Here is a 112657-nt window from a genome sequence, read left to right on the forward strand (position 1 = left end):
GCAGCACGTCCAGCCGGGTGCCGTCGCCGTAATAGATCTTGAAACCGAAGCGCTCGGCGTTGTGGATCATCTCCACATCGTTGTCGATGATGGTCACGTCCACGTCGCGGGCCAGCAGCGACTGGCTGGCCACCTGGCCGAAGCGGCCGAAGCCGATCAGCAGCACGCTGCCGGACAGGCCATCGGCGGTATCCACGCCTTCCAGGCTGACGGTCGGCGTGGGCGCCACGCGCTTGTAGACCAGCACCACCAGCGGCGTCAGCGCCATCGACAGCACCACCACGGCAGTGAAGTTGGCATTGATGTCCAGGCTGATCACCCCGGCACTGGCTGCGGCCGAGAACAGCACGAAGGCGAACTCGCCGCCCTGCGCCATCAGCACGCCACGGTCCAGCGCCTGCGCGTGGTCACTGCCCATCAGGCGCGCCACCACGTAGATGCACAGCGCCTTGGCCGCCATCAGCGCCACCACCAGGCCGAGGATCATCGGCCAGTTGCCGGCCACCACGCCCAGATCCAGCGCCATGCCCACGCTGAGGAAGAACAGGCCCAGCAGGATGCCGCGGAACGGTTCGATGTCTGCTTCGATCTGGTGGCGGAAGGTCGATTCGCTCAGCAGCACGCCGGCCAGGAACGCGCCCATCGCCATCGACAACCCGGACAGCTGCATCAGCAGCGCCGCGCCCAGCACCACCAGCAGTGCGGCGGCGGTCATCACTTCGCGCGCTTTCGATTCGGCCAGCACGCGGAACAGCGGATTGAGCAGGAAGCGGCCGACCAGCACCAGGCCGACGATGGCGCCCACGCCGATCGCCACCGACATCCAGCGCGAGCCCTCGCCATCGGCGCTGCCGGCCGCCGGCGCCATCCACGCGACCAGCGCCAGCAACGGCACGATCAGCAGGTCCTCGAACAACAGGATCGAGACGATCTTCTGCCCCGACGGCAGCGCGATGTCGCCGCGCTCGGCCAGCAGTTGCATCACCACCGCAGTGGAAGTCAGCACGAAACCGGTGGCGCCGATGAAGGCGATCTGCCACGGCAGCCCGAACAGCTTGGCGATGCTGGTCAGCACCAGCGCGCAGGTGACGATCTGCAGCGTGCCCAGCCCGAAGATCTCCTTGCGCAGGCTCCACAGGTGCGAGGGCCGCATTTCCAGGCCGATGACGAACAGGAACATGACCACGCCGAGTTCGGCGGTATGCAGGATCGCCTGCGGGTCGGAGAACCAGCCCAGCCCGAACGGGCCGATCGCCAGGCCGGCGGCGAAGTAGCCCAGCACCGAGCCCAGGCCGAGCCGACGGAACAGCGGCACCATCACCACCGCTGCGCCCAACAGGGCGACGACCTTGACCAGCTCGCTGGTCGCTGCTTCTACCGCCATGCGGTGGGTTCCCCGGAAATCGAAATCGGCCTCAACGATAGTGCAACACCGATGACGGCAATAGCACGTGTGTTGCGTTTTATTGTCTTGGAGATGGAACGATAGCGGGAGTGGCCCTGGGCATCATCCCGAAACCATAATCGGTAGCGCCGGGCCATGCCCGGCGAATGTACCTGCGCGCAACGCTGCGCTCGCCGGGCATGGCCCGGCGCTACCGGGTTCACCCGCCCCGACAGAACGCGGCGTAATCGATATACCCCGGGAACGGCACGCCCGGTGCGCACAGCGGGCACTGCGGGTCGGGGCTGATGCGGGTCTCGCGGAAGCGCATGCCCAGCGCGTCAAAGCGCAGCAGGCGGCCCACCAACGGTTCGCCGATGCCCAGCAGCAGCTTCAGCACCTCGGTGGCCTGCAGCACACCTGCCAGGCCGGGCAGCACGCCCAGCACGCCGGCCTCGGAACAGTTCGGCGCGAACTCCGGCGGCGGCGGCTCCGGGAACAGGCAGCGATAGCACGGCGCCTCGCCGCGCTGGCGGCCCGCATCGAACACGCTCACCTGGCCATCGAAGCGCTCGATGGCGGCGTAGACCATCGGCGTGGCGTGCTTGATGCAGGCGTCGTTGAGCAGGTAGCGCAACGGGAAGTTGTCCGAACCGTCCAGCACCACGTCGACATCCTGCAGCAGGCGGTCCACGTTCTCCGAGGTGACCCGCTCGGGCACGGCCTCGACCTCGATGGACGGGTTCAACGCCAGCAGCCGCTCACGTGCCGAATCAACCTTCAGCTGGCCGACGCTGGCCTCGGTATGCACGATCTGCCGGTGCAGGTTGCTGCGCTCGACACGGTCGTGGTCGGCAAAACGCAGGTGCCCTACCCCGGCGGCCGCCAGGTAGAACCCGGCCGGCGCGCCCAGGCCGCCCGCCCCCAGCACCAGCACCCGCGACTGCTGCAGGCGGCGCTGCCCAGCCTCGCCCACCTGCGGCAGCAGCAGGTGGCGCGAATAGCGGTCGTAGAAATCGCGGTCGGCGGCGCTGGTCAGTGGCTGCACCAACGGCAGCGCCAGCTCGCGCCAGGCCACGGTGCCGCCGGCAACGGAGCTCACGTTCGTATAGCCCGCATCCAGCAGCGCCTGCGCTGCATCGGAAGAGCGCTTGCCGCTCTGGCAGATCAGCAGGATTTCCTGTTCCGGCAGCGGCAGGTGCGCGGCCGGATCGGCCAGCAGTTCATCCTTGGCCACGCCACGCGCGCCCTCGGCCATGCCGCCCGCGCGTTCGTGTGGCTGGCGCACATCGATCAGCACCGCACCATGGGCCACGCGCGCACGCGCCTGCTCGGGGGAAAGCTCTGGAATGCTCATGGCGTCCATTGTAGAGCCGGGCCCCATGTTGACGGAGCCGACGGCGCGTAGGACCCTCTGGCAGGTGAAACCATCGATCAATCCCGTACAGACCGAGCACCTGGTGCTCCGGCCGTTCTCATGCGCCGACGGCCCCGAGGTCTTCGCCGGCATCACGCCAACGCTGACCCGCTTCATGGCATTCGATCCGCCGGACTCTTTTGCGGCATTCGAAAAGATCGGCCAGGAATGGCTGCGCCTGATCGAGGAAGGCGCGGAATACACGTTCGTGATCCGGCATCTGCAGGACGGACGCTTTGTGGGCATCGCCGCCGTGCACCGCGCTACCGAGGGCGAACCCGAGCTTGGCATCTGGATAAGCGAGCGCGAGCACGGACAGGGCTACGGCCGCGAGGCAGTGCGCGCCGTCGTCCACTGGTGCGCGGAACGGCTCGCTGCGGTCGCCTATCGCTACCCGGTGGCGGTGGACAACGTGGCCAGCCGGCGGATTGCCGAAGCACTGGGCGGCCAGGTGGTCGGCACCGAGCAGAGCGCGAAGTTTGCGTCGGTGGCCTATCGGATTCCGGTGCCGGGGCTGCCTGGCTGAGGTTGCCGGCCAGCGGCCGGCACTACCGACAGGATCGCCACAACGAGAAAGGCGGCCCTGCGGCCGCCTTTTCGTGGATCACTTGCCCTTGACGTGCTTCATCAAGCGCCGCTTGGCCTTGACCTGCCGTTCGGTCAGCACGTTCTTCTTGCCTTCGTACGGGTTGGCACCCTCGCGGAAGATGAACTGCACCGGCGTACCGATCAGCTTGAAGCGCTTGCGGAAGAAGTTCTCCAGGTAGCGCTTGTACGACTCCTGCAGTTCCTTCAGGCGGGTGCCGTGCACGATGAAGGTCGGCGGGTTGGCGCCGGCCGGGTGCACGTAACGCAGCTTGGAGACGTGGCCGCGGATGGTCGGCGGCGGGTTGGTCTCGTAGGCCACTTCCAGCGCCTTGTTCACTTCGCTGGTGGTGAAGGTCTTGTTCGCCGATTCGTGCGCGCGGTGCACCGCACGGAACAGCTCACGCAGGCCCGAGCCGTGCTTGGCCGAGATGCGCACCGATTCGGCCCACGGCACGAAGCCGAGCCGCAGCGACAGCATCGTTTCGGCCTGCTCACGCTGGTAGTCGGTCAGGCCGTCCCACTTGTTGATCGCGATCACCAGCGCGCGGCCGGCATCCAGCACGGCGCCGAGCACGGTGGCGTCCTGGTCGGTCACGCCTTCGGTGGCATCGAGCATCAGCACGGCCACCTGGCACTGCTCGATCGACTGCATGGTCTTGACCACCGAGAACTTCTCGACGACCTCGTCCACGCGCGAACGGCGACGCAGGCCGGCGGTGTCGATCAGGCGGTACTCGCGGCCGTCACGCTCCAGGTCCACCGAGATCGAATCGCGGGTGGTGCCCGGCACGTCCGAGGCGATCATGCGCTCTTCGCCGAGGATGCGGTTGACCAGGGTCGACTTGCCCACGTTCGGGCGCCCGACGAAGGCGATGCGCACTCGGTTCGGATCGTTGTCCAGCTCTTCGCCGCTGCCCTCTTCCGGCAGGCGCTGGATGACCTCGTCAAGCAGGTCGTCCAGGCCCTGGCGGTGGGCAGCCGACACGGTCAGCATCTCGCTGAAGCCGTAGCGGGCGAACTCCGAACGCACGGTGTCCTCGTCGGTACCGTCGATCTTGTTGATCAGCAGCAGCGTCGGGCGCGACAGCTTGCGCAGCCAGGCCAGGATCTCATCGTCCATCGCCGACGTGCCCTCGCGGGCATCGACGACAAACAGGATCAGGTCAGCTTCGCCAGCGGCAGCGCGGGCCTGGCGCGTGGTAGCACCAGCCAGGCCTTCTTCTTCCTCTGCGATGCCGCCGGTATCGACGACGAGGAAATGGTTGTCCTCGTCAAGCCGGCAGACGCCATAGTTGCGGTCCCGGGTGACGCCGGGCTGGTCATGGACCAGGGCGTCACGTGTACGGGTCAGTGCATTGAATATGGTCGACTTGCCGACATTCGGCCGTCCAACCAGGGCGACCAAAGGCAGCATCGCGATTACTCCGTATTAATTTGCCAACCGGAATGCGGTCAGCTTGCCATCAACGTTCTGCACCAGCAGCACTCCATCGACGACGATTGGCTGGGCCAGAAGCGCATCACCGCCGCTTTTCGCCCGCGCCGCCATCGCGCCATCGGAGGCCTGCAGCCAATGCAGGTATCCCTTGTAGTCACCGACCACCACGTAGTCGCCGTGCAGCGCCGGACCGGTCAGCGAGCGCCGGGCCAGTGCGGTCTGCGACCACATCGCCGCGCCGCTGGCCTTGTCCAGGCCGAACACGCCGCCCTTGTTATCGGTAACGAAAACATTGCCCGAAGACACCGCCACGCCGCCGGCACCGCCGTGGTCGCGCGCCCACAGCGGGCGACCGGTCGGGCCTTCGATGGCCATGGTCTGGTTCTTGAAGCTGCTCACGAACAGCGTGTTGCCGTCGAGCACCGGGGCGCCATCGACGTCGGCCATGCGGTCCAGCTCGGTACGGCCTTCGCCGGTACCCACGTTCTGGTCCCACAGCGTGCGGCCGTCCTGCATGGCCAGCGCAGACACGCTGCCCTCGTCCTTGCCGATGAACAGCACGCCCGGACCGGCCACCACCGGCGCGTTGCCACGCACGGTCAGCGCCGGCAGCTCGCTGGGGTTGAACCACTTCTGGGTGCCGTTGCCGGCGTCGAACGCGGTGACGCGACCGTCATTGCTGCGCACGAAGACCATGCCCTGGGCAATGGCCGGCGCGGCGATCACTTCGTTGGGCACGCGTGCGCGCCACTTCTCGCTGCCATCGTTGATGTCCAGCGCGATCACCTGGCCATCGAGGGTACCGATGACCACCAGGTTCTCGCCGACGCCCGGACCACCGGACAGCCGCAGCTTGGCCTTCTTCTTTTCCTTCTTCGGCTCCCAGGTCCAGACCTTCTTGCCGGTCTGCAGGTCGATGGCGTGCACGCCACCGGTGATCGCCGCGGCGAACACGTGGCCATTGGCCACTGCCGGCCCCTGGCGCACGCCGATGCGGCGCTCGCCCTTGCCCAGGTTGACCGACCAGGCCTTGTTGACCTTCAGGGTCGGCTCGAACTTCACCAGTTCCGCCGGTTCCTGTGCCTTCTTCGCTGCTGCGTCCTTGCCGGCGAACCAGCCCTTCATGGTGCTGCAACCGGACAGCGCCATACCAAGCAGGAGTACGGTGGCGACGCGCGTGATCATGACCTTCTGACTCATCAAACCGACTCCGCAGGGGCGGCGACGGTGCCGCCGGCGTCCATAACCTTGGTTTCCAGCAGTCGCCGCTGCGGCGCTGCCACGTCCAGCGTCTTCAGCGCCTTCTCATACTGTTCGCGGGCCGCGTCACGCTTGCCCTGCGCCATCAGCGCATCGCCATGGATTTCCAGGCTGCTGCTGTCGGTGGCGTTGCCCAGCAGCTTGATCGCTTCATCGCCCTTGCCGGTAGCCACCAGCAGGCGTGCCACGCGCTGGTCGACCACGCGCTGCAGGTCGCCTTCGACCTTCACCGCGCGCAGGGTGGCCAGCGCCTCTTCATTCTTGCCGGCATCGACCTGGGCCTTGGCCAGCTGCAGCGCAGCCAGGTCGCCGTAGATGCTGGACGGGCCAGCCTCCAGCGCCTTGACCGCCTTCGCAGCGTCGTCGAGCTTGTTCTGCTGCAGGCCCACCAGGGCCTTCTGGTACTCGACATTGGCCGAAGCCAGCTTGCCGCCCTGATCCTTCTGGTACCACTGCCAGCCGGCAATGGCACCGATGGCGATGACTACGCCACCGAGGATGCTGGCACCATTCTTCCGCAGCCAGCTGCGGACGCGTTCACTTTGTTCGTGCTCGTCGAGCAGGTCGTCGATCGCCATGCGTACTCTCGCCCCGCCCATCGGGAGGGACCATTGGGATTATCGAAGGTGGTGAAACCGCGCCTCAGTGTGAAACCGGGACAACGGAGCCTTCAGAGGATACCTGAAAGCGCGCCACGTTGGCTCGCTGATAGGGCGTCAGATCGACGATAGCGCCATTCTGCTGAACCTGGACCGCCGAGGCGTTGCCCAGAGTGACCCGGGCCACCTGGCCGGGGGTGAAGCTGCGGGTCTCGCCCGCCTTGATCAACGCCTTCTCGACGCTGCCGCCATCCGGACCGGCAATATCGACCCAGCTGTCGCCGCTGAACTGCATGTCCAGGTTGGCGGCAGCGGCCGGCGCAGCGCGTGGCACCGGGGCCAGCGAGGCAACGTAGGGGGTAGCAGTCGGCTTGGTGACAGGTGCGGCCGCCACTTCGGCGGGCGCCGCGGCGGCGGACCCGGGACCGGCCGGGGTAACCGGTACGGCGGCCGGGATCACATCCAGCGAGGCGGTGTTCGGCGAAGGTGCGGTGCCATCGAAGTGGCCCCGGGTGGCGAACCAGACCGGGACCGCCAGCACGGCGGTAATACCGACATACAGCGCACGGCGGCCGAGATTCTCGGCGATCCGGCGCGCACGCGGGGTATGGGTGTGGCTGACCAGGGTCGGCGGAACCACCGGGCCAACCTGCGCCTGTTCCAGCAGTTCGCTGACATCGACGCCCAGCAGGCGGGCGTAGCTGCGCAGCTGGCCGCGCACGAACACCGGCGCCCCCAGCTTCTCCCACTGCTCCTGCTCGAGCGACCTCACCACTTGAACCGGCATGCGCAGGCGCTGGCCGACATCTTCGAGGGTCAGTCCGGCGGCCTCGCGGGCCTGGCGCAGGCGGGTGCCGCAGCCGGCCACAGTCTCGAGATCGCTCACAGTCTGGTCATCAATCACAATGCATCAACCCTGGAGTTAGGAGCCCGCGTCCTGCGGAAATTCCTGTCGAATCCGCTGAAGATAGCGATCAGATGCTGCCTGATCACCCAGTCGCGCCTCGATTTCAGACGCAAGTTGTAACACGGAACGCGTGGCCGGTGCAGCCGCAATCCTACGTTCGGCGAAGGCCCGGGCTTCCATGAACTGGCCGCGACGGAAGCTCAGCTGGGCCATCGCCTCCAACGCGACCGGGTTGCCAGGTACGTGGGAAAGGGAGGCGCGCAGGTCGCGTTCGGCGCGATCAAGCTGCCCGGCATCCAACGCACAGCTGCCGCCGTTGGCCTGCGCCTCGGCCGGCGTGGTGTAGCTGCGCGCCTGCAGCGCACGATCGAACCAGGCCAGTGACTCGGCAGCCTGTCCGTTCTGGCACAGCCAGGCACCATAATTGTTGAGCACGTCCCCCCGCTGCGGCGCCAGTTCGGCGGCCCTGCGGAAACCTTCCCCGGCCTGTCGGGTGCGGCCACGCTGATCATCGATGCCGGCCAGCAGCACCAGTGCATCGGGGTCGGCAGGCGCCAGCTTGATCGCATCGCGCGTCTTGCGCTCGGCCGCATCGAGGTTGCCGCTCTGCATGTCGCGGGCGGCCAAGGCGAGCAGATCCGCGGCGCGGACCTGCCGGCGAACACCTTCGGGGTCGCGGACCGAATAGACCGTCGCCTGGCTGGGGCCCAGCTTGGCCTTGGGTTGCGACTTGCAAGCGGTGACCGAGAGGGCCAGCACGGCTGCAAGCAGCGCCAGCCAGAAGCGGTCAGGCCGCGGCATCGCTCCCCTTCCCCGCCTGCAGCGTCTTGTTGAACTCGGCCTGGCGGCGCGTGCGATCCATCACCTGACCCTTGAGCTGGCCACAGGCGGCGTCGATATCGTCGCCACGGGTGCGGCGCACCATGGTCAGCACGTTGCTGTCGAGCAGGATCTTCTGGAAGGCGCGGATATGCGCTTCTTCGGAACGCTCGTAGCGGGTACCCGGGAACGGGTTGAACGGGATCAGGTTGACCTTGCCCGAATCCTTGGCCTGCACCGCGTTGTCGAACTGGCGCATCAGGCGGGCCAGCTCGCGGGCATGCTCGGGCTTGTCGTTGATGCCCTTCATCAGGGTGTATTCGAAGGTGACCGATTCGCGGCGCTTGTTGGCGCGCAGGTAACGTGCGCACGAAGCCATCAGCTCGGCGATCGGATACTTCTTGTTGAGCGGCACGAGGGTCTCGCGCAGCTCGTCGTTCGGCGCATGCAGCGACACCGCCAGCGACACGTCGCTTTCGGTGGACAGGCGGTCGATCTGCGGCACCAGGCCGGAGGTCGACAGGGTCACGCGCTTGTTGGCCAGGCCGTAGCCCAGGTCGTCGCGCATCACGCTCATGGCGCGCACGACGTTGTCGAAATTCATCAGCGGCTCGCCCATGCCCATCATCACCACGTTGGTGAGGCGGCGCATCTGGTGCGGCACGTTGCCCAGGTGGCGCGCCGCGATCCACACCTGGCCGATGATCTCGGCGGTGGTCAGGTTGCGGTTGAAGCCCTGGGTGGCGGTGGAGCAGAACGTGCAGTTCAGGCCACAACCGACCTGCGAGGACACGCACAGCGTGCCGCGGGTCTTGTCGGGGATGTACACGGTCTCGATGGCGTTCTTGCCATCCACGCCCATCGCCAGCAGCCACTTGTGGGTGCCGTCGGCGGAGGGCTTGTCGAAGATGATGTTCGGGACGAGGACCTCGGCATGCTCCTGCAGCTTGGCGCGCAGAACCTTGCCGAGGTCGGTCATCTCATCGAACTCGGTGACGTAGCGATGGTGGATCCACTTCATCACCTGATGGGCGCGGAATTTCTTCTCGCCGAGAACCTCGACGAAAAACTTCTCCAGGCCCGCGCGATCGAGGTCGAGCAGGTTCTGCTTGCCAGCCGTGGGTGCCGACTTCGGCAGCGGCTGGATGGCGATTTTCTGTACGACCTCGTTCACGGCATTACTCTCAGCGCGAGACGACTTCGGTGGCGGCGAAGAAGTACGCGATTTCAATCGCGGCATTCTCGACCGAGTCCGAGCCGTGGGCGGCATTGGCATCGATGGATTCGGCGAAGTCGGCGCGGATGGTGCCCGCAGCGGCTTCCTTCGGGTTGGTGGCGCCCAGCAGGTCGCGGTGGGCCAGGACGGCGTTCTCGCCTTCCAGGGCCTGGATCATCACCGGGCCGGAGATCATGAACTCGACCAGTGCGTTGAAGAACGGACGCTCGCGGTGCACGGCGTAGAAGCCTTCGGCTTCACGGCGCGACAGCTGCTTGTACTTGGCGGCCACGACCTTCAGGCCGGCCTTTTCGAAGCGGGCGTAGATTTCGCCGATGACGTTCTTGGCAACGGCGTCCGGCTTGATGATCGAAAGGGTGCGCTCCAGCGCCATGGGATGTCTCCAATGGAATCGGGCCGCTGATGGCCCGAAGGGTAACAAAAAAAAAGCCGCGTCGAAACGCGGGCTTAGCCTGATAAACGTGCGCGGATTGTAAAAGATAAAGCGGCAGGGTGGTAGTGCCGGCCGGTGGCCGGCATTGGGCGCAGGGGTCGGATCCCCGCAGGGGCTCTGACCCCATTACGGGGCCAGCACCGGGGTCGGAGCCCCGGGGGGATCCGACCCCAGCCACCACCCCATTCACCCACCTGAGCGGATTCTGACCAGCCCGAGCATTTTTGCTGCACTGCAAAATGCCATACGGTACCGTCTGGTTCTAGTATCAAACAATCGTTTGATTAAGGTCCGCCCGCCCGATGGCCAAGCCCGCCCACTTCTCGACCAAGGACCGGATCCTCGGCGCCGCCGAGGAGCTGTTCGCCCAGCACGGCTTTGCCGGCACCTCGCTGCGCCAGGTCACCAGCCAGGCAGACGTCAACATCGCTGCGGTCAACTACCACTTCGGCTCCAAGGAAAACCTGGTCAACGAGGTGTTCCGCCGCCGCATGGACGAGATGACCGGCGCCCGCCTGGCCCAGCTAGAGCGTGCCCGCAACGAACACCCCGGGCAACTGCGGCCGGTGCTCGCCGCCTTCGTCGAGCCGGCCCTGGCGCTGGCCCAGGACCGCCAGAACGGCGGCGCCTTCGTCCGCGTGATCGCCCGTGCCTACGCTGAAAAGAACGACAACCTGCGCAAGTTCCTGTCCGACCACTACGGCCACGTGCTGCGTGAGTTCGGAAAGGCGATCGCCACCTGCGTGCCCGGCCTGAGCAAGGAAGAGCTCTATTGGCGCCTGGATTTCCTCGCTGGCTCGCTGACCTATGCCATGGCCGATTTCGGGCTGATCAAGCGACCTGCCGGTGTCACCGAAACGGCGCATCGTGCCCATGCCGCCCATGAACTGATCCATTTCGCCGAGGCCGGATTCCGCGCCGCCGCCCGCAGCGGCAGCGCCCTGCCCGCCTCCATTGATTCCACCCAGTAACTGCTGACCAACAAAGGCCCTACACCATGTCCAATTCCCTGCTAGTCCGCCGCGCCGCCGTGCTGGGTGCCGGCGTCATGGGTGCCCAGATCGCCGCCCACCTCACCAATGCCGGCGTCGACACCGTGCTGTTCGACCTGCCTGCCAAGGAAGGTCCGGCCGATGGCATCGTGCTGAAGTCGATCGCCAACCTCGGCAAGCTGAGCCCGGCGCCGCTGGCCAGCAAGTCGCTGGCCGAAGCCATCACCCCGGCCAACTACGAGACCGGCCTGGAGCAGCTGAAGGACTGTGACCTGATCATCGAGGCGATCGCCGAGCGCATGGACTGGAAGCAGGACCTGTACAAGAAGATCGCCCCGTTCGTGGCCGACCACGCCGTGCTGGCCTCCAACACCTCGGGCCTGGGCATCAACAAGCTGGCCGACGTGCTGCCCGAACAGCTGCGCCACCGTTTCTGCGGCGTGCATTTCTTCAACCCGCCGCGCTACATGCACCTGGCCGAGCTGATCCCGGCCACCACCACCGACGCCAGCGTGCTGGAAGGCCTGGAAGCGTTCCTGGTCACCACCCTGGGCAAGGGCGTGGTGTACGCCAAGGACACCCCGAACTTCATCGGCAACCGCATCGGCGTGTTCTCGATCCTGTCCACCATCCACCACACCCAGGAATTCGGCCTGGGCTTCGACGAAGTGGACGGCCTGACCGGCCCGCTGGTCGGCCGCCCGAAGTCGGCCACCTACCGCACCTCCGACGTGGTCGGCCTGGACACCATGGCCCACGTCATCAAGACCATGGGCGATACCCTGCCCAACGACCCGTGGCATGAGTTCTTCAAGTCGCCGAAGTGGCTGGATGCGCTGATTGCCAAGGGCGCACTGGGCCAGAAGACCGGCGCCGGCATCTTCCGCAAGGTCGGCAAGGACATCGTGGTGCTGGACCTGGAAAAGCAGGACTACCGTCCGGCTGACCGCGCCGCCGCACCGGAAGTGGTCGAGATCCTGAAGATCAAGAACCCGGCCGAGAAGTTCGCCAAGCTGCGCGAGAGCCAGCACCCGCAGGCGCAGTTCCTGTGGGCGACCTTCCGCGACCTGTTCCACTACAGCGCCTACCACCTGGCCGACATCGCCGAGACCGCGCGCGACGTCGATCTGGCCATCCGCTGGGGCTACGGCTGGTCGCTGGGCCCGTTCGAAACCTGGCAGGCTGCCGGCTGGAAGCAGGTCGCGCAGTGGATCGCCGATGACATCGTCGCTGGCAAGAGCATGAGCAATGCGCCGCTGCCGGACTGGGTGTTCGATGGCCGCGATGGCGTGCATGCCGCCGAGGGCAGCTACAGCCCGTCGCGCAACGCCAAGCTGCCGCGTTCGTCGCTGCCGGTGTACCAGCGCCAGCGCTTCCCCGATCCGCTGCTGGGCGAGAAGTTCGCGCCGGGCGAGACCGTGTTCGAGAATGACGGCCTGCGCATGTGGCACGACGGCGATGGCATTGCCGTGGTCAGCTTCAAGACCAAGATGAACACCGTGTCCGACCATGTGCTGGATGGCCTGCAGGAATGCGTCACCCGCGCCGAGAAGGACTTCCAGGGCCTGGTGATCTGGCAGCAGAAGGAGCCCTTCTCCGCCGGTGCCGACCTGGCTGGCGCCCTCGGCCTGCTACAGGCCGGCAAGGTCGACCAGTTCGAAGAAATGGTGCACAACTTCCAGCGCACCAGCCAGCGCATCAAGTACTCGCTGGTGCCGGTGGTGGCTGCCGTGCGCGGCCTGGCCCTGGGTGGCGGCTGCGAGTTCCAGATGCACAGCGCCAAGACCGTGGCCTTCCTGGAAAGCTACATCGGTCTGGTCGAGGCCGGCGTCGGCCTGCTGCCCGCAGGCGGCGGCCTGAAGGAACTGGCCGTGCGCGCATCGCAGGCCGCCGGCCCGGGCGGTGACGTGTTCGCCGAACTGAAGAAGACCTTCGAGACCGTGGCGATGGCCAAGGTGTCCAACTCGGCGGTCAACGCCCAGGAACTGGGCCTGCTGCGCAGCACCGACAAGGTGGTGTTCAACAGCTACGAGGCCCTGTACATCGCCAAGGCCGAAGCACGCGCCCTGGCCGAAGCGGGCTACCGTCCGCCGCTGCCGGCACGCCGCATCCAGGTGGCCGGCGACGTCGGCATCGCCACCTTCAAGATGATGCTGGTCAACATGCTGGAAGGCCGCTTCATCAGCCCGTACGACTACGAGATCGCCGAGCGCATCGCCACCGTGCTGTGCGGCGGCAAGGTCGACCGCGGCACCCTGGTCGACGAAGAGTGGCTGCTGACCCTGGAGCGCAAGCACTTCGTCGAACTGGCCCAGCAGGAAAAGACCCAGGCCCGCATCGCGCACATGCTGAAGACCGGCAAGCCGCTGCGGAACTGACGGAAGACATCGGTAGTGCCGGCCGCTGGCCGGCAACCTCTTCCAACCCCTATTCAAGAGATCACTGCAATGACCAAGCAAATCCAGGACGCCTACATCGTCGCCGCCACCCGCACCCCGGTTGGCAAGGCGCCCAAGGGCATGTTCCGCAACACCCGCCCCGACGACATGCTCGCCCACGTGCTGCGCAGCGTCGTGGCGCAGGCGCCGGGCGTGGACGTCAACCGCATCGATGACGCGATCATCGGCTGCGCGATGCCCGAAGCCGAGCAGGGCATGAACGTGGCCCGCATCGGCGTGCTGCTGGCCGGCCTGCCGAACACCATTGCCGCGCAGACCGTGAACCGCTTCTGCTCCTCCGGCCTGCAGGCGGTGGCGCAGGCGGCCGACGCGATCCGCCTTGGCAACGCCGACCTGATGCTGGCCGGCGGCACCGAATCGATGTCGATGGTGCCGATGATGGGCAACAAGATCGCGATGGCCCCGAGCGTGTTCGACAACGACCACGTCGCCATCGCCTACGGCATGGGCATCACCGCCGAGAAGGTCGCTGAAGAGTGGAAGGTCTCGCGCGAAGAACAGGACGCGTTCGCCCTGGCCTCGCACCAGAAGGCCATGGCCGCCATCCAGAACGGCGACTTCAAGGACGAGATCAGCCCGTACGAGATCGTCTCGCACCAGCCCGACCTGGCCGACGGTAAGCGCATCATCACCCGCAACAAGGTGGCCGACACCGACGAAGGCCCGCGCCCGGATTCCTCCGCTGAAGGCCTGGCCAAGCTGCGCCCGGTGTTCCGCAACGGCCAGTTCGGCGGCACCGTCACTGCCGGCAACTCCTCGCAGATGAGCGATGGCGCCGGCGCAGTGCTGCTGGCGTCGGAACAGGCGATCAAGGATTACGGCCTGACCCCGCTGGCCCGATTCGTCAGCTTCTCGGTGGCTGGTGTGCGCCCGGAAGTGATGGGCATCGGCCCGATCGCCGCGATTCCGAAGGCACTGAAGCAGGCCGGCCTGACCCAGGATCAGCTGGACTGGATCGAGCTCAACGAAGCCTTCGCCGCGCAGTCGCTGGCCGTGATCCGCGATTGCGGCCTGGACCCGAGCAAGGTCAATCCGCTGGGCGGCGCGATTGCGCTGGGCCATCCGCTGGGTGCGACCGGCGCGATCCGTACCGCGACCCTGCTGCACGGCCTGCGCCGTCGCCAGCAGAAGTACGGCATGGTGACGATGTGCATCGGCACCGGCATGGGTGCGGCGGGCATTTTCGAGGCGCTGTAAGGTTCAAGGCGTTGCCGGCGGACCTGTCGGTTTGCGGAAGGGCCCGGGCGGGTGAGACTGCCCGGGACACGCCGTAAACCCGTCCCTGGGGGCTTGGCAGCGGCATCCATGCCGCTGACAGTCCCGGCCAGCCTCACCCACCCGAGCCACCCAACATTCCGCGCAGCGGAGGGATGAGCAAAGGTAGTAGATCCACGCCATGCGTGGATGCTTTCGGCCTTGGGGTCAGAGCCCTTTGCTGCGCAAAGGGATCCGACCCCGACCCACGAAAAAAGGCAGCCAATGGCTGCCTTTTTGCTCTTGCTTCTGCCTTTGATTCCGCCCTGCCCGTCCGCGCCCGCAGGAAACTGTCGAGAGGCGTGGGCAGGCCGCTGCAGGACCGTTGGCGCCATGGATGGCGCCATCGAGCCCCCAAGGATGGGTTTACGGCGTGTCCTGCAGCGGCCTGCCTGCGCCTCCCCCAGCTATGCAGTAAGGCGCTGCCGGAGCGCTTGAAAACCCTTACTCCGCCAGCATCGCCGCCAGCTTCTCGCGCGCCGGGCCGGCCAGCTTCGGGTTGTCCAGCGCGAAGCGGATCGTCGCCTCGACCAGCCCCAGATGGGTGCCGCAGTCGAAACGGGTGCCCTCGAAACGATAGGCATCGACCTCGTCGGTCTTCAGCAGTTCGGCGATCGCATCGGTCAGCTGGATCTCGCCACCGGCACCGGTGCGGGTCTGCTCAAGCAGTTCGAAGATCTTCGGGCTCAGCACGTAGCGCCCCACCACCGCCAGGTCACTCGGTGCGTCTTCCGGCTTGGGCTTCTCCACGATCTGCGAGATACGCCCCTTGCGGCCATCGAACGCCTCGGTGGCGACGATGCCGTAACTGGCCGTCTTGTCGTGGGGCACGTCCTCCACGGCGATGACGCTGGCACCGCTGGCCTCGTTGAGGTCGGCCATCTGCTTCAGCGCACCCGCGCCGCGGTTCCAGATCAGATCGTCGGGCAGCAGCACGGCGAACGGCTCGTCACCGATGACCGCCTTGGCGCACAGCACCGCATGGCCCAGGCCCAGAGCCTCGGCCTGGGTGACGAAGATCGCGCGCACGCCTTCCGGCAGCACATGGCGGATCAATTCGAGCTGCTCGTGCTTGCCCGCGCGCTCGAGCTTCTGCTCCAGCTCGTAGGCCTTGTCGAAATAGTCGGCGACGGCATGCTTGTAACGGTTGGTGATGAACACCAGGGTGTCACAGCCTGCTTCGATCGCCTCATCCACGGCGTACTGGATCAGCGGCCGATCGATGATCGGCAGCATCTCCTTCGGCACCGTCTTGGTCGCCGGAAGAAAACGCGTGCCCAGACCCGCCACCGGGAATACCGCCTTGCGAATGCGCTTGCTCATTGGTGCCTGTTGGCCTCACGTGCCGGAAAGGGCACAACCTTAGCGGATGAAATGTAAGCATCCTGTTCGATTGGCGAGAATTCCGGCATGGTCGCAAACAGGATTTCCTGGATCGTATCGATGTCGTACCGGGCAATGGCCTCGCGCAGCTTCGGCACGTTGCCCAGCACGATGTCCCGCGAGAACGAACGGACGCCGGCCTCGAGGATCTTCGGGTGCGCGGTCGGCCGGTAGTCCTCGTCGGAATAGAAAAGCGTCTCGTGCAGCTTCTCGCCCTGGCGCAGGCCGGTATAGATGATCGGAATTTCCTTGTAGGGCTGCTTTCCCGCCAGGCGGATCATCTGCTCGGCCAACACCCGGATCGGCACGGGCTCGCCCATGTCCAGGGTGTAGATCGCGCCGTGCGACGCCGACGCGGCCGCCTGCAGGATCAGCTGGCACGCCTCGGGAATGGTCATGAAATAGCGGCTGACCTCCGGGTCTGTCACCGTGACCGGGCCGCCCTTGAGGATCTGCTCGCGGAACAGCGGCACCACGCTGCCGGCCGACGCCAGCACGTTGCCGAAACGCACGGTCACGAAACGGGTGTGCGTGGACTTCTGGTCCAGGCTCTGGCAGATCATCTCCGCATAGCGCTTGCTGGCGCCCAGCGCATTGACCGGGTCCACCGCCTTGTCGGTCGAGATGAACACAAAGTGCTCGACGTGGGCTTCCAGGCAGGCGCGGGCCACGTTCTCGGTAGCCAGGATGTTGTTGCGCACGGCTTCACGCAGCTGACGCTCCAGCACCGGCACGTGCTTGTAGGCAGCCGCATGGAAAGCGGTGTCGACCGGGTGCAGCGACAGCGCGTGGCGGATCACTGCGGGATCGCCACAGTCACCGAGCACCGCTTCGATCTCGACATCGGGGAAGCTGCGGCGCAGCTCGCCCTCGATGGTCAACAGCAGCAGCTCACTGATCTCCAGCAGCACGATACGACCGGCGCCATGGCGCGCGCACTGGCGGCACAACTCGGACCCGATCGAGCCACCGGCACCGGTCACCATCACCGTGCGCCCGCCCAACCAGCCACGGATGAGGTTCCAGTCCGGCATGATCGGCTTGCGGCCGAGCAGATCTTCGATCGCCACTTCCTTCAGCTGCCCCGGCAGCGACTGCCCCTGCAGGATGTCGCTGAGCTTGGGCACCGTGCGGAACGGAATGCCGGTGCTCTCGCAGATGGCCACCACGCGCTGCATGCCGACGGCATCGAGCGAAGGCATGGCAATCACCAGCAGCTTGGCTGCGGTCTCGCGGGCCACTGCCGGTGCATCGTCCAGCGTGCCCAGGATTGGCAGGCTCTGCAGCTTGGCCCCTCGCAGGTGCGGCGCATCATCGAGCAGGCCGACCGGCTCGAAATTGCCGGACCGGCGCAGGTCGCGCACCAGGGTCTCGGCGGCCTGTCCGGCGCCGAGAATCAGCACCCGGCGCGCGCTCGAGTCGGACTGCAGCGACTGATAGTCCTTCCATGCCCGGTACAGGAGGCGTGGGGCGCCCAGCAGTGCCGACAGTGCGAACGGATAGATCACCAGCACCGACATCGGCACGCCGTTGAAGCGCTTCCAGGCCAGTACCAGAACAATGGCGATCAGGCCGATGAAGCTGGCCTTGAAGATGTTCAGCAAGTCGCTGACGCTGGCAAAGCGCCACAGACCGCGATAGAGGCCGATACGCCAGAACACCAGCCCCTGCAGCGCCAGTACCAGCGTGGTGTCTACGTTCCACAACGGCAATGCGGGAGCGTCGGCAAGGATCGAGTACCGACCCGCATGCAACAGCTGCCAACAGGCCCATACCATGAACAAGTCGTGGCAGACGATGGCCGTACGCGGCATCAGGCCGAGGATTCTGTCCCGCCAAGGTGAAGACATAGATCGAATAATTCCTTATCGGTGGCGCAATCCATTGCGCAGGAGGAGCCACAGCAGGGTCAGCGCGGCAAACCACGCGACCGCTACGGCAGCCTCCCACCTCGGCTGCAAATTGGTGCAGATATTGAACACTGTAATACTGAACAGGCCCAAAACAAAGTACATCCCTGTCACCAGGGCATGGCTGGCTCCTGCCTGCACCGCGCGCTGGTAGACATGCTGGGTGTGGGGTTCCATCCAGCGTTGGCCTGAAAGCATGCGCGCCAACAGCGTGAAGCCCGCGTCCACAAGGAATGCAGACAACGGCAGCAACAGCAGGATCCAGTTGATATCGGTATGCACTGCAGCGACAGCCAGCACGACGGCCACGGCGTAGCCCAGCGCGCCACTGCCGACATCACCCATGAAGATCCGCGCCTGCGGGAAATTGAACGGCAGAAAACCCAGGCAGGCGAGGCCGAGAACAACGGCCACCAGCGAATAAGGCCAAGGCAGCACGGTGGCAAAGCCCAGCGCAACGATGACGGCCTGGCTGCTGGCAATCCCGTTGATGCCATCCATGAAGTTCCAGATGTTGATCAGCGAGGCGGTGAAGAACAGCACCAGCAGGCTCAACAGCCAGCTGCCGCCGTGCATCTTGACCAGCCCTGCCAGCAAGGCAGCGGCGAGGAAATGCACCAGCAAACGGCGCATGGCTGGCAGCGGCCGATGGTCATCCCACCAGCCAATGCCGGCCACCAGCAGCAGGCCAAGGCTGGCAACAGCCAGGCTGGGCGCGGCGTCCGGCCAGAAAAAAGCGGCCACGGCCGCGGCAACCAGCAGACTGATCACGATGGCGATGCCGCCACCGCGAGGGGTGGCGACACTATGGCTGCGGCGCTCGCCGGGCTGATCCAGCAGCTGCCTGCGCAGCGCATACACGCGCGCCGCCCAGGTCAATGCCGCGCTGAGCAGGGCCAGGCCCAGCAGCGCGACCATCACAAGCCATGGCATGGTTCAGAGCACCGCGTAGTTCAACAGCGGCTTGACCGTGCCCCATTCCTTGCAGCTGGGGCATTGCCAATGGTGGGTACGCGCGCCGAATCCGCAGCGTGTGCAGCGGTAGGCGGGATTGCGCACCAGCAACTGATCGGTGATGTGCTTGAGGTCGTGCAGGGTCGCGGTGGAATCTGCGCCCTCGGCCAGGGTGAGGTCGATCAGCGCCGATTCGCCACGCACCGATGGGCGATCCTTGAGCTGGCGGCCGAGGTAAGCGCGGGCAGGTGCAACACCCTCCTGCTCTTCCATCAGACGGGTCAGCGCCAGCACCGGGGCGATGCCGCGGTAATGCTCGGTCATCTCGGACAGGAACGCGCGCGCGCCGCCGAGGTCGCCGACCTTGCGGTAGTTTTCCATCAGCGCCGGCAGCACTTCCGGCAGGTACTCCGGATCGTTGCGGGCGGCACGCTCGAAGGCACGCACGGCGGCCTCGGCGTTGCCTGCATCGGTTTCCAGGCGGCCCTCGATGATGCCGGCACGGACCGACATGGCATCGGCCTGGTAGGCGCGGGCAATGGCCGCCCTCGCCTCTTCCAGCTTGCCAGCGCCACGGAAGCGCTCGGCGAGCTCGCATTCAAACTGTCCGATCAGCTTGCCCATCGGCTCGCCGGTGACATCTTCGAAGCGGGTGGCGTTGTCGATCGCCTTTTCCCAGTCGCGCTCGGCCTGGTAGATGCCGATCAGGTGCTTGAGCGCCTGCGGTGCCCGCTGGTCCAGCTGTGCCAGTTCGGTGAACACGGTTTCGGCACGGTCCAGCAGGCCAGACTTCATGTAGTCCTCGCCCAGTGCCAGCAGCGCCTGCACGCGCTGCGCGTCGCTCAGGTCCTGGCGGTTGACCAGCCCCTGGTGCAGACGGATCGCGCGATCCACTTCACCACGGCGACGGAACAGATGACCCAACGCGACCTGGGTCTCGAAGGTTTCCTTGTCCAGCTCGGCGATGTGCAGGAACAGTTCGATGGCCTTGTCCGGCTGCTCGTTGAGCAGGTAGTTCAGGCCACGGAAATAGGTGCTGGACAGGTGGCTGACCTGGTTGTCACCGTGGCGTTGTCCGCCGCGGCGTCCGATCACCCAGCCGGCCAGGGCCGCCAACGGCAGGCACAGGAAGAACCAGAACCACTCGGAAACGAATTCCATCGTCGATCAACGTCCATCAAAAGATTGGGAGGGGGCAACCGGCGCCGACGGTGCGGCCGCCGACTTGTTGGCTCGGCGCAGCTGGCTGTAGAGCGGAATGACCACGCTTACCAGCACCAGGCCAGCGCCGACCACGACACCAATCAGCAGGGCGGCGATCAGCGCCACACCGACGGACGTGTTCAACTGGGTAAACAGCAGGTTGATCGACATGGCCGTCATGTTGACCGCACCGATGATCAGACCAAGGATCAGAACCGCCAGCAGGACCAGCAGACGAAAAACTTTCATGCGACAGCTCCATTGGCAGGAGGCCGTAGCTTATCCGACTCGTGGTGGGATTCGCACGAAGTCGCGCGACGGATGGCTCAGGCCGGATCTGCGTCCAGCGGCAGCACACTGCTGACCCGCTCGCGCAATTCCTTGCCTGGCTTGAAATGAGGGACATGCTTGCCCGGCAGGGCAACCGATTCGCCGGTCTTCGGGTTGCGACCCAGGCGCGGCGGACGGTAGTGCAGCGAAAAGCTGCCGAAGCCGCGGATCTCGATGCGATCGCCAGCCGACAGTGAGCCCCCCATCATTTCCAGCAATGACTTGACCGCCAGATCGACATCATCGGCCTTCAGGTGCGCCTGCCGGCGCGCAAGGATTTCGATCAGTTCGGATTTGGTCATTACCGGCTCACATCAGGGGCATCTCAGCCTGAAACGGCCCGGGCAGTGCCCGGGCCGTCCAGGAAACAACGAACAGCGTAAGGCCGATATTACTCGGACTTGTTGCCGTTCAGCTGTGCACGCAGCAGCGCGCCCAGCTGGGTGGTGCCGCTGGAAGCCGAAGAGGACTGGTATTCCTCCAGCACTTCGCGCATTTCCGCGTCGTCCTTGGCCTTGATCGACAGCTGCAGGGTACGACCCTTGCGATCCATGCCCACGAACTTGGCTTCAACCTTGTCGCCGACCTTCAGGTGCTGGGTCGCGTCGTCAACACGCTCGTTGGCGATGTCGCGAGCTGCAACATAGCCTTCGATGCCGTCGGACAGCTCGATGATCGCGCCCTTGGCGTCGACTTCCTTCACCACGCCTTCGACCTTGGAGCCCTTCGGATTGGTCGCCATGTACTGGCCGAACGGATCCTGCTCCAGCTGCTTGACGCCCAGCGAAATGCGCTCGCGCTCCGGATCGACGGCCAGGACGACTGCGTCCAGGTTGTCGCCCTTCTTGAAGTTGCGAACGATGTCTTCGCCAGTGGTCGCCCAGCTGATGTCGGACAGGTGAACCAGGCCGTCGATGCCGCCGTCCAGGCCGATGAAGATGCCGAAGTCGGTGATCGACTTGATCTGGCCCGACACCTTGTCACCCTTCTTGTGGGTGGCAGCGAAGGTTTCCCACGGATTGGCGGCAACCTGCTTCATGCCCAGCGAGATGCGGCGACGCTCCTCGTCGACGTCCAGGACCATGACTTCAACTTCGTCACCGACCTGCACAACCTTGGACGGGTTGACGTTCTTGTTGGTCCAATCCATCTCGGAAACGTGCACCAGACCTTCGACGCCCGGCTCGATTTCGACGAATGCGCCGTAATCGGTGACGTTGGAGACCTTGCCGAACACGCGGCTGTTGGCCGGGTAACGACGGGCGATGTTATCCCACGGATCTTCGCCCAGCTGCTTCAGGCCCAGCGAAACGCGGTTGCGCTCGCGGTCGAACTTCAGCACGCGCACGTCCAGCTCGTCGCCGACATTGACAACTTCGGACGGATGGCGCACGCGCTTCCATGCCATGTCGGTGATGTGCAGCAGGCCGTCGATGCCGCCCAGGTCCACGAATGCGCCGTAATCGGTCAGGTTCTTGACGACACCCTTCAGGATCGCGCCTTCCTGCAGCTTGTCCATCAGCTGCTCGCGCTCTTCCGAGTGCTCGCTTTCGACGACAGCGCGGCGCGAGACCACGACGTTGTTGCGCTTGCGGTCAAGCTTGATGAGCTTGAATTCCAGCTCCTTGCCTTCCAGGTAGGCCGGATCGCGCACGGGGCGCACATCGACCAGGGAACCCGGCAGGAAGGCGCGGACATCCTTGATGTCCACGGTGAAACCACCCTTGACCTTGCCGCTGATGCGACCGGTGATGGTTTCGTTCTTTTCCAACGCTTCTTCCAGCTCGTCCCACACCATCGCGCGCTTGGCCTTCTCGCGCGACAGGACGGTTTCACCGAAGCCGTTCTCGATCGAGTCGAGGGCGACCTTGACGATGTCGCCTTCGGCAACATCGATTTCGCCAGCGTCGTTACGGAACTGTTCGATCGGCACGATGCCTTCCGACTTCAGCCCGGCGTTGATCACCACGACGTCGCCGCGGACTTCAACAACGGTACCGCTGACGATGGCGCCCGGCTTCAGCTTGGCCAGGTTGGCCTGGCTGGCTTCAAACAGTTCGGCAAATGATTCGGTCATTAGATTTACTCTGTTGGACACATGGGTCGGTTGGCTTCCCTTCAGGGAATGGCTACCGCCCGCCTGTTGGTCGACCCCGGAAATGCAGGTCGTGTGTGGAAGTAGGAAAACCGCCACGCATCATTGCGCGACGGAGCTTTTACAGCACTGCAGATGCGCGACCTCCACCGATTCTGCTGGAAGAGCTCCCGCGCGAACGGATCAGGCAGCCGGAACCGGAAGCAGATCCATCACTCTGGCAACGACATCTTCGATGCCGATGCCTGTGGTGTCGATGAGGACAGCATCGTCTGCCGGCTTCAGGGGCGCCACGGTACGCTGAGCATCACGGGCGTCGCGGGCCATGATCTCGCGCAGGAGGTCTTCAAAGTTAACAGAAACCCCCTTGTCTTTCAACTGCTTATGCCGGCGCTCGGCGCGCTCCTCGGCACTGGCGGTCAGGAAGACCTTGTAGGGGGCGTCCGGGAAGATCACCGTGCCCATGTCGCGGCCGTCGGCGACCAGCCCCGGCTCCATCCTGAATGCGCGCTGGCGCTCCTTCAGGGCGGCCCGGACCTCGGGGATGGCGGCAATCGCCGACGCCAGCGCCCCGGTGGTCTCCAGCCGCAGCTCGTCGGTGGCGTCGGTGCCATTGACCAGGACCCGCATGGCATCGCCCTGCTCGACGAACTGGACATGCGTATCAAAGGTGCAGCGCACCAGCGCGGAAGCATCGGAGGTGTCGATGTCGGCCCAGCTGGCCGCCACGCCGACCGCGCGGTACAGAGCACCCGAATCCAGGTAGTGCCAGCCCAACCGACGCGCCACGATGCGGCTGATGGTACCCTTGCCGGCCCCTGACGGGCCGTCGATGGTCAGGACGGGAACGAGTGGATTCATGGGGGTCCTTGCGCGTGTGAAGGGGGCATTCTAGCCCCTGCCGGACACCCCGTAACGGGCCTTTTGTGCAACCACTTGAAACCATGGGGAAAAGCCCGGTAGAATGGCGGGCTTGAACGAGCGTCCACTGCCGATTGTCTTTCGCATATCGCGGCCACGCTCCACCCGAACAACTACTGTTTACGCCGAGGTATGCCATGAAAGTTCTGTCCTCCCTGAAGTCGGCGAAGGCCCGTCACCGTGACTGCAAGGTCGTGCGTCGTCGTGGCAAGATCTTCGTCATCTGCAAGTCGAACCCGCGTTTCAAGGCGCGTCAGCGCTAAGCCCAACGGTCCTTGTGACCGCGGCTGGCCCCACGCGGGGCCGACCCGATGCAAAAAGCCGCCTTCGGGCGGTTTTTTGTTTATGCGGTTTTTTCCTGCCGTTTTTGCTGTAATCGCTGTTCTTGACCACTGGGGAGTAGATCGAGATGACGCGTTACCTGTGCACCCTGGCCGTACTGGCCACCCTGGCTGCCGCCACCCCGGCGATGGCCGATACCCTGCTTGTCGACCGCGCCCGCGAAAAGCCGGCCGGCGCCCTGCCCGTCCGCGGCCAGAGCATGCAGCAGGTGCAGTCGCAGTTCGGCGCGCCGGCAGAGCAGCTGCAGCCGCGCGGCGGGCAGAAACGGCAATGGCCGACCATCCACCGCTGGGTGTACCCGCAGTTCACCGTCTACTTCGAGAAGCAGAAGGTGATCGACGTGGTGGCAAACCAGGCGGATCCGAACGAAATCGGCCCCAAGCCGCCGATCCGTTGACCCCCATGCCCGCCACCGGCGGGCGCGTGTAGCGAGACCATGAACCAGACCCTTCGTTTTCCTGCCGAATGGGAAGCCCAGAGCGGCGTCCTGATTGCCTGGCCCACCGCCGACACCGACTGGGCCGACCGCCTGGGCCAGGTGGAAGAGACCTACATCGCCCTGGTTGCAGCGATCACCCGCTTCCAGCCGGTGCTGATCTGCGTGGCCGACGATGACGTGGAGACCTACGCCGAAATGCGGTTGCGCTCCAACCGCATCGACATGGACAAGGTCCACTTCACCACCGCCGCCTACGACGACACCTGGCTGCGTGATTCGGGCCCGATCACCCTGCGCCGTGCCGACGGCAGCTTCCAGCTGCTGGACTTCCGCTTCACCGGCTGGGGCGGCAAGTTCGACGCAACCCTGGATGACCAGCTGGTCGGCGCGCTCGACCAGGCCGGCGTGTTCAACGACGCGACGGTGCGCAGCATTCCGTTCGCGCTGGAGGGCGGCGGCATCGAGACCGATGGCGAAGGCACCCTGCTGACCACCTGGAAGTGCCTGCACGAGCGCCATCCCGACCGTGACCGCGACAGCCTGAGCGCCGACCTGGCCGACTGGCTGCAGCAGAAGCGCGTGCTGTGGCTGGATCATGGCTATCTGGAAGGCGACGACACCGACGCCCATATCGACACCCTCGCCCGCTTCGCCTCGGCCGACAGCATCGTCTACCAGGCCTGCGACGACGCCAGCGACTCGCATTACGCCGAGCTGCAGGCGATGGGCACCGAGCTGGCCGCGTTGCGCACCGCTGACGGAAAGCCGTACCGCCTGTTCCCGCTGCCGTGGGCACAGCCGGTGATCGATGAAGGCCGTCGCCTGGCTGCTTCGTATGCCAATTACCTGATCGTCAACGGCGCGGTGCTGATGCCGGCCTATGGCGACCCGGCCGATGACCTGGCCCGCGACGTGCTGGCACAGGCCCACCCTGGCCGCGAGATCGTGCAGGTGCCGTGCCGCTCGCTGATCTGGCAGAACGGCAGCCTGCACTGCATCACCATGCAGCTGCCGGCTGGGCTGTTGAAGGCATAAACCACGCGGTAGCGCCGGGCCATGCCCGGCGAGCGCGGCGGCATCTGGAAAATCCGCCGGGCATGGCCCGGCGCTACCGGTTGCGTGCACCATTCAGCAGCCAACACGCTGTCGTGGCGCATCCGCGTTAACATGCGGGTTTTCCCCCGCAGGATCGCCCCGCATGAACTCGCGCAGCCCCCTTACCGTCGCCCTGATCCAGGAGCGCAACCACGGTGATGCCGCCGCCAACCTGGCGGTGATCGAAGCGCGTGTTGCCGACGCCGCGGCGCAGGGCGCGAAGCTGGTGCTGCTGCAGGAACTGCACAACGGTCCCTACTTCTGCCAGCACGAATCGGTCGATGAATTCGACCTGGCCGAGCCGATTCCGGGCCCGAGCACCGAGCGCTTGGGCGCGCTGGCCAAGAAGCATGGCGTGGTGCTGGTCGGCTCGCTGTTCGAGCGCCGCGCTGCCGGCCTGTACCACAACACCGCCGTGGTCTTCGAGAAGGACGGCACCTTGCTGGGCAAGTACCGCAAGATGCACATCCCGGATGACCCGGGCTTCTACGAGAAGTTCTACTTCACCCCGGGCGACATCGGCTTCAAGCCGATCGACACCTCGGTCGGCCGCCTTGGCGTGCTGGTGTGCTGGGACCAGTGGTACCCGGAAGCAGCGCGCCTGATGGCGCTGGCCGGTGCTGAGCTGCTGCTGTACCCCACCGCGATCGGCTGGGACCCGGATGATGTGCAGGACGAAAAGACCCGCCAGCGCGACGCCTGGGTACTGAGCCACCGTGGCCATGCCGTAGCCAACGGCGTGCCGGTGCTCAGCTGCAACCGCGTCGGCCATGAGGCTTCGCCGCTGGGCGCCTCGGGCATCCAGTTCTGGGGCAACAGCCACGTGCTGGGCCCGCAGGGCGAGTTCCTGGCCGAAGCCGGCACCGACGCGACCATCCTGATGTGCGAGGTCGACCTGCAGCGCAGCGAACACGTGCGCCGCATCTGGCCGTTCCTGCGTGATCGTCGCATCGACGCCTACGGCGACCTGCTCAAGCGCTACATCGACTGACCCGGAGCCCGCGCATGGCCGTACTCATCCGTGATGCCGGCCCTGCCGACATCGCTGCGATCACCGCGATCTACGCGGTGGAAGTGACCGACTTCGTCAATACCTACGAGTACGAGATCCCCGACCAGGCCGAGATGCTGCGCCGCATGCGCGACATCATCGACCGCGGCTTCCCCTACCTGGTGGCCGAGGTCGACGGCCAGGTTGCCGGCTATGCGTATGCCAACACCTACCGCACGCGCATCGCCTACCAGTGGACCGTTGAGAACTCGGTCTACGTCGATGCCCGTTTCCAGGGCCGTGGCGTCGGCACCAGCCTGCTGCAGGCACTGATCGATGCCTGCACCGCGCGCGGCCATCGACAGATGGTGGCGGTGATCGGCGAGCCGACCAACACGGCCTCCATCAAGCTGCACGAACGCTTCGGTTTCCAGCTGGTGGGCGTGTTCCGTGGCCTCGGCCGCAAGCACGGCCGCTGGCTGGACACCGTACAGATGCAGCGCGCGCTCGGCGATGGCGCCGATTCCGCTCCTTCCAATGAATGATTCCATGACCGAAACCCTTCCCGAAACCGGCGACGATCTGTTCGCCGGCCAGCCAGTGCGCGTCGTCGAGCGCGATGGCGTGCGCTACACCCTGCTGGGCACTGCCCACGTCTCCCATGCCAGCGTCGAGGCGGTGGAGAAAGCCATCGACAGCGGACGATTCGATGCGGTGGCCGTCGAGCTGGACCCGCAGCGCCTGCAGGCGCTGAGCGACCCGGACACGCTGGCCAAACTGGACCTGGTGGAAGTGATCCGCAAGGGCCGCGTCGCGTTGTTCGCGGCCAACCTCGCGCTGTCGGCCTACCAGCGCCGACTGGCCGAACAGCTCGGCATCGAGCCGGGCGCCGAACTGAAGCGTGCGGTGGACCTGGCGCGCGAGCGCAACCTGCCGGTGCACCTGATCGACCGCGAAGTCGGCCTGACATTCCGTCGTGCTTCGCAGCGACTGGGCTTCTTCGGCAAGCTGAAGCTGGTCGCCGGGCTCGGCGCCGGCCTGTTCTCGTCCGAGGATGTCGGCGAAGACGAGATCGAGAAGCTGAAGCAGGGCGACATGCTGGAATCGAGCTTCGGCGAGTTCGCCAGCGAGAACCCCGCGTTGTACGAAACGATCATCGGCGAGCGCGACCGCTACATGGCCACGCGCCTGCGCGAAGCGCATGATCCGCAGCAGCGCGAAGTGCTGGCGGTGGTCGGCGCCGGCCATCTGGCCGGCCTGGCGCGTTACCTGGAAACCGATACCGAGGCGCCTGCGCCGTTGCGCGAGCAGCTGGAAGCGGTGCCGAAGAAGCGCAACATCCCGTGGTTCACCCTGGGGATCCTCGCCATCGTGGCCACCGGCATCGGTGTTGGCTTCTATCGTGGTGGACTGGGCGTGGGCACCGAACTGCTGGCGACCTGGGCGATGTATACCGGCGGCCTGGCTGGCCTGGGCTGCCTGGTGGCCGGCAGCCACCCGCTGAGCATCCTCACCGCGATCGTGGTGGCGCCGTTCAAGCCGTTCCGCCTGAGCATCCCCACCGGCGCATTCGCGGCACTGGTGGAAGCGCGCCTGCGCAAGCCGACCTACGAGGATTTCCTCAAGCTGCGTGACGATGCACAGTCGTTGAAGGGCTGGTACCGCAACCGGGTCACCCGCGTGGTGCTGACCTTCATGCTGACCAACCTGGGCAGCATGCTGGGCCTGTGGCTGACCGCGGGCAAGGTGTGGAGCAAGGTGGCGAGCTGATCGGATTCTGCAGAGCCGAGCATGGCTATACTCGCGGTTTAAGGAAGGAGCACGCCGATGGATGCATACGATGCGCTGATGCGCGATGGTTTCGTGGTGGTCCGCCAGGCCATCGCGCCCGCACTGGTGGAAGACATCAACGAGCGCATCGCGCGCTTCAAGCAGCGCAATCCCAAGTCGGTGTCGCGCAACCTTGACGATCACAAGCGCTTGTATCGAGTTGTCAACCTGCACCTGGTGGTGGATGCGATGACCCGCCTGCTCACCGACAACCCGGCCATCGATGTCTGTGACCGCTTCCTCGGCGAACCCACCACGCTCTACACCAGCCTTTACTACGAGCGCGGCTCGGAACAGTCGTTGCACCGCGATACACCGGTGTTCTGCACCTCCCCGGGTGAGCGTTACATGGGTGTGTGGACGGCACTGGACGCGGTTGATGACAGCAATGGCCCGCTGCGCGTCGTTCCGCGCAGCCATCTGTTACCGCCCATCGATGTGCAGGCACTGCGCCGCAAGGTCTTCGGCGACGGGCCGGTCAGCGCGATGTCGCCGGAAGGCTGGACGGCTTATCAGGACGCGGTAGCACGCCAGTGCGAGGAGGCAGGCCTGCAACCGCAGGCGGTCCACGTGCAGCCGGGTGACGTGATCGTCTGGCACCCGCAGCTGTTCCATGGTGGTGCCCCGCACCCGTCGGCCGGCACTCGCCGCAGCGTGGTCATGCACGTGACGCCGAAGTCGATGCCCGTGGGCCACATGGATGTCTTCTATGGCCAGACCCCTTCGGCAGAGAAGGCGCCTTGGCGCTACTACCGGCGTGGCCGGCGTGAGATCGCGCGATTCGGACAGGTCGATTTCGGCCACGAGTACACGCGTCGCACCTGGTTCCTTCGCAAGGCTTGACCCAGCCAGCGAACGAAAAAAAGGGGAGACCGCCCCACTACGACCGGTCTCCCCCCACCACAACACGTTTCCGCCCTTACGGTCGAGCAAGCTCGACCACTACACCGGGGTTCCCGCCACGACCTCGCGGCCGCGAGCGCGCTGGATCAGCCGCACCACCGCATTGCGCAGGTCATCAAGCACCGCGTAGATCGTAGGCAGGAACAGCAGGCTGACCACGGTAGAGAACGCCAGGCCACCGGCAATCGCACGCGCCATCGGCGAGTACTCCGGCCCGTTGCCGAACATCTGCGTATCGGTCAGCGAGATCGGCACCATCGCCAGGATCGCCGTGCCCATGGTCATCATGATCGGGCGCAGGCGCTCGCGTGAGCCCTCCACCAGCGCCTGGGTACGGCCCATCCCGCCCCGGCGCAGATTGTTGATGTGCTCGATCATCACGATGCCGTTGTTCACCACCACGCCCATCAGCACCAGGATGCCGATGAAGGACATGATCCCGAACGAGGTGCCGGTGATCCAGAACAGCCAGAACACGCCGAAGATCGAGAACAGCACGCCGCTCATGATCGCCGCCGGGAACAGCAGCGATTCGAACACTGCGGCCATCACCACGTAGATCATCACCAGCGCGATCAGCAGGTTGAACACCATCTGCTGCATCGCCTCGTTGTCATCGCCGTAGTCGCCGCCATCGAAGGTGAAGCCGTAGCCGGCCGGGAAGTTCATCGGCTTGAGCACTGCTTCCATGGCCTTGCGGCCGTCCGGTGCGGTGATCTTCTCGGCCAGGTTGGCCTTGATGGTCAACGTGGTCTGGCGGTTGGTGCGGCCGATCTGGGTCGCTGATGAACCCACATCGACACTGACCAGGCTCAACAGCGGTACGCTGCGGCCATCGCCGGTGCGCACGCTGAAACCGGCCAGGTCTTCAGGGCTGCTCTGTTCGGCACCGGCGAAGCGCACCCATACCGGCACTTCGTTGTCACCACGACGGAACTCGCGCATCGGTGCACCACGCAGCGCCAGGCCAACGAAACTGGCAACCTGCTCGGCATTGAATCCGAACGCCGCTGCACGCTCGCGGTCGACGTGCACTTTCAGCTCGCCGCCCTTCTCGCCGTTGTCGATGCGCACATCGCGCAGCTCGGCGCGCTGCGCCAGCAGCGGCAGCACTTCCTGGCCGATCTCCTGCAGCATCGCGCTGGAGTCGCCGACCAGCTGCACCTGCACGCCCTGGTTGCCGCCACCGCCACCATCCCCGCCCTGGTTGCCGACGAAGTAGTCGGTACGCGCGGATTTCGGCAGCCCTTTGCGCAGCTCTTCCTGCAGCGCCTTGATGTCCTTGGCGTACTTCTCGTCCAGGGTGACCACCGTCGAACTGCCTTCCTGTTCGCTGTACCAGGAATAGACCTGCTGCACGTGCAGGCGCTCGCGGTTCTGCTCGATCCAGCCTTCGACGCGGGCCACTTCCTCGGACATCTGCCGGTAGGTGTAGGCGCCCTTCCACATGTAGCCGATGAAGATGTCCTTGCCACCATCGCCACCGAACATGTCGATCTTGGTCAGCTTCATCGGCACCAGGCTGACCAGCACCACCAGCAGGATGCCCAGCAGGCTCCAGCCGCGATGGCGCAGTGACCAGTCCAGCAGCTGCGCGTAGCGGCGCTGCAGGCGCGCGATCACGCCGGTCTGCGAGTGCACCAGCTTCGGCGTGGCCATGCGTGCGGACAGCATCGGGATCAGGCTGACCGCCACCAGCCACGAGGCCAGCAGGGAGACCGAGATGGTGATCGCGATCTGCGCCATGAAGATGCTGATGTTGTTGGTTTCACCAAACAGGTTGGGCACGAACACGATGCAGTGGCACAAGGTGCCGGCGCTGAGCGCGATGGCAACGTTGCGGGTGCCGATGATCGAGGCCAGGCGTGGCTGGTCCGGCAGCCGCTCACGTTCCTGGTAGATGCTCTCGACCACCACCACTGCATTGTCGACCAGCATGCCCACGGCCAGCAGCAGGCCCATCATGGTCAGGATGTTGAGCGTGACGCCGGCGAAATACATGAAGCCCAGGGTGATGGTGAAGCAGATCGGGATGGCCAGGGTCACCATCAACGTGGACGGCCAGTGGCGCAGGAAGAAGAACAGCACCGTCACCGACAGGATCAGGCCGACACCGCCGGCCTCGGCCAGCTCCAGCAGGGACGAGGTCACCGCCTTGCCCTGGTTGTCGATCACCTTGATCTGCACGTCGCGCATCGATGCCTGCGCGCGGATCGCTTCAACCTCGGCAAGCGCGCCGCGCGAGACGTCCACCAGGTTGGCGCTGCGTTCCTTGTAGATGTCCAGGCCGACGGCAGGATTGCCATCCAAGCGGCGGCCATAGCTCATCCGCGCCGGCTTCAGCCGCACATCGGCAATGTCACCCAGGCGCAGTCCCTTGGCATTGATCACCAGGTCACGCATTTCCTGCAGATCGGTGATCTCGCCCACCGGCTGCACGCGCACGCGCTGGCCGTTGTCGTCGATCTGCCCGGCCGAGATCGAGAAATTCAGCGTGCGCAGGCGATCGCTCAGCTCGTTGATGCTCAGGCCGTGGGCGTTCAGGCGGTTCGGATCGATCGCGATCTCCACCTCGTTCGGTGGCGCGCCGGTGATCTCGACCCGGGCCACGCCCGGAATCCGCTCGATACGCCGCTTGAATTCGCGGTCGAGCATGTCATAGGCGGTGGTCAGGTCGGTGGTACTGGCCAGGCGCACTTTCAGCACCGGCTGGTCGCTGCTGGACCACTTGAACACGTTGTAGCGCTGCACATCGTCAGGCAGGTCACTGCGGATCGCGTCGATGCGCTCGCGCGCGTCCGAGGCGGCGATGGCGATATCACGATCCCAGTCACTGAACTCAATGAAGATCGACGCAGCTTCGGAGGTCGCCGACGACCGCATGCGCTTAATGCCGGTCATCGTCGCCAGCGACTCCTCCACCGGCCGGATGATGGTCCGCTCGACTTCTTCCGGCGTGGAGCCGGTATAGGGAATCTGCACGAACAGGAACGGTGCGGAGATGTCCGGCAGCGCTTCCAGTGGCAGCCGGAACGAGGCGATCAGGCCGACCACCACCAGCGACACGAAACACATGATGGTGGTGACCGGGCGGCGGATGGAGAACTCGGCAACGCTCATGCCGGTTCCTCCGCACCCGACGCACTGCCCTCGGCACCGTGCAGGCCCTCACCGGCATGCTTGCGACCGCGTTCGCGGTAGTAGGCATCGCCGCGGCGGTCCATCAGGTCGTACACCACCGGGATCACCAGCAGGGTCAACAGGGTCGACACCAGCAGGCCACCGATCACGGTGATCGCCATCGGTGCGCGCACTTCGGCGCCCTCGCCCATCGCCACCGCCAGCGGCAGGAAGCCGAACAGCGTGCACAGGGTGGTCATGATGATCGGCCGCAGGCGCGAACGCGCACCTTCCACCAGTGCCTCGTGCTTGGCCACGCCGGCCTCGCGCAGCTGGTTGACCTTGTCGATCAGGATGATCGCGTTCTTGGTGACCAGGCCGACCAGCAGGATCAGGCCGATGAACACCACCACCGAAATCGGCTTGCCGGTCAGCATCAACGCCAGGATCGCGCCGACCAGCGCCAGCGGGATGGTGAACAGGATCACGAACGGATGCAGCAGCGATTCGAACTGCGACGCCATCACCAGGTAGACCAGGAAGATCGCCAGGCCGAAGGCGAAGATCAGCGACTTCGCCGCCTGTGCCAGTTCCTCGCCCTGGCCGCCGATGTGCAGGCCCACGCCGGCGCCCAGCGGCTGTTCGGACACCATCTGCTGTACTTCGCGCATGGCCGCGCCCAGGTCGATGTCGCGCAGGTTGGCCGAGACCACGGCCACCCGGGTCTGGTCGGCACGATGGATCTCGCTGGGGCCGGTGGTGGCCACCACGTCGGCAACCGCATCCAGGGTGACCGGACGGGTGCTGCCCGGATTGACGATCAACCGGCGGATGCTCTCCACGCTGGCACGATCGGTTTCCTGCGCGCGTACCAGCACGTCGATCTTGCGGTCGCGGAAGCTGTAGCGGGTGGCGACATCGCCGCGCACCTTCTTCACCACCACATCGGCGATCTGCCGCGTGGTCAGGCCCAGTGCACCGGCTCGCTCCTGGTCGAAGCGGATCTGGATTTCCGGGAAGCCCTCTTCCACGGTGGATTTGACGTCCGCGTAGTGCGCATTGCCGCGCAGCAGCGCCGCCAGGCGCTGGCCCGCCACTTCCAGGGTCGCCATGTCCTGCCCACGCAGTTCGATTTCCAGCGGCGTGGAGAAGCTGAACAGTGCCGGCCGCGCGAAGTCGACCTGCGCACCCGGGTGCTGGCCCATGGTGTCGCGCAGGCGCTCGGTGATCTCCGCTTCGGTCTGCGGGTTGCCGCCGCCTTCCATCACGATGGTCAGCTTGCCGATGTTCTCGCCACTCTCGGTCGGGCTGGCATCCAAGCGGGTACCGCTGCCGCTGACACCGTACAGCGATGCCACGCCTTCGCCCTTGCCATGCGCCAACTGCAGCTCACGCACCAGCGCATCGGTCTGCTTCAGCGGCGTGCCGGCCGGCAGCTTGACCGTCATTTCAAAACGGTCCTGCGCCAGCTGCGGGATCAGGTCGGCGCCGAGCATCGGCACCAGCGCCATCGTGCCGACAAACGCTAGCGCAGCCAGGCCCAGCACCTTGCCAGGGTGGGCCAACGCACCCGGCAGCAGCCGCAGGTAGCCACGTTCGGCACCGGCGTATGGCTTCATGGCGATGTCACTGGCCTTGCGCATCACCGGGCCGACCACTGCAGCCACGCCACGGCAGAGGCGCACCACCAGCCATGCCAGCGCGTAGAAACTCCAGCGCATCGTCGCCACCACACCACGACGGCCGAGTGCGACCGGCTTCTGCCAGCGGCTCTGCGGCTGCCACGGCTCGGCTGCGGCTTCTGCCGGGAAGGCCAGCGGCGGCCGACCCTTCAGCGAGCTCAGCATCGGAATCAGGGTCATCGACACCAGCAGCGAAATCGCGATGGCGATGGCCACGGTCAACGCCTGGTCACGGAACAGCTGGCCGGCGATGCCGTCGACGAACACCAGCGGCAGGAACACCGCGATGGTGGTCAGGGTCGAGGCGACCACGGCCATGCTCACTTCACGGGTACCGGCGATCGCGGCCTGCAGGATGCCCAGGCCGCGTTCGCGCGCCTTGGCGATGCTCTCCAGCACCACGATGGAGTCATCCACCACCAGGCCGGTGGCCAGTGCCAGGCCGCCCAGCGACATCACGTTCAAGCTCAGGCCAAGCTGGCCCATGAAGAAGAACGTGGCGATGATCGAGACCGGCAACGACAGGCTGATCACGAACGTGCTCCAGCCGTCGCGCAGGAACAGGAAGATGATCAGGATCGCCAGCAGGCCGCCGATCACCGCGTCCTTCTTGACGTCGGCGATGGCGTGCTCGATGAAGCGCGACTGGTCTTCGATGGTGGTCAGTTCGGCATCGGCCGGGAACGTTGCCTTGATCTGCTCCAGACGCTTGCGCAGCGCTTCGGCGGTGGCCACGGTATTGGCGTCGCCTTCCTTGTAGATCGCCAGTTCGACCGACTCCTTGCCGCCCAGGCGGATGACCGCTTCGCGTTCCTTGTAGCCCTGGCGCACGGTGGCCACGTCCTTCAGGCGCACCGGCACGCCGTTGGCGACCACGCTGGAGGCGCCGCCAGAGGAAGCGCTCTGCGCAGCGGAAGCGGCGGCGACGGCTGCAGCCGAGCCCGTAGAGGCAGCGATGTTGAACATCTGCTGCAGCGCCGAGTCGGCCGCGCTGCCGTTGGCGGACTGGGTGGTGACCAGCAGGTTGCGGATTTCTTCCAGATCGGCGAACTGGTTGACGGTGCGCACCAGGAAGCGCTGCGAGCCCTCCTCCAGGCGACCGCCGGAAATGTTGATGTTCTCTTCCTTCAACCGCTTGATGACGGTGTCGATCGGCAGGTTGAGCTGGGCCAGTTTCTGCTGGTCGATGTCGACCTGGATCTCGTCTTCCAGGCCACCGCCAACCTTCACCGCCGCCACGCCGGTAACCGGCTCCAGCTTCTTCTTCAGGTCTTCGTCGGCATAGCGACGCAGGCCGGTCAGTTCACGGATCGCTTCTTCGTCGGTCGCAGGCGCGGCCTTGGTCGACAGCACCAGGCGCATGATCGGCTCGGTGGAGGGATTGAAGCGCAGCAGCACCGGCGCCTTGGCTTCCAGGGGCAGGTTCAGCGCTTCCATCTTGTCGCGCACTTCCAGGCTGGCCTGGTCCATGTTGGTGCCCCAGGCGAACTCGAGCACCACATCACTCTGGCCGGTGCGCGAGACCGACTTCAGCTTGCGCAGGTTCTTGACCACGCCCACGGCTTCTTCGACCGGCTGGGTGATCAGGGTTTCCATTTCCGTCGGCGCCGCACCTGTGTACTCGGTGCGCACGGTCAGCGTCGGATAGCTCAGGTCGGGCAGCAGGTTGACCTTGAGGTTGCCCAGTGCGATCAGGCCGAACAGCAGCAGGGTGACCGTGCACATGGCGATGGTGACGCGGCGGCGGGTGGCGAACTCCACCAGGCCGCCACGCATGCCTGCGGCGGCGCCATCGCTCCCGGGCGAGGCACCGTGGTCGTGGCCGGGCGCGGTCATTGCGTGCTCCCGGCCTTCTCTGCCGGCTTGGCCGAGGCGGTTACGGTCTTCGCCTTGGCCTTCGGATCGGCGATCACCTGCACCGCGGTGCCGTCGCGCAGGGCGACCTTGCCGGCGGTGACGATCTGGTCACCCGCCGCCAGTCCCTCACGGATTTCCACCCACGGCCCTTCGGCGTAGCCAAGCTTGACCGGCACCCGCGCGACCTTGCCCTCGCGCACGCGGAACACTGCCGGCTCACCATCGTCCAGCAGTGCCAGGCGCGGCACCACCAGTGCATCGGCACGCTGGTCGTAGTCGATGCGGATACGACCGAACATGCCCGGCTGCAGCGACTGCGCGGCACCGTCGAAAGCACTGACCACACGGAAGGTACCGCTGCCCGAATCCACCACCGGCGCGATGCGGTCCACCACACCAGTGAAGGTCTGGCCCGGCAGCGCATCGGCCGACAGCGTGACCGGCTGGCCTGCGCGCAAGGTCGCCAGCTCGCGCTCGGGCACGTTGAGGGTGGCTTCCAGCCGCGAGTTGTCGACGATGCGGAAGATCGGCGTGTTGATCTGCACGAAGTTGCCGGTCTTGATCGATCGCGAGGCGATCACGCCGGAAATCGGTGCGACCACGGTGGTGTAGGACAGTTCCAGCGTGGCCAGGCGGTACTGCGCGCGCACGTTCTCCAGGTCGTAGCGCAGCTGGTCGACATCGGCAGCGCTGACCATCTGCTGGCCGACCAGCTTCTGTGCGCGCTGGTAGTTGTTCTCCAGCTTGCGCATCTGCGCCTCGCTCTGGGCAACGGCCAGGCGTGCGCGGTCCGGATCCAGCCGCACCAGAGGCTGCCCGGCGCTGACCCGCTGCCCTTCCTCGACCAGTACCGCCAGCGCGACGCCCGAGGTCTTGGCGACCACCTGCGATTCGGCGCGCGGCTCCAGTGCCGCCGTTCCGGTGTAGCTGGCGGCCACCGCGCGATGGCTGGCCACGGCCACTTCCACCGGCACCGCGTCGACCTTCTTCTCGTCCTTGGTCTCGGCCGCCTTGGCCTCGTTGTTGGGCCCAGCGGCGCAACCGCTCAGCAGCAGGGAGGTGGAGAGCAGCAGCGCGGCAGCGCAGAGTCCGCTGCGGGGGCCGGGCAGGAAGGTTTGGTGCGACATCGTCAGATCCCTGGAGGATGCGTGGGCAGGTGTGGTAGCAAAGTAATGCACCACTTCACGGCAACACCATATCCCAAAGGTCATGGTGTCTTCACGCCGCCGGTCGGGCAGACCCCATTTCAGCTAGATGAAACCTGAGGCTATACTCGGGTCGTTCCGTACCCCACGCCGGAACGACCAGACCCGAATCCCCGGAAAAGACACCATGCGCCCGCAGCCGCTCGCCGCTTGTCTCGCTCTGGCCGTCCTCCTGCCCCTCGGGGCCGCCGCACAGCCCGCACCTGCTCCTGCAGCACCACCCGCCCCGGCACCGGCTCCGGCCCCTGTGCCGGCGGCTGCCACGCCCACCGGCAGTTTCGACAATGGCCGTGTGCTGGCCTACACCTGCCAGGGTTGCCACGGCATCACCGGTTACAAGAACGCCTACCCCAGTTACCGGGTACCGAAGATCGGTGGCCAGACCCAGCAGTACCTGACCCAGGCCCTGACCGAGTACCGCCAGGGCAAGCGCCGGCATCCGACGATGCAGGCGCAGTCGATGAGTTTCAGCGAACAGGAGATCGCCGATCTCGCTGTTTACCTGTCCACCGTCAAGTAAGGCCCGCCCATGTCGAAAGCCGCGCATCCACTGCGTCACGCCATCGCCCTGTCCGTCGCCCTGCTGCTGGCGGCCTGCTCGCAGTCACAGGTGGAGAACAGCGAGAAATCCGCCGGCGATCCCGGCCATGCCAGCGGCGAGCACGGATCGTCTTCCTCCGCGGGCCTGCCTGCCGGGCGTGAAGCCGCCGGCGAGGCCCGCGCCAAGGTCAAGAGCAAGGCCACCAGCCAGAGCTGCATCGATTGCCACGGTGCCGACGGCAATGCGCCGATCGATCCGACCTATCCGAAGCTGGGTGGTCAATACGGCGATTACCTGGCGCATGCGCTGCAGGCCTACCGTGCCGGTGATCGCCAGCATGCGCTGATGACACCGCAGGCGAAGGACCTGAGCGATCAGGACATTGCCGATCTGGCCGCGTATTTCGGCAGCCGACCGAGCCAGCTGCGGGATCTGCACGGGGTCAAATGACCGCCGGCCCGCCCCAGTGGGTGCGGACCGTTGGTTGGTGGGTGCGGACCGTTGGTCCGCACGTATCCGGATATCCACGCATGGCGTGGATCTACTGAATCCGACCGGCGATCAGCCTTCCAGTTCTTCCCAGCGTGCGTACGCGGCATCCAGTTCAGCCTGCACCTTGGCCAGCTGCTGGGTGTGCGCGGTCACTTCGGCGCTGCTGCGCGTGTAGAACGACGGATCGTTCATTGCCGAGGTAAGCCCTTCGACATCGCCTTCCAGCTTTTCGATCGTCTTCGGCAGCTGTTCCAGCTCACGCGCTTCCTTGTAGGCAAGCTTGCGCTTGGGCGCTGCCGGTTCCGCAGCAGCCGCCGGAGCAGCTACCACCGGCTTGGCGGCAGCAACCACCGCAGGCGCAGCGGCCACGCTGGCCGCGTAACGCTGCCAGTCGCTGTAGCCGCCCACGTACTCGCCGATCACGCCATCGCCTTCCATCACCAGCGTGGAGGTCACCACGTTGTCGATGAAGTCACGATCATGGCTGACCAGCAGCAACGTGCCGTTGTATTCGCCCAGCAGCTCTTCCAGCAGCTCCAGGGTTTCCACGTCCAGATCGTTGGTCGGTTCGTCCATCACCAGCAGGTTGGACGGCTGCGCGAACAGCTTGGCCAGCAGCAGGCGGTTGCGCTCGCCACCGGACAGGCGGGTGATCGGCGCGCGCGCGCGCTCGGGGGTGAACATGAAGTCCTGCAGGTAGGCGTGCACGTGCTTGCGCTTGCCGTTGAACTCGAGGAAATCGCGGCCTTCGGCCACGTTCTCGATCGCGCTCCAGTCTTCGCGCAGCACTGCACGGTACTGGTCGAAGTACGCGACCTGCAGATTCGTGCCGGCGTTGACCTCACCCTGCTGCGGCTGCAGTTCGCCCAGCAGCAGCTTCAACAGCGTGGTCTTGCCACTGCCGTTGGGGCCGATCAGGCCGATGCGGTCGCCACGCAGGATGGTGGTGGAGAAATCGCGGACCATCGTGCGATCGCCGAAGGCGAACGAAATGTCCTTGATGTCGATGACCTTCTTGCCCGAGCTCACGCCCTGGGCCGCTTCCATCTTGACGTTGCCGCTGAGGTCGCGGCGCGCGGAACGCTCGTTGCGCATCGCCTTCAAGCGGCGTACGCGGCCTTCGTCGCGGGTGCGGCGTGCCTTGATGCCCTGGCGGATCCACACTTCTTCCTGCGCCAGCAGCTTGTCGAACCGTGCGTTTTCCTGGGCCTGCGCGTTGAGGCGTTCTTCGCGACGGCGCTCGTAGTTGGCCCAGTCGCCCGGCCAGCTGGTGACCTGGCCGCGGTCGATCTCGACGATGCGGGTGGCCAGCGCACGCAGGAAGCGGCGGTCATGGGTGACGAACACCACGCTGCCGTTCCAGTTCTTGAGGAACATTTCGAGCCAGTCGATGGCTTCGATGTCGAGGTGGTTGGTCGGTTCGTCCAACAGCAGCAGGTCGGGGCTGGAGACCAGCGCACGGCCGAGCAGCACGCGGCGCTTCATGCCGCCGGACAGGCGCGCGAATTCCGCGTCGCCATCGAGGTCGAGCTTGGTCAGGGTCTCGCTGACGCGCTGGTCCAGGCCCCAGCCGTTGGCGGCATCGATCTTGGCCTGGACGTTGCCCAGCGCTTCGCCATCGAACACGTCGGCGTGGCTGAGGTGATGGAATTCGGCGAGCCATTGGCCCAGTTCGCCCAGGCCATCGGCGACGACGTCGAACACGCTGCCAGCGGCGCCGTGCGGCACCTCCTGCTCCAGGCGGGTCACGCGCACGCCCTGCTGCACGCGCACTTCACCGTCATCGGGCTTGTGGTCGCCGGACAGCAGCTTGAGCAGGGTCGATTTGCCGGCGCCGTTGCGGCCGATCAGGGCGATACGCTCGCCCGGCTCGATCGACAGTTCGGCTTTTTCCAGCAACAGCGGGCCGCCGACGCTGAAGTCGACGTTTTGCAGAGTAATCAGAGGCATCCGGCCATTGTAGCGGGTTGCGGGGCCTGGCCGGGCGGCGCCCGGCACCCGCAGAGGCCACGGCCGCAGCAACAGCAACAGCCAACCCCGACTTGCTGGAGGGATGGCGGGGTGGTGTGGGGCTTCAGGACACGCCGTAAACCCTTCCATGGGGGGCTCGATGGCGCCATCCATGGCGCCAACGGTCCTGCAGCCCCACACCACCCCGCCTTCGACAGATCTCCGCTGCTGTTGGTAGGTGTCGACCTTGGTCGACACGTAGATCCACGCCATGCGTGGATGATCGCCGCAGGATCTTCCAAGGGATGCAATCGACTGGATACCAGCGGATTACCCCACTTCCCCCAACAACGCCTGCAACCCCGGCAACCATCGCTTGCCGGGGTGGCGTACCAGCCACAGCGTGCGGTGCAGGGCCGGCAATGGCGTTTCAAGGATGCGCAGGCGGCCGAGGGCCAAGGGTTCTTCCAGGGCGTGGCGCGAGAGGCAAGCCAGGCCGAGGCCGGCGATGGCGGCTTGCTTGATGGCTTCGGTATTGCCCAGCTGCAGGGTCTGGGCGAAGCCGCGCAGATGCGGCAGCAATGCCTGTTCGACAGCCTCGCGGGTGCCTGAGCCGGGTTCGCGCAACAGCCAGCGCGCTGCGCGCAGTTCATCCAGGGACCAGCGCGGGGGCGCATCCGCAGCCGCCACGATCACCAGCGGGTCCTGCTGCCAGGCGGTCACCTGCAGCCCGCGTTCGTGGCATGGGCCTTCGATCAGTCCTGCATCCACGTCCAGCCGTTGAACGGCCGCCACCACGCCTGCGCTGTTGTCGATGCGCAGATCGACCTCGGCCTGCGGTGCCTGCCGCAGCAGCTCGGCGATACGCGGCGGCAGCAGGTAGTTGCCGATGGTGGTGCTGGCCGCCAACACCAGCCGCAGCGGCGCGCCTTGGGACGGGTCACCGCCTGCCGCCAATTGCCGCTCCAGATCGGCGGCATTGACCAACAGCGCCCGCGCCGGTTCCAGCAAGGCCCGGCCGTGGCCGTTCAGCGTCAGGCGACGGCCGATGCGGTCGAACAGCGGCGTGCCGAAGTGCGCTTCCAGCTCCTGCAGGGCGGCGCTGCTGGCGGACTGGGAAAGCGCGATGGCCTGGCCTGCGGCGGTGGTGCTGCCCTGGTCGGCGATGGCAACGAAGACCTGCAGCTGGCGGAGCGTCAGGCGCATGGCCATTACCTGTGTTATGGGTAGTTTTCACCGATATTATTCGTTTTACGGGTCGATCGCGTGCATGCAGGCTGTACGCCTCTCACCCGCATCCCACCCGCCATGAACGCGCCTGCCCTGTCCCCCTGGTCCCTGCCCGCCCTGCGCCAGCGCTGGCAACCGCGCCTGCCCGGCCTGCTGCTGGTCGGCCTGGTGGCGGCGGCGTCGCTGTACCTGGCCGAGCTGTCCTGGCTGCAGGCGCATGGCCTGAGTGCGCTGACCGTCGCCATCGTCGCCGGCATCGTGGTCGGCAACACCTTGTACCCGCGACTGGCCCCCGCCAGCGCGGCGGGCGTGGGCTTCTCCAAGCACTGGCTGCTGCGTGCGGGCATCGTGCTGTACGGCCTGCGGCTGACCTTCCAGGACATCGGCCACGTCGGCGTCGCCGGCGTGCTGATGGACGTGCTGGTGGTGGCGAGCACCTTCGGCCTGGCGTGCTGGCTGGGTGTACGGGTGTTCAGGATGGAGCGCGAGGCCGCCATGCTGATCGGTGCCGGCAGCGCGATCTGCGGTGCAGCGGCGGTGATGGCCGCAGAGCCGGTGGTGCGCGGCCGCGCTGCGCAGGTGACGGTGGCGGTATCGACGGTGGTGGTGTTCGGCACGCTGGCCATGTTCCTGTACCCGGCGCTGTATGCGCTGGTGCAGTCGCACGGCTGGCTGGCAATGGACGCGCGGCAGTACGGCCTGTTCACCGGCGCCACCGTGCATGAAGTGGCACAGGTGGTGGCTGCCGGACGTGCGGTGGGCGAGTCAGCCGCCGATACCGCGGTCATCACCAAGATGGTGCGGGTGATGCTTCTGGCACCGTTCCTGATCGCACTGTCGCTGTGGCTGGCCCGTGGTGGCAAGGCGGCGGCGGACGGTGGCAAGGCCCGGATCGTGGTGCCGTGGTTCGCGTTCGGTTTCGTGGCGGTTGCCGGGCTCAACTCGCTGCATCTGCTGCCGGTGGGTGTGCAGGCCGGCCTGGTGCAGCTGGATACCGTGCTGCTGGCCATGGCGATGGCCGCGCTGGGCCTGACCACCCATGTGTCTGCGCTGCGCCAGGCCGGGTTGAAGCCGCTGCTGCTGGCATCGATCCTGTTCGCCTGGTTGCTGCTGGGTGGCCTGGCGATCCACCAGGGTGTGCTGGCGGTGCTGGGCTGAGGGCAACGTGGATCGTTAGACTTGAGGCATGCCAGTCTCCCCCGCCCTGCTGCAGATCCCGCTGCGCCTGCTGGATGATCGATATGGGCGGGGCAATGTCGATGAAGCCGAAGACACGCTGGTCGAGATCGTTCAAGCGGTGATGGGCGTGCAGGCGACCTGTTCGTTCGACGTCGACACGCGGCACGCCAACCCGTGGTTCCACCAGCTGCTGCTGGAGCCCCGGGTCGCTGGAAAACCGGCCACCCCGGAGCAGTTGCAGGCGATGGCTGCGCGGCTGGTGGTCATCGGGCTGGGTTGAGGGAACGTTCGGCCAAGGTGCCGACCAAGGTCGCCCGCTACCGGGCGCCCCCACAATCGTGAACGACGGCGGGACCGGGCGCGCGCGCAGGTACAATGCGCCATGACTGATTTCTCGACCCTGCCGCTGAGCCCGGCCCTGCAGCCCGGCCTGGATGCCCTCGGCTACACCACCCTCACGCCGATCCAGGCGCAGAGCCTGCCCGCCATCCTTGATGGCCGCGATGTGATCGCCCAGGCCCCGACCGGCAGCGGCAAGACCGCCGCCTTCGGTCTTGGCCTGCTGCAATCCATCGACCCCAGCCTGATCCGCGTACAGGCGCTGGTGCTGTGCCCCACCCGCGAGCTGGCCGACCAGGTGGCCAAGCAGATCCGCAAGCTGGCCACCGGCATCCCCAACCTGAAGCTGCTGCTGCTGACCGGCGGCACGCCGCTGGGCCCGCAGCTGGCGTCGCTGGAAAGCCACGACCCGCACGTGGTGGTCGGCACTCCCGGCCGCGTGCAGGAACTGGCGCGCAAGCGCGCACTGAATTTGGGCGCCGTGCGCACCCTGGTGCTGGATGAAGCCGACCGCATGCTCGATATGGGCTTCGAGGAACCGATCCGTGAGATCGCCGGCCGTACCCACCGCGATCGCCAGAGCCTGCTGTTCTCGGCCACCTTCCCCGACACCATCCGCGCCATGGCCCGCGACCTGCTGCGCGATGCCGTGGAAGTGACCGTGGAAGGCGCCGACCAGGCCCCGGCCATCCGCCACCTGTTCTGCGAAGTCGAACCGGCACACCGGCAGAAGGCACTGGCCGGCCTGCTGCTGAAGTACACGCCCGAATCGGCCGTGGTGTTCTGCAACACCCGCAAGGACGTGGACGAAGTGGCCAACTCGCTGCAGCAGTTCGGCTTCTCCGCGCTCGCCCTGCATGGCGACATGGAACAGCGCGACCGCGAGGAAGTGCTGCTGCGCCTGGCCAACCGCAGCTGCAACGTGCTGGTTGCCAGCGACGTCGCCGCACGCGGGCTGGATGTGGAAGAACTGGCCGCGGTGATCAACTACGAGCTGCCGACCGACGTCGAGAGCTACCAGCACCGTGTCGGCCGTACCGGTCGTGCCGGCGCCAGTGGCTTGGCGATCAGCCTGGTGGCGGGCCGCGAAAAGAACCGCGCCGACGCCATCGAAGCACAGCGTGGCGAGCCGCTGGATTGGCAGAAGACGCCGCTGGCGACGTCGCGCCCGGCCGAGCTGCCGCAGGCGGCGATGCGCACCCTGCGCATCGATGGCGGCAAGACCGACAAGCTGCGCGCAGGCGACATCCTCGGCGCCCTCACCGGCGATGCCGGCCTGTCGGCCAAGTTCATCGGCAAGATCGCGATCTTCCCGACCCGTTCCTACGTGGCGATCGCCCGCGAGCAGGTCAACAAGGCGGTGGCGAAGCTGGAAGCGGGCAAGATCAAGGGCCGTCGTTTCCGCGTGCGGATGATGTGATTGAAGGAGCGCTGCCGATCACGGTTGGCAGCGAGGTGACTTGGTAGTGGCCAACCTTGGTTGGCCCATCCATGCGGTGCCAACCAAGGTTGGCAACTACCGGTTCGCCGCGATTCGCTCGGGCAGGTGCCACCTTGGTTGGCACCTGCGCAATCAGAACACCAGTTCGGTGTGCAGCGGCAGATCCGCTTCCCAGCGGCCACGGCCGCCCAGGCCATCCAGTTCGACCAGCACGCCGGCGCCGACCACGTCCACGCCCAGGCGACGCACCAGCGACAACGCAGCAACCAGCGTACCGCCGGTTGCCAGCACGTCGTCGATGATCGCTACGCGCGCACCGGCCGGCAGCGCGTCGGCATGCACTTCAATGCAGTCGCTGCGATATTCCAGCGTGTATTCCTCGCGCAGCACCTTGCCCGGCAGCTTGCCCGGCTTGCGCACCGGCACGAAGCCCACGCCCAGTTCCAGCGCCATGGCCGCACCGAGGATGAAGCCGCGCGATTCGATGCCGACCACCGCGTCCAGCTTCTGATCGCGCCAGCGATCGGCCATCGCCACGATCGCGCCACGGAAGTCCTCGCTGTGAGCGAGCAGCGGCATGATGTCCTTGAACAGGATGCCCGGCTTCGGGAAATCAGCGATGTCGCGCAGGCGTGAGGCCCAGGCGGGGACGGCCACGGTGGCGTCGGTCATTGCAGCTACCAGCTTGTATGGCGGCATAGGGTAACCGGTTCGCCCCTGCCCTGCCCGTTCCCGGCACCACTGCGCCGCTGCGTTCCACCGATGGCGCCGTGGGGCATCACGCCAAAATCGCACACGCGTGCGATAATCGCCCTAACCGGTCATTCACCCAGCCTGCGTCATAAGCAGGCCGACGCCTGCCCGCCGTCACGGCCCGCAGCCGCCCGGGATGCCGTTGGCCCCCGCCACGCCTGGCGCGCGCGGGGCTTTCCCCGCCTCCGCGCGGGTTTTTCGCAATGAGGTTCATGCAACGTGGACGAGACGACGAGAGTTCCGGCCCTGTGCCGTGTGCTGGTGGTCCTGCTCGGCATCCTGGTGACCCTGTTCGGCCTGGCTCTGCTGGTCGGCGGTGTACGCCTGGTGCAGCTGGGGGGCAGTTGGTATTTCCTGCTGATGGGTGCGGTGTCGGCGGTAGCCGGCGTACTGCTGGCGATGCGCCGGCCTAACGGTGCGCTGCTGTACGGCCTGGCCTTCCTGGCCACGCTGCTGTGGGCACTGGTGGATGCCGGCTGGAATTTCTGGCCGCTGGTATCGCGGCTGGTGATGCCGGCGGTGCTGGCCCTTCTGGTCGCCCTGGCGTGGCCGGTGCTGCGCCGCAGCCGAGGCCAGGTTGCCGGCCGCGGCGCCTATGGCGTAGCCGCCGTGCTGCTGGTTGGCCTGCTGGGCACTGCGGTGTCGGCGTTCCAGCCGCGCCCGGTACAGACCGCGCAGGGCACCACGCCGCCGGTGGTGCCGGTGGCCAAGGGCGCTGAACAGCGCGACTGGATGCACTGGGGCAACACCACCGCCGGCACCCGCTTTGCCGCGCTGGACCAGATCACCCCGGCCAACGTGAAGGAACTGCAGGTTGCCTGGACGGCGCGCACCGGCGATGTGCCGGAAAGCAACGGTTTCGGTGCCGAGGACCAGAACACCCCGCTGCAGATCGGCGACACCCTGTTCCTGTGCACCCCGCACAATCAGGTGATCGCCATCGATGCCGATTCCGGCAAGCAGCGCTGGGCCTTCGACCCCAAGGCCACCGCGCCGAACTGGCAACGCTGCCGCGGTCTGGGCTATTTCGACGCAACCACGGCACCGTCTGCGGCGGATGCAGCCGCTCCGGCACCTGCGCCGCTGCCGGCCGCCGAAACGGCCAGCACGGGCCCGGCGCTGTGCGAGAAGCGCATCCTGATGACCTCCATCGATGCGCGCCTGTTCGCGCTGGATGCAAAGAGCGGCGCGTTGTGCCCGGACTTCGGCAGCAATGGCGTGGTCGACCTGAAGGCCGGCATGGGCGAGATCAAGCCGGGCTTCTACACCCTCACCGCCGCACCGTTGGTGGCCGGCGAACTGATCGTGGTCGGTGGCCGCGTGGCCGACAACATCGAAGTGGGTGAGCCGTCCGGCGTGGTGCGTGCCTACAACGTGCGCACCGGCGCGCTGGCCTGGGTCTGGGATCTTTCCAGGGAAACCCCGGACGTGCCGCTGGATCCGTCGATCCACTACACGCGCGCCACGCCGAACGTGTGGACCTCGATGGCCTACGACCCGCAGCTGGGCCTGGTCTACCTGCCCACCGGCAACACCACGCCTGACCAGTGGGCCGGCGAGCGCACCCCGCAGGATGACAAGTACAGTTCGGCGGTGGTTGCGCTGGACGTGGCCACCGGCAAGGAGCGCTGGGTCTACCAGACCGTGCACCACGATCTATGGGACTACGACCTGCCTGCGCAGCCGACCCTGACCGACGTGCCCGATGGCAAGGGCGGCACGCTGCCGGCCCTGCTGCAGATCACCAAGGCCGGGCAGATCTTCATGCTCAATCGCCAGACCGGCGTGCCGATCAGCGAAGTGCGCAACATACCCGCGCCGCAGGGCAATGCGCAGGGCGAACGCTATGCCGCCACCCAGCCGCTGTCGGTGGGCCTGCCGCAGATCGGCGCGCAGACGCTGACCGAGTCGGACATGTGGGGCGCCACCCCGATCGACCAGATGCTGTGCCGCATCCAGTTCAAGCAGTTCCGCTACGACGGCATGTACACGCCGCCGGGCGAAGACCTCGCGCTGCAATGGCCCGGTTCGCTGGGTGGCATGAACTGGGGCAGCGCCTCGGTCGACCCCACCACCGGCTACCTGTTCGTCAATGACATGCGCCTGGGCCTGTGGACCAAGCTGATCCCGCGCGCGCAGATGACCAGCGGCGACGGTGGCGTGGAAATGGGTGCGGCCTCGCAGACCGGCACGCCGTACGGCTCGCTGCGCGACCGCTTCCTGTCCAAGCTGGGCATTCCCTGCCAGAAACCGCCGTTCGGCACGATGTCGGCGATCAACCTGGCCACCCGCCAGCTGGTCTGGCAGGTGCCGGTGGGCACGGTGAAGGACACCGGGCCGATGGGCATCAAGATGGGCCTGCCGATTCCGATCGGCATGCCGACCCTGGGCGGTTCGCTGGCCACGCAGTCGGGCCTGCTGTTCTTCGCCGGTACGCAGGATTACTACCTTCGCGCCTATGACAGCCGCACCGGCGAGGAAGTGTGGAAGGCCCGCATGCCGGTTGGCAGCCAGGGCACGCCGATGACCTACGTCTCGCCGAAGACCGGTCGCCAGTACGTGGTGATTTCCGCCGGTGGCGCACGCCAGTCACCGGACCGTGGCGACTACGTGATCGCCTACGCGCTGCCCGAGCGCAAGTGACCGGCGCCACGCGGCGCAGCCTCGCAGGCTGCGCCGCGTGGGTACCGGTTGCTGGTTCGAGCCCTTACCATGCGAGGTCGAACCCGATGAAAGCTGCTGCCATGCCTGCCGTTCCTCCCAGCCGTCGACCCAAGCGCCCCCCTGCCCCACCGCAGGATCGTGGCCTGGCCCATGAGCTGATGCAGCAGATCCAGGACAACCAGGGCGATCCGGACTTCATGACGTCGCTCGGCCGCGGCCTGGCCGTGCTGAGCGTGTTCTCGCAGCACCCGCGCGAAGTGACGATGTCGCAGATCAGCAGCGATACCGGCATTTCCCGCGCAGCGGTACGGCGCGTGCTGTACACGCTGGAAAAGCTCGGCTACGTGGGTGAACAGGGCCGCGGCTTCGTGCTGCTGCCGCGCGTGCTGGGCATGGGCGGCGCCTATGTCGCGTCGTCGTCGATGACCGCTGCTGCACAACCGGTGCTGGATGCCCTGCGCGATGCCGTGCACGAATCCTGCTCGCTGGGCGTGCTCGATGGCGATGACATCCTGTACGTGGCGCGCGCGGAAACCGTACGCATCATGTCGATCGGCCTGCGCGCAGGCAGCCGCTTGCCGGCCTACTGCACCTCGATGGGCCGCGTGCTGCTGGCCTCGTTGCCGCGCGACACGCTGGAAGGCTACCTGGAACGCAACCCGCTGCGGCCGCGCACTGAACGCACGGTCACCCGCATGGATGACTTCCTCGACCTGCTGGAAAAGGTGCGCCGCGAAGGCGCGTCGCTGGTCGACCAGGAACTGGAGATCGGCCTGCGCTCGATCGCCGTGCCGGTTCGTTCGCGCAGCGGCGATGTCGTGGCCGCGCTGAACATCGGCACCCAGGCGGGCCGTATCGGCCTGGGCGTAATGCAGACCCAGCTGTTGCCGCGCCTGCGCGAAGCCGCACAGCGGCTGGGGACGTTGTTGAATTGAGGTGCAGCCGCCGGGCATGGCGCGGCGCTTCCGGGACCGCGCCCTGGTAGCGCCGGGCCATGCCCCGCGGATGTTCGGCGTCAGCGCTCTGCGGCCTGCTCTTCCAGGATCGGCTTGGCCAGCGCGAACGCGTGGTTGGCCGCGGGCACGCCACAGTAGATCGCGGCCTGCAGCAGCGCTTCCTTGATCTCCTCCGGCGTCACGCCGTTGTTGCGGGCGGCACGGATATGCAGCTTGAACTCCTCGTCGTGGCCCAGCGCCACCATCATCACGATGGTCAGCAGCGAGCGCGTATGCCGCGGCAGGCCCTCGCGCGTCCACACCGTGCCCCACGCCGTGCGCGTGATGAACTCCTGGAATTCGGTGGTGAACTCGGTGCGCGCCTGCAGCGAGCGTTCGACGTGTGCCTCACCCAGTACCTGGCGGCGCACCGCAAGGCCGGCTTCGTAGCGTTCCTGTTCGTCCATCGTGGTCTACCTGTTGTGCGGGATCAGTGCTGCGCCGAAAGATGCGCGGCCAGTGCGGAGGTGAACGCCTGCGGCGATTCCAGGTTGCAGATGTGGCGGCCCGGCACGGCGGCATGGTGGCCATGGGCCACGCCGTCGGCGATTGCCTGCAGCTCGGCCGGAGCGCACACCGGGTCGTCATTTCCGGCAATGGCCAGCAGCGGCACGCCAATGCGGCCCAGCGCATCACGGAAGTCGGCCGTGCCCACGGCGTTGCAGCAGCCGGCATAGCCAGCCACGCTGGTGGCGAGGAAGCGCTGCAGGATGTCTTCCACCTGGCTGGCATGGGTCTGCGCGAAAGCGGCGGTGAACCAGCGTTCGCGGGTGCCATCGACCAGCGGCAACAGGCCATCGTGCTGGACCTGGGCGATGCGCGCCTGCCAGCCGTCCAGCGTACCGATCTTCGCTGCGGTGGCAGCCACCGTGAGCGTGCGCAGGCGATTGCCAGCATGCACGCCCAGCCACTGCCCGGTCAGGCCACCGATCGACAGCCCGCAGAAATGGCTGCGCGCGATGCCGAGGTGGTCCCACAGGGCCAGCACATCAGCGCCCAGTTCGGCCACGCTGTACAGCCCCGGCGGCGTGCTGGACTGGCCATGGCCGCGACGGTCATAGCGCAGGATGCGGTACTGCGAGGCGAGTGCATCCACCTGCGGCCGCCACATGCCCAGGTCGGTACCCAGCGAATTGCAGAAGGTCAGCCACTGCCCGTCGGCGCGGCCCTCGGTCTGGTAGTGCAGGCGATGCTGCGGAAGGTCGAGGAATGGCATGCGTGCTCCAGCGTTGAACGTAGGATCAGCCGCGCGCGAGCACGCGGTCGATCCAGGTATCGGCCATGCCGCGCCAGCTGTCTGCGGCGAACAGGGCATCCAGTTGTGCGGCGGAAAGCTGCGCGGTGACTTCGGGCATCTGCCCCAGCACCACGCGCAGGTGCTGCGATTGCGCAAGCGCCTGCCTGGCCGCTTGTTCCACCAAGGCATGTGCGGCCGGCTTGCCGATGCGCTCGCCCAGGGTGACCGCAACGGCTTCGGCGTAAAGCAGCCCGCCATGACTGTCCAGGTGCTGGCGCATGCGCTCGCGGTCCAGCTGCAGGCCCTGCACCACCACATCCACCTGGGCCAGGCTGCCCGCACACAGGCGCACGATCTCCGGCACGGTGTCCCATTCGGCGTGCCATTGGCCTGCTGCGCGCTCGTGCGGCTGCGGCATGGCAGTGAACAGCGTGGACAGCAGGCCCGGTACGCGCGTGGCGGCGGCAATGGCGGCCACGCAGCCCACCGGATTGCGCTTGTGCGGCATTGCCGAGGAACCGCCCTTGCCCTCACCCGCCGGCTCGAAGGCTTCGGCCACCTCGGACTGCATCAGCAGCACGATGTCGGTGGCGATCTTGCCGAGACTACCGGTCAGCAGTGCGAACACGCTGCCGAACTCGGCAATGCGGTCACGCGCGGTGTGCCAGGGCAATGCCGGCAGCGGCAACTGCAGCTCGGCAGCCAGGGCTTCGGCCACGTCCAGCCCGCGCGTCTGCAGCGAGGCCAAGGTGCCAGCGGCACCGCCGAACTGCAGCACCAGCGTGTCTGCGGCCAACGCATCCAGCCTGCGCTGGCTGCGCTGCAGGGCGTCGAGCCAACCGGCCGCCTTCAGGCCGAAGGTCACCGGTACTGCGTGTTGCAGCAGCGTGCGCCCGGGCAACCCCGTGCTGCGCTCGGCCTCGGCCAGCCGCGCCAGCGCCATGCACAGCACGCGCAGGCGCGCCTGCACCTGGCTGACTGCCGCGCGCAGCTGCAGCACCGCGCCGGTATCGATGATGTCCTGGCTGGTGGCGCCCCAGTGCACCCAGCGCGCGGCCTCGGCATCGTTCGCCTTGACCTGCGCGGTGAGTGCCTTGACCAGTGGAATGGCCGGATTGCCAGCCAGTGCGGTGGCTGCCGACAGCGCCGGCAACGAATACAGATCGGCACTGCAGGCCGCTTCGATCGGTGCCAGCGCGGCTGCGGGAATCACCGCGCACTGCACCTGCGCGCGCGCCAGAGCGCGTTCGACATCGAGCATCGCCTGCAGGCGTGCTTCATCGCGGAACACGGCGTCGACGGCGGGGTCGCCGAACAGACCGCCCAGCAGCGTTGGGAAGTGGCTCATCGGTGCAGTCCATCCTGGGTAATCACAGCTTACCCGCGCCCGCCGCACGCGGGCGTGGAGTGGCCGGAAGGCGCGTCGGGCGCGCCGCGATCAGTATGCGAAGAACACCGTCTCGTCCGGGCCCTGCATGCGCACGTCCCAGTGGTACAGGCCCTTGCCCTGCGCCTGTGCGACCAGGGTGTGGCGGCGTTCGGCCGGCACCAGCGCGAGGATGCCGTCCTCGGCGTTGCTGGCTTCGTCACTGAAGTAGATGCGTGCACGGGTGGCCTGCAGCAGGCCGCGCATGAACACCAGCACCACCAGGTGCGGCGCCTGCGGCTCGCCACGCAGGCCCGGCACCCGGCCCGGCTTGACGGTGGTGAAGGCGAAGCGGCCCTGGTCGTCGGTGGGCACGCGGCCCCAGCCGTCGAAGGCAGGGTCGTGATCGTCCCGGCGCGGGTCTTCGCCATGGGCATAGATGCCCTGCGCGTCGGCCTGCCAGATTTCCAGCACGGCATCGGACACCGGCACGCCATTGCCATCGAACACCTGGCCCTGCACTTCCACGCGCTCACCCTGCGCGGTGGCCGGGGCGATGTCGGTGCGGTACAGCGGTTCCAGGCCCAGGCGGTAGTACGGGCCCACGGTCTGCCATGGAGTGGATTGGAAACTCATGGTGTTACTCCCAGACGGTCATCTTGCGACCGCGCAGCACGATGTCGAAACGGTAGCCCAGCGCAAATTCGTTGGCGGTGTTTTCCCAATCGAACGAGGACACCATGCGCTCCCGCGCCTTGGCGTCGTCCACGCAGTTGTAGATCGGATCAAACGCCAGCAGCGGATCATTGGGGAAATACATCTGCGTGACCAGGCGCTGGCCGATGCCTTCGCCATGCAGCGAGAAGTGGATGTGTGCCGGGCGCCAGGCGTTGTAGTGATTGCGCCACGGGTACGCGCCCGGTTTGATGGTGGTGAAGCGGTAGCGGCCTTCGCTGTCGGTCAGCACCTGGCCGGTGCCCTTGAAGTTCGGATCCAGCGGCGCGTCGTGCTGGTCGCCCTTGTGCAGGTAACGGCCGGCGGCGTTGCACTGCCATACCTCCACCACGGTGTTGCGCACCGGGCGGCCGTTCTCGTCCAGCACGCGGCCGCTGACGATGATGCGCTCACCCTGCGGCTGGCCGGGGAAGCCGGCGGTCAGGTCGGCTGCATGCTCACCGAGGGTGATGCGGTTGATGCTCGGGCCGGTCACTTCCGAGAGCGTCACCGGGATCGCGATCGGGTCGGTTCCCGGGCCACGCAGCGCGGTGGAGGCATACGGCAGGTGGATGCGCGGCGGCTGGCTGCCGGGGTACGGCTTGCGGTAGCCGCGCAGTGGGGTGGGATCGCTCATGGCGTACTCCTGTTGGCGAGCGGCCCGGAAGCCGCAGCTGTCTTGAGATTACGGAATCAGGGGATGGTTCACACGCGCTCGATGGCCAGGGCCACGCCCTGCCCCACGCCGATGCACATCGTGGCCAGGCCACGGCGGCCACCGCTGGCCTCCAGCTGGCGCAGCAGGGTCAGCGCCAGGCGCGCGCCGCTCATGCCCAGCGGGTGGCCCAGCGCGATGGCACCGCCGTTGGGGTTCACGTGCGCGGCATCGCCGGCCAGGCCCAGCTGGCGCATGCAGGCCAGCCCCTGCGAGGCGAAGGCCTCGTTCAGTTCGATGGCATCGAAATCGTCGATGGCCAGGCCCAGCCGTGCCATCAGCTTCTGGCTGGCCGGCACCGGGCCCATGCCCATGATCGCCGGCTCCACGCCGGCACTGGCAAAGCCGAGGATGCGCGCGCGCGGGGTCAGGCCCAGCGCCTGCACCTGCGCACCGGAGGCCAGCAGCAGCGCGGCGGCACCATCGTTGATGCCCGAGGCGTTGCCGGCGGTCACCGTGCCCGGCTGGCGGAACAGCGGCTTCAGCTTGGCCAGTGCTTCGGCGGTGGTATCGCCGCGCGGGTGTTCATCGCGCTCGACGGTCACGGTTTCGCCGCGTTTGCGGCCCGGTGCGTCTACCGCCACGATCTCGCCGTCGAAGAAGCCGCGGGCCTGCGCGGCGGCCGTTCGCTGCTGGCTGCGCAGGGCGAACGCATCCTGGTCCTCGCGGCTGACGCCGTAGCGCTCAGCCACGTTCTCGGCGGTCTGGCCCATGGTCTCCACGCCGTGCAGTTCACGCAGGCGCGGGTTGATGAAGCGCCAGCCCATGGTGGTGTCTTCGATCTGCTGGTCGCGGGCAAACGGCGAGGTTGCCTTGCCCATCACGAACGGCGCGCGCGACATCGATTCGACGCCGCCGGCAATGGCCAGGCCGAGCTCGCCGGCAGCAATGCCACGGGCCACGGTGCCGATCGCATCCAGGCCCGAACCGCACAGGCGGTTGATCGTGCTGCCGGGCACGCTCACCGGCAGGCCGGCCAGCAGCAGGCTCATGCGGGCGACGTTGCGGTTGTCCTCACCGGCCTGGTTGGCGCAGCCCAGGTAGACATCCTCCACCAGCGCCGGGTCCAGCTGCGGGTGGCGCGCCAGCAGTGCCTTCAGCGGAATCGCGCCGAGGTCGTCGGCGCGCACACCGGACAACGCGCCGCCGTAGCGGCCGATCGGGGTGCGGATGCCATCGACGATATAGGTCTCGTGCAGCGGCATTTCAGGCTCCCTCGGCCAGTGCCAGCGGCAGGCCGGTCAGTTCACGCAGTTGATCGATGTCCACGCCCTCGACCATTTCCAGCACGGTCGCGCCGTCGGCGCCGAGGTCGAACACCGCCACATCGGTATACACGCGCGACACGCAGCGCAGGCCGGTCAGCGGATAGCTGCATTCGGCCACCAACTTGCTTTCACCCTGCTTGGTAAGCAGGTCCATCATCACGAACACCTGCTTGGCCCCGATGGCCAGGTCCATTGCACCGCCCACGGCGGGAATCGCATCGGAGGCGCCGGTGCTCCAGTTGGCCAGGTCACCGTGTGCCGAGACCTGGAAGGCACCGAGCACGCAGATGTCGAGGTGGCCGCCACGCATCATCGCGAACGAATCGGCGTGGTGGAAATAGCAGCCACCGGTCAGCAGGGTAACCGACTGCTTGCCGGCATTGATCAGGTCCGGGTCTTCCTGGCCGGGCGCCGGCGCCGGGCCCATGCCCAGCAGGCCGTTTTCCGACTGCAGCAGTATCTCCTTGTCCGCCGGCAGGAAGTTGGCCACCGTGGTCGGCAGGCCGATGCCCAGGTTGACGTAGGCCCCTTCGGGAATATCGCGCGCCACGCGCGCGGCCATCTGTTCGCGGCTGAGCTTGTTCATGCCTGCACTCCTTCTGCGGCCACCGGCACCACGCGCTGCACGAAGATGCCGGGGGTCACCACGGCCTCCGGGTCCAGTTCGCCCAGCGGCACAACCTCACGCACCTGCACGATGGTGCAGCGTGCGGCCATCGCCATCAGCGGGCCGAAGTTGCGTGCAGTCCGGCGATACACCAGGTTGCCCCAGCGATCGCCGCGGTCGGCCTTGATCAGCGCGAAATCGGCATGCAGCGGGTACTCGAGCACGTAGTGGCGACCGTCGATCTCGCGCGTTTCCTTGCCCTGGGCCAGCTCGGTGCCATAACCGGTGGGCGTGAAGACCGCGCCCAGCCCGGAACCTGCCGCATGGATGCGCGCGGCCAGGTTGCCCTGCGGCACCAGCTCCAGTTCGATCTCGCCGGCGCGGTAGGCCGCGTCGAAGTGCTGCGAATCGGCCTGGCGCGGGAAGGAGCAGACGATGCGGCGCACGCGCTTGTGCTTGATCAGCGCAGCCAGGCCGGTATCGCCGTTGCCGGCATTGTTGTTGATGATGGTCAGCTCGCGCGCACCCTGTGCAATGAGCGCATCGATCAGCTCGTCGGGCATGCCGGCAGTGCCAAAGCCGCCGATCATCACGGTCGCGCCATCATGGATATCGGCCACCGCTGCTTCCACGCTGGCCACGCTCTTGTCGATCACTGCATTGCTCCTTGCCCTGCCTGCCGGCGGTCATCACCGCCACGCTGCAGGGCCACTGCGAAGGGAAAACATGACCCGGACATGGTCGCCATGGCACGTCGCCCGGTCAATGCGATATTCGGCCATTCGATTCGATAATCGCACATTGAGTGATGTGCTCCGGCCATCGGTTCAACGCCGGTTCTGACCCACGCCCACGCGCAGGCCGAGGCACGCCCATGCCGCCAGCAGCAGCGGCGCAGCGCACAGCACGTACAACGAGGACGGCTGCCAGCCACCATCGACCAGAACACCCACCGTGAGTGGCGAGAGGATCGCACCGACCCGGCCGATGCCGATGGCCCAGCCCAGGCCGGTGGTCCGCACTTCGGCGGCGAACACCACCGGCGCGGCCGCATACAGGCCGGCCATCGCTGCGAACAGTGCCGCACCGATCACGAAGGCCAGCGGGAAGGCCACGCCCAGCTGCGTGCTGAAGGCCGCAAAGCCCAGCATCGAAACCATCGCCAGCAGCAGCGCGCCGGCCGTCAGCCTGGACAGCGACCAGCGCGAGGCCAGCCAGCCGAACAGGCTGCCGCCAACGATGCCGCCCAGGTTCAACAGCACGCCACCGGTGATGCCCTGCTGCGCCGACACGCCGGCCGAGACCAGCAGCTTCGGCGTCCAGCTCAGCACGAAATAAAACGCGAACATGTGCAGGAAGAACGCCAGCGCGATCAGCAGCGCGACGCGGCGCAGGTCACCCACGAACAGCGCGGCATAACCCTGGCGCTGGCCGTCGCGCACCGGCGCTGGCGGCAGCGCCTGCAGCTCTGGCAAGCGCATGCGCGAGAGCAGCGCGTTCAAGCGTGGCAAGGCATTGGCCGGGCGACGCGCGACCAGGAAATCCAGCGATTCGGGCAGGCATTTGAGCACCAGCGGAATGCACAGCAGCGATGCCGCTGCGCCGACCAGGAACACGCTGTGCCAGGCCCAGTGCTCCAGCATCCAAGCAGCCAGCAGACCGCCAGCGGTCGCACCGATCGGGTAGCCGGTGGCCTGCAGCGCGACTGCGGTGCTGCGCCACTTGGCGTTGGCGTACTCAGCGGTGATCACCCCCACACCGGCCAGCATGCCGCCGATGCCGATGCCGGTGTACACGCGCAGCGCACCCAGCTGCCAGGCGTCGGCGGCCAGCGCGGACAGCGCCATGCCACTGGTGAGGATCAGCAGGCAGCAGACGATCATCGGCCGCCGCCCCCAGCGGTCGGCCAGCGGTGCCAGCAGGAACGAACCCAGCGCCATGCCGACCAGCCCGGCACTGAGCATCAGCCCCAGTACTTTGCCCGACAGCGCCCAGTCCGCCGAAACATGCGGCGCGGTGAAGGCCATGACCATCACATCGAAGCCATCAAGCATGTTCAACAGCACGCAGATGGCGATGGCGGTCCACTGGAAGGGACTCATCCGTTCAAGGACAAGCGACGGTGCGGCGGCGGAGGCGTGGCTCATGGTGCGGTTTCCTGCAACAGCGTGATGCGGTGGAACGTCCGGCGGGGAAGGTCTCAGTGACCGGCCTGGCTGGATGCATGAATGACCTGCAGAACGTCCTGGAGGCGCTCAACCTCGACCTGGCCTGGCGCCGACGGGGTGCCGATCATGCCGAAGGTCAGGGCCTGGCCGAAGGTTTCGCCGGCCAGGCGCGAAACCACGCCGGTGCCGCCCATCGACATGGTCAGCAGCGGCTTGTCGCTCTGCTGGCGCACCTGCCAGGTGGCATCGAGCAATGCCAGCACATCGCCAGCGTCGCGCGGCATCACCGCGATCTTCAGCACGTCCGCGCCAAGGGCCTGCTGCTTTAGCAGGCGTGCGACGATTTCCTCGCGCGGTGGCGTGGCGTGGAAGTCATGGCTGGACATCACCACTTTCACGCCAGCCTTGTGGGCCTGCGCCACCAGCGCCTGCACCACCTTCGGATCGCGGAACATCTCCACGTCGATCAGCTGGGCGACACCACCGCGCAGCAGCGCGGCGTAGAGCTTGCCGTAGTCGGCATCGCTGATCGGCTTGGCGCCCCCTTCGGCCTTCGTGCGGAAGGTCACGATGGCCGGCTTGCCCCCCAGCGTGGCCTGGATGCGCTTGCCCAGCGCGATCAGCGCCTTGCGATCGGTGGCGATGTCCAGGTAGTCGATGCGCCATTCGGCGATGTCGGTGGATCTGCTGGCGGCGATCGCCGCGGCCTGCTGCAGAGCGACATCCGCGGTGGCACCGGTAATCGGTACGATGGTGCGCGGGCTGCCCTCGCCGATGCGTAGTTGGCCGACCTGCAGCACCGCCGGTGGCGGCGCGGCCAAGGCCAGCAAGGGGGAGGAGGCGAGCACGCCGGCGAGGACAACGGAAGCGAGCGGAATTTTCATCGCGGTCACCACAGCATGGAAGGAGCGCGCGGCCATCAGAAGGTCACCTTGGCCTGGACACCCACGGCCCAGGCGTTGTCGGTACCGCTGTAATTGAACGTGCCCGGGTTGACGATGTACTGCACGTCCGGGCGGATCATCAGCCAGGGGTTCACCTGGAAGCTGTAGGACAGCTCGAACAGCTCCTCGGCCTGGCTGAGGTTGTACAGCGGCGAATCGGTGGGCACGCCCCCGGCGGCCAACGTGGCGCGCCGCGCATCGACCAGGCGGTCATTGATGTCAGCGCCGACGTAGCCCAGCGCGATGCTGTCCTGCGCACGCGCGCCGATGCCCTGGTAGACGCCGCCCAGCGCGTACCAGCGCTTGATCTGCGCGGTATCGGTGTCGGACACCATGTACTGCGCGAAGGCGGTCAGGCCGCGGCTCGGGTCGGCCGATTCCTGGGTCAGACGCTGTTCGGCCAGCACGTAGGCGCCGTGGCGCCCGGTGGTCGGCGAGGTATCGAGGCCGCGCCTGTCCACGCGCGACGTGTCGTAGTAGCCACCGAACTTGTAGACGCCGGCGTAGCGGCTGCCCTTGGCCGGCGTCCAGGTCACCTCCACCGGAAACAGCGAGCCGGTGGTGCCCGAAACGAACGGACGGAATGCGTTGCGTTCGATGTTGCCGCCCAGGTTCGGGTTGACCTGGAACCAACCCGTGCGCACGTTCACCGCCGGGCTGATCTGCTGGGCGAACTCACCGCCCCAGCGTGCCATCGGATAGTTGTACCAGCCGCTGTTGCCGGACATCGCCAGCGGGTGGGCGCAGAATGCGGCGTTGACGAAGTGGGTCAGCAGGCTGTGCAGGCCGAACTGGTTGCCCATCGCGTAGTACCCCAGCTTGTAGTACGACCGGCCCGCATTGAAGGTCTGGTCGTAGCTCAGCTCGGTCAGCCGCGTGTACTGGCCGCCATACGCCTCCTGGATCGGGAAGCGGTTGCCGACGAAGTCCACCGAGGTGCTGCGGCCACGACGATCGTTGAGGGTGAAGTGGAACGCACCGCCGTCCCAGCCGGCCAGCGTGCCCATGTCCAGGTCCACGCCCACCCGCACCTGCTGCGCATAGCGCGCGCCGGTTTCGCCGTAGCCACCGTCGACCACGCCCATGGCCTCGCCCACGTAGTCGCCGCGGAAGGCAACGCCGCGCTCGAACAGATCGGTGCGGCTACCGCCCCAGTCGCCGGTAAGCGTCTTGCCTTCGTAGCGGTTGCTGGACTGCGCGCTGGCCACGGCTGGCAGCAGCAGGGCGGCCAGCAGGCCCAGGGAAACAGGTTTCGCAGGATTCATGATCGCGGTCTCGTGGAGGTGATCAGCGCAGCGACAGCGGCGCACTCAGCGGGGAGGTGGCGCCCTGCGCCGAGGTAACCGTGGCGGTCAGGCTGCCGGCAGCGGCAGCGTCGGTCCCTGCACCGAGCGGGAAGGTGAAGCTGCCCTGCCCCTGCGCGTCGGTACGTGCTTCCACACTGCCCAGCACCCACTCGGCCTCGTTGCCGGTGGCGGCGCGGTTGCCGAACACTTCCACCTGGTAGCGGGTATCAGGCACGCCCTGAAGACGACCCGTCAGCTGGCGCTGCGCACCCTTGCCCTGCACTGCGGTCAGCTGCGGCGCGGCCTGGCCGAGGTTCGGCAGCGGCTGGCAGCCAGCCTGGCCGGCAGCGGTGCAGATGCGCGCACGCTTGGACGCATCGTTGTCCACGCCACGGCCACGGGAGCCGACGAAGCTGGCGTGCTCCAGGCCCGGCACACCGAACACGATGGCGCCACGCGGCTGGCCCTTCACGCAGGCCCCGCCGGCTTCGCAGCGCTCGATCGGCAGGCCGTTGCCGTAGATGCGGTTGCCGGTGAAGCGGTTCGGCGCACTGACCGGCTGCGGGCGCACGCCGATGCCGATGCCATTGCCGGTGATGGTGTTGCCGTCGACCACGTTGCCGCTGCCGGTGATGCTCAGGCCCAGCGAATTGCCGGTGAAGGTGTTTGCCGCGATGTAGTTGCGGTTGCCCCAGTTGATCTGCAGGCCATCGGAGTAATCGACGAAGCGGTTGTGGACCACGCTGTTGTCGTTGCCCCACAGGATCTCGATGCCCTGCGAGGGTTCCGGGTTGGCCCTGGTGGATTGGAACAGGTTGTCGGCCACCAGGTTCCAGGCCGCGCCGCGGGTCAACTCCAGGCCGTCGCCGTTATCGAGGAATACGTTGCGCACGATGCGGTTGTGCACGGTGGTGGCGGCGGTGGACTGGCCCTTGCCGTCATCACCGGTGAGCATGATGCCGGCGCCGCCCTTGTTGGCGACGATGCGGTTGTCATGGATCTCGTTGTGGCTGGAGCGGTTGACCAGCACGCCGATGCAGAAATTGCGGATCTCCAGGCCGGCCAGCTCCACGCCCTGGGTATCGCGCAGGACCAGGCCCGGCAGCGTGGTGGTGCGCACGTTGGTGCCGGACTGGCCCGGCTCGGCGCCTGGGCAGGCATCGGTACCGGTGCCGGTGACGTAGGCCGAGCCATCGATGGCGACGTACTGGCCATCGCGTTCCCAGGACGTGCCGATGATCTGCACCGGCCCCTTGATCTCCGGCAGCGGCGTGGCCGGCGTGATGACGTAAGGCGCAGCGCCCACGGCCGCGATCTCGATCCGGTAGCGACCCGGCGCCGCATTGGCAGTGGTGATCGCCCAGCGCAGCGAGCCGGCGTTGGCGTCGTCGGCGTAGCGGTCCACGCGCAGCACCTGCAGTGCTTCGCGCGGCGGTTCGGCCTGGTAGGCCAGCGCCAGCGTCGGCAGCACGGCAAGCAGGGACAGGGAAACAATGGACAGACGACGGCGCATGCGATCACTCCGCGCAGAGGAAGGAAAATCCGGCGGCCTTCCCCCTGCACCTGGCATCAGCACCGGACCGGCTGCTGCCCTCGCCCCGCCAGGGGTGGATCGCTTGGACTGCTATGAAACTGCGGAAATGAAAGTAGGTTTATCGCACTGCACCATTCAAGTGCGGTAATCGACTACGTGTGCGAATATCGCACTGAATGGGTACTACCATCGTTGTAGGCGAGGTGTTTGCAGGGCTTGTAGCCCTGCACTGCCAGGAGCCAGAGCAACAGATCTCGAAACAGATCGGGGGCAGATCCGGCAGATCGCGGCCAACTATCGAAGGCGGGGCACTGTGGGTTTGCGGGGTGTGAGCCGCATGGATGCGGCGACCAAGCCCCCATGGGTGAGGGCGCTTTGCTTGCGAGGCACTGCTTCGTAAGCGCCCGAACGCACAGCCGCCAGCGGCTGGGCCGGTCTGGGGATTCACGGCGTCCCCGCATACACACAGTGCCCCGCCATCCCACAGGATGCCCGCTGTTGCTGTTGCTCCGGCCTCGGCGGGTGCAGGGCGCAGCCCTGCAAAAGAAAACCCTACGAACTGCAGGACAGCATCGAACAGCCTGCGCGGTCGTCAGCCCACGCCGGCCGCTTGCCGGCGTAATGTTCCAGCCCCGGGCGTTCGGTGTACGGATCACGCAGTACGTCCTGCAGGGCATGCACACCGCCCAGGTCGCCCTGCTCGGCGCGGTCGATCGCTTCCTGTGCCAGCCAGTTGCGCAGCACATACAGTGGATTGGCCGCGCCCATCTTGGCGACACGCTCGGCTGCCGGCAGCGGATCGGCACGCAGCCGCGCCGAGTACTCCTGCAACCACTGCTGCAGAGGTTCCTGCACCGCGTGCTGGCGCTCGGCGTCGTAGAAGACCTCGGACAATACGCTTGCATCGGGTGCGTTGGCATCGATGCGCATCAACGCACGCCATGCCAGGGTCATGTCCATGCCGCCGTCCTGCATCAGCTGCTGCCAGCGCTGGTAAAGCTGCAGATCGGCATCGTCGGCCGCGGCCAGCCCCAGCTTGGCCGCAACATCGCGACGGGTGCAGGCGACAAAGGTCGCCTGGTAAGCGGCCAGCCCTGCCTGCAGCGGCTGCACGTCGGCGAACAACGGCGACAGCGCCTGCGCAAGCCGGTTGAGATTCCAGTACGCCACCTGCGGCTGGGTGCCGAAACGATAGCGGCGTCCCTGCGCATCGGTGGTGTTCGGGGTCCAGTCCGGGTCGAAGTCTTCGACCCAGCCATAAGGGCCATAGTCCAGCGTCACGCCGAGCACGGAGAGGTTGTCGGTGTTCATCACCCCATGCACGAAGCCCACGCGCATCCAGTGCGCGATCATCTCTGCGGTGCGCACGGCGATCTGTGCGAACCAGTCGCCATACAGCGCTTCGCCCTGCCCCGTCAGTTCCGGGAAATCGCGGGCGATGCACGCCTCGACCAGTTGCTTCAGCAGTGCGGTCTCGCCACGTGAAGCAGGCAGTTCAAACGAACCAAAGCGCAGGAACGAGGGCGATACCCGGCAGACGATCGCGCCAGGTTCCGCGCGCGGATGACCGTCGTAGAACATGTCGCGCACCACGTCTTCGCCGGTGCCGACCAGCGACAGGGCGCGCGTGGTCGGCACACCCAGGTGATGCATGGCCTCGCTGCACAGGAATTCACGGATCGACGAGCGCAGCACCGCACGGCCGTCGGCGCCGCGCGAATACGGCGTCGGCCCGGCACCCTTCAGCTGAAGCTCCCAGTGCCGGCCATCGGGGGCGATCACCTCGCCCAGCGAGATGGCGCGGCCATCACCGAGCTGACCGGCCCAATGGCCGAACTGATGGCCCCCATAGTTGGCCGCCCACGGCTGCATGCCCGCATACAACGCGTTGCCGCCGAACACCTCGGCGAAGCCTTCGTCATCGACCTGCGCAGGATCGAACCCCAGCATCCCGGCAACCTCCGGCGACCACGCCAGCAGCACCGGCGCTGCGACAGGCGTCGGCATTACCGACGACCAGGCCGCACCCAGCACTTCGCGCCGGCGCGGACCGGACTCGGGATCGCCCGGCAGCAGATTCAGCAGGCGGTTGTCGAACTGGGGGGCAGTGGTATCCATGGGCAAATCATGGGGGCGGCGACGGCCATCCTCAATCGCCGCGCAAGGCCTGCAATGCCCCGCCGTGCGCCTCGGCGCGCCGGTAGGCCGGACGCTCACCGATGCGCTTGAGGAAGCCACGCAACGCCGGCTTGTCGTCCAGCCCGCCGCCGCGTGCGGCCGCCGCCTGGATCGGGAAGCTCATCTGGATGTCCGCAGCGGTGAAGCGTTCGCCTGCAAACCATGGGCTTTCGGCCAGGCGCCGTTCCATCCAGTCCAGATGCAGGCGTCGCTGCGGGCCGATGAAACCGCGCTCGGCCTTGTCGGCGATGCTGCGGGCGATCGGCCGCGCGAAGAATGGCATCGGCGCGTTGCGGATGCGGCTGATCACCAGGGTCAGCAGCATCGGCGGCATGGCCGAACCTTCGGCATAGTGCAGCCAGTAGCGGTAATCGATGCGCTCTTTGCCTTCGGCCGGTACCGGCGACGGCGACAGCTGGCGATGCACGTCGTAGCGGTCAACCAGGTAGTCGAGGATGGCGCCGGATTCGGCCAGGATGAGGTCGCCATCCTGCAGCACCGGCGCCTTGCCCAGCGGATGCACCTGGCGCAGTTCCGGCGGCGCCAGCAGGGTCTTCGGGTCGCGCGGGTAGCGGCGCAGTTCGTAGTCCAGGCCCAGCTCTTCCAGCATCCACAGCACGCGAAGCGAACGGGAATTTTCCAGATGATGGACGATGCGCATGGGCGGCTTCCGCAGAAAGGTGCCCGATGGTAGCGCGGCCTGGTGCACGCAGGTGTCTGCTACCCTGCCCGGCCGTGGAAGGCCTGCCAGCATGGACACCCCGCCGTTCGATGCACTGCTTGGTTACCTCGGGCAATCCGAGGACCACAACTGGACGCAGTACATCTGCGAACACGTCGCCAAGGGCGTCCTGCGCAGATTCGAAGCGCACGATTGGCAGCGCCTGCAGAAGATGATCGCAGCGCAACCCGCGTTCTGGCAGCAACGCTGCACCGACGCGCTGGGTGAATGCATGAAGCCCGAAGCCTTGCCGCTGCTGTTCAGTCAGCTCCATTCCAGCGATGACGACAGCCGGATACTGGCGGCCTATCACCTGCAATGGATGGAAGTGCCGGTGGGTCCGGAGGTGGTTGATGTCCTGCGCGAGATCCTGTCGCGCATTCCGGCAGCCGAACGCGCCGAGTACCAGGAAATAACCCAGCTGCTGGAGCGGGCGCTGGCTGCGGGTTGAACCCGTCGTGCGACGCAAACGAAAAACGCCGGGAGCTTTCGCTCCCGGCGTTCTGGCTACCAAACGGTAGCAGACGGATTAGACCGCCTGCACCTGGTCAGCCTGCATACCCTTCTGGCCCTGGACGGCGACGAAGGTAACCTTCTGGCCTTCCTGCAGGGTCTTGAAGCCGGTGCCCTGGATCGCGCGGAAATGCACGAACAGGTCCGGGCCGCTTTCCGGGGTGATGAAGCCGAAGCCCTTGGCGTCGTTGAACCACTTGACAGTGCCGGTCTGACGATCAGACATATTTACTAACTCCTGAAACACATGTTGAAAAAAATCGCAGCCACCGGGTATCGGGGCCGAGACTGAGTTGCAGGCGTTGGTAAAGCGGATCGATGAGCGGATCGTGAGATCAACTGCACCAGGCCACGATTCACGGTGACCCTAGCAAACACAGTGGGCCAGACGATACGCGTGTTTTGAGCAAAAAGCGATAGCCATGATATTCAGCGTCAAACGGCCAGCCCCTAGACAGGGCAAGGGGTTGCACCAGATCGAGGCTAAACCCGGGTCCCCATTCAGGTTTTTCCTACCCTACACTGGGTAAATGACTGAAGCTGAAACCCGAGCTGAACCCCTGCTCCCCCGCATCTGGGTGGACGCAGACGCCTGCCCTGTTGTCATCCGCGACATCCTGTTCCGCGCAGCTGAACGGGTCGGCGTGGAGCTGACCCTGGTCGCCAACCAGTGGATCCGCACCCCACCTTCGCGCTGGCTGCGCTCCATCCAGGTACCGCAGGGACTGGATGTGGCTGACAGCGCCATTGTCGAACGGATGGCTGCCGGCGACCTGGTGGTCACCCAGGACATCCCCTTGGCGGCCCTGGTGCTGGAGAAGAAGGGCGTGGCCCTGAACCCGCGCGGCCAGCTGTACACCCCCAACAACATGGCCGAGCGGCTGTCGATGCGCAATTTCATGGAAGAACTGCGTGGCGCCGGCGTCCAGACTGGCGGGCCACCGCCGCTCGGCGCGCGTGACCGCCAGTTGTTCGCTGCCGAGCTGGACCGCTGGCTGGCGCGACGACCGCGCAGGTGAATCCGGCTGTGCGTCAGCCGGGAACGCACAAGGTGTGCGCGCTGCGGAAGCTGCGTCGCTGGCCGGTCAACGGATCATCGAAGGCCAACGCCTGCGCCAGCAGCTGCAACGGCGGCTCGGCCACACTCTGTGGCCGCACGTGCAGCTGCGGATAGAGCTCGTCCCCCAGGATCGGCGCCCCGAGCGCGGCCATATGGACGCGCAGCTGATGCTTGCGCCCGGACTCGGGCGCAAGCCGGTAGCGCCAGACCGGACCGTGCGCATCAATGACCTCGACACGGGTCAGCGCATTCGGCTCGCCGGGAACTTCAGCCATACGGAAGAACGGTTCCCCCGGCTGCAGCCGGCTATGCCGCTCCAGCGGAAACCGCAGGTCCGGCAAGGCCGGCGCCAGCGCCTCGTAGGTCTTCTCGATGCGGCGCTCACGAAACAGCCTCTGGTACGCGTCGCGCGTTTGCGGCTGGGTGGAAAACAGCACCAGGCCGGCCGTCAGCCGGTCCAGCCGGTGCAACGGCACCAGATCGGCGTTGCCAGTGCGCTCGACCAGGCGCGCCAGCAGGGTCTGGCGCACAAAAGCACCGACCGGCGCGGTCGGCAGGAAGTGCGGCTTGTCGGCCACAAGCAGGTGCGCGTCGTGATGCAGGATGTTCTCTTCGAAGGGAATCACCGGCTCATCGGCCACTTCACGGAAGTAGCGGATCTCCAGCCCCACCTGCCACGGCATGTCCGGTGCCAGCGCCCTGCCCTGTGCGTCCTGTATCCGCCCGCGTGCGAAGCGGCTCTCCCATTGCAGCCGGTCGATGCGCGGGAAGCGCGCGCACAGGCCGTCCAGCAGGGAATTCCAGTCACCGGGCGGCAGCTGCAGTCGGCTGGGCGTGGTCATGGCGCGATCGGGGCGCCATCGCTCTGCAGACGGCGCGGACGTGAAAGGGACATACGACAGGACACGCCAGAAGCATCAGGGCGGCCAGCGTGCCACCGATCATGCCCTGCCGACACCCCCATACCGGACACCCCCGGGGCAAACCTCTATCATTGACGGTCTTTACCCCTCTGGATCTTCATGGCCCTCACCGCCACCATCCGCAAGGCCGAACTGCAGATCAGCGACATGGATCGCGGCTACTACGCGACCCACAACCTGACCCTGGCCCAGCATCCGTCCGAAACCGACGAACGCCTGATGGTGCGCCTGCTCGCCTTCGCGCTGAACGCTGGCGACCGCCTGGAATTCGGCCGCGGCCTGAGCACCGACGACGAGCCGGACCTGTGGGAACACGACTACACCGGCGACATCCTGCAGTGGATCGACCTCGGCCATCCGGACGAGTCGCGCATCCGCAAGGCCAGCAACCGCAGCCGGCAGGTGCAGGTGGTCAACTACGGTGGCAATGCATCGGACATCTGGTGGCAGAAGCAGGGCAAGGGCCTGGCCCGCTTCGACAACCTGTCGGTGGTCGACCTGGACGGCGGCTTCGTCGATCTGTGGGGCCAGCAGATCCAGCGTGCGATGCGCTGGAGCGTGCTGATCCAGGACGCCGAAGTGCAGCTGCTCAACGATCAGATGCAGCTGGACGTGATCCCCAACTGGCGAAAGCGCGCCAAGGCATGAGCACGATCCGCTGCGACGTACTGGTGATCGGTGCCGGCGCTGCCGGGCTGATGACCGCGATCACGGCGGGCCAGCGAGGCCGGCATGTGCAGGTGATCGACCACGCCAACAAGATCGGCAAGAAGATCCTGATGTCCGGCGGTGGCCGCTGCAACTTCACCAACACCGGCACCACCCCGGCCAACTTCCTGTCGGCCAATCCGCATTTCTGCAAGTCGGCACTGGCGCGTTACTCGCCCTACCACTTCATCGAGATGGTCGAGCGCCACGGCATCGCCTATCACGAGAAGGAACTGGGCCAGCTGTTCTGCGATGTCTCGTCCAAGCAGATCGTGAAGATGCTGGTGGACGAATGCCAGCAGGCCGGCGTGCAGATCCGCACGCAGTGCAGCGTGGAGCGCATCGAGCACGGCACTGACGGCTTCCGCGTGCACACCACGCACGGCCTGTTCCATTGCGCCTCGCTGGTGGTCGCCACCGGCGGCCTGTCCATTCCCAGCCTGGGTGCAACCGGGTTCGGCTATGAGATCGCGCGCCAGTTCGGCCACCAGGTGCTGCCCACCCGCGCCGGCCTGGTGCCGTTGACCCTCAGCGGCACCCACCAGGAGCGCCTGGCCGAGCTCAGCGGCGTTGCCCTGCCGGTCGAGGCCAGCAGCAACGGCACCCGCTTCCGCAACTTCATGCTGCTGACCCATCGCGGCGTCAGTGGCCCGGCCATCCTGCAGATTTCCTCGTTCTGGCAGCCCGGCGACGCGCTGTCGCTGGATCTGCTGCCCGGCCAGGATGCCGCCGAATGGCTGCGCCAGATGAAACGCGAACGCCCCGCTGCGGAACTGCGCACGGTGCTGGGCGATGTGCTGCCCAAGCGGCTGGCGCAGCGCCTGTGCGAGCACTGGCTGCCCGACCGCCCGGTACGCCAGCTGGACGAGCCGGACCTGCGCAAGGCCGCACAGGTGCTTTCAGCGTTCCCACTGGTGGCCAGCGGCACCGAGGGCTACCGCACCGCCGAAGTCACCCTGGGCGGCGTCGATACCAACGAGGTCTCTTCCTCGACGCTGGAATCCAAGCGCGTACCCGGCCTGCATTTCGTCGGCGAGGTGCTGGACGTGACCGGCTGGCTGGGCGGCTACAACTTCCAGTGGGCCTGGGCCAGCGGGCACGCGGCCGGCGGCGTGGTGTGAACCGCATCGCCGTTCCATGCACGCAACCGTTGCGCGCATGGACGCGCCGCCACGCATCGTGTATCTAGATTTGCAGATTGGGGAGCAGTGCATGCAGAACGCGAACGACATCACCATCCGCCTGCTGATCGTCGATGACAGCGGCGAGAACGCCGAAGCCATCGTCAGCACCCTGCGCAACAGCGGCATCGCCGTGCGCCCATGGCGCCCGCAGGACTCGGCCGAGCTGTCGCAGGTGCTGGCCAGCCAGGCGATCGACCTGGTGCTGGCTGCGCCCTCGCAGAGCATTCCGCTGCCACTGGTGGCCCAGCACATCGCCGCCAGCGGCAAGGACATCCCGCTGGTGCTGCTGGCCGAACGCATCGACGAGGACGAACTGGTACAGGCCAGCAGCAACGGAGTGCGCGCCCTCGCCCTGCGTCAGCGCGCCGAACACCTGCTGGCGGTGGTCCGCGACCAGTGGGTCGACCTGCAGGCGCGCCGCGGCCTGCGCCGGATCGAAGCGCAGATGCGCGAGACCGAGCGTCGCTGCGACGCGCTGATCGCCTCTTCGCGCGAGCCGATTGCCTATGTCCACGAAGGCATGCATATCCGCGCCAACGATGCCTACCTGGAAATGTTCGGTTACGAGGATTTCGAGGAGGTCGAAGGCATCTCGCTGCTGGACATGGTTGCCGCCCAGCACGTGGATGATTTCAAGCAGCTGCTGAAGTCACTCAGCCGCGGCGAAGCACCGCCGCCGCAGTACCAGCTGGATGCCCGCCACCAGGACGGCAGCGCCTTCCCGGCGACGATGGAATTCACCGCAGCCACCTACGAGGGCGAATCCTGCCTGCAGGTGGTGTTCCGCCGGCGCATGGAATTCGACCCGGAGCTGGCGCGCGAGGTCGAGGACCTGCGCCAGCGCGACCAGGTCACCGGCCTGCTCAACCGCCCCACCTTCATGCTGCAGGTCGAGGACGCGGTTGCCCAGGCCGGGCGCAGCGAAGGCCAGTTCGGCCTGCTGATGGTCGAGCCGGACCATTACGCGCGCCTGCTCCCGGATATCGGACTGGCCTCGGCCGACGCCCTGATCGGCGCCCTCGCCGCCCTGCTGGCCGACGTCGTTGGCGACGATGCGCAGCTGGCCCGTTTCGGCGAACACAGTTTCGCCGTACTGCAGTCCGGCCCCTATGCGCAGACCGTGGCACTGGCCGAGCGCATCCGCGAAGCCTACGCCGCACACGTCTTCAGCATCGGCGCGCGCTCGGCCACGGTGACCGTCAGCATTGGCGGGGTACAGGTGGGCGAGAAGATCGCCAGCATCGGCCAGGTGCTGGCGCGCGCCAGTGAATGCACGCAGGCCGCAGCCGCCCTCGGCAATACCTGCCGCATCTTCGACCCGGCCGCTGTTGATCGCGTGGAGGAAGAGCGCGTGCAGCGCTGGGTCGCACGTATCCGCGAAGCCCTGGCAGGCGATGGCTTCCAGTTGCATTACCAGCCGGTGCTGAACCTGCAGGGCGAGTCGCTGGAGCTGTATGAAGCCTACCTGCGGCTGGAACACAACGGAGAGCTGCTGAGCCCGACCGCCTTCCTCGGCATTGCCGAAGAACATGGCCTGCTGGCGGACATCAACCGCTGGGTCGTGTCGCAGGCAATCGCGGTGCTGGGCGCGCGTGCCCGCGAGGGTCATCCCACCCAGGTGCTGGTGAAGGTCACGCCGGAATCGTTCGATGATCCGAAGATGATCGCCACGCTGCGCCAGCAGCTGCAGGCGCACGGCGTGCCGGGCGAACGCCTGTGGCTGCATGCACCGGAATCGAAGGTGTTCACCCACCTGCGCAGTGCCCAGCAGTTCCTGGCGGAAGTGGCACCGCTCGGCTGCCGGATCGGCCTGGAGCAGTTCGGCTCGGGCCTGGACTCGTTCCAGCTGCTGGCCCACTTCCAGCCGCAGTTCCTCAAGCTTGATCGCGGCTTCACCAGCGACCTGGCCGCCACCCGCGAGAACATCGACCGGGTCAGCCAGATAACCGCACGCGCGCAGGAAGCGGGCATCCGCACCATCGCCGAGTTCGTCAGCGACGCCAACTCGATGACACTGCTGTTCAGTGCCGGCGTGGACTACGTGCAGGGCGATTTCGTCGGCCCGGCAGCGCCGGCGATGAACTTCGAGTTCGGCTGACACCTCACCGGTAGCGCCGGGCCATGCCCGGCGGATGGCCAGCAGACCGCTGCGCTCGCCGGGCATGGCCCGGCGCTACCCATGAAGAAGGCCGGCTTGCGCCGGCCTTTTCCGTTGATCAGGTCAGATCGACCAGGTTGTCGATCTTCACGTCCGGGTTGACGTCGGCTTCGTAGTCGACACCTTCGACGCCGAAACCGAACAGGCGCAGGAAATCGGCCTTGTAGCCGGCCAGGTCACTGATCTCGTACAGGTTCTCGTTGGTCACCTGCGGCCACAGCGCCAGCACCTTGCCCTGCACGTCAGCGGCCATTTCCTTGTAGTCGGCGCGCAGGCGGCCTTCCTCATCGATCAGCGCAACGGTATGGCCATCGCCATCGACCAGGTCGTGGCGCAGGCGATCGACCGCCACGCCATCGGCCTTGGCGCCGTACAGGATGTCGTACAGCACGTCGAGCTGCTCGATGCAGCCTTCGTGGGTGCCCTTTTCCTTCATCACCTTGAACAGCAGCGACAGGTACAGCGGCATGGTCGGAATGGCCGAGCTGGCCTGGGTCACCACCGCCTTCAACACCGACACGCGCGCATCGCCGCCGATCCTGGCCAGCTTCTCGCGCAGCCCCAGCACCTTGTCGTCCAGATCCTTCTTGGCAGCACCGATGGAGCCGTTCCAGTAGATCGCCTGGGTGATCTCTTCGCCCACATAGGTGAAGGCCGTGGTGGTGCAGCCGTTGGCCAGCACGCCGGCATCGGCCAGCGCGTCGATCCACATCTGCCAGTCCTCGCCGCCCATCACCGCGACGGTGCCGGCGATTTCTTCCGGGGTAGCCGGCTGCAGGTGGGTTTCGGTCAGCACTTCCTTGTCGGTATCCAGGCCGCGCAGGGTGATCGGCTCGCCGATCGGCTTCAGCGTGGAGCTGATGATCTCGCCCGTCTTGGGATGCTTGCGGCGCGGTGCAGCCAGGCTGTAGACCACCTGGTCGACCTGGCCGAGATCGGCCTTGATCATCTCGATGGTCTTGGCCTTCACCTCATCGGAGAACGCATCGCCATTGATGCTCTTGGCATACAGACCCGCTTCGTCGGCGTACTTGTGGAACGCCGCCGAGTTGTACCAGCCCGCCGTGCCCGGCTTGGTTTCACTGCCCGGGCGCTCGAAGAAGATGCCCAGGGTTGCCGCGCCACTGCCGAAGGCGGCAGTGATGCGCGCGGCCAGGCCGTAGCCGGTCGAGGCGCCGATCACCAGCACGCGCTTGGGGCCGTTCTGGATCGGCGGGCGCGCACGGATGTAGTCGATCTGCTGCTTGACGGCGGCGTCGCAGCCGGTCGGGTGGGTGGTGACGCAGATGAAGCCGCGGACGCGCGGTTTGATGACCATGAAGACCTCGGGTTGGCAGGTGCGGCGCGCGGGGCGCTCAGCAGGAATACGTGGCGCGCGCGTGCGCGCGAACCGCAGGATCGTAGTGCGCGGGGGAAGATTGCACAACCGACGGCGGCGTAGGGTGGTATTTCTTTTGCAGGGTTGCACCCTGCACCCGCAGAGGCAACGTCGACGGCAGAAGCCGGGTTCCTGTGGGTTGGCGGGGTGGGTTCGGTTGAGGGGGACGCTGCAAGTACGTCCATGTAAGCTCGGTCGCCGCATCCATGCGGCTCACGCCCCCTCAACCGGACCCACCCCGCCTTCGACAGTTTCCCGCGATCTGTTGGAACAGCATCCAGCCCTGGTAGGTGTCGACCTTGGTCGACACGGATGAGTTTCATTCGATATCCGACAGATGTGTCGACCAAGGTCGACGCCTACCAACAGCCGCAGGAATCTGTCGGGGGTGGGGCCATGTGGGTTGGCAGGACCGTTGGCGCCATGGATGGCGCCATCGAGCCCCCATGGACGGGTTTACGGCGTGTCCTGCCAACCCACATGGCCCCGCCCAGCCAGCAGAAAGCCAGCTCCGCTTTGGACGTTGACGTTGCTCTTGCCTCGGCGGGTGCAGGGCGCAGCCCTGCCAACAAAAAACCCCGCTTGCGCGGGGTTTTCTGTGTACTGCGTGCAGCAGAGGCTTACGGACGGCGCGCCAGGGCCTCGACGTCCTTGGCCTTGGGCAGCAGGTCCTGCTTGGTCACGCGCAGCGCGCCGACCGTCAGCATCGGCACCGCCACCAGGATCGAGGACAGCACCACGATCACCGCACCGATCATGTGCGTCTCGGCCAGGCCTTCCATCGAGCTGCCGCCGTACAGGTACAGGGCCAGTGCGGACAGGAAGAACATCACCGCGGTGATCACCGTACGCGACAGCGTCTGGTTGATCGAACGGTTCAGCACTTCCATCGGCTCCACGCGCAGGCTGCGGAAGTTTTCGCGGACGCGGTCGAACACCACGATGATGTCGTTGATCGCAAAGCCCATCACCGACAGCAGGCCGGCCAGCACGGTCAGGTCGAACTCACGGCCGAGCAGCGACACGTAGGCCACCGTCACGATCAGGTCGAACATCGCCACGATGCTCGCGGTGACCGCGAACTTCCATTCGAAACGCACCGCGATGTAGATCAGGAAGCCGGCCAGCATGAAGATGGTGGCGTACAGGCCATTCATCGCCAGGTCCTTGCCGATCTGCGGGCCAACGAACTCGTTGCGCAGCACGGTGGCCTGGTTGTCAGCCGAAGAGACCGCCTTGACCACGGCCGCGGCAGTCGCCTTGTCCTCGGCCGAAGCGCCGCCGGTACCCGGAGCATGCTCACCGTGCGGGGCCAGGCGGATCAGCAGGTCGGTGTTGCCACCGACGCTCTGTACCTGGGCGCCGTCGAAGCCGTTCTGCTCAAGTTTGCTGCGGACGTCCTCGACATCCACCGCGTGTTCGAAGCGGGCTTCGATCAGGGTGCCGCCGGTGAAGTCCAGAGCGTAGTTGAAGCCCTTGAAGCCGATGATGCCGATCGAGGCCAGGAACACGATGATCGTGACGACCATCGCGACATGGCGCCAGCGCATGAAGTCGATCTTGGTATCGTTCGGGAGGATGTGCAGCGGAAACAGTTTCATGTGCGTGTCGTCCCGTCAGATGGCCACGTTCTGGAGCTTCTTGCGACGGCCGTAGATCAGCGTCGCCAGTGCACGCGATACGGTGATCGCGGTGAACATGGAAGCGAAAATACCGATGATCATGGTCAGCGCGAAGCCCTTCAGCGGACCGGTACCGAATGCGAACAGCGCCACACCGACGATCAGGCCGGTCAGGTTGGCGTCGAGGATGGTGCCCGACGCACGCTCGTAACCGGTCACGATCGCGGTCTTGCCCGGCACGCCGGCACGCAGTTCTTCACGGATACGCTCGTTGATCAGCACGTTGGCGTCGACCGACAGACCGACCGACAACGCCAGACCGGCGAAGCCCGGCAAGGTCATGGTCGCGCCGAACAGCGACATCACCGCCACCACGATCAGCAGGTTGAACAGCATCGCGATCGAGGTGATCAGACCGAACATGCGGTAGTAGATGGTGAAGAACACCAGGGTGAACATGAACGCATAGACCACCGCGGTGATGCCGTTCTTGACGTTCTCCGCGCCCAGGCTCGGGCCGACCACGCGCTCTTCGACGAAGTCCATCGGCGCAGCCAGCGAGCCCGACTTCAGCAGCTTGGCCAGGTCCTCGGCTTCCTTCTTCTGCAGACCGGTGGTCTGGAAGTTCTTGCCGAACACGCCGTTGATGTTGGCCACCGAGATCACTTCCTCGTTGACCTTGAAGCCACGCACTTCCTCACCGTCGACGACGGTCACGGTCGGCACGCGCTCGGTGTAGACCACCGCCATCGGCTTGTTCACGTTCGCGCTGGTGAAGTCGAACATGCGCTGGCCACCGACGTTGTTCAGCGTCACGCTGACTGCCGGGGTGCCGCTGGTGGAGTCGGTCACCGCCTGCGCAGCCACCATCTGGTCACCGGTGACGATCACGCGCTTGTTCAGCAGCACCGGGCCGCCGTTGTCACGGCGCTGGTAGACCTTCGCTTCCGGCGGAATACGACCCGACGCGATGGCGTCCTGCGCGTTGCCTTCCACCACGGCCCGGTATTCCAGGGTGGCGGTGGCACCGATCATGCGCTTGGCTTCGGCCGTGTCCTGCACGCCCGGCAGCTGCACCACCACGCGATCAGCACCCTGGCGCTGGATGATCGGCTCGGACACGCCGAGCTGGTTCACGCGGTTGCGCAGGGTGTTGATGTTCTGCTCGATGGCGCCGTTGGCGATCTGCGTGATTTCCGCTTCCGGAATGGAGACCGTGATGCGGTTGCCACTGACGTCATAGCCGAGGGTCGGCTGCGCCTTGGCCAGCGCGGCGCGGGCACGGGTACCGGCGTCTTCGCCGGCCGACGGGCTCAGGTTGGCGACGATGGTGTTGTCGGCACGACGCTCGACCGACTGGTAGGCGATGCGCGCATCACGCAGGGTGCTGCGCACGTCCTCGGTGTAGGCGTCCAGGCGCTTGTCCAGCGCGGCTTTCTGGTCGACCTGCAGCACGAAGTGCACGCCGCCCTGCAGGTCCAGGCCCAGCACCATCGGGCGGCCGCCGAGCTTGGCCAGCCAGTCCGGCACGGTCGAGGCAAGGTTCAGGGCAACCGTGTAGTTCTCGCCCACGCTGTCACGCAGCGCATCGCTGGCGGCAGACTGCGACTTCAGGTCCGACAGGCGGACGATCAGGCTGTCCCCTTCCTTCTCTGCACCGATCGTGGTGACACCGGCCTTTTTCAGGTCGGCCAGCACACGGTCGCGCAGCGCATCGTCGATCTGCCCGCCACGGTTGGCGGTGATCTGGATGGCCGGGTCCTTCTGGTAGATGTTGGGCAGTGCGTACAGCGTGCTGAGCGCCAGTACGATCACGATGACGACGTACTTCCAGCGTGGAAATTCGAGCATTGCTTGGGTCCCGCGCGGCGCCATCCCCGGCGCCGCGGTTGTGCTTCAGAAAGGGAGTGGCTTACTTGGCCGAATCCAGGGTGCCGGTCGGCAGCACGCTGCCGACAGCGCCCTTCTGCACGCGGATGCGCACGTTCTCGGCCACTTCGACGGTGACGAAGTTGTCGCCGATATCGGTGACCTTGCCGGCGATGCCGCCGTTGGTCAGCACTTCGTCGCCGCGCTTGATCTTCTCCAGCATGGCCTTGTGCTCCTTCTGCCGCTTCATCTGCGGGCGGATCATCAGGAAGTACATGATGGCGATCAGGATGATCGGGAACAGCAGCGTGGTCAGGCCCATGCCCTGCGGTTGGCCGCCAGCGGCCTGGGCGTGGGCGGCGGGAATCAGGAAGGCAAGCAGGTTCATCGTTGGTCCTTTGGTTGGGCGGCGCTTCGGCCGTTTCACGGGCACGAGGTGTCGACCGCGGATCTGGGTCAGCCTTGAAGTATGCCACGGCCCCGGGCGTTCGTCCTTGGGCCGTTTGGCAGGGGGTGCTGCGGGTTTACAGGGGCGGCGCTACCGCCCCGCGTGCTGCGTAGAAGGACTCGCGGAAGGCCAGGAAGGTTCCCGCCTCGATGGCTACGCGGATGTCGGCCATCAGTTTTTCGTAATAGAAGAGGTTGTGCTGGGTGCCCAGCATCGGCGCCAGCATCTCGTTGCAGCGGTCCAGATGGCGCAGGTACGAGCGGGTATAGCCGCCGGCACAGGCCACGCAGCCACAGCCCGGCTCGATCGGGTCCATGTCCCGCGCGTACTGCGAATTGCGGATGCGGACGGTGCCAAACGAGGTGAAATAGTGGCCGTTGCGCGCATTGCGGGTCGGCATCACGCAATCGAACATGTCCACGCCACGGGCGACACCCTCGACCAGGTCTTCAGGGCGGCCAACGCCCATCAGGTAGCGCGGACGGTCGGCCGGCAGCTCCGGGTCCAGATGGTCGAGCATGGCGTTGCGCTCGTCTTCCGGTTCGCCCACGGCCAGGCCGCCAATGGCATAGCCGTCGAAGCCGATCCCCTGCAGGGCCTCGGCCGAACGGCTGCGCAGGTCGGTATGCACCCCGCCCTGGACAATGCCGAACAGGGCCGCATCGTTGCCCAGCTCGTCATGCGCGTTGCGGCTGCGCTGGGCCCAGCGCAGGCTCAGTTCCATCGACCGGCGGGCGACGTCCTCGGTGGCCGGGTACGGCGTGCACTCGTCGAAGATCATCACCACGTCCGAATCGAGCACCTTCTGGATCTTCATGCTCTCCTCCGGGCCCAGGAACACCCGGGCACCGTCGGTCGGCGAGGCGAAGGTCACGCCCTGCTCGGTGATCTTGCGGCGGTGGGCCAGCGAGAACACCTGGAAGCCGCCGGAGTCGGTCAGGATCGGGCCATCCCAGCGGCAGAAGCCGTGCAGGCCGCCGTGGTCGGCGATGATGTCCAGGCCCGGCCGCAGGTACAGGTGGAAGGTGTTGCCGAGAATGATCTCGGCGCCCAGCGCACGCACCTGGTCCGGCAGGATGCCCTTGACCGAGCCATAGGTCCCCACCGGCATGAAGGCCGGCGTTTCCACCGTGCCACGCGGGAAGGTCAGGCGGCCACGGCGGGCGCGGCCATCACGGGTCTGGAGCTGGAACTGCAATCGGGACATGGAGCGGTCGTTCGGGCAAATAGTCGCCCATTGTCTCCCAAAACCGCCTTTCCTGCTCCGGTAGCGCCGGGCCATGCCCGGCGGATGACCCGCAACTGCGCCCCGCCGAGCATGGCCCGGCGCTACCCACCTCGCCCTACCCCGCCTGCGGGAACAGCAGCATCGCGTCGCCGTAGCTGAAGAAGCGGTAGCGCTGCTCGATCGCGTGCTGATAAGCCTCGAACACGCGCTCCTTGCCGGCAAACGCCGAGATCATCATCAGCAGCGTGCTTTCGGGCAGATGGAAATTGGTCACCATCGCGTCGACGCTGCGGATCCGGTAGCCGGGGGTGATGAAGATCTGCGTTTCACCCGCAAACGGCAGCAACTCCCCCTCACGCATCGCACTTTCCAGCGCGCGCACCACCGTCGTGCCGACGCCGATCACCCGGCCACCGGCCGCACGCGTGCGTCGCACCTGCTGCACCAGCTCGGCACCGACGTTCAGCCACTCGCGGTGCATGACGTGGTCCTTCAGGTCGTCGGCGCGCACCGGCTGGAACGTGCCTGCGCCCACGTGCAGGGTGACGTGGCCGAAATCCACGCCCTTGTCCTTCAGTGCTGCCAGCAGCGCCTCATCGAAGTGCAGGCCGGCGGTCGGTGCCGCCACGGCGCCCACTTCGCGCGCGAACACGGTCTGGTAGCGCTCGCGGTCATCCACGCCGGGCTCGCGCTGGATGTAGGGCGGCAACGGCAGCCGGCCGGCGTGCAGCAGCCACTGCTCCAGCGATTCCGGCACATGGAACTGCAGCACGTAGAACTCGCCATCGCGGCCCAGCACTTCGGCTTCGCCACCGGCATCCAGGGCGATGCGGCTGCCGGCCTTCGGCGACTTGCTGGCACCGACCTGGGCCCGCGCCTGCTGGCCGCCGAGCAGGCGCTCGATCAGGATCTCCACGCGGCCACCGCTGGCCTTCTGCCCGAACAGGCGCGCCGGAATCACCCGGGTGTCGTTGAACACCAGCAGGTCGCCCGGTTGCAGCAGCGATGGCAGGTCGCGCACCTGCAGGTCGGTGAAGGCAGCCGGCGCCGGCGGCACCAGCAGCAGGCGGCTCGCCGAGCGTTCGGCCAAGGGGGCCTGGGCAATCAGTTCGGCCGGCAGTTCGTAATGGAAATCGGACTTCTTCAAGGCAGTGGACGGCAACAGGTCGACAATGGCGCGCATTGTACGTCCAGCGTCTGCGAGCCGGCACGAGCGAGGCCGAACGTCGCGCAAAATGCTGCTATGCAGCAGTCTTTTGCGGGGTTATCGCGCAAAAAAACAAGTGCTAGCATCGACGAGGAAGTCCGCTGCACGAGCCCGCCCCAAGCGCGCGTGAAGACGCGCGTTTTGCTTTTGAAGGCCCGTGCGACCCAACGTTTCAGGAGATCTGCAATGAGCTTCATCGAACGCCTCGCCCCCCTCCGCGCCCAGCCCGGCACCCGCCTCACCAACGGCCTGGATGACGCAACCCTGACCGCCCTCGCCGCCAACCATCCGCAGCTGGTCGCCGCGGTCGATGCCGCTGCTGCCGAATTCGCGCGCGTGCAGGCTGAGCTGGGGCCGCTGCTGGCACAGGATGAGCAGGCGCAGATCGATGCCATGCAGGACGGCTTCGTCAATTTCTACGCCGATGATGCGGTGACCCCGTACGTGGCGCTGGCCGCGCGTGGTCCGTGGGTGGTCACCCTGAAAGGCGCGGTGCTGTACGACGCCGGCGGCTACGGCATGCTGGGCTTCGGCCACACCCCGGACGCCGTCATGGAAGCGATGTCACGGCCGCAGGTGATGGCCAACATCATGACCCCCAGCCTGTCCCAGCAGCGCTTCATCACCGCGCTGCGGGCCGAGATCGGCCACCGTCGTGGCGGCTGCCCGTTCACGCGCTTCATGTGCCTGAATTCCGGCTCTGAAGCGGTTGGCCTGGCCGCGCGCATCGCCGACGTCAACGCCAAGCTGCAGACCGACCCGGGTGCCCGCCATGCCGGTGCGGCAATCAAGCGCGTAGTCATCAAGGGCAGCTTCCACGGTCGCACCGACCGACCGGCGCTGTATTCCGATTCCAGCCGCAAGACCTACATGCAGCACCTGGCCAGCTACCGTGGCGAAGAGTCGGTGATCACCGTCGCCCCGTACGACGAGGCCGGCCTGCGCAAGGTGTTCGAGGATGCCGCGCACAACAACTGGTTCATCGAAGCGGTGTTCCTGGAGCCGGTGATGGGCGAAGGTGACCCGGGCCGCTCCGTGCCGCCGGCGTTCTATGCGCTGGCCCGCGAACTGACCCGCGCCCATGGCAGCCTGCTGCTGCTGGACTCGATCCAGGCCGGCCTGCGCGCCCACGGCGTGCTGTCGGTGGTCGACTATCCCGGCTTTGAAGGCCTGGACGCGCCGGACATGGAAACCTACTCCAAGGCACTGAACGCCGCGCAGTATCCGCTGTCGGTGCTGGCCGTGACCGAGCACGCCGCGCAGCTGTACCGCAAGGGCATCTACGGCAACACCATGACCAGCAACCCGCGTGCGCTGGACGTGGCCTGCGCCACCCTGGCCCAGTTGACCCCGCAGGTCCGCGCCAACATCGCCGAGCGCGGTGCCGAGGCCGTGCGCAAGCTGGAGCAACTGAAGAACGAACTGGGCGGCCTGATCACCAAGGTGCAGGGCACCGGCCTGCTGTTCTCCTGCGAACTGGCCCCGCAGTTCAAGTGCTATGGCGCCAATTCCACCGAGGAATGGCTGCGCCAGCACGGCATCAACGTGATCCATGGTGGCGAGAACTCGCTGCGCTTCACCCCGCACTTCGGCATGGACAGCAGCGAGCTGGACCTCCTGGTAGGCATGGTGGGCCGTGCGCTGCGTGAAGGGCCGCGCCGCGAACAGGCGGCCGCTGCGTAAAGACCCTCGTAGAGCCGGGCGCTGCCCGGCTGAAGGGCTGGCCCTGATCTGAACGAAATATCGCCGGGCAAAGCCCGGCGCTACAGAGAACAACGGCAAAGCCTCATAATTGCCCGGACACCCCGCCCTGCGACCGGCTTCACTGGTTGACCGCGGGGCGTTTTCGTTTCCGGCCAAGACAGGAAGATCCATGAAGTCGATCTGTGTGTACTGCGGTTCCAACGCTGGCAGCAAGCCGGTCTACACCGAACGCGCCATCGCGCTGGGCGATCGCATCGCCCGCGACGGCATGCGCCTGGTGTACGGCGGCGGCAATGTCGGCCTGATGGGTACCGTGGCCAATGCCGTGCTCGCCGCCGGCGGTGAGGTCACCGGCGTGATTCCGCGCCAGCTGGCCGACTGGGAAGTGGCCCATCGCGGCCTGACCGAACTGGAGATCGTCGGTTCGATGCATGAGCGCAAGTCGCGCATGTTCGATCTGTCCGATGGCTTCGTCGCCCTGCCCGGCGGCTTCGGCACCATGGAAGAGATCTTCGAGATGCTGACCTGGCGCCAGCTCGGCATCGGCAACAAGCCCTGCGCGTTCCTTGATGTGGACGGCTTCTATGCGCCGCTGATCGGCATGATCGATCGCATGGTGGAAGAGCGCTTCCTGCACCCCGAGCAGCGCCAGGACCTGTGGTACGGCTCGGACATCGAGGAGATGCTGGCCTGGATGAAGAACTATCAACCGGCCCAGGCCTCGAAGTGGATCGACGAGAAGCGCCGCGCGGCGCTGCGTTGAAGACTACGTGCGCGGTGGCTCAGGCTGCCGCGCGCGTCCACGGTGCCGGCCGGCCCAGCAGGTAGCCCTGGCCGTAGTCGCAGCCGAGCTCGAACAGCGTGTCACGCTGCGCCTCGGTCTCGATGCCTTCGCCGATCGTCTCGATGCCCAGCGTGCGTGCCAGTGACAGCACGCCTTCGACCAGCGCGCGCGTGCTCTGTGCCTCCGGGCCGTGCAGGCCGGCAATGAAGCTCTGGTCGATCTTCAACGTGCTGATCGGGAAACGGTGCAGGTAGGACAGCGCCGAGAAACCCGTGCCGAAATCATCCAGCTGCACCTGGATGCCGCGTTCACGCAGGCCCTTCAGGATGCGCAGCGTGTGTGGACCGTCATCGAGCAGCGCCACCTCGGTGATCTCCAGGCGCAGCCGCCGCGGGTCCGCGTTGCTCGCCTCCAGAAGGCCATACAGGCGCCCGCTGAACTCGGCGGAGCGGAAATGCCGCGGCGACACGTTGACCGACACATAGCCACGCCCACCATCGGCAAGGCCGGCGATGACCTGCTCGTAGATCAACCAGTCGACCTGTTCGATCAGGCCGCTTTCCTCGCCCAGTTCCAGGAACGCGCCTGGCAGCAGCAGTCCACGGCGCTCGTGCTTCCAGCGCAGCAGGGCCTCGTGGCCGACCACCTCGCCGTCGGAGAGGCGCACGATCGGCTGGTAGAACGGCACGAAATCACGGTTGTTGATCGCCCGCCGCAGGTCGGCCTCGAGATCCAGGCTGCGCAGCGCCTGCTCGCGCATTTCCTCATCGAAGATCGAGCAGCGGTCGTGGCCCTGGGCCTTGGCCCGGTACATCGCCGCATCGGCGTCGCGCAGCAGTTCCTCGCCGGTGCGATAGCGCGGGTTCCACAAGGCGATGCCCAGGCTGCCGGAGGGGAACAGCTCGCGACCGGCGATCCACATCGATTCCTGCAGCGCCAGCAACAGCCGCTGGCCGAAATCCAGTGCCTGCGCCAGGCCCTCCGGACAGTGCAGCAGCACGGCGAACTCATCACCGCCCAGGCGCGCCACCACATCATTGTCGCCGGCCATGGACACGATGCGCTTGGCTACTTCCACCAGCATGCGATCGCCGGCGGCGTGACCGATGCTGTCGTTGACCAGCTTGAAGCGGTCAAGGTCCAGGAACAGCACCGCGAACACCGGGCCACCTTCGCGCCGGGCCAGCGCCAGCGCATCCTGCAGCCTGTCCAGCAGGTGCAGGCGATTGGGCAGTCCGGTCAGCGCGTCGTGCATCGCCTGGTGGGTCAGTCGCTGCTCGGCGCGCAGGCGCTCGCCGATCTGGCCCAGCAGTTTTTCGTTCACCTCGCCCAGCTCGCGGGTGCGCTCCTCCACCCGCTTTTCCAGCTCGGCATGCGCCGAGCGCAGTCGTTGCTGGTCGCGCTGGCGCGCAAGACCGGTGCCGATGTTCTGCGCAACGAAGATCAGCAGGCGCTGGTCATGCACGCTGAAGGCGATCTGCTCGGTGTAACTCTGCACCACGATCGCACCGACCACTTCGTCGTCGCGCAGCAACGGCACGCCGAGCCAGCACTGCGAACGTGCGCCGGATTCGCGCACCTCGCCGGTTTCCAGCAGCGCATCGATCTGCGCACGCGAGGCCAGCAGGGGCCGACGATGGCGGACTACGTACTCGGTCAGGCCACGACTGAACGCGCGCGGTGCACGACTCGCGTTGTGCTCGTCGACCGAATAGACGAAATCCAGCCCATCGCCCTCGGCATTGACCAGCGCGATATAGAAATTGCGCGCATCCAGCAAGCGCCCGACCACGCCGTGCACCTGCCCGTAGAACTGCGCCAGGCTGTCGGCCGACATCGCCATTTCGGCGATGTTGTACAGCGCGGTCTGCAACTGCTCGGCGCGGCGGCGCTCGGCCACTTCATCCTGCAGGCTGAGATTGGCGCGCTGCAGCTCCTGCGTGCGCCGTTCCACCTGCTGCTCCAGCCGCACCTGCGCCTGGCGGCGGTCCATGGCGGTCTGCACGTGCTGGGCGACAAAACCCAGCAGGGCCCGTTCGGCCTCGCCGTAGCGGTCGGCATGCTCGTAGCTCTGCACCACGATCGCACCGCACACCCGGCCATCGCGCAGCATCGGCACGCCCAGCCAGTCCAGGCTCTCCGGGCCGCGCTGCGGGTCGTGCTCCTGGTCTACCCGCGCCAGCAGTTCGCGCGAAGGCCCGCTCAACGGCCGGCCATGCCGCAGCAGCGCCACTGTCAGGCTGCGCGGCATCTGGTCGATGTCGTAGCCCTGGGCAGGATCGGCGACGAAATCATCGACCTGGTCGGCGAAGTACAGGAAGCGGATCTGCCGGCGGGCATCGTCATACTCGACGATGTAGCAGTTCTGCGCGTACATCAGCGTGCCCAGCACGCCATGCACGTGGCGCAGCATCTCGCTCATTTCCAGGTCGGCACCGGCCAGGTCGGCAATCTGGAACAGGGCCTGCTGCAACCGCTCAGCTTCTTCCAGCGCCTTGATCTGCCCCGCCTGGCGGCCCCGCTGCAGGGCCAGCTCCATGGCCTGCCGGGCCAGCCCCCACCAGGCCGGGGAAGGCGTCGCGCCGCGTACCGACAGCAGCAGCCGGGCGCCGTCGTATTCCCAGCCGTGGCGGCCTTCGGCGTGGTCGGCCAGCGGCTGCCAGATGTCCTCCTCGCCGCCGCCGATCGGCCAACCGCCCTGCCCGCTGCCGAGCTGCGGATCGTCCCAGCCGACGCGCACGATCGCCGTTTCCGGCAGCAGCGCATGCAGCGCGCGCACCAGCGCTGCGCTCAGCACAGGCTCGTTGTTTGACGCTTCCAGCGCGCGGTCGGCTTCGGTGGACAAATGACGTTCTCTTGGCGCCGCCTGAGCGCCGCCTCCCCTGAATTACCGAGCATAACGCGCCACCCGGGGGGCAATGGAAGCCCGGCAACCCCGAAACGTGCCCTCGGGCGTTTTTCCTTTCGATCCCCTCCCGGTTCCTGCCGTGACTGTCGCCCTGTCCCACCCCATCGCTGGCTATGCGCCACCGCCTGCAGGGCTTACCCTGTACGGCGTGGATGCCAGCGCCCTGCCAACCGATGAAGCCTTGATGCTGGCCTGGGCCGCCGGTGAAGTGCACGCGTTCGAAAGCCTGTATGCCCGTCATCGCAAGCGACTGTTCGGCTTCCTGCTGCGGCAGCTGCGCGACACCGCGCTGGCCGAGGAGATGTTCCAGGACGTCTGGCAGCGGGTGATCAGCGCGCGTGCAGGCTGGCAGGCCGATGCCGCCTTCAGCACCTGGCTGTTCCGCATCGCCCACAACCGCCTGAATGACCACTGGCGCGCCGCCCGCCATCGCCCCCCTGCACCGGCCGATGCCGATCTGCGCCTGGCCGCGCTGGAAGATGGGCAGACACCGGAAGCGGAACTGTCCGAATTCGAGCAACGTCGCCGCATCCAGCTGGCGATGGAAGAACTGCCCGCAGAACAGCGCGAAGTGCTGCAGCTGCGGCTGGAACAGGAACTGAGCCTGGAGGAGATCGGCCAGATCACCGGCGTTGGCCGGGAAACCGTGAAATCGCGGCTGCGCTATGCGATGGACAAGCTGCGTGCGGGACTGAACGCATGAACCGAGACGATGCACTGACGCCGGAAGAACGCGAACTGGCACGCCTGCTTGGGCGCCGCACCGAACAGGGCCCTCCGCCGGCACTGGATGCGGCGATCCTCGCCGCTGCGCGTGCGGCCGTGGAGACGCCAGCACTCGAGGCGGCCCCAGCGCCGGTGGCACCGCGCACGCTGCGCCCGCGCCGCCGCTGGCCGGCCGTATTCGGCGTGGCCGCATCGGCGGTGTTCGCCGTTGGCATCGCCTGGCAGATGCGTCCAGAGCCGCCCTCGGCCCCTGCCGAGGCAGTTGCCACCGCGCCGGCTGCACAGGAAATGGCGGCCGATGCGAGCGCCGAAGGCACGGCCTACGACAGCGCGGCCGCCGATGTCGCGACCACCGAAGCCGCACCGGTACCTGCACCGGTCGCAGCACCGGCACCTGCGGCGGCCAAGGCAGCACCGGCACCGGCACCGACCATCGCGGAGGTGGTGAAACCCGCGCCTGCCGCACCCCGGCAGGCACCTGCTCCGATGATGGCGCCGGCACCGCCACCTGCGCCTGCAGCCGACACAGCGTTTGCGCCGCCTCCGATGCCGGCGGCGGCGCCCCCCGCAGCCGAAGCCTATTCGGCGCCTGCGCCTGCGGCTCCTGCCGCGACGATGAGGGCCCGCAAGGCCACTGCGGCGACGGCCGAATCCATGCCCTCCGCACAGGCCACGGCCGAAGACCGCGTCGCGCTCACCGCGGCCAAGCAGGACGCGGCCGGCAGAACCGCGCCTGGCGTCATGCGCCGCGCAAGCGACGCGAACCTCAGCGCGGACGCGGTACAGGCCGAAGTGCAGGCCGATGCCGGGCTGCCACGCCGGCAATGGCTGCAGAAGATCCGCGAGCGCCGCGACGCCGGCCAGCGCGACCTGGCCCGGGCGAGCCTGGAGCGTTATCTGCAGACCTATCCAGAGGCACGCCTGCCAAAGGATGTGCGGCCGTTGCTGGACGACTGAAGCACGTCGGCGGCAAGCCCGTAGAATGGAGGGAATGCCCGATACCCTCGCCCAACCGGTCAACCACACCCTGGACGTCAAGCACAGCCGCTTCATCGCGCATGCCGCGCCGATCGAGAGCGCGTCTGCGGCGATGGCATTTCTACAGGAGGTGTCGGTAGCCGATGCGACCCACAACTGCTGGGCCTACCGGCACGGCCAGGACTATCGCTCCAGCGACGACGGCGAGCCCGCCGGCACCGCTGGCCGCCCGATCCTGGCCGCCATCGATGGCCAGGGATTCGACCGGGTGATGGTGGTGGTCACCCGCTGGTTCGGCGGCATCAAGCTGGGCGCCGGTGGGCTGGTCCGGGCTTACGGCGGCGCCGCTGCCGAATGCCTGCGCACCGCGCCGCGCCTGCCACTGGTGGCGATGGCGCGGCTGCAGCTGGTGGCTGGATTCGAGGACCTGGGCCCGCTGCATGCGGCCCTGCCGGCCCACGCGGCCGAAAAGCGCGATGAACAGTTCGATGCCAATGGCGTGAGATTGCGGGTGGAATTGCCCGCAGACCAGGTCGACGCATTGAAAATCCGCCTGCGCGACGCCACCCGTGATCGTATCCGTATCCAAGATGACCCCCTCGATGACTGACAAGGACGCACCGGCGACCGACCCAGCCTCCCCGCCGCTGCGCCGCCTCGGCAGCCTGCGCACACTGTGGCCGTTCGTGCGCCGGCACAGTGGATTGTTCAGCGCCTGGCTGCTGGCCCTGGCCGTTTCTTCGGCAGCGACCCTGAGCCTGCCGCCGGCGGTGAAGCAGATGATCGACCACGGCTTCAGCAGCGGGGGCCAGATCAACCGTGCCTTTGCATTGCTGATGCTGGTCGCTGTGGTGCTGGCGTTGGCGACGGCGGCGCGCTTCTACTTTGTTTCGCTGCTCGGCGAGAAGGTCGTGGCGGATCTGCGCAGCCGGCTGTACGCGCACCTGATCCAGCTCGGCGCCGGCTTCCACGACCGCAGCCGCAGCGGCGAGCTGGTTTCGCGCCTGACCGCCGACAGCGAACTGCTGCGCAGCGTGGTCGGCTCGACCATGTCCGTGGCGCTGCGCAGCAGTGTCACCGTGGTCGGCAGCCTGGCGATGCTGTTCGTCACCAGTCCGCGGCTGGCCGCCTGGTCGCTGCTCGGCATCCCGCTGGCAGTGCTGCCGATCATCATCGGCGCGCGCAAGCTGCGTACCATCGCGCGCAGCAGCCAGGACCGCATCGCCGATGCCAACAGCCTGGCCAGCGAAACGCTGGGCGCGGTGCGCACCGTGCAAGCGCATGCGCGCGAGCCCTATGAACGCGGCCGTTTCGACCATGCGCTGGGCGATGCGATCCGTGCCGCGCGCCGGCGCATCGGCGCGCAGTCGCTGGTGACCGCCAGCGCCATCCTGCTGGTGTTCGGTGCGATTGTCGGGGTGTTGTGGCTGGGCGCGCACGACGTCATCGACGGGCGGCTCAGCGCCGGTACGTTGGGCCAGTTCGTGCTGTACGCACTGATCGGTGGTGGTTCGGTCGGTGCGCTGGCCGAAGTGTGGAACGAACTGCAGCGCGCATCCGGCGGCATGGGCCGCATCGGCGAGCTGCTGCAGGAAGACATCGAGATCCGTGCGCCGGCCAAGCCGCGTGCGCTGCCACAGCCGCTGCGTGGCGAGATCCATTTCGACGACGTGGTGTTCAACTACCCACAGCGACCGGACCAGGCCGCGCTGGACCATTTCAACCTGCACGTGCGGCCGGGTGAAACCGTCGCCCTGGTCGGCCCATCAGGCGCCGGCAAGAGCACGGTGCTGTCGATGCTGCTGCGCTTCCATGATCCGGCAAGCGGCCGCATCTGCGTGGACGGCATCGACGTGCGCGAGGTCGATCCGGCCGAGCTTCGCGCGCAGCTGGCGCTGGTGCCGCAGCAGCCGACATTGTTCGCCTCCAGCGCGCGCGACAACATTCGCTATGGTCGGCTGGAGGCCAGTGACGCCGAGGTGGAGGACGCAGCCCGTGCCGCCGAGGCCGACGCCTTCCTGCGTGCGCTGCCAGAGGGCTACGACAGCGAACTGGGCGAGCGCGGTGCCCGCCTGTCCGGTGGCCAGCAGCAGCGCGTGGCGATCGCCCGTGCCTTGCTGAAGGACGCACCGATCCTGCTGCTCGACGAAGCCACCAGCGCGCTGGATGCACAGAGCGAACATGGCGTGCAGCAGGCGCTGGAACGCTTGATGGCGGGGCGCACCACGGTGGTCATCGCCCATCGACTGGCGACCGTGCTGAAGGCCGACCGCATCGTGGTGATGGACCATGGTCGTATCGTGGCCGAAGGCACGCATACGCAGCTGCTGGCTGAAGGCGGCCTGTATGCGGAGCTTGCACGCCTGCAGTTCATCGATTGATGACGGCCGGCTAACACCGGCCGGATCACTCTGGTGGCGTAGCGAAGAACCACTGAAGGAGGCCAGGCATGTCGTTCCGTCAGTTCCCTGCTGTCGACAGCAATGGCGAAAGCCACATCATCATCGAGTTCAAGCCCGAGGCCAGCGGCAGTGGGCATGGCTCCGAAGCGACGCCGCGTTATGAGCTTGATGACGGGCGCCAGCTGGTACGCAACGGCCGCGAGTTCACCACCAGCGGCGGCGAGGTCAGGTTGTCGATCTAGCTAGCGACCCACCGCAGAGCCCGGCATGCCCCGGCTCTACTGCTGTTCCGGACAGAAAAAAGGTTGGTCATTTTTTGACCAACCATCTTGACAGCCTTGCACGCCAAGGCCTGCCGCCGGTTATCCACATGTTTGCGCAGAAGCCATCCACACGCCCTGTGGATGAATGGCGTTACGCCAGCACCCGGCCGATCCCGCTGGCATCCACTTCGGCCGCGGCTGCCGCGATAGCCCCTGGCTCACTGCCGGCCACGAAACCGATGCGGAAATGCACTTCGCCAGCAGGCGTGCGCGAGGAGTGGATCGAGGCGAGGCTGATGCCATGCTGCTCGAACACGTTCAGCAGCTCACGCAACGAACCGGCGCGGTCTTCAGGCAGATGCACCGACAGTGCATTGCGCTCCGTCAGGTCGGCCAGCAGATAGCCGACGCGCTCGAAGGTGTAGTTGCCCGCAGCCAGGGCCTGATCGCCGAAGGCACTCCTGTTGGCCTCCAGCAGGTGATCGCGGAACGCGCCCCGCGCAGCATCGTCGCCCTGCCCGACCTGCACCTGCAGCGTCTGCAGCTGGCCGATCAGGCGTTGCAGCATCGGCGCCACATACGGATTGCCGAACTGGATGTCTTCGTAGATCGCCGGATTCAATGACAGGATGCGCGAGATGATCGCGGTATCCAGTTCGAACGAGGCCGATCGATACGGCAGCATCGCCGCCAGCGTGCCCAGCTGCGGCTGGTACTCGCGCAGCACACCTGCCTGGGCCAAGTGGGTCGCATGCACCATCGCCTGCACCAGCGCCATCATCTGGTCATGGTGCTGCGGGGTGGCGCGCACGCATTCGGCCTGCAGTGCCAGGCACAACGCGTCCACCCAGGGCCGCCAGTGCTGCAGTCGCGCCTCGCAGACCACCATCACCCGGCCCTTCAGGGTCGGCGCCTTGGGCGGCGCCGTCATCGGATGCAGGCCCACCACTTCGGCGCACGAGGCCAGCATCGCCTGCACCGGCGCTTCCTTCACCGAGGTCACATCCAGCCACAAGCGTTCCTGCTCGCGGCCCGCCGACAGGCGCGCGTACTCGGCGATCAACGTGGACGTGTGCCGGATCGGTGCGGAGAACACCAACACGTCGGCCTGTTCCAGCAACTGCTCCGGCGCATGCGAACCCGGATCGGCCGGATCGTGGCCGATCACGCGCACCTGCATGTGCTGTTCGAAGAACCGGGTCAGCCAGCGTCCATAGGCGCCGGCACTGCCGACGATGCCGACCGTGCGCGGCGTGCGTTCGTGCAGATCGCTCATGCCAGCCGTTCGGCGCGGAAGCGCATGCCGTCGGCCAGTGTCGCCGGTGCGGCCGCGATCACGTCGAACTCTTCGAAGCCGTGGGCCAAGGTCGCCTCCAGCGCCGCATGGGTGCCGGCGATGGCCCGCGAGATGGCCATCTGCATCGGCTCACCACGCAGCAGGAAGGACACCATCAGCGACATCAGCACATCGCCGGTGCCTGCCACATCCACAGGCAGCAGCGGCGAGGTCCAGCGCCAGGTTTCCTCGCGCCCCACAGCCAGCGTCACCAGCTCGCCCGGATTGCCGCCGACGCTGTGTGCCAGCACCCACTGCGGCCCCCGTGCCAGCAGCGCGCGCGAAGCAGCAATGGCATCGGCTTCGGCCAGCGCCGGCATGCCGGTCAGGCGACCGAGTTCGAAGGCATTCGGGGTAACCAGCCATGCATGCGGCAGCAGGCGCTCAGCGAAGATCGCTTCCAGTCCCGGCTCCACGTAGGGACCGGTGTGGGTATCGCCGATCACCGGGTCCAGGCAGTAGCGCAGCTGCGGACATGCCGGCAGGATCTCGTCCAGCCAATCAGCAAAGGCCGCACCGTTGGCAGCGCTGCCGAAGTAACCGGAGACCAGCATCTTCGCCCGCTGCGGAAGACCCCGTTCATGCGTGCCGAGCAGCAGATCGGCGAACCAGTCGCTGGGCAGCACACGGCCACGGGTGGTCTCGTAGAACGGCGCATTGCTCAGCAGCGTGGTCGGGATCGAGGCCACGCGCACGCCGAGCGCACGCATCGGGGGCAGCGCGGCGCTGTTGCCGGCATGGCCGTAGACCAGTTGTGATTGGACCGAAATGACATCGATCGGCGAAGGGCCGTCGGGCCGCTGGCGGCGGCCGTGGACCAGGTGGTTGTCGAGGGATTCGCTCATGCCCGCATTCTACGCCCAAGGGGGTTTTCGGCAGGGCTGCGCCCTGCACCTGCAGAGGCAACAGCCACAGCCAAAGCCGAGGCAACAGCAACAGCCGGCTCTGGCTTTTCTCTGGTTTGGCGGGGCGGCATGGGGCTGCAGGACACGCCGTAAACCCATCCATGGGGGCTCGATGGCGCCATCCATGGCGCCAACGGTCCTGCAGCCCCATACCGCCCCGCCCTCGACAGTTTCCCGGTGACGGATGGTGATGGAGCCACGACATGCGTGGATGAATCTCCATCGGAATCGAATATTTCGAATTCGAATCGAAGAGCATCCACGACGTGTCGACCAAGGTCGACACCCACCAACAGCAAGTCATGCCATCCCGACAGATTGCGGAGATCTGTCGAAGGCGGGGTGGGTCCGGTTGCGGGGGTGTCCGCGGCATGGATGCCGCGGCCAAGCCTCCAGGGATGGATTCACGGCGTCCCCCGCAACCGGACCCACCCCGCCATCCCACGAAATGCACGCTTTTGCCGTTGCCGTTGCCGTTGCTCTGGCCTCTGCAGGTGCAGGGCGCAGCCCTGCCGAAGAACACCCCTCAGTGCGCAGCAGGCCTGGACGGCGGCAGCCAGGCCGCGACGATGCCCAGCAACGGCAGGAACGCGGTCAGCTGGTAGACGAATTCGATGCTGGTCTTGTCAGCCAGCAGACCGAGCACCGCTGCGCCGAGGCCGCCCATGCCGAAGGCAAAGCCAAAGAACAACCCGGACACCATGCCAATGCGGTGCGGCATCATTTCCTGCGCATAGACCACGATCGCGGAGAAGGCCGAAGACAGCACGAAGCCGATCAGCACCGCCAGCACCGTCGTCCACAGCAGGTCGGCATGCGGCAGCATCAGCGCGAACGGTGCCACGCCCAGGATCGAGGCCCAGATGATCGGCTTGCGACCGATACGATCGCCCAGCGGACCGCCGAAGAATCCACCCGCGGCGGACGCCACCAGGAAGGCGAACAGATGCAGCTGCGCCTGCGCCACCGGAATGCCGAAATGATGCATCAGGTAGAAGGTGAAGTAGCTGCCGATGCTGGCCATGTAGAAGTACTTGCTGAAGATCAGCACCAGCAGGATGGCCAGCACCCGGGCGATCGTGCGCGGCGGATGGCGCGCGGCAGTCACACCGTGGGCTGCTGGCCGGGGGACGCCCAGATGCAGCGAGTACCAGCGACCGACATAGGTCAGCAGGGCAATGCCGATCAACGCTGCACCGGCAAACCACGATGCGGAATGCTGGCCATAAGGCACGATCACCGCTGCGGCGATCAGCGGCCCCAGGGCCGTGCCGAAGTTGCCTCCCACCTGGAATACCGACTGCGCCAGGCCATGACGGCCGCCGGAGGCGAGGCGTGCGATGCGCGAGGCTTCCGGATGGAAGATGGCCGAACCGATGCCGACCAGCGCGGCGGCCAGCAGCACCATCGCGTAGTTGGGCGCAAAGCCGAGCAGCAGCATGCCGCACAAGGTCGAGGCCATGCCGATCGGCAGCGAGTACGGGGCCGGCCGGCGGTCGGTGGCAAGGCCGACCAGCGGCTGGAAGATCGAGGCGGTGAGCTGGTAGGTCAGCGTGATCAGGCCGATCTGGGTGAAGCTGAGATTGAAGCCGCCCTTGATCACCGGATAGATGGCCAGGATCAGCGACTGCATCATGTCGTTGACCATGTGCGAGCTGGAGATTGCCGCCAGCACTCCTGGCGATACGGGGCGGGCGGATACGGCGGGAGAAGCCAGAGTCGACATTGCGCACGGTCAGGATGGGGGCGAGCCGTGCATGCTACGGTGGCCACCCGCTCCCTTCTGCCGCGTTCTGGTCATGGCCTATCGCAAAAAGGACACCCCCTGCCCCATCCGCGAAACCGCGCCGTGGAACGAGGTGCCGGTGCATCGCCCGGTCACCTGCCGCGCACGCGACTACCGCGCCGGCACCCACATCGCGGCGCACAAGCACCGGCGGCACCAGCTGGTCTATTCCATGTCCGGGCTGATGGTGGTGCGCTCGGAGGTCGGCCGCTGGGTGGTGCCCTCCACCCGCGCCATCTGGATGCCGGCGGGCATGGCGCATGCGGTGGACTGCATCGCCGAGGTGCACATGCGCAGCCTGTACATCGAACCGTCATTCGCCCCGCAGCTGCCCGCCGAGCCCTTCGCCGTGCAGGTGGCCCCCCTGCTGCGCGAACTGCTGCAGGCAGCCATCCTGATCGACGGACCGCATGAAGAAGACAGCCGCGATGGCCGCGTGGTGCGGCTGATGCTCGACGAACTGCACCGCATGGACGTACTGCCGTTGCACCTGCCTGAGCCCGTCGACCCGCGCCTGCACAGGATCTGCCAGCACATCCAGAAACATCCCGGCGACGAGGCGACCCTGCAGGACTGGGCGCAGGCGTTGGCGATCGACGTGAAAACCATCCAGCGCCACTTCGCCAGCGAACTGGGCATGACCTTCGGCCAGTGGCGGCAGCAGGCGCGCCTGCTGGCCGCGATGGAACGGCTGGCCCGCGGCGAAAAGGTGATCGATGTTGCGCTGGCGATGGGCTACGACAGCCCCAGTGCATTCACCAGCATGTTCAAGCGTCAGCTGGGGCAGACGCCGGCGGCATTCTTCCGTTGATCCGTCGCACCGCGTCCACGCATGGCACGGATCTGCTGCGCCGGAAACGAAAACGCCGGGCATGGCCCGGCGCTGTCGTTCAACATTTCCCTCAAGGGATCAGGACGTCATCCGATCCCAGAAGCCCTTGACGCCGTCGATGAAGGTCGCCGACTTCGGCGAATGCTTGCGCGCATCCTCGCCGTTGAAGGTGGCTTCGAACTGCTCAAGCAGTTTGCGCTGGTCGCTGGTGAGGTTGACCGGCGTCTCCACTACCACGCGGCAGTACAGGTCACCCTCGCTGCGGCTGCGCACCGAACGCACTCCCTTGCCGCGCAGGCGGAACAGCTTGCCGGTCTGGGTCTCGGCCGGGATACGGATTTCCGCTTCACCACCGAGGGTGGCCACGCGCACGGTATCGCCCAGTGCGGCCTGCGAAATGCGGATCGGCACTTCGCAGTGCAGGTCGTCACCGTCGCGCTGGAAGATGTGGTGCTCGCGCACGCGCACTTCCACGTACAGATCGCCCGGTGGCGTCCCCGCAGGGCCGGCCTCGCCCTCACCCGCCAGGCGGATGCGGTCGCCGGTATCCACGCCCGCCGGCACCTTCACCGACAGCACCTTGTCTTCTTCGACACGGCCGTTGCCGTGGCAGGTCTTGCAGGGCTTGGCGATGATCTGGCCACGGCCACCACAGTTGTGGCAGGCCTGCTGCATGGCGAAGATGCCGCGCTGGATGCGCACCTGGCCACGACCATGGCAGACGTTGCAGGTCTCGACCTTGCCGTCTTCCGAGCCGCTGCCATCGCAGTCGCCGCATTCGGCCAGGGTCGGAATCTCGATGCGGCGCTCGACGCCACGCACCGCTTCTTCCAGGTCCAGCTCCATCACGTAACCGATGTCGGCGCCGCGACGCGCCTGGCGCGGGCCACCACCGCCGGCACCACCAAAGATGTTGCCGAAGATGTCGCCGAAAATATCGTTCATGTCCGGGCCGCCCGGACCACCGCCACCACCGCCCATGCCGTGTTCGAACGCGGCATGACCATGGCTGTCGTACATGCGGCGCTTGTTGCCGTCGGACAGGACTTCGTAGGCTTCCTTGCACTCCTTGAAGGAGGCTTCGGCCGCCGCATCACCCGGGTTGCGGTCCGGGTGGAACTTCATCGCGCAACGGCGGTAGGACTTCTTCAGTTCTTCGTCGGTGGCGGTGCGGGCAACGCCCAGCACTTCGTAGTAATCGCGCTTGCTCATATCGTGGATCGCATTCCGGAAAGTCGGGATTCGTCAAAGCGGAAGAGCGGAACCAGGTCCGCTCTTGCGTCGGGCGCCCCGACACGCCAGAGGGCGGTCAGGACCCTGGTACGACAACGGGACGCTGGCAACCAGCGTCCCGTGTCGGTCCGGATCAGGACTTCTTGTCGTCCTTGACTTCGGTGAACTCGGCGTCCACCACGTCATCCTGCGCCTTGCCCGCATTGCCGGCGTCGGCACCCGGGGCGGCACCGCCCTGGTCGGCCGAAGCCGCAGCGAACAGCGACTGGCCAGCTTCTTCCAGCACCTTCGACTTGGCTTCGATCTGCGCCTTGTCGTCACCCTTCATCGCGGTTTCCAGATCGGCCAGGGCCGCTTCCACCTTGCCGATCACTTCGCCACCAACCTTGCTGCCGTGCTCGGTGATCGCGCTGCGGGTGCCGTGGATCAGGGCATCGGCCTGGTTGCGGGCCTGCACCAGCTCCTGGAACTTCTTGTCTTCTTCGCGGTTGGCTTCCGCGTCGGCGACCATGCGTGCGATCTCTTCCTCGGACAGACCCGAACCAGCCTTGATCTCGACCTTCTGTTCCTTGTTGGTCTTCTTGTCCTTGGCCGACACGTGCAGGATGCCGTTGGCGTCGATGTCGAAGGACACTTCCACCTGCGGCAGGCCGCGCGGGGCCGGCTCGATGCCGGACAGGTCGAACTTGGCCAGCGACTTGTTGAAGCGGGCCTGTTCGCGCTCACCCTGCAGAACGTGCACGGTCACGGCCGACTGGTTGTCCTCGGCGGTGGAGAACACCTGCGAGGCTTTGGTCGGGATGGTGGTGTTCTTTTCGATGATCTTGGTGAACACACCGCCCATGGTTTCGATGCCCAGCGACAGCGGGGTCACGTCCAGCAGCAGCACGTCCTTGACGTCGCCGCCCAGCACGCCGCCCTGGATCGCAGCACCCAGTGCCACGGCTTCGTCCGGGTTGACGTCCTTGCGCGGTTCCTTGCCGAAGAACTCGGTGACAGCCTGCTGCACCTTCGGCATGCGGGTCTGGCCGCCGACCAGGATCACTTCGCTGATGTCGCTCGAACGCAGGCCGGCGTCATTCAACGCAACGCGGCACGGCTCGATCGACTTCCTGATCAGCTCTTCCACCAGCGATTCCAGCTTGGCGCGGGTCAGCTTGATGTTCAGGTGCTTCGGACCCGACGCGTCAGCGGTGACGTACGGCAGGTTCACTTCGGTCTGCTGGGCGCTGGACAGCTCGATCTTCGCGCGCTCGGCAGCATCCTTCAGGCGCTGCAGGGCCAGCGGATCCTTGCGCAGGTCGATGCCCTGGTCCTTGTTGAACTCTTCAACCAGGTACTCGATGACGCGGTTGTCGAAGTCTTCGCCACCCAGGAAGGTGTCGCCGTTGGTGGCCAGCACTTCGAACTGCTTCTCGCCGTCGACATTGGCGATCTCGATCACCGAGACGTCAAAGGTGCCGCCGCCCAGGTCATAGACAACGATCTTGCGATCCTTGTTGTCGCCCTTGTCCAGGCCATAGGCCAGCGCGGCCGCGGTCGGCTCGTTGATGATGCGCTTGACGTCCAGACCGGCGATGCGGCCAGCGTCCTTGGTTGCCTGGCGCTGGCTGTCGTTGAAGTAGGCCGGCACGGTGATGACCGCTTCGGTGACCTTCTCACCGAGGAAGTCCTCGGCGGTCTTCTTCATCTTCTCCAGCACCTTGGCCGAGATTTCCTGCGGCGCCATCTTCTTGGCATCGCTGGTGGCCACCCAGGCATCGCCATTGTCATGGGCCAGGATGCTGTACGGGACGTGCGCGATGTCCTTCTGCACTTCGGCGTCGGTGAACTTGCGGCCGATCAGGCGCTTCACCGCGTAGAAGGTGTTCTTCGGGTTGGTCACGGCCTGGCGCTTGGCCGAGGCACCGACCAGGACTTCGCCGTCCTTGGTGTAGGCGACGATCGACGGGGTGGTGCGATCGCCTTCCGAATTTTCGATGACGCGGGCCTTACCGCCGTCCATGATCGCCACGCACGAGTTGGTGGTGCCGAGGTCGATACCAATGATCTTGCCCATGGGGGAGACTCCTTGAAGGATGTTGTTTTTGTCAGTCCGGCCGTTCGGCCGGTGGATGAATGGGATGTGGGGGAGGCTCGTGGAACATTCAAGCCATCCCCCGAACGCTGTGTTTCCGTTCGCCCAACACGTTCAGCGTCGGTCATGCCGATGCCCCGGTCGCGGCGGGAAAACCCGCGCCAGGCCAGGCCCGGCGCCCGCGGTCAATCGGCGGCAACCACCACCAGCGCCGGCCGCAGCAGGCGCTCGTTGAGCAGGTAGCCCTTCTGGAACACGGTCACCACGCTGCCCGGGGCGGCGCCGGGGGCAGCGACCTGGCTGATCGCCTGGTGGTGTTCCGGGTTGAACGGCTGCCCGGTCGGGTCCAGCAGCACCAGGCCGTTGTCACCAGCGACCTTCAGCAGCTGCTTGTAGGTCAGCTCCAGGCCCTCGCGAAGCGGATGGGCATCGTCGCCGGCGGCCTTGAGGCCGGCATCGAGGCTGTCGAATACCGGCAGCAGTTCGCCCAGCAGCTTCTCGTTGGCGAACTTGCGCGCCTGTTCGATGTCGCGGGCCACGCGCTTGCGCTGGTTGTCGAGGTCGGCGCGCTCACGCAGCGCTTCGGCCTTGACCTGCTCCACTTCGGCACGGAGCTGTTCGATCTGTTCGTTGACGCCCTCGGCGGCAGCTGCGTCGGCGGCGGCCTGCTGGGCGGCGATGTCTGGCTGATCTTGATTCATGTCTGGGTCCCTGGCGGTCACTCTCCGCCTCCACCCACCCTAGTGTGGGCGGGATGCTGCGTTTCAAGCGTCCGATGCACCCGGAGTTCGCCCGCCCGGCGAAAAGGCCGCGCCGAGCACATCGGCGGTGGCCTGGACCAGCGGAATCATGCGGTCGTAGGCCATCCGCTTCGGCCCGATCACGCCCAGCACGCCCAGTACCTGGCCGTTGGCGGTGTACGGCGCGGTGACCAGCGAGACGCCCTGCAGGGGTACCACGCCGGTTTCCTCGCCGATGAAGATGCGCACGCCGGGGGCCTGGATGGTCCGCTCCAGCAGCTGCAGGATCTCGCGCTTGCTGGAAAACAGCTCGAACAGCTCGCGCAGGCGCTCCAGGTCGGACAGGTCCTGCACCCCCATCAGACGCGTCTGGCCGGCCACCAGCATGTCGTCGGCCGGCGGCTGCAGGGCCTGCTCGGCCAGCTCGACGCTGTGCGCCAGCACCTGTTCCAGCTCGGAACGGGCGTCGCGCAGCTCCAGCAGCAGGCGGGTACGGATCTCGGCCAGGGGCAGCCCGGCAAAGTGGGCATTGAGGTAGTTGGCCACCTGCTCCAGCTGCCCCGGTGCGAAGTCCTGGCGCGTCTCGATCACCCGGTTCTGCACTTCATTGTCGGCAAACACCAGGATCGCCAGCACCCGGCGCCCGTCCAGCGCCACGAAATCGATCTGGCGGAAGGCGAACTGCTCGCGGCGCGGCGCGCTGACCACGCCAACGAAGTGGCTCATCGCCGACAGCAGCTCCGACGCACTGCCGAGCAGCGCCTGGGTACTGCCGCCTCCGGCCAGCTCCTGACGCAGTCGGGCCAGCTCCCCTTCGCCCGGCGGCTGCATCTGCAACAGGCTGTCGACGAACACCCGGTAGCCATGCGCGGTCGGAATCCGGCCCGCCGACGTATGCGGCGAGGCCAGCAGGCCCAGGTCTTCCAGGTCACCGAGGATGTTGCGGATGGTGGCCGGACTGACCTCCAGGCCGGCCACGCGCGCCAGCGTCTGCGAACCCACGGGCTCGCCATCCTGGATGTAGCGCGCGATCAGCGTGCGCAGCAGGTGCCGCGCGCGCGGGGCAAGTTGGTCGGGAGAACCGTGCATGGAATCAACCTGTGAGACAGGGACATTAGATAATGGCGACGCATCCCCTTGGCAAGTCATTGGACGACCCCGCCGCGCGTGCTAGCGTTGCGCGGCTGCAGACACCCCCTTACCCATGCTCAGACATCTTTCAATCAAGGATTTCGCCGTCGTCCGCGCCACCGAACTGGAGTTCGGGCCGGGCATGACCGTGGTTTCAGGCGAGACCGGCGCGGGCAAATCGCTGATGGTCGACGCTCTGGGCTTCCTGTCCGGCCTGCGCGCCGACAGCGGCGTGGTCCGCCATGGCGCGGCCCGGGCCGAACTGTCGGCCGAATTCGCGCTGGACCAGCTGCAGGCCGCCCGCCAGTGGCTGGCCAGCAATGAGCTGGACGATGAAGACCAATGCCAGCTGCGCCGCGTGATCCGCGCCGACGGCGGCTCGCGCTCGTGGATCAACGGTCGCCCGGTCACCCTGGCGCAGCTGGCCGACCTCGCCGGCCTGCTGGTGGAAATCCATGGCCAGCATGAGCAGCAGGCCCTGCTGACGCGTCCGTCGCAGCTGGCCCTGCTGGACGCCTATGCCCGCAACGAAAGCGAACGCCGCCAGGTGCGCCGCGCTGCCGCCACCTGGCAGGCGCTGGTCGATGAATCCCTGGCACTTTCGCAACAGGGCGACGTGAGTGACCGCATCGGCTTCCTCGAACACCAGCTGCGCGAACTGGACCGTGAGGATCTGGAGCCGGAGTCGATCACCGCGCTCGGCGCCAGCCATCGCCGTCAGGCGCATGCCAGCGCCCTGTTGGCCGCCTGCCAGGCAGCTTCGGACCAGCTCAACGGCGACGAAGGCCACTCGGCGCTGGATCAGCTGCAGCAGGTGCGGCATGAACTGGCCAGGGTGGCCGAACATGACCCGCGCCTGGGCGACGTCGATGCCCTGATCGACAGCGCCTCCATCCAGCTGCACGAGGCGCTGGCCCTGCTCGACCGGGTGCATGACGACCTGGACGCCGATCCGGACCAGTTCGAGGAGAACGAGCGCCGCCTCGGCCGCCTGCACGACCTGGCCCGCAAGCACCGCGTGCCGATGGATGAGCTGGGTGCGCAGCGTGAGCGCATGCACGCCGAAGTGGAACAGCTGCGCGGCGCCGACGAGCGCCTGCAGCGTCTGGCCGGCGAAATTGAAAAGGCCGCAGCGGCCTGGCGTGTCGAGGCCGCAGCACTGACCGCCAGCCGCCGCACCGCTGCTGCCGAGCTGTCGGCCACCACCACCGGCATCATTGCCGAGCTGGGCATGGGCGGCGGTCAGTTCCTGATCGAGCTGGAGCCGCAGGACAACGGCAAGCCGGACCCGCAGGGCGCCGAGCGCGTCGAGTTCCTGGTGGCTGCCAATGCCGGCCAGCCACCGCGTGCGCTGCGCAAGGTCGCTTCCGGTGGCGAGCTGTCACGTATTTCGCTGGCCATCGAAGTGGCCGCGCTCGACCTGGATGCAGTGCCGACCATGGTGTTCGACGAAGTCGACTCCGGCATCGGTGGCGCGGTGGCCGATATCGTCGGCCAGAAGCTGCGCGCCCTCGGCGAAAAGCGCCAGGTGCTGTGCGTGACCCATCTGCCGCAGGTCGCCTCCAAGGGCCACGCCCATTACCGGGTCAGCAAGGCACCGGTGGAAGGCATGACCCAGAGCGCGGTGGAGAAGCTCGACGCAAAGGCCCGCGAGGAAGAGCTGGCGCGCATGCTGGGTGGCGTGGAAGTGAGCAAGGAAGCCCGCGCCGCCGCGCGCAAGCTGCTGCAGGTATAGGCCCCTGCACGCCTGTTGGCGCGCGTGAATCGCGGGCATTCATCCACGCATGGCGTGGATCTACTGCAGGCCTGACACCTGGTAGTGCCGGCCGTTGGCCGGCAACCCGACGCACGCGGACGAAGACCTGGTAGTGCCGGCCGCTGGCCGGCAACCCGACCCACGTGGACGAAGTCATGACGCTGCCGGCCAGCGGCCGGCACTACCCCCGCGGCTGCGTCAGATCGACGTTCTCCACCAGGAAATCAAGGAACGCGCGCACCCGCAGCGGCAGGTAGCCCCCCTGCCCCAGGAACACCGCGTGCACCTCTTCCAGGTCGCCCGGGTTGGCGTCCTCCAGCACGGGCAGCAACCGGCCTGCCGCAATATCGGCCTGCACCTGGAACGCCGCCAGCCGGGCCAGGCCCAGCCCACCCAGCACCAGCTGACGCAGCGCGTCGCCATTGCTGGCGCGCGCATTCCCGCTCGGCAGCACCCGCTGCTGCTGGCCATCCTGAAGCAGCGGCCAGCCCTGCACCGACCGTGCATGGCCGATATCCAACCGGTTGTGCGCCAGCAGCGCATCGGCATTGGCCGGCAGTCCGTGTCGTGCCGCATAGGCCGGTGCCGCCACGATCATCATCCGCGTTGCACCCAGCCGGCGCGCGACCAGGCTGGAACTCTTCAACGGACCGGCCCGCACCGCCACGTCCGTGCGCTGCTCCAGCAGATCGATCACCTCGTCGGTCAGCGTCAGGTCCACACCGACCTGCGGATGACGCTGCAGGAATTCCGGTAGCAGCGGCAGCAGGAAATGCTGGCCGAACGGCACGTTGGCATTGACCCGCAGCCGCCCGCGTGGCTCGGCGTGGGCGCTGGCACAGCGTTCGGCCTCTTCCAGATCGGCCAGCACCCGCAGGCCGCGCTCATAGAACGCGCAGCCCTCCGGGGTCAGCTGCAACTGGCGGGTGGAGCGCTGCAGCAGACGCGTGCCCAGCCGTTGTTCCAGCCGCGCAACCAGCTTGCTGACCGCCGACGGTGTCATCTCCAGGCTGCGGGCGGCGGCGGAAAAGCCGCCGGTTTCGATCACCCGTACGAACACTTCCAGTTCGCCGGATCGGTTGATGTCGGTGCGTGCCATGCCAATGAATTCGATTCACAGATGATTGTCCATGCGCAGTCTAGGTCACAGATGACCCTGGACGCACCATGGTCGTCCCTCCCACCGGGTCATCCCGATGAATCGCCTGAGCCAACTGACCGCCACCGCCCTGCTTGTCCTGTCCGGCGCCGCCGCCGCGTCACCTGCCCCGCACTGGGTGGCCAGCTGGCAAGCCAGCCCGCAGCCGGTGTGGGGCAGCGATTTCCTGTTTCCTACCCTCATTCCCGGCCAACTGCAGGACCAGACCTTTCGCCAGAGCGCTCGCATCAGTCTGGGCGGGTCGCGCCTGCGGATCCGCCTGAGCAATGCCTACGGCACCCAACCTTTGCGGATCGGCGCTGCCAGCATCGCCGCCCATACCGGGGACACGCCGCAGCCGCTGCGCTTCGACGGCCAGCCCGGGGTCGTGATTGCGCCCGGGCAGGACCGCCTGAGCGATCCGCTCCCCCTTCCCACCGCTGATCGGCAGGCGGTGCAGGTCAGCGTTTACCTGCCCGACCGCACGCCGCTGCAGACCTTCCATTGGGAAGGGCGGCAGACCAGTTGGATTGCGCCGGGCGACCAGCATCAACGGCCCGCGCTGCGGGACGCCAGCAGCACCACGGCCCGCCTGCTCCTGTCGGCTATCGAAATCGAGGCCCCGGCCATCGCGCGCAGCGTGGTGGTGATCGGCGATTCAATCACCGATGGCGCCACCGCCAGCCTCGACCAGGACCAGCGCTGGACCGATCACCTCGCCGCGCGGCTGGCACCAGAAGGTGTAGCGGTGGTCAATGCCGGCATATCCGGCGGTCGCCTGCTGCGCGATGGCATGGGCGAATCGGCCCGCAAGCGTTTCCAGCGTGACGTGCTCGACCAGCCCGGTGTCGCCAGTGTGATCGTGCTGATCGGCATCAACGACATCAGCTGGCCGGGCACGGCCTTTGCCCGCGCGCAGGCCCGGCCCAGCCTGGCCGAGCTGCAGGCCGGCTACCGCGACCTGGCCCAGCGCGCCCACGCACGCGGCCTGCGCATCCTCGGCACGACCCTGACCCCGTTTGCCGGCGCCCTGCCCGGCACCCCGTTGGACGACTACTACGCCGCGGACAAGGACGCCCTGCGCCAGCAGCTCAACGCCTGGCTGCGCACGGACAGCCCGTTCGACGCGGTGATCGACCTCGACGCGGCCCTGCGCGATCCGGCCGATCCGTCACGGATGGCGGCTGCCTACGACTCCGGCGACCACCTGCACCCGGGCGATGCGGGGAACCGGGCGATGGCCGAGGCGGTGGATCTGGACGTCCTGATGGGGCCATCCACGCAGGGCGTGGATCTACCGCGACGCTGAGGCCAGACAAACAAAAACCCCGGGCATGCCCGGGGTTTCGTCGCAATCAGCTGGCTGCGGGGCTTACTTGCGCTTCTTGCGCACGTACAGCACCAGCGAGTGCTCTTCCAGCTCGTAGCCGTGATCGGCCGCGATCTTGCGCTGCAGGTCTTCGATCTCAGTGCTTTCGAACTCGATGATCTTGCCGCTGTCCACATCGACCATGTGGTCGTGGTGGCCGCCGCGGTCGAGTTCGTAGACGGCCTGGCCGCCTTCGAAATTGTGCTTGAGCACGAGGCCGGCAGCCTCGAACTGGGTCAGCACCCGGTACACCGTGGCCAGGCCGATCTCGTCGCCATGCTCCAGCAGCTGGCGGTAGATGTCTTCGGCGGTCATGTGGTGCTGGGCATTGCGCTGCTCGAGCAGCGCCAGGATCCGCATCCGCGGATGGGTCACCTTCAGGCCGACTTTACGCAGGTCGTGGGTTTCCATAGGTCTCCGTTCATTGGCGATTTAGCGCCAGCTGCCTCGGATTGGGTCGCGGTGGCACGCCGGGAGTGTATCATCGGATTGATTTCCCCAACCGCCAGTCCCGATGCGCAATCTCCTGTTGGTCGCCGCCGTCGCCTTGTCCACCACCGGGTGCGGCATCATCTACAAGCAACCCATCTACCAGGGCAACCTGATCCGGGAAGATGCCGTGGCCAAGCTGCAGGTCGGGCAGAGCAAGCAGCAGGTCAACGCCCTGCTGGGCACCCCCTCTGTGCCGGACCCGTTCCACGCCCAGCGCTGGGACTACACCTCGACCGAGCGCGTGAACCGCCTGGGCCGTACCGACGTGAAGAATTTCGTCGTGTACTTCGAAAATGATGTGGTCACCCGTTGGGAAGGCGATTACTTCCCGGCCAACGACAAGGCCCTTGCCCAGCAGACCGTGCGCCAGTTCGGCCGCAATCTGCCGAAGGACAAGAAGAAGAAGGGCGGCCGCTGAGCCACCCTGCCCGTCCTCCGGGACGGGCCTGGGAATCACCCGCCGCGCGCGCGACGCCGGCGGTTGTCCTTGGGGTCGGCCTGCAGCACGCGCAGCAGCTCCACACGATCACCATCCAGCAGCACCTGATGCGGCTGCGCCAGTACGCCATGCACGGCGGCGGCCGGACAGTCGGCACTGCCTTCGAGCCCGGCCGTTGCTATCGCATCAGCCACGGTCGTCCCTTCGTCCAGCTGCAACCGGCGCGACAGCACCCGCTGTGGCCAAGCCAGCACGACCTCGACCTCGATCATCGTTCAGTCCTCGTCGGCGACGCGGACGAAATCGTTGACCATGCGATCGGCCAATCCCTGGAAGCCGATGGCCAGCGCCGGACCCAGCAGGCGTGAACTCGGCTCGAAGTCCAGGGTGAGGGTGACCTTGCAGGCATCTTCCGCCAAGGCGTGGAATTCCCAGCGGCCGTGCAGTTGCTTGAACGGCCCCTCGCGCAGCTGCATGTCGATGCTGTGCGGGCGTTGCAGGGTGTTTTCGGTCTGGAACCAGGTGCTGAACGAACCCAGGCCCAGGTCCAGGCGAGCAACCAGCCGGTCTTCGCCCTGCTCGAGGATGCGGGCGTCGGAGCACCAGCGGAAGCGGCGCGGATAGGCCTGGACGTCGTTGACCAGATCGAACATGCGCGCGGCCGAATGTTCGACCAGGGCACTGCGGCGGATAGTAGGCATGAATACAGGACGCTTCGGCAATCGACCGGGCGGGCCCGAATCGGAGACAATACGGAAATGAGCAAGAACACCGGCAAGGATAAAGCAAAGAGCGCGACGGCCAACAAGACCATCGCGTTGAACAAGCGTGCCCGTCACGAGTACCACATCGAAGACCGCTTCGAAGCCGGCCTGGCCCTGCAGGGCTGGGAAGTGAAGTCGATCCGCGCTGGCCGCGGCAACATCGTCGACGCCTACGCCTATGTGAAGGACGGCGAGATCTTCCTGATCGGCGCGCAGATCACCCCGCTGATCCAGGCCTCCACCCACGTGGTGGCCAACGACCGGCGCGAGCGCAAGCTGCTGCTGCACCGGAGCGAGATCGACAAGCTGGTTGGCAAGGTCGAGCGTGATGGCTACACGATCGTGCCCACCGCCATGTACTGGAGCAAGAACAAGATCAAGCTGGAAGTGGCGCTGGCCAAGGGCAAGCAGACCCACGACAAGCGCGATGCCGCCAAGGATCGTGACTGGGCGATCGAGAAGCAGCGGGTAATGCGTCGCGGCAACCGCGACGCCTGATGGAGCGCGCCGACGCTCCTGCGGCGGCCAATGCTGAAGACGCGCGTGAGCTGTGCGCGCGGTTGTCTGCGTTCAACCGCGCCAGCAGCGGCTTCAACTTCGAAGACGTGCCGGTCCGACTGGCCTGGCGCGATGAACCAGGTGAACTGCGGGGCGGACTGCTTGCCGATGTCTGCGCAGGTTGGCTGCAGGTGCATGTCCTGTGGGTCGACCCGGAACTTCGCGGGCGTGGCATCGGCCAGCGCCTGTTGGCGGATGCCGAGGCCCAGGCCCGTGACGCTGGTGCGTGCGGGGTGATGCTCGACACCTTCGACTGGCAGGCCGAACACTTCTACCTGCGACAGGGCTATGAAGTGTTCGGGCGGCTCCCCGACTGCCCGCCGGGCCACGAGCGGATCTATCTGCGCAAGGTGCTGCCAGGCCTTTAGCCCACGGCACCTCCGTCGGCTTTCGAAGGACTGCGCCAGACTGCCCCAGCGCGGGGCATCGCCCACCGTTACGGGCAACGACTCAGCCCGCCAGCATGCCCTGCCCGCGCAGACGCGGTGACAGCGCCGCGTGCATCACCGCCAGGTGCATCACCACCGACAGCTCCGGGGCATGGCGATCATCACCGGCACGCCACTGCTGCGCCAGCCGCGCGGCGTCGACGGGCAGCAGGGCCAGCAACTGGGCGTCGTCCAGCGCGTCGGCGGAGGCCTGCAGCTGCCGCGCCAGTTGCCGCGACTGCCACACGTGCACGCCAATACTGAGACTGGCCAGCGACATCAGGGTCAAGGCCAGGCCATGTTCGAACCACTGTGACAGTACATCCGGACCCCACAGGAGTGCGGCCAGTACCGCCAGGGCCGGCAGCCGCCAGCCCAGCCAATGGAAGCGGCCACGCCGAGGCCAATGCACCACCACCGCACTGGCGATCAGCGCGGCTGCAGCCGTGGCCGGCAACTCGGTTGCCCAGGTTGCAGCCAACAACACCGCCAGCACCGCCCAGACCCAGCCGGGCGGCAGTGCCCGCCGCTGGTAATCGGCCCCTACCGGGCCAACCAGCTGACGCAGGCTGCGTTGTTGCATTGCTTCGGTCACCGGCCGTCTCCGTATCTGTTCTGGCTGGAATGGTCGTAGCCAGTGTGTCGCAAATTCGTGCCCACGACGTTAGCAATCCGCTATGACGGACGCTCTACAACATGTTGCGGATTGGCGTGACGACCGGCCGACGCCTGCCATTCACGCCGCGCGGAGATCCTTGCTGAGGAACACGCGACTGGTCCCCGGCGGATCGCACGGGACCTGGCCGAATACGGTCCAGCCATGCTTCACATAGAAGTCCGGCGCCTGGAAGCTGATGGTGTAGAGCACGGCGGAACGGCAGCCGCGCCGGCGTGCTTCCTCTTCGGCAGCGGCAAGCATCTGCGACCCCATGCCATTACCCCGGTGTGCGGGCGGCAGGTAGAACAGGTCGATGAACAACAGGCCCAGCGAGGTGCGCCCGCTCAAGCCACCCACCACTTCGCCGCTGGCCGGATCGGTGGCCAGCACGGCCAAGGTGCGTCGATCGGCATGGCCGGCCGCCTGCAGATTGAACTGATCCAGGCCATCGGCAATCAGCTCCAGTGCTTGCGGGCTGGGGGCGTCGGTCACGGCGATTTCGAGCTGCATGCGGTCCGTTCCCTGAGCGGCTATCGGAACCGCCGATGCTAGCAAGCGACCTGCGGAAGCGGGTGACTGTTCAGGTTTTTTGGCGTAGCATGCGCAGCGTTGGGCAGGCACTGACCGTGGCGACACGGAACAGGCCTCGTACCTTGCAGAACTTGAAGAAACCGGGGGTGCATTGGTTTCGACGGGGGTTGTGAAGTCGCCTGGCGCATGCCGAGGGGGTAGCTTTCCTCGTAAATCCAGCTGCAAAACTCTAGTTGCCAACGACGACAACTACGCTCCGGTCGCTCTCGCAGCCTAAAAACTGCGGTGCGTGACCTTCTGCCGACTTAGGCGGAGCCTCGAAACTGCTTGTGTCCATGCTCGCAGCGTAGAGTCATTATCATGGAATCGCGCTGGGCGGCTGCCTGTCAGTCCGGCACAAGAACACAACAGGCTGGTTCCCGGGTGCGCTTTGCACACCGTGCTGCTCGGGGATGAGATTCAACGGTGAGCTAAGCATGTAGTGCTGGGGATGGAGTGCCTTCGGACGGCGGTTCAATTCCGCCCACCTCCACCATTTGTACCGTCCTTCGGGGCACGAAAAGCCAGATCTCCCGTCGATTGGGGTCTGGCTTTTTTGTTGGCCGCATCAAGTCCAGAACCGCTGCCTCGACAAGGAGAAGCACCGTGGCGTTGATGAACAGCTCCGAATGCAACTGCAAGGCACGCAGCGATACGGCGATCTGCCCGACCTGCGATGCAGCTGCCCCACCGGCCACTCAGCAGCCAATCGACGCTGTCTATGCGGCACCGGTTTCGCAATCCGCGCCTATCCCCAGGAACCGTGCCATCTACATCCTGCTCGCCTTGTTCCTGGGCATTTTCGGCGTCCACAACTTCTATGCCGGTTACCTCGGACGCGCGGTCTGCCAACTACTGATCACGCTGTTGTTGGGCTGGCTCTTGATCGGCGTGCTGTTCACCGGCCTATGGGCACTGGTGGAAATGATCACAGTGGAAACCGACGCCTCTGGCGTGCAGATGGTGTAATCCTTGGCTACGGGAGGGGCTGCCATGGATCTCGACAGAATCGACGTTGTCTCCTGGCTCGACCAGATCCTGGATCAGGATCCGGCAACCTATGAAGACGCCTACTGGGGTCCCCGCCCGGCCGCGGCCATTGCGGTGCCCCACCTGCTTGCCCGGCTGCCGGCGGTGGATGATGGTTACTCGCGCGGAAAGCTGCTGGAACTGCTCGGCGAATCAGGCGACAGCACGGTCAGCCCGACCCTGCGGGCTGAGCTGCAGCATCCGTTGGAAGAGGTCCGCCAGTGGGCGCAACTGGCCTTGGATGCCCTTGATCGGGGAATTCCTTGGCAGCCCAGCGAGGGGGCCTAGCCGACAACGCTGCCCTGCCCCACACTTCAGCCTGTCTTCCCGGACTTGGTGCCGGCGCCTCCGCTGCTCCGCGACATACAGAAGGATCTGCAATGAACAAGCCGCTTATCGCCCTGATGCTGGGCCTGCCCTTGACAACCGCCGCTGTTGCCGCACCTCCGGCAACCAGCACCACCGCGCTGGAAACTCTGCTGGCCTGCAAGGCGGGTTCCGATTTCACTGAAGCGCAGGTGGAGCAGGCATTCCATGCCGCCGGCCTGAGCCGCGACCCCGGCAGCGTGTTCGAGCCCAAGGGCAAGCCGGTGGCGCTGTTCGGAGGCACCGTAGCCAGCGCGGATGTGAGCATTTCCAAGCCCTACAAGAGCCTGCATGTGTATCTGCAGGGCGTCGATCACCAGCGTTTGGCCCGATCCTGGGGAGTGACGACGGTCAACGACGCGGCCGAGACCGAAGCGCCTTCCTACCTCAAGAAGATTGATGCCACGCACACGCTGCATGTGGGTGCCGGTGACGACTACGAAGGTTATTCGGCTGCGGTGACCTGCCTGATCGAGGGTTGATCTGCGGGGAGACCGGCTGACAGGCGGGGTTCGCCGGGCACGGTCCGGCGCTGCCGCAGGCCTGCTTCCGCGTTGACACGCCTGCCGCTAGAGTGGCGCCAGCGCAGGGAGTTCACATGGAAAGAACAGGCATCGGCGTCATCCGCACCACCTTCGTCCTCGTTGCCCTGCTCGCCCTGAGCGGGTGCGCGACGCTGCGCCAGTTCGGCCCATCGGTGCAGGTGGGCACGGTCACGCCAGGACAGTACATCGCGCTCAAGCGCGGCGACATCCTCACCAGCGGCAAGCTCAGCGCGGCCACCATGGAGACCCTGCGCGTGGCCGGCCTGGACGAGGGCGCCTGTGCCAAACCCGGCCTGCCCTGCATCGAGGCGATGGAGGGCAGCATCGTCGTGCGCGAGGAAGACAAGCGCTCGGCGCTGGCCGAACTGTGGGTGCAGTACGCGATGACGATGCCGGCGCCGAAGCGCGAGTCGGCGTCGGTGGCCCGCAGCAAGGCCGCGACCGCCCCGCCTGACCCGACCTTCCAGCCGCGCCTGGATGCGTGGATGCAGATCGCGCGGCAATCCTATGCATATCTGTTCTTCACCGAACGCACCGCCAACCAGCGTGGCTTCGAAGACCGCCAGACCCAGGTGCGCGACTACTACAACCTGGCCGTGCAGGAATCAGCCGTGCTGCTGTTCGAAGCCTATTCGAGCAAGCAGGTGCGCAACGACAACGGGCGGTTCCAGCTGGGACGCTGGACCTTCGTACTGGCGCCTGCCGACGATGGCCCGGCAGCGGACACCCGCGAGCCGCTGGAACTGGTACCGGCCGCATCGATGTCCTTCACCGGCACCCTGCGCAGCGTGCATCGCCGCGATGGCTTCGGCGCCGAACTGGTGGCGGTGATGGCAGACCCGGCCAGCACCGGCCTGGCGGCCGCCGCCGCTGGTACCGCAACGAAGGCCGAGCGCGACTGGAGCGAGATGCCGTCGCCGTCGATGACCGTGCTGTTGCGTTTTTCCGGCAACAACCTGTGGGAAGTGCTGCACGACGACGAGCCGGAACTGGAGATCCACGACCCCTATCAGGTGGCGGTGGTGGAACTGCACGGCGAGCAGGTGCCACTGGCGGCGAACTTCACCGCCGGTTACGCGCTGTGGCTGGCCCGCTCCAACTTCAGCCGGCAATCGCTGCGTACGCTGTTCGGCGGCAAGGGCGGCATCGACAAGCCGCATCTTTTCATGATGCAGCCGTACGATCCGGACCGCCGCGTGCTGCTGATGATCCATGGCCTGGCCAGCAGCCCGGAGGCGTGGGTCAACGTGGCCAACGAACTGATGCGTGACGATGAGATCCGCGGCGACTTCCAGATCTGGCAGTTCTACTACCCGACCAACATGCCGATCGCCCTAAGCCACGATGAGATCCGGCGGATCCTGCACGAGGCACTGCAGCACTTCGACCCAACCGGCAAGGCGCTCGCATCGCGCGACATGGTGGTGGTCGCGCACAGCATGGGCGGGGTGATTTCGCGGCTGATGGTGTCCTCCTCCGGCGACCATCTGGTCGACACCCTGCTGGCGACTGCGCAGATGACCCCGGCGCAGCGCGAACTGCTGCGTACGAAGGGCGCGCCGGTGCTGACATTCCAGCCGGAACCGGAGATCTCACGGGTGGTGTTCATCGCTACCCCCCATCGCGGCACCGATGTTGCCGGCACGCGCCTGGGGCGCTGGCTCGGCCGCTTCGTGCGCCTGCCGCTGACGGTGCTGGAGGATGTCGCGACATTGGCAAACGACGGCAAGGTCGAGCGCAACGATGACAAGCACGGCTACCAGATGAACAGCATCCAGAACCTGGACAAGGACGATGCCTTCGTCAAGGCCGTGGCCGATCTGCCGATATCGCCGAAGGTGCGTTACCACTCGATCATCGCGCGGACCCAGGCCGAAGGCCCGCTTGAAAAGACCGACGATGGACTGGTTCCCTACTGGAGCTCGCATCTGCCGAAGGCCGTCTCGGAAAAGGTGATCGTGTCCGGTCACAGCGTGCAGGAAGCCACGCCGGCCATCGTCGAACTTCGCCGCATCCTGCATGAGGACATGGAGGCTCATCCTCTGCCGGCGAAGTAGCGCACGACTTACAGCAACCATGGCCCGCGCTTTCCCGTCCGGGCCACCGACAACGAGGCAATGGAATGCATATCTCAACACTGGTCGAGCTGCTCGGCAGCAAGGGCTCGGATGCTCATCTGCAGGCATGGTTCGCGCAGCACGGTATCGGCAAGCCCCCGACCACGATCAGCGCGAACCAGGGGCAGAAATCGGTCAAGGACAAGCTCCACGACATGGAGTTCTACTTTGCCTTCGACATCATCAATGATCGCTTCTATCCGCCCACCGTCGGAGCGCGTGGCAGCCTGCTGAGCCACTTCAAGTCCGCCACCCTGTTCAGTCGCCGGCCCAAGGGCAATCCGCCAAAGCCCGAAGGCTTCTGGGACGGATACGTGCAGCCATCAGCCACGCTCCAGGACTGCCTGGCGTACTTCAACGGCCGTTTGGAAGAATTCGGCGACACCGCCTATTTTGAAAAGCCGCTTACCGGGGACGTCGACATCAAGCTCTGGTTCTGCAAGCTCAGGCAGCGCGTGGACACCATCCAGCTCAATCTGCATGAGGACCGCGAGTTCATCGGCCATCATGATTTCGACCCTGGCAATGAACACAACACCACCCCGCAGGCGGCAACGCTGGTACTGAAGTGGCTGTTCGATCGCCGGCACCTGCGGGTGCCGCAGGCACTCTACGAGGCCGGGTTGGAGGATGATCACCAGGCGATCCTGCGCTTTGCCGAGCAACATCTTGGCAACCACGTCTGGGCAAGCCAGCTTCACGATTCACCTGCGCTGCGCAGCGTGCTGGCCCACACCAGGACCACCCGTCCCCTGCAACTGGACAACGGGAGCCCGCTGCACCTGTTCGACAAGTGGCTGTACCTGAAGGCAGGCGGAGCATGGGAACGGCATCAGGCCCTCTACAACGACGACACACTGGCAGACTGTAGTGCGAGCGTGGATGCGTTCGAACGCGCGGTGGTACTTGATGCCGCGCAGCGACAGGCGTTTCTGGCAATGCTGGACGACGCCTACCAGCGGGTTCAGCAAGCGCACCCTGCCTGATCGCATTGGGGGAAATCCCTCATCGTGCGTACGCAGCGCTCTGGCTAAGGTGACCACTCTCTTCCGCAGGAGGTCCGCATGAACACGTCAGAACCCAGCCGTCAGCCCAGCCCCGATCCGGCCGAGCGGGATGCGTTTTTCCCGTCGCCGTACTCGCTGTCCCAGTTCACTTCGGCAACCACCGATCTGTCCGGCGCGGACTATCCCGATGCCCGCCGTGACGGACGCTGGAAAGTGCTGATGATCGCCGCCGACGAACGCTATCTGCCGACCGCCAACGGCCACCTGTTCTCGACCGGCAACCATCCGGTGGAGACGCTGCTGCCGATGTATCACCTGCACAAGGCCGGTTTCGGCATCGACGTGGCGACGCTGTCGGGCAACCCGGTGAAGTTTGAATGGTGGGCGTTCCCACGCGAAGACCGCGAGATCGGCGGCCTGTACGAACACTACGAACCCCGCTTCCGCCAGCCTCTGCACCTGGACGACGTGGCGGCCGCCCTCGATGCCGGTTCGGACTATGCCGCGGTGTTCATTCCCGGCGGTCACGGTGCGTTGATCGGCCTGCCGGAAAGCCGCGCGGTGAAGGCCACCCTGCAGTGGGCGGTGGACAATCAACGTCACATCATCACCCTCTGTCACGGCCCTGCCGCGCTGCTGGCGGCCGGCGTGGATGAAGCCGGTGGCGGTTCATTGTTCCGCGGGCATCGGATCTGCGCCTTCCCCGATGCGATGGACCGGCAGACCCCGGATATCGGCTACATGCCTGGTCAACTGCCGTGGTTCTTCGGTGAGCGCCTGGCCCAGCAGGGCGTGCAGATCGTCAACGAGGGCATCGATGGCAGCGTGATGCAGGACCGCCTGCTGTTGACCGGCGACAGCCCGCTGGCGGGCAATGCGCTGGGCAAGCTGGCTGCGCGCACCCTGCTGGATGCGTTGGCCGCACGCTGACCGGCATGGATACCGTTGTGCAGTCATTGCTGGTGCTGGAACGTGCACGTTCGCTGGCAGCCATCGGTACCGTACTGCGCGGCGTCGGCGCGCCGCTGGGTTATGACCGCACGCTGATGTTCGCTACCGGCACCGATCTGGACCGAGGCGCGCAGCGCCTGTACTGGATCGATGGCGATTGGTTCGGCGAGGGCGCCAGCAGTGGCGTGGCGCACTACCTGCATGCGTGCCCGGTCAATCGCCATGTGCTGGACAGCGATGCGCCGTTCTTCTGGAGCAAGCAGCAGGGCGTGCGCGGCGAGCGCTACCAGGTCGTGCGGCAACCGCGCGGCGAAGGACTGCACGGCCTGCAGGTGCCGGTGTTCGGTGCGACCGGCCTGGAAGGGGCAGTCAGCTGGGGAGGACGCACGATCGACGCATCTCCATCGGCACGGTTGCTGCTGGAGCTGATTGGCACCGCCGCCTTCCGTATGGCGCATCGGCTGTCTGTCGCCCCGGCGGTTGTGCCTGCCGGCACCCTCAGCGCCCGCGAGCGTGAGGTCCTGCGCTGGGTTGCCGCTGGTCGTCGCCAGGCCGATATCGCTGCGACTTTGGGGCTGTCCACACGCACGGTGGAAAACCACCTGCGCAGAGCACGCCAGCGGCTGGGCGTGGCGACCACGGCGCAGGCAGTGCGCGCGGCAAGCCGGCGCGGTGAGATCGGAGACTGAGCGCAGGCGCGGCACTTCCGGCTACTGCGGTCGCATGTTAAACAGGCCAGGCGCATGTGCGCGATTGCAGAAAGCAAGGATGATGCTTATGAAACTGCAACTGGCCTCGATGGCCGCATTGATATTGGCAGTGGGCAGTGTGGTACCGGCGAGCAGCCACGCGGCCGGGTCTCCCGGATCGACGACCGATTGCGTGCCCGTAAGACTGGGGCCAAACCTTGTGCATCAACGCTGCACAGTTACCCGCACGCTGGCAGATGGCACCGTTTTCACGTCGGTGTACTGGATCGACCAGAACGGCCAGTGGTA

The 112657-nt window shown here is 66.5% G+C and carries 103 protein-coding genes and 1 other RNA gene (1 of these 104 cut by a window edge); 45 read left to right on the forward strand and 59 right to left on the reverse strand.

The window, feature by feature from the left end; translation table 11 throughout:
• Together AC3WTC_RS01680 and moeB are read right to left on the reverse strand one after the other, a co-directional pair.
• A partial coding sequence (locus AC3WTC_RS01680) for a monovalent cation:proton antiporter-2 (CPA2) family protein (RefSeq protein WP_492710258.1) occupies positions 1 to 1384 on the reverse strand: 1384 nt, incomplete at its 3' end.
• A gap of 220 nt (positions 1385 to 1604) precedes the next feature.
• The gene (gene moeB, locus AC3WTC_RS01685) at positions 1605 to 2741 is read right to left on the reverse strand and encodes a molybdopterin-synthase adenylyltransferase MoeB (RefSeq protein ID WP_492710260.1); all 1137 of its coding nucleotides are present in this window, start codon (positions 2739 to 2741) and stop codon (positions 1605 to 1607) included.
• On the opposite strand from moeB, the gene AC3WTC_RS01690 reads away from it, so the two are divergent.
• Complete coding sequence (locus AC3WTC_RS01690; RefSeq protein ID WP_492710262.1) at positions 2740 to 3327, forward strand: GNAT family N-acetyltransferase; 588 nt, start codon at positions 2740 to 2742, stop codon at positions 3325 to 3327. The genes moeB and AC3WTC_RS01690 overlap by 2 nt on opposite strands.
• A 78-nt stretch (positions 3328 to 3405) precedes the next feature.
• On the opposite strand, the gene der is transcribed toward AC3WTC_RS01690, so the two are convergent.
• From der to ndk, 7 genes are all read right to left on the reverse strand, one after another.
• Entirely contained in the window at positions 3406 to 4803 is a 1398-nt protein-coding gene (der, locus tag AC3WTC_RS01695; protein WP_025874993.1) for a ribosome biogenesis GTPase Der, read from the reverse strand.
• Between the two features lie 15 nt (positions 4804 to 4818).
• Positions 4819 to 6027, reverse strand: coding sequence for an outer membrane protein assembly factor BamB (bamB, locus tag AC3WTC_RS01700; protein ID WP_032977555.1), 1209 nt, complete (start codon positions 6025 to 6027; stop codon positions 4819 to 4821).
• A complete protein-coding gene (locus tag AC3WTC_RS01705; protein ID WP_492710265.1) occupies positions 6027 to 6665 on the reverse strand; it encodes a YfgM family protein in 639 nt (212 codons plus the stop codon). Before AC3WTC_RS01705 ends, bamB begins: the two co-directional genes overlap by 1 nt.
• 64 nt (positions 6666 to 6729) lie before the next feature.
• The gene (locus tag AC3WTC_RS01710; RefSeq protein ID WP_431602223.1) at positions 6730 to 7590 is read right to left on the reverse strand and encodes a helix-turn-helix domain-containing protein; all 861 of its coding nucleotides are present in this window, start codon (positions 7588 to 7590) and stop codon (positions 6730 to 6732) included.
• A gap of 18 nt (positions 7591 to 7608) precedes the next feature.
• Positions 7609 to 8394, reverse strand: coding sequence for a type IV pilus biogenesis/stability protein PilW (gene pilW / locus AC3WTC_RS01715; RefSeq protein WP_492710267.1), 786 nt, complete (start codon positions 8392 to 8394; stop codon positions 7609 to 7611).
• Entirely contained in the window at positions 8381 to 9586 is a 1206-nt protein-coding gene (rlmN, locus tag AC3WTC_RS01720; RefSeq protein ID WP_025875003.1) for a dual-specificity RNA methyltransferase RlmN, read from the reverse strand. Before rlmN ends, pilW begins: the two co-directional genes overlap by 14 nt.
• 10 nt (positions 9587 to 9596) lie before the next feature.
• Entirely contained in the window at positions 9597 to 10022 is a 426-nt protein-coding gene (gene ndk / locus AC3WTC_RS01725; RefSeq protein ID WP_008265389.1) for a nucleoside-diphosphate kinase, read from the reverse strand.
• Between the two features lie 362 nt (positions 10023 to 10384).
• Here ndk and AC3WTC_RS01730 point away from each other — a divergent pair, with 362 nt between their 5' ends.
• The 3 genes from AC3WTC_RS01730 to AC3WTC_RS01740 all read left to right on the forward strand — a co-directional run bounded on the left by AC3WTC_RS01730 (position 10385) and on the right by AC3WTC_RS01740 (position 14730).
• Positions 10385 to 11053, forward strand: coding sequence for a TetR/AcrR family transcriptional regulator (locus AC3WTC_RS01730; protein WP_025875011.1), 669 nt, complete (start codon positions 10385 to 10387; stop codon positions 11051 to 11053).
• Positions 11054 to 11079: 26 nt separating this feature from the next.
• Complete coding sequence (locus tag AC3WTC_RS01735) at positions 11080 to 13452, forward strand: 3-hydroxyacyl-CoA dehydrogenase/enoyl-CoA hydratase family protein (protein WP_032977563.1); 2373 nt, start codon at positions 11080 to 11082, stop codon at positions 13450 to 13452.
• 69 nt (positions 13453 to 13521) lie between these two features.
• Positions 13522 to 14730, forward strand: a complete 1209-nt coding sequence (locus AC3WTC_RS01740; protein ID WP_025875015.1) for an acetyl-CoA C-acyltransferase — start codon at positions 13522 to 13524, stop codon at positions 14728 to 14730.
• 501 nt (positions 14731 to 15231) lie between these two features.
• Here AC3WTC_RS01740 and galU read toward each other — a convergent pair.
• The 8 genes from galU to cmk form a co-directional block, all read right to left on the reverse strand.
• On the reverse strand, positions 15232 to 16110 hold the full coding sequence (galU, locus tag AC3WTC_RS01745; RefSeq protein WP_025875017.1) for a UTP--glucose-1-phosphate uridylyltransferase GalU: 879 nt from the start codon (positions 16108 to 16110) through the stop codon (positions 15232 to 15234).
• Positions 16107 to 18020 (reverse strand): polysaccharide biosynthesis protein, encoded by a 1914-nt coding sequence (locus tag AC3WTC_RS01750; RefSeq protein WP_025875018.1) that lies wholly within the window; start codon positions 18018 to 18020, stop codon positions 16107 to 16109. Before AC3WTC_RS01750 ends, galU begins: the two co-directional genes overlap by 4 nt.
• 15 nt (positions 18021 to 18035) lie before the next feature.
• Positions 18036 to 19013, reverse strand: a complete 978-nt coding sequence (locus tag AC3WTC_RS01755) for an MraY family glycosyltransferase (RefSeq protein WP_492710276.1) — start codon at positions 19011 to 19013, stop codon at positions 18036 to 18038.
• A gap of 3 nt (positions 19014 to 19016) precedes the next feature.
• Positions 19017 to 20195: a lipopolysaccharide assembly protein LapB gene (gene lapB / locus AC3WTC_RS01760; RefSeq protein WP_032977571.1), complete on the reverse strand. Its 1179-nt coding sequence runs from the start codon at positions 20193 to 20195 to the stop codon at positions 19017 to 19019.
• Between the two features lie 6 nt (positions 20196 to 20201).
• A complete protein-coding gene (locus AC3WTC_RS01765; RefSeq protein WP_025875021.1) occupies positions 20202 to 20486 on the reverse strand; it encodes a lipopolysaccharide assembly protein LapA domain-containing protein in 285 nt (94 codons plus the stop codon).
• A 77-nt stretch (positions 20487 to 20563) separates the two neighbouring features.
• Positions 20564 to 20869 carry an integration host factor subunit beta gene (locus AC3WTC_RS01770; protein ID WP_005409286.1) on the reverse strand — a complete coding sequence of 102 codons (306 nt, stop codon included), beginning with the start codon at positions 20867 to 20869 and terminating at the stop codon, positions 20564 to 20566.
• A gap of 89 nt (positions 20870 to 20958) precedes the next feature.
• Positions 20959 to 22644, reverse strand: coding sequence for a 30S ribosomal protein S1 (rpsA, locus tag AC3WTC_RS01775; protein ID WP_025875032.1), 1686 nt, complete (start codon positions 22642 to 22644; stop codon positions 20959 to 20961).
• 201 nt (positions 22645 to 22845) lie between these two features.
• Entirely contained in the window at positions 22846 to 23523 is a 678-nt protein-coding gene (gene cmk, locus AC3WTC_RS01780) for a (d)CMP kinase (RefSeq protein ID WP_032977572.1), read from the reverse strand.
• 197 nt (positions 23524 to 23720) lie between these two features.
• On the opposite strand from cmk, the gene ykgO reads away from it, so the two are divergent.
• From ykgO to AC3WTC_RS01815, 7 genes are all read left to right on the forward strand, one after another.
• Positions 23721 to 23846: a type B 50S ribosomal protein L36 gene (gene ykgO / locus AC3WTC_RS01785; protein WP_005409283.1), complete on the forward strand. Its 126-nt coding sequence runs from the start codon at positions 23721 to 23723 to the stop codon at positions 23844 to 23846.
• A 146-nt stretch (positions 23847 to 23992) separates the two neighbouring features.
• Positions 23993 to 24322, forward strand: a complete 330-nt coding sequence (locus AC3WTC_RS01790) for a hypothetical protein (protein WP_025875042.1) — start codon at positions 23993 to 23995, stop codon at positions 24320 to 24322.
• Positions 24323 to 24361: 39 nt separating this feature from the next.
• On the forward strand, positions 24362 to 25399 hold the full coding sequence (locus AC3WTC_RS01795; protein WP_140227107.1) for an agmatine deiminase family protein: 1038 nt from the start codon (positions 24362 to 24364) through the stop codon (positions 25397 to 25399).
• A 163-nt stretch (positions 25400 to 25562) separates the two neighbouring features.
• Positions 25563 to 26450, forward strand: coding sequence for a carbon-nitrogen hydrolase (locus tag AC3WTC_RS01800; protein ID WP_025875046.1), 888 nt, complete (start codon positions 25563 to 25565; stop codon positions 26448 to 26450).
• 14 nt (positions 26451 to 26464) lie between these two features.
• The gene (locus tag AC3WTC_RS01805; protein ID WP_025875048.1) at positions 26465 to 26995 is read left to right on the forward strand and encodes a GNAT family N-acetyltransferase; all 531 of its coding nucleotides are present in this window, start codon (positions 26465 to 26467) and stop codon (positions 26993 to 26995) included.
• Positions 26996 to 26999: 4 nt separating this feature from the next.
• On the forward strand, positions 27000 to 28220 hold the full coding sequence (locus AC3WTC_RS01810) for a TraB/GumN family protein (RefSeq protein WP_481446692.1): 1221 nt from the start codon (positions 27000 to 27002) through the stop codon (positions 28218 to 28220).
• A gap of 57 nt (positions 28221 to 28277) precedes the next feature.
• Positions 28278 to 29123, forward strand: coding sequence for a phytanoyl-CoA dioxygenase family protein (locus tag AC3WTC_RS01815; protein ID WP_134832398.1), 846 nt, complete (start codon positions 28278 to 28280; stop codon positions 29121 to 29123).
• Between the two features lie 99 nt (positions 29124 to 29222).
• On the opposite strand, the gene AC3WTC_RS01820 is transcribed toward AC3WTC_RS01815, so the two are convergent.
• Genes AC3WTC_RS01820 through AC3WTC_RS01830 form a run of 3 tightly spaced genes read right to left on the reverse strand, consistent with a single transcriptional unit; the run spans position 29223 to position 36969 of the window.
• Positions 29223 to 32303, reverse strand: a complete 3081-nt coding sequence (locus AC3WTC_RS01820; protein ID WP_025875053.1) for an efflux RND transporter permease subunit — start codon at positions 32301 to 32303, stop codon at positions 29223 to 29225.
• Positions 32300 to 35821 carry an efflux RND transporter permease subunit gene (locus tag AC3WTC_RS01825; RefSeq protein ID WP_492710297.1) on the reverse strand — a complete coding sequence of 1174 codons (3522 nt, stop codon included), beginning with the start codon at positions 35819 to 35821 and terminating at the stop codon, positions 32300 to 32302. Before AC3WTC_RS01825 ends, AC3WTC_RS01820 begins: the two co-directional genes overlap by 4 nt.
• Positions 35818 to 36969 (reverse strand): efflux RND transporter periplasmic adaptor subunit, encoded by a 1152-nt coding sequence (locus tag AC3WTC_RS01830; protein WP_025875055.1) that lies wholly within the window; start codon positions 36967 to 36969, stop codon positions 35818 to 35820. Before AC3WTC_RS01830 ends, AC3WTC_RS01825 begins: the two co-directional genes overlap by 4 nt.
• 205 nt (positions 36970 to 37174) lie before the next feature.
• Here AC3WTC_RS01830 and AC3WTC_RS01835 point away from each other — a divergent pair, with 205 nt between their 5' ends.
• Positions 37175 to 37567 carry a c-type cytochrome gene (locus AC3WTC_RS01835; RefSeq protein WP_025875058.1) on the forward strand — a complete coding sequence of 131 codons (393 nt, stop codon included), beginning with the start codon at positions 37175 to 37177 and terminating at the stop codon, positions 37565 to 37567.
• Positions 37568 to 37576: 9 nt separating this feature from the next.
• Complete coding sequence (locus AC3WTC_RS01840; protein WP_032977578.1) at positions 37577 to 38038, forward strand: c-type cytochrome; 462 nt, start codon at positions 37577 to 37579, stop codon at positions 38036 to 38038.
• A 111-nt stretch (positions 38039 to 38149) separates the two neighbouring features.
• On the opposite strand, the gene AC3WTC_RS01845 is transcribed toward AC3WTC_RS01840, so the two are convergent.
• Both AC3WTC_RS01845 and AC3WTC_RS01850 read right to left on the reverse strand, forming a co-directional pair.
• Complete coding sequence (locus AC3WTC_RS01845) at positions 38150 to 40030, reverse strand: ATP-binding cassette domain-containing protein (RefSeq protein ID WP_025875062.1); 1881 nt, start codon at positions 40028 to 40030, stop codon at positions 38150 to 38152.
• A gap of 330 nt (positions 40031 to 40360) precedes the next feature.
• Positions 40361 to 41236: a LysR family transcriptional regulator gene (locus AC3WTC_RS01850; protein WP_492710300.1), complete on the reverse strand. Its 876-nt coding sequence runs from the start codon at positions 41234 to 41236 to the stop codon at positions 40361 to 40363.
• Positions 41237 to 41338: 102 nt separating this feature from the next.
• On the opposite strand from AC3WTC_RS01850, the gene AC3WTC_RS01855 reads away from it, so the two are divergent.
• The 3 genes from AC3WTC_RS01855 (at position 41339) to dbpA (ending at position 44198) form a co-directional block, all read left to right on the forward strand.
• Positions 41339 to 42418 carry a YeiH family protein gene (locus AC3WTC_RS01855; RefSeq protein WP_492710302.1) on the forward strand — a complete coding sequence of 360 codons (1080 nt, stop codon included), beginning with the start codon at positions 41339 to 41341 and terminating at the stop codon, positions 42416 to 42418.
• 28 nt (positions 42419 to 42446) lie between these two features.
• On the forward strand, positions 42447 to 42719 hold the full coding sequence (locus AC3WTC_RS01860; protein ID WP_025875070.1) for a hypothetical protein: 273 nt from the start codon (positions 42447 to 42449) through the stop codon (positions 42717 to 42719).
• Between the two features lie 102 nt (positions 42720 to 42821).
• The gene (dbpA, locus tag AC3WTC_RS01865) at positions 42822 to 44198 is read left to right on the forward strand and encodes an ATP-dependent RNA helicase DbpA (RefSeq protein WP_025875072.1); all 1377 of its coding nucleotides are present in this window, start codon (positions 42822 to 42824) and stop codon (positions 44196 to 44198) included.
• A gap of 153 nt (positions 44199 to 44351) precedes the next feature.
• Here dbpA and AC3WTC_RS01870 read toward each other — a convergent pair whose 3' ends face one another.
• On the reverse strand, positions 44352 to 44891 hold the full coding sequence (locus AC3WTC_RS01870) for an adenine phosphoribosyltransferase (protein WP_032951771.1): 540 nt from the start codon (positions 44889 to 44891) through the stop codon (positions 44352 to 44354).
• A 300-nt stretch (positions 44892 to 45191) separates the two neighbouring features.
• Here AC3WTC_RS01870 and AC3WTC_RS01875 point away from each other — a divergent pair, with 300 nt between their 5' ends.
• Together AC3WTC_RS01875 and AC3WTC_RS01880 are read left to right on the forward strand one after the other, a co-directional pair.
• Positions 45192 to 47615, forward strand: a complete 2424-nt coding sequence (locus AC3WTC_RS01875; protein WP_312401497.1) for a membrane-bound PQQ-dependent dehydrogenase, glucose/quinate/shikimate family — start codon at positions 45192 to 45194, stop codon at positions 47613 to 47615.
• A 101-nt stretch (positions 47616 to 47716) separates the two neighbouring features.
• Positions 47717 to 48571, forward strand: a complete 855-nt coding sequence (locus AC3WTC_RS01880; RefSeq protein WP_025875077.1) for an IclR family transcriptional regulator domain-containing protein — start codon at positions 47717 to 47719, stop codon at positions 48569 to 48571.
• Between the two features lie 80 nt (positions 48572 to 48651).
• On the opposite strand, the gene pcaC is transcribed toward AC3WTC_RS01880, so the two are convergent.
• From pcaC to AC3WTC_RS01950, 14 genes are all read right to left on the reverse strand, one after another.
• Complete coding sequence (pcaC, locus tag AC3WTC_RS01885; RefSeq protein ID WP_025875079.1) at positions 48652 to 49038, reverse strand: 4-carboxymuconolactone decarboxylase; 387 nt, start codon at positions 49036 to 49038, stop codon at positions 48652 to 48654.
• Between the two features lie 23 nt (positions 49039 to 49061).
• Positions 49062 to 49847: a 3-oxoadipate enol-lactonase gene (gene pcaD / locus AC3WTC_RS01890; RefSeq protein ID WP_492710306.1), complete on the reverse strand. Its 786-nt coding sequence runs from the start codon at positions 49845 to 49847 to the stop codon at positions 49062 to 49064.
• Between the two features lie 25 nt (positions 49848 to 49872).
• A complete protein-coding gene (locus AC3WTC_RS01895; RefSeq protein ID WP_492710308.1) occupies positions 49873 to 51216 on the reverse strand; it encodes a 3-carboxy-cis,cis-muconate cycloisomerase in 1344 nt (447 codons plus the stop codon).
• 90 nt (positions 51217 to 51306) lie between these two features.
• Positions 51307 to 51870: a protocatechuate 3,4-dioxygenase subunit alpha gene (pcaG, locus tag AC3WTC_RS01900; RefSeq protein WP_025875085.1), complete on the reverse strand. Its 564-nt coding sequence runs from the start codon at positions 51868 to 51870 to the stop codon at positions 51307 to 51309.
• 4 nt (positions 51871 to 51874) lie between these two features.
• Positions 51875 to 52585 carry a protocatechuate 3,4-dioxygenase subunit beta gene (pcaH, locus tag AC3WTC_RS01905; RefSeq protein ID WP_032977592.1) on the reverse strand — a complete coding sequence of 237 codons (711 nt, stop codon included), beginning with the start codon at positions 52583 to 52585 and terminating at the stop codon, positions 51875 to 51877.
• 68 nt (positions 52586 to 52653) lie between these two features.
• On the reverse strand, positions 52654 to 53868 hold the full coding sequence (gene pcaF / locus AC3WTC_RS01910; protein ID WP_492710310.1) for a 3-oxoadipyl-CoA thiolase: 1215 nt from the start codon (positions 53866 to 53868) through the stop codon (positions 52654 to 52656).
• 1 nt (position 53869) lies between these two features.
• The gene (locus tag AC3WTC_RS01915; protein WP_492710312.1) at positions 53870 to 54517 is read right to left on the reverse strand and encodes a 3-oxoacid CoA-transferase subunit B; all 648 of its coding nucleotides are present in this window, start codon (positions 54515 to 54517) and stop codon (positions 53870 to 53872) included.
• A complete protein-coding gene (locus AC3WTC_RS01920) occupies positions 54514 to 55194 on the reverse strand; it encodes a 3-oxoacid CoA-transferase subunit A (RefSeq protein WP_025875093.1) in 681 nt (226 codons plus the stop codon). The genes AC3WTC_RS01915 and AC3WTC_RS01920 overlap by 4 nt, the downstream gene beginning before the upstream one ends.
• A gap of 171 nt (positions 55195 to 55365) precedes the next feature.
• Positions 55366 to 56685: an MFS transporter gene (locus AC3WTC_RS01925; RefSeq protein ID WP_195763005.1), complete on the reverse strand. Its 1320-nt coding sequence runs from the start codon at positions 56683 to 56685 to the stop codon at positions 55366 to 55368.
• Positions 56686 to 56738: 53 nt separating this feature from the next.
• Positions 56739 to 57590, reverse strand: coding sequence for a type I 3-dehydroquinate dehydratase (aroD, locus tag AC3WTC_RS01930; RefSeq protein ID WP_492710314.1), 852 nt, complete (start codon positions 57588 to 57590; stop codon positions 56739 to 56741).
• 35 nt (positions 57591 to 57625) lie between these two features.
• On the reverse strand, positions 57626 to 58915 hold the full coding sequence (locus AC3WTC_RS01935) for a carbohydrate porin (protein WP_492710315.1): 1290 nt from the start codon (positions 58913 to 58915) through the stop codon (positions 57626 to 57628).
• Between the two features lie 22 nt (positions 58916 to 58937).
• Entirely contained in the window at positions 58938 to 60449 is a 1512-nt protein-coding gene (locus AC3WTC_RS01940) for a right-handed parallel beta-helix repeat-containing protein (protein WP_492710317.1), read from the reverse strand.
• 573 nt (positions 60450 to 61022) lie between these two features.
• On the reverse strand, positions 61023 to 62588 hold the full coding sequence (locus AC3WTC_RS01945) for a protein adenylyltransferase SelO (RefSeq protein WP_492710319.1): 1566 nt from the start codon (positions 62586 to 62588) through the stop codon (positions 61023 to 61025).
• 31 nt (positions 62589 to 62619) lie between these two features.
• On the reverse strand, positions 62620 to 63309 hold the full coding sequence (locus AC3WTC_RS01950; RefSeq protein WP_154880062.1) for a glutathione S-transferase: 690 nt from the start codon (positions 63307 to 63309) through the stop codon (positions 62620 to 62622).
• Positions 63310 to 63400: 91 nt separating this feature from the next.
• Between AC3WTC_RS01950 and AC3WTC_RS01955 the strand changes: the two genes are divergently transcribed.
• Positions 63401 to 63820, forward strand: a complete 420-nt coding sequence (locus AC3WTC_RS01955; protein ID WP_051585111.1) for a hypothetical protein — start codon at positions 63401 to 63403, stop codon at positions 63818 to 63820.
• Positions 63821 to 63898: 78 nt separating this feature from the next.
• Here the strand turns inward: AC3WTC_RS01955 and AC3WTC_RS01960 are convergent, their stop codons facing one another.
• Positions 63899 to 64108, reverse strand: coding sequence for a cold-shock protein (locus AC3WTC_RS01960; protein WP_025875108.1), 210 nt, complete (start codon positions 64106 to 64108; stop codon positions 63899 to 63901).
• 304 nt (positions 64109 to 64412) lie between these two features.
• Here AC3WTC_RS01960 and AC3WTC_RS01965 point away from each other — a divergent pair, with 304 nt between their 5' ends.
• A complete protein-coding gene (locus AC3WTC_RS01965) occupies positions 64413 to 64901 on the forward strand; it encodes a YaiI/YqxD family protein (protein ID WP_492710322.1) in 489 nt (162 codons plus the stop codon).
• 13 nt (positions 64902 to 64914) lie between these two features.
• Here AC3WTC_RS01965 and AC3WTC_RS01970 read toward each other — a convergent pair whose 3' ends face one another.
• Positions 64915 to 65784 carry a pseudouridine synthase gene (locus AC3WTC_RS01970; protein WP_492710324.1) on the reverse strand — a complete coding sequence of 290 codons (870 nt, stop codon included), beginning with the start codon at positions 65782 to 65784 and terminating at the stop codon, positions 64915 to 64917.
• A gap of 180 nt (positions 65785 to 65964) precedes the next feature.
• On the opposite strand from AC3WTC_RS01970, the gene AC3WTC_RS01975 reads away from it, so the two are divergent.
• From AC3WTC_RS01975 to AC3WTC_RS01985, 3 genes are all read left to right on the forward strand, one after another.
• Positions 65965 to 66513: a YaeQ family protein gene (locus tag AC3WTC_RS01975; protein ID WP_025875114.1), complete on the forward strand. Its 549-nt coding sequence runs from the start codon at positions 65965 to 65967 to the stop codon at positions 66511 to 66513.
• Entirely contained in the window at positions 66510 to 67694 is a 1185-nt protein-coding gene (locus AC3WTC_RS01980) for a BaiN/RdsA family NAD(P)/FAD-dependent oxidoreductase (RefSeq protein ID WP_032977610.1), read from the forward strand. Before AC3WTC_RS01975 ends, AC3WTC_RS01980 begins: the two co-directional genes overlap by 4 nt.
• Positions 67695 to 67785: 91 nt before the next feature.
• Positions 67786 to 69855, forward strand: a complete 2070-nt coding sequence (locus AC3WTC_RS01985; RefSeq protein WP_032977927.1) for an EAL domain-containing response regulator — start codon at positions 67786 to 67788, stop codon at positions 69853 to 69855.
• A 118-nt stretch (positions 69856 to 69973) separates the two neighbouring features.
• Here the strand turns inward: AC3WTC_RS01985 and fabV are convergent, their stop codons facing one another.
• From fabV to queA, 6 genes are all read right to left on the reverse strand, one after another.
• A complete protein-coding gene (fabV, locus tag AC3WTC_RS01990) occupies positions 69974 to 71233 on the reverse strand; it encodes an enoyl-ACP reductase FabV (RefSeq protein WP_025875119.1) in 1260 nt (419 codons plus the stop codon).
• A 680-nt stretch (positions 71234 to 71913) separates the two neighbouring features.
• Complete coding sequence (gene secF / locus AC3WTC_RS01995; protein WP_025875120.1) at positions 71914 to 72894, reverse strand: protein translocase subunit SecF; 981 nt, start codon at positions 72892 to 72894, stop codon at positions 71914 to 71916.
• Positions 72895 to 72909: 15 nt separating this feature from the next.
• Positions 72910 to 74766 carry a protein translocase subunit SecD gene (secD, locus tag AC3WTC_RS02000; protein WP_033830879.1) on the reverse strand — a complete coding sequence of 619 codons (1857 nt, stop codon included), beginning with the start codon at positions 74764 to 74766 and terminating at the stop codon, positions 72910 to 72912.
• Between the two features lie 61 nt (positions 74767 to 74827).
• The gene (yajC, locus tag AC3WTC_RS02005; RefSeq protein WP_025875124.1) at positions 74828 to 75172 is read right to left on the reverse strand and encodes a preprotein translocase subunit YajC; all 345 of its coding nucleotides are present in this window, start codon (positions 75170 to 75172) and stop codon (positions 74828 to 74830) included.
• A 136-nt stretch (positions 75173 to 75308) separates the two neighbouring features.
• Positions 75309 to 76439 (reverse strand): tRNA guanosine(34) transglycosylase Tgt, encoded by a 1131-nt coding sequence (gene tgt / locus AC3WTC_RS02010; protein WP_134832389.1) that lies wholly within the window; start codon positions 76437 to 76439, stop codon positions 75309 to 75311.
• Between the two features lie 136 nt (positions 76440 to 76575).
• Complete coding sequence (gene queA / locus AC3WTC_RS02015; RefSeq protein WP_093819902.1) at positions 76576 to 77643, reverse strand: tRNA preQ1(34) S-adenosylmethionine ribosyltransferase-isomerase QueA; 1068 nt, start codon at positions 77641 to 77643, stop codon at positions 76576 to 76578.
• 210 nt (positions 77644 to 77853) lie between these two features.
• On the opposite strand from queA, the gene AC3WTC_RS02020 reads away from it, so the two are divergent.
• Positions 77854 to 79350, forward strand: coding sequence for an aminotransferase class III-fold pyridoxal phosphate-dependent enzyme (locus AC3WTC_RS02020; protein ID WP_059063854.1), 1497 nt, complete (start codon positions 77854 to 77856; stop codon positions 79348 to 79350).
• 190 nt (positions 79351 to 79540) lie between these two features.
• On the forward strand, positions 79541 to 80134 hold the full coding sequence (locus AC3WTC_RS02025) for an LOG family protein (RefSeq protein ID WP_025875132.1): 594 nt from the start codon (positions 79541 to 79543) through the stop codon (positions 80132 to 80134).
• 19 nt (positions 80135 to 80153) lie between these two features.
• Here the strand turns inward: AC3WTC_RS02025 and AC3WTC_RS02030 are convergent, their stop codons facing one another.
• Positions 80154 to 83000, reverse strand: a complete 2847-nt coding sequence (locus AC3WTC_RS02030; RefSeq protein ID WP_032977624.1) for a bifunctional diguanylate cyclase/phosphodiesterase — start codon at positions 82998 to 83000, stop codon at positions 80154 to 80156.
• Between the two features lie 247 nt (positions 83001 to 83247).
• Between AC3WTC_RS02030 and AC3WTC_RS02035 the strand changes: the two genes are divergently transcribed.
• From AC3WTC_RS02035 to AC3WTC_RS02055, 5 genes are all read left to right on the forward strand, one after another.
• On the forward strand, positions 83248 to 83766 hold the full coding sequence (locus AC3WTC_RS02035) for an RNA polymerase sigma factor (protein ID WP_229291374.1): 519 nt from the start codon (positions 83248 to 83250) through the stop codon (positions 83764 to 83766).
• Positions 83763 to 84746: a hypothetical protein gene (locus AC3WTC_RS02040; RefSeq protein ID WP_492710331.1), complete on the forward strand. Its 984-nt coding sequence runs from the start codon at positions 83763 to 83765 to the stop codon at positions 84744 to 84746. Before AC3WTC_RS02035 ends, AC3WTC_RS02040 begins: the two co-directional genes overlap by 4 nt.
• 34 nt (positions 84747 to 84780) lie before the next feature.
• Positions 84781 to 85377 (forward strand): IMPACT family protein, encoded by a 597-nt coding sequence (locus tag AC3WTC_RS02045; RefSeq protein WP_140227129.1) that lies wholly within the window; start codon positions 84781 to 84783, stop codon positions 85375 to 85377.
• Positions 85370 to 87148, forward strand: coding sequence for an ABC transporter transmembrane domain-containing protein (locus AC3WTC_RS02050; RefSeq protein ID WP_313446874.1), 1779 nt, complete (start codon positions 85370 to 85372; stop codon positions 87146 to 87148). Before AC3WTC_RS02045 ends, AC3WTC_RS02050 begins: the two co-directional genes overlap by 8 nt.
• Before the next feature lie 68 nt (positions 87149 to 87216).
• Positions 87217 to 87411: a hypothetical protein gene (locus AC3WTC_RS02055; protein ID WP_025875144.1), complete on the forward strand. Its 195-nt coding sequence runs from the start codon at positions 87217 to 87219 to the stop codon at positions 87409 to 87411.
• 172 nt (positions 87412 to 87583) lie between these two features.
• On the opposite strand, the gene AC3WTC_RS02060 is transcribed toward AC3WTC_RS02055, so the two are convergent.
• From AC3WTC_RS02060 to AC3WTC_RS02070, 3 genes are all read right to left on the reverse strand, one after another.
• A complete protein-coding gene (locus tag AC3WTC_RS02060; RefSeq protein WP_080149109.1) occupies positions 87584 to 88708 on the reverse strand; it encodes a prephenate dehydrogenase in 1125 nt (374 codons plus the stop codon).
• A complete protein-coding gene (gene pdxY / locus AC3WTC_RS02065; RefSeq protein WP_492710335.1) occupies positions 88705 to 89613 on the reverse strand; it encodes a pyridoxal kinase in 909 nt (302 codons plus the stop codon). Before pdxY ends, AC3WTC_RS02060 begins: the two co-directional genes overlap by 4 nt.
• A gap of 586 nt (positions 89614 to 90199) precedes the next feature.
• Positions 90200 to 91399 (reverse strand): MFS transporter, encoded by a 1200-nt coding sequence (locus AC3WTC_RS02070; RefSeq protein WP_105163877.1) that lies wholly within the window; start codon positions 91397 to 91399, stop codon positions 90200 to 90202.
• 73 nt (positions 91400 to 91472) lie between these two features.
• Here AC3WTC_RS02070 and AC3WTC_RS02075 point away from each other — a divergent pair, with 73 nt between their 5' ends.
• A complete protein-coding gene (locus AC3WTC_RS02075) occupies positions 91473 to 92270 on the forward strand; it encodes an AraC family transcriptional regulator (RefSeq protein ID WP_105163876.1) in 798 nt (265 codons plus the stop codon).
• A 99-nt stretch (positions 92271 to 92369) separates the two neighbouring features.
• On the opposite strand, the gene dnaJ is transcribed toward AC3WTC_RS02075, so the two are convergent.
• From dnaJ to hrcA, 4 genes are all read right to left on the reverse strand, one after another.
• A complete protein-coding gene (dnaJ, locus tag AC3WTC_RS02080) occupies positions 92370 to 93503 on the reverse strand; it encodes a molecular chaperone DnaJ (RefSeq protein ID WP_025878872.1) in 1134 nt (377 codons plus the stop codon).
• Between the two features lie 154 nt (positions 93504 to 93657).
• Positions 93658 to 95583, reverse strand: coding sequence for a molecular chaperone DnaK (gene dnaK / locus AC3WTC_RS02085; RefSeq protein WP_025878871.1), 1926 nt, complete (start codon positions 95581 to 95583; stop codon positions 93658 to 93660).
• Between the two features lie 203 nt (positions 95584 to 95786).
• Positions 95787 to 96302: a nucleotide exchange factor GrpE gene (gene grpE, locus AC3WTC_RS02090; protein ID WP_025878870.1), complete on the reverse strand. Its 516-nt coding sequence runs from the start codon at positions 96300 to 96302 to the stop codon at positions 95787 to 95789.
• A gap of 63 nt (positions 96303 to 96365) precedes the next feature.
• Positions 96366 to 97430: a heat-inducible transcriptional repressor HrcA gene (hrcA, locus tag AC3WTC_RS02095; RefSeq protein ID WP_025878869.1), complete on the reverse strand. Its 1065-nt coding sequence runs from the start codon at positions 97428 to 97430 to the stop codon at positions 96366 to 96368.
• A 115-nt stretch (positions 97431 to 97545) separates the two neighbouring features.
• Here hrcA and recN point away from each other — a divergent pair, with 115 nt between their 5' ends.
• A complete protein-coding gene (recN, locus tag AC3WTC_RS02100; RefSeq protein WP_025878868.1) occupies positions 97546 to 99207 on the forward strand; it encodes a DNA repair protein RecN in 1662 nt (553 codons plus the stop codon).
• Between the two features lie 202 nt (positions 99208 to 99409).
• On the opposite strand, the gene AC3WTC_RS02105 is transcribed toward recN, so the two are convergent.
• A complete protein-coding gene (locus tag AC3WTC_RS02105; protein WP_025878867.1) occupies positions 99410 to 100327 on the reverse strand; it encodes a LysR family transcriptional regulator in 918 nt (305 codons plus the stop codon).
• 97 nt (positions 100328 to 100424) lie between these two features.
• Here AC3WTC_RS02105 and AC3WTC_RS02110 point away from each other — a divergent pair, with 97 nt between their 5' ends.
• Positions 100425 to 101675 carry an SGNH/GDSL hydrolase family protein gene (locus AC3WTC_RS02110; protein WP_492710341.1) on the forward strand — a complete coding sequence of 417 codons (1251 nt, stop codon included), beginning with the start codon at positions 100425 to 100427 and terminating at the stop codon, positions 101673 to 101675.
• Positions 101676 to 101738: 63 nt separating this feature from the next.
• Here AC3WTC_RS02110 and fur read toward each other — a convergent pair whose 3' ends face one another.
• Positions 101739 to 102146, reverse strand: coding sequence for a ferric iron uptake transcriptional regulator (fur, locus tag AC3WTC_RS02115; RefSeq protein WP_025878865.1), 408 nt, complete (start codon positions 102144 to 102146; stop codon positions 101739 to 101741).
• A 103-nt stretch (positions 102147 to 102249) separates the two neighbouring features.
• Here fur and AC3WTC_RS02120 point away from each other — a divergent pair, with 103 nt between their 5' ends.
• The gene (locus AC3WTC_RS02120) at positions 102250 to 102645 is read left to right on the forward strand and encodes an outer membrane protein assembly factor BamE (protein ID WP_049468453.1); all 396 of its coding nucleotides are present in this window, start codon (positions 102250 to 102252) and stop codon (positions 102643 to 102645) included.
• A gap of 35 nt (positions 102646 to 102680) precedes the next feature.
• Here the strand turns inward: AC3WTC_RS02120 and AC3WTC_RS02125 are convergent, their stop codons facing one another.
• Entirely contained in the window at positions 102681 to 102938 is a 258-nt protein-coding gene (locus tag AC3WTC_RS02125; RefSeq protein ID WP_492710344.1) for an RnfH family protein, read from the reverse strand.
• Between the two features lie 3 nt (positions 102939 to 102941).
• On the reverse strand, positions 102942 to 103367 hold the full coding sequence (locus tag AC3WTC_RS02130; RefSeq protein ID WP_080149115.1) for a type II toxin-antitoxin system RatA family toxin: 426 nt from the start codon (positions 103365 to 103367) through the stop codon (positions 102942 to 102944).
• A gap of 57 nt (positions 103368 to 103424) precedes the next feature.
• Between AC3WTC_RS02130 and smpB the strand changes: the two genes are divergently transcribed.
• Together smpB and AC3WTC_RS02140 are read left to right on the forward strand one after the other, a co-directional pair.
• On the forward strand, positions 103425 to 103928 hold the full coding sequence (gene smpB / locus AC3WTC_RS02135) for an SsrA-binding protein SmpB (protein ID WP_025878861.1): 504 nt from the start codon (positions 103425 to 103427) through the stop codon (positions 103926 to 103928).
• A complete protein-coding gene (locus AC3WTC_RS02140) occupies positions 103928 to 104356 on the forward strand; it encodes a GNAT family N-acetyltransferase (RefSeq protein WP_492710347.1) in 429 nt (142 codons plus the stop codon). Before smpB ends, AC3WTC_RS02140 begins: the two co-directional genes overlap by 1 nt.
• Positions 104357 to 104438: 82 nt before the next feature.
• Here AC3WTC_RS02140 and AC3WTC_RS02145 read toward each other — a convergent pair whose 3' ends face one another.
• Both AC3WTC_RS02145 and AC3WTC_RS02150 read right to left on the reverse strand, forming a co-directional pair.
• The gene (locus AC3WTC_RS02145; RefSeq protein ID WP_025878859.1) at positions 104439 to 105011 is read right to left on the reverse strand and encodes a hypothetical protein; all 573 of its coding nucleotides are present in this window, start codon (positions 105009 to 105011) and stop codon (positions 104439 to 104441) included.
• 141 nt (positions 105012 to 105152) lie between these two features.
• Positions 105153 to 105584 (reverse strand): GNAT family N-acetyltransferase, encoded by a 432-nt coding sequence (locus tag AC3WTC_RS02150; RefSeq protein ID WP_492710349.1) that lies wholly within the window; start codon positions 105582 to 105584, stop codon positions 105153 to 105155.
• Between the two features lie 163 nt (positions 105585 to 105747).
• On the opposite strand from AC3WTC_RS02150, the gene ssrA reads away from it, so the two are divergent.
• The 9 genes from ssrA to AC3WTC_RS02195 form a co-directional block, all read left to right on the forward strand.
• Positions 105748 to 106140: a transfer-messenger RNA gene (ssrA, locus tag AC3WTC_RS02155) on the forward strand.
• A gap of 119 nt (positions 106141 to 106259) precedes the next feature.
• Positions 106260 to 106613, forward strand: coding sequence for a TM2 domain-containing protein (locus AC3WTC_RS02160; RefSeq protein WP_492710444.1), 354 nt, complete (start codon positions 106260 to 106262; stop codon positions 106611 to 106613).
• Between the two features lie 24 nt (positions 106614 to 106637).
• Positions 106638 to 106961 (forward strand): HEAT repeat domain-containing protein, encoded by a 324-nt coding sequence (locus AC3WTC_RS02165; protein ID WP_132825360.1) that lies wholly within the window; start codon positions 106638 to 106640, stop codon positions 106959 to 106961.
• A 92-nt stretch (positions 106962 to 107053) separates the two neighbouring features.
• Entirely contained in the window at positions 107054 to 107521 is a 468-nt protein-coding gene (locus AC3WTC_RS02170; protein ID WP_032977818.1) for a hypothetical protein, read from the forward strand.
• A 116-nt stretch (positions 107522 to 107637) separates the two neighbouring features.
• Positions 107638 to 109641 carry an esterase/lipase family protein gene (locus tag AC3WTC_RS02175; RefSeq protein WP_492710352.1) on the forward strand — a complete coding sequence of 668 codons (2004 nt, stop codon included), beginning with the start codon at positions 107638 to 107640 and terminating at the stop codon, positions 109639 to 109641.
• A 215-nt stretch (positions 109642 to 109856) separates the two neighbouring features.
• Complete coding sequence (locus AC3WTC_RS02180) at positions 109857 to 110687, forward strand: hypothetical protein (protein ID WP_492710354.1); 831 nt, start codon at positions 109857 to 109859, stop codon at positions 110685 to 110687.
• 78 nt (positions 110688 to 110765) lie between these two features.
• Entirely contained in the window at positions 110766 to 111638 is an 873-nt protein-coding gene (hchA, locus tag AC3WTC_RS02185) for a glyoxalase III HchA (protein ID WP_223485126.1), read from the forward strand.
• Positions 111639 to 111643: 5 nt separating this feature from the next.
• Positions 111644 to 112348, forward strand: coding sequence for a PA1136 family autoinducer-binding transcriptional regulator (locus tag AC3WTC_RS02190; RefSeq protein WP_025878851.1), 705 nt, complete (start codon positions 111644 to 111646; stop codon positions 112346 to 112348).
• 88 nt (positions 112349 to 112436) lie between these two features.
• Positions 112437 to 112657, forward strand: partial view of a hypothetical protein gene (locus AC3WTC_RS02195; protein ID WP_081323692.1) — the 5' portion only. It continues 16 nt past the right edge of the window; only the first 221 of its 237 coding nucleotides appear in the window; it begins with the start codon at positions 112437 to 112439; the stop codon falls past the right edge of the window.

Source organism: Stenotrophomonas sp. FW305-C-20-S1 (assembly GCF_058783335.1).

Bases quoted from the DNA above. Each gene is read 5' to 3' on its own strand.
- AC3WTC_RS01690 (WP_492710262.1), top strand. From the start codon at position 2,740: ATGGCGTCCATTGTAGAGCCGGGCCCCATGTTGACGGAGCCGACGGCG.
- moeB (WP_492710260.1), bottom strand. From the start codon at position 2,741: ATGAGCATTCCAGAGCTTTCCCCCGAGCAGGCGCGTGCGCGCGTGGCC.
- der (WP_025874993.1), bottom strand. From the start codon at position 4,803: ATGCTGCCTTTGGTCGCCCTGGTTGGACGGCCGAATGTCGGCAAGTCG.
- bamB (WP_032977555.1), bottom strand. From the start codon at position 6,027: ATGAGTCAGAAGGTCATGATCACGCGCGTCGCCACCGTACTCCTGCTT.
- AC3WTC_RS01705 (WP_492710265.1), bottom strand. From the start codon at position 6,665: ATGGCGATCGACGACCTGCTCGACGAGCACGAACAAAGTGAACGCGTC.
- pilW (WP_492710267.1), bottom strand. From the start codon at position 8,394: ATGCCGCGGCCTGACCGCTTCTGGCTGGCGCTGCTTGCAGCCGTGCTG.
- ndk (WP_008265389.1), bottom strand. From the start codon at position 10,022: ATGGCGCTGGAGCGCACCCTTTCGATCATCAAGCCGGACGCCGTTGCC.
- AC3WTC_RS01730 (WP_025875011.1), top strand. From the start codon at position 10,385: ATGGCCAAGCCCGCCCACTTCTCGACCAAGGACCGGATCCTCGGCGCC.
- AC3WTC_RS01735 (WP_032977563.1), top strand. From the start codon at position 11,080: ATGTCCAATTCCCTGCTAGTCCGCCGCGCCGCCGTGCTGGGTGCCGGC.
- AC3WTC_RS01740 (WP_025875015.1), top strand. From the start codon at position 13,522: ATGACCAAGCAAATCCAGGACGCCTACATCGTCGCCGCCACCCGCACC.
- galU (WP_025875017.1), bottom strand. From the start codon at position 16,110: ATGAGCAAGCGCATTCGCAAGGCGGTATTCCCGGTGGCGGGTCTGGGC.
- AC3WTC_RS01750 (WP_025875018.1), bottom strand. From the start codon at position 18,020: ATGTCTTCACCTTGGCGGGACAGAATCCTCGGCCTGATGCCGCGTACG.
- AC3WTC_RS01755 (WP_492710276.1), bottom strand. From the start codon at position 19,013: ATGCCATGGCTTGTGATGGTCGCGCTGCTGGGCCTGGCCCTGCTCAGC.
- lapB (WP_032977571.1), bottom strand. From the start codon at position 20,195: ATGGAATTCGTTTCCGAGTGGTTCTGGTTCTTCCTGTGCCTGCCGTTG.
- AC3WTC_RS01765 (WP_025875021.1), bottom strand. From the start codon at position 20,486: ATGAAAGTTTTTCGTCTGCTGGTCCTGCTGGCGGTTCTGATCCTTGGT.
- AC3WTC_RS01770 (WP_005409286.1), bottom strand. From the start codon at position 20,869: ATGACCAAATCCGAACTGATCGAAATCCTTGCGCGCCGGCAGGCGCAC.
- rpsA (WP_025875032.1), bottom strand. From the start codon at position 22,644: ATGACCGAATCATTTGCCGAACTGTTTGAAGCCAGCCAGGCCAACCTG.
- cmk (WP_032977572.1), bottom strand. From the start codon at position 23,523: ATGAATCCACTCGTTCCCGTCCTGACCATCGACGGCCCGTCAGGGGCC.
- ykgO (WP_005409283.1), top strand. From the start codon at position 23,721: ATGAAAGTTCTGTCCTCCCTGAAGTCGGCGAAGGCCCGTCACCGTGAC.
- AC3WTC_RS01790 (WP_025875042.1), top strand. From the start codon at position 23,993: ATGACGCGTTACCTGTGCACCCTGGCCGTACTGGCCACCCTGGCTGCC.
- AC3WTC_RS01795 (WP_140227107.1), top strand. From the start codon at position 24,362: ATGAACCAGACCCTTCGTTTTCCTGCCGAATGGGAAGCCCAGAGCGGC.
- AC3WTC_RS01800 (WP_025875046.1), top strand. From the start codon at position 25,563: ATGAACTCGCGCAGCCCCCTTACCGTCGCCCTGATCCAGGAGCGCAAC.
- AC3WTC_RS01805 (WP_025875048.1), top strand. From the start codon at position 26,465: ATGGCCGTACTCATCCGTGATGCCGGCCCTGCCGACATCGCTGCGATC.
- AC3WTC_RS01810 (WP_481446692.1), top strand. From the start codon at position 27,000: ATGACCGAAACCCTTCCCGAAACCGGCGACGATCTGTTCGCCGGCCAG.
- AC3WTC_RS01815 (WP_134832398.1), top strand. From the start codon at position 28,278: ATGGATGCATACGATGCGCTGATGCGCGATGGTTTCGTGGTGGTCCGC.
- AC3WTC_RS01820 (WP_025875053.1), bottom strand. From the start codon at position 32,303: ATGAGCGTTGCCGAGTTCTCCATCCGCCGCCCGGTCACCACCATCATG.
- AC3WTC_RS01825 (WP_492710297.1), bottom strand. From the start codon at position 35,821: ATGACCGCGCCCGGCCACGACCACGGTGCCTCGCCCGGGAGCGATGGC.
- AC3WTC_RS01830 (WP_025875055.1), bottom strand. From the start codon at position 36,969: ATGTCGCACCAAACCTTCCTGCCCGGCCCCCGCAGCGGACTCTGCGCT.
- AC3WTC_RS01835 (WP_025875058.1), top strand. From the start codon at position 37,175: ATGCGCCCGCAGCCGCTCGCCGCTTGTCTCGCTCTGGCCGTCCTCCTG.
- AC3WTC_RS01840 (WP_032977578.1), top strand. From the start codon at position 37,577: ATGTCGAAAGCCGCGCATCCACTGCGTCACGCCATCGCCCTGTCCGTC.
- AC3WTC_RS01845 (WP_025875062.1), bottom strand. From the start codon at position 40,030: ATGCCTCTGATTACTCTGCAAAACGTCGACTTCAGCGTCGGCGGCCCG.
- AC3WTC_RS01850 (WP_492710300.1), bottom strand. From the start codon at position 41,236: ATGCGCCTGACGCTCCGCCAGCTGCAGGTCTTCGTTGCCATCGCCGAC.
- AC3WTC_RS01855 (WP_492710302.1), top strand. From the start codon at position 41,339: ATGAACGCGCCTGCCCTGTCCCCCTGGTCCCTGCCCGCCCTGCGCCAG.
- AC3WTC_RS01860 (WP_025875070.1), top strand. From the start codon at position 42,447: ATGCCAGTCTCCCCCGCCCTGCTGCAGATCCCGCTGCGCCTGCTGGAT.
- dbpA (WP_025875072.1), top strand. From the start codon at position 42,822: ATGACTGATTTCTCGACCCTGCCGCTGAGCCCGGCCCTGCAGCCCGGC.
- AC3WTC_RS01870 (WP_032951771.1), bottom strand. From the start codon at position 44,891: ATGACCGACGCCACCGTGGCCGTCCCCGCCTGGGCCTCACGCCTGCGC.
- AC3WTC_RS01880 (WP_025875077.1), top strand. From the start codon at position 47,717: ATGCCTGCCGTTCCTCCCAGCCGTCGACCCAAGCGCCCCCCTGCCCCA.
- pcaC (WP_025875079.1), bottom strand. From the start codon at position 49,038: ATGGACGAACAGGAACGCTACGAAGCCGGCCTTGCGGTGCGCCGCCAG.
- pcaD (WP_492710306.1), bottom strand. From the start codon at position 49,847: ATGCCATTCCTCGACCTTCCGCAGCATCGCCTGCACTACCAGACCGAG.
- AC3WTC_RS01895 (WP_492710308.1), bottom strand. From the start codon at position 51,216: ATGAGCCACTTCCCAACGCTGCTGGGCGGTCTGTTCGGCGACCCCGCC.
- pcaG (WP_025875085.1), bottom strand. From the start codon at position 51,870: ATGAGTTTCCAATCCACTCCATGGCAGACCGTGGGCCCGTACTACCGC.
- pcaH (WP_032977592.1), bottom strand. From the start codon at position 52,585: ATGAGCGATCCCACCCCACTGCGCGGCTACCGCAAGCCGTACCCCGGC.
- pcaF (WP_492710310.1), bottom strand. From the start codon at position 53,868: ATGCCGCTGCACGAGACCTATATCGTCGATGGCATCCGCACCCCGATC.
- AC3WTC_RS01915 (WP_492710312.1), bottom strand. From the start codon at position 54,517: ATGAACAAGCTCAGCCGCGAACAGATGGCCGCGCGCGTGGCGCGCGAT.
- AC3WTC_RS01925 (WP_195763005.1), bottom strand. From the start codon at position 56,685: ATGAGCCACGCCTCCGCCGCCGCACCGTCGCTTGTCCTTGAACGGATG.
- aroD (WP_492710314.1), bottom strand. From the start codon at position 57,590: ATGAAAATTCCGCTCGCTTCCGTTGTCCTCGCCGGCGTGCTCGCCTCC.
- AC3WTC_RS01935 (WP_492710315.1), bottom strand. From the start codon at position 58,915: ATGAATCCTGCGAAACCTGTTTCCCTGGGCCTGCTGGCCGCCCTGCTG.
- AC3WTC_RS01940 (WP_492710317.1), bottom strand. From the start codon at position 60,449: ATGCGCCGTCGTCTGTCCATTGTTTCCCTGTCCCTGCTTGCCGTGCTG.
- AC3WTC_RS01945 (WP_492710319.1), bottom strand. From the start codon at position 62,588: ATGGATACCACTGCCCCCCAGTTCGACAACCGCCTGCTGAATCTGCTG.
- AC3WTC_RS01950 (WP_154880062.1), bottom strand. From the start codon at position 63,309: ATGCGCATCGTCCATCATCTGGAAAATTCCCGTTCGCTTCGCGTGCTG.
- AC3WTC_RS01955 (WP_051585111.1), top strand. From the start codon at position 63,401: ATGGACACCCCGCCGTTCGATGCACTGCTTGGTTACCTCGGGCAATCC.
- AC3WTC_RS01960 (WP_025875108.1), bottom strand. From the start codon at position 64,108: ATGTCTGATCGTCAGACCGGCACTGTCAAGTGGTTCAACGACGCCAAG.
- AC3WTC_RS01965 (WP_492710322.1), top strand. From the start codon at position 64,413: ATGACTGAAGCTGAAACCCGAGCTGAACCCCTGCTCCCCCGCATCTGG.
- AC3WTC_RS01970 (WP_492710324.1), bottom strand. From the start codon at position 65,784: ATGACCACGCCCAGCCGACTGCAGCTGCCGCCCGGTGACTGGAATTCC.
- AC3WTC_RS01975 (WP_025875114.1), top strand. From the start codon at position 65,965: ATGGCCCTCACCGCCACCATCCGCAAGGCCGAACTGCAGATCAGCGAC.
- AC3WTC_RS01980 (WP_032977610.1), top strand. From the start codon at position 66,510: ATGAGCACGATCCGCTGCGACGTACTGGTGATCGGTGCCGGCGCTGCC.
- AC3WTC_RS01985 (WP_032977927.1), top strand. From the start codon at position 67,786: ATGCAGAACGCGAACGACATCACCATCCGCCTGCTGATCGTCGATGAC.
- fabV (WP_025875119.1), bottom strand. From the start codon at position 71,233: ATGGTCATCAAACCGCGCGTCCGCGGCTTCATCTGCGTCACCACCCAC.
- secF (WP_025875120.1), bottom strand. From the start codon at position 72,894: ATGAAACTGTTTCCGCTGCACATCCTCCCGAACGATACCAAGATCGAC.
- secD (WP_033830879.1), bottom strand. From the start codon at position 74,766: ATGCTCGAATTTCCACGCTGGAAGTACGTCGTCATCGTGATCGTACTG.
- yajC (WP_025875124.1), bottom strand. From the start codon at position 75,172: ATGAACCTGCTTGCCTTCCTGATTCCCGCCGCCCACGCCCAGGCCGCT.
- tgt (WP_134832389.1), bottom strand. From the start codon at position 76,439: ATGTCCCGATTGCAGTTCCAGCTCCAGACCCGTGATGGCCGCGCCCGC.
- queA (WP_093819902.1), bottom strand. From the start codon at position 77,643: ATGCGCGCCATTGTCGACCTGTTGCCGTCCACTGCCTTGAAGAAGTCC.
- AC3WTC_RS02020 (WP_059063854.1), top strand. From the start codon at position 77,854: ATGAGCTTCATCGAACGCCTCGCCCCCCTCCGCGCCCAGCCCGGCACC.
- AC3WTC_RS02025 (WP_025875132.1), top strand. From the start codon at position 79,541: ATGAAGTCGATCTGTGTGTACTGCGGTTCCAACGCTGGCAGCAAGCCG.
- AC3WTC_RS02035 (WP_229291374.1), top strand. From the start codon at position 83,248: ATGCTGGCCTGGGCCGCCGGTGAAGTGCACGCGTTCGAAAGCCTGTAT.
- AC3WTC_RS02040 (WP_492710331.1), top strand. From the start codon at position 83,763: ATGAACCGAGACGATGCACTGACGCCGGAAGAACGCGAACTGGCACGC.
- AC3WTC_RS02045 (WP_140227129.1), top strand. From the start codon at position 84,781: ATGCCCGATACCCTCGCCCAACCGGTCAACCACACCCTGGACGTCAAG.
- AC3WTC_RS02050 (WP_313446874.1), top strand. From the start codon at position 85,370: ATGACTGACAAGGACGCACCGGCGACCGACCCAGCCTCCCCGCCGCTG.
- AC3WTC_RS02055 (WP_025875144.1), top strand. From the start codon at position 87,217: ATGTCGTTCCGTCAGTTCCCTGCTGTCGACAGCAATGGCGAAAGCCAC.
- AC3WTC_RS02060 (WP_080149109.1), bottom strand. From the start codon at position 88,708: ATGAGCGATCTGCACGAACGCACGCCGCGCACGGTCGGCATCGTCGGC.
- pdxY (WP_492710335.1), bottom strand. From the start codon at position 89,613: ATGAGCGAATCCCTCGACAACCACCTGGTCCACGGCCGCCGCCAGCGG.
- AC3WTC_RS02070 (WP_105163877.1), bottom strand. From the start codon at position 91,399: ATGTCGACTCTGGCTTCTCCCGCCGTATCCGCCCGCCCCGTATCGCCA.
- AC3WTC_RS02075 (WP_105163876.1), top strand. From the start codon at position 91,473: ATGGCCTATCGCAAAAAGGACACCCCCTGCCCCATCCGCGAAACCGCG.
- dnaJ (WP_025878872.1), bottom strand. From the start codon at position 93,503: ATGAGCAAGCGCGATTACTACGAAGTGCTGGGCGTTGCCCGCACCGCC.
- dnaK (WP_025878871.1), bottom strand. From the start codon at position 95,583: ATGGGCAAGATCATTGGTATCGACCTCGGCACCACCAACTCGTGCGTG.
- grpE (WP_025878870.1), bottom strand. From the start codon at position 96,302: ATGAATCAAGATCAGCCAGACATCGCCGCCCAGCAGGCCGCCGCCGAC.
- hrcA (WP_025878869.1), bottom strand. From the start codon at position 97,430: ATGCACGGTTCTCCCGACCAACTTGCCCCGCGCGCGCGGCACCTGCTG.
- recN (WP_025878868.1), top strand. From the start codon at position 97,546: ATGCTCAGACATCTTTCAATCAAGGATTTCGCCGTCGTCCGCGCCACC.
- AC3WTC_RS02105 (WP_025878867.1), bottom strand. From the start codon at position 100,327: ATGGCACGCACCGACATCAACCGATCCGGCGAACTGGAAGTGTTCGTA.
- AC3WTC_RS02110 (WP_492710341.1), top strand. From the start codon at position 100,425: ATGAATCGCCTGAGCCAACTGACCGCCACCGCCCTGCTTGTCCTGTCC.
- fur (WP_025878865.1), bottom strand. From the start codon at position 102,146: ATGGAAACCCACGACCTGCGTAAAGTCGGCCTGAAGGTGACCCATCCG.
- AC3WTC_RS02120 (WP_049468453.1), top strand. From the start codon at position 102,250: ATGCGCAATCTCCTGTTGGTCGCCGCCGTCGCCTTGTCCACCACCGGG.
- AC3WTC_RS02125 (WP_492710344.1), bottom strand. From the start codon at position 102,938: ATGATCGAGGTCGAGGTCGTGCTGGCTTGGCCACAGCGGGTGCTGTCG.
- AC3WTC_RS02130 (WP_080149115.1), bottom strand. From the start codon at position 103,367: ATGCCTACTATCCGCCGCAGTGCCCTGGTCGAACATTCGGCCGCGCGC.
- smpB (WP_025878861.1), top strand. From the start codon at position 103,425: ATGAGCAAGAACACCGGCAAGGATAAAGCAAAGAGCGCGACGGCCAAC.
- AC3WTC_RS02140 (WP_492710347.1), top strand. From the start codon at position 103,928: ATGGAGCGCGCCGACGCTCCTGCGGCGGCCAATGCTGAAGACGCGCGT.
- AC3WTC_RS02150 (WP_492710349.1), bottom strand. From the start codon at position 105,584: ATGCAGCTCGAAATCGCCGTGACCGACGCCCCCAGCCCGCAAGCACTG.
- AC3WTC_RS02160 (WP_492710444.1), top strand. From the start codon at position 106,260: ATGAACAGCTCCGAATGCAACTGCAAGGCACGCAGCGATACGGCGATC.
- AC3WTC_RS02165 (WP_132825360.1), top strand. From the start codon at position 106,638: ATGGATCTCGACAGAATCGACGTTGTCTCCTGGCTCGACCAGATCCTG.
- AC3WTC_RS02170 (WP_032977818.1), top strand. From the start codon at position 107,054: ATGAACAAGCCGCTTATCGCCCTGATGCTGGGCCTGCCCTTGACAACC.
- AC3WTC_RS02175 (WP_492710352.1), top strand. From the start codon at position 107,638: ATGGAAAGAACAGGCATCGGCGTCATCCGCACCACCTTCGTCCTCGTT.
- AC3WTC_RS02180 (WP_492710354.1), top strand. From the start codon at position 109,857: ATGGAGTTCTACTTTGCCTTCGACATCATCAATGATCGCTTCTATCCG.
- hchA (WP_223485126.1), top strand. From the start codon at position 110,766: ATGAACACGTCAGAACCCAGCCGTCAGCCCAGCCCCGATCCGGCCGAG.
- AC3WTC_RS02190 (WP_025878851.1), top strand. From the start codon at position 111,644: ATGGATACCGTTGTGCAGTCATTGCTGGTGCTGGAACGTGCACGTTCG.